General features: G+C 56.9%; 93 protein-coding genes, 7 tRNA genes, 2 pseudogenes and 2 other annotated features (2 of these 104 cut by a window edge). Of the genes and pseudogenes, 13 read left to right on the top strand and 89 right to left on the bottom strand.

Annotated features, from left to right (window positions below; genetic code table 11):
• The 22 genes from ACFER_RS01545 to ACFER_RS01440 all read right to left on the bottom strand — a co-directional run.
• Positions 1–746 carry the 5' portion of a TRAP transporter large permease gene (locus ACFER_RS01545; RefSeq protein ID WP_012937688.1) on the bottom strand. 550 nt of this gene lie to the left of the window's left edge, so 746 of the gene's 1,296 nt are visible here — the first part of the coding sequence; the start codon lies at positions 744–746; its stop codon lies beyond the left edge, outside the window.
• 2 nt (positions 747–748) lie between these two features.
• On the bottom strand, positions 749–1,369 hold the full coding sequence (locus tag ACFER_RS01540) for a TRAP transporter small permease (RefSeq protein ID WP_012937687.1): 621 nt from the start codon (positions 1,367–1,369) through the stop codon (positions 749–751).
• A gap of 28 nt (positions 1,370–1,397) precedes the next feature.
• On the bottom strand, positions 1,398–2,264 hold the full coding sequence (locus ACFER_RS01535) for a shikimate dehydrogenase family protein (protein ID WP_012937686.1): 867 nt from the start codon (positions 2,262–2,264) through the stop codon (positions 1,398–1,400).
• Between the two features lie 106 nt (positions 2,265–2,370).
• Positions 2,371–2,550 (bottom strand): hypothetical protein, encoded by a 180-nt coding sequence (locus tag ACFER_RS01530; protein WP_012937685.1) that lies wholly within the window; start codon positions 2,548–2,550, stop codon positions 2,371–2,373.
• Between the two features lie 279 nt (positions 2,551–2,829).
• On the bottom strand, positions 2,830–4,206 hold the full coding sequence (locus tag ACFER_RS10750; RefSeq protein WP_012937684.1) for an LCP family protein: 1,377 nt from the start codon (positions 4,204–4,206) through the stop codon (positions 2,830–2,832).
• A gap of 383 nt (positions 4,207–4,589) precedes the next feature.
• A complete protein-coding gene (gene trpA / locus ACFER_RS01520) occupies positions 4,590–5,372 on the bottom strand; it encodes a tryptophan synthase subunit alpha (RefSeq protein ID WP_012937683.1) in 783 nt (260 codons plus the stop codon).
• On the bottom strand, positions 5,365–6,549 hold the full coding sequence (trpB, locus tag ACFER_RS01515; protein WP_012937682.1) for a tryptophan synthase subunit beta: 1,185 nt from the start codon (positions 6,547–6,549) through the stop codon (positions 5,365–5,367). Before trpB ends, trpA begins: the two co-directional genes overlap by 8 nt.
• Positions 6,546–7,172, bottom strand: a complete 627-nt coding sequence (locus tag ACFER_RS01510; RefSeq protein WP_012937681.1) for a phosphoribosylanthranilate isomerase — start codon at positions 7,170–7,172, stop codon at positions 6,546–6,548. Before ACFER_RS01510 ends, trpB begins: the two co-directional genes overlap by 4 nt.
• The gene (gene trpC / locus ACFER_RS01505; RefSeq protein ID WP_012937680.1) at positions 7,169–7,954 is read right to left on the bottom strand and encodes an indole-3-glycerol phosphate synthase TrpC; all 786 of its coding nucleotides are present in this window, start codon (positions 7,952–7,954) and stop codon (positions 7,169–7,171) included. Before trpC ends, ACFER_RS01510 begins: the two co-directional genes overlap by 4 nt.
• 16 nt (positions 7,955–7,970) lie before the next feature.
• Entirely contained in the window at positions 7,971–8,993 is a 1,023-nt protein-coding gene (gene trpD / locus ACFER_RS01500) for an anthranilate phosphoribosyltransferase (RefSeq protein ID WP_012937679.1), read from the bottom strand.
• A gap of 21 nt (positions 8,994–9,014) precedes the next feature.
• The gene (locus ACFER_RS01495; RefSeq protein ID WP_012937678.1) at positions 9,015–9,593 is read right to left on the bottom strand and encodes an anthranilate synthase component II; all 579 of its coding nucleotides are present in this window, start codon (positions 9,591–9,593) and stop codon (positions 9,015–9,017) included.
• Between the two features lies 1 nt (position 9,594).
• A complete protein-coding gene (locus ACFER_RS01490; protein ID WP_012937677.1) occupies positions 9,595–11,058 on the bottom strand; it encodes an anthranilate synthase component I in 1,464 nt (487 codons plus the stop codon).
• 476 nt (positions 11,059–11,534) lie between these two features.
• Positions 11,535–11,825 (bottom strand): GNAT family N-acetyltransferase, encoded by a 291-nt coding sequence (locus ACFER_RS01485; protein WP_012937676.1) that lies wholly within the window; start codon positions 11,823–11,825, stop codon positions 11,535–11,537.
• A 42-nt stretch (positions 11,826–11,867) separates the two neighbouring features.
• Positions 11,868–12,485, bottom strand: coding sequence for a L,D-transpeptidase (locus tag ACFER_RS01480; RefSeq protein ID WP_012937675.1), 618 nt, complete (start codon positions 12,483–12,485; stop codon positions 11,868–11,870).
• A gap of 24 nt (positions 12,486–12,509) precedes the next feature.
• On the bottom strand, positions 12,510–13,100 hold the full coding sequence (locus ACFER_RS01475) for an SH3 domain-containing protein (protein WP_012937674.1): 591 nt from the start codon (positions 13,098–13,100) through the stop codon (positions 12,510–12,512).
• A gap of 19 nt (positions 13,101–13,119) precedes the next feature.
• Positions 13,120–13,896, bottom strand: coding sequence for a double zinc ribbon domain-containing protein (locus tag ACFER_RS01470; protein WP_012937673.1), 777 nt, complete (start codon positions 13,894–13,896; stop codon positions 13,120–13,122).
• 177 nt (positions 13,897–14,073) lie between these two features.
• Positions 14,074–15,189: a M20/M25/M40 family metallo-hydrolase gene (locus ACFER_RS01465; RefSeq protein WP_012937672.1), complete on the bottom strand. Its 1,116-nt coding sequence runs from the start codon at positions 15,187–15,189 to the stop codon at positions 14,074–14,076.
• A 162-nt stretch (positions 15,190–15,351) separates the two neighbouring features.
• Positions 15,352–16,467 (bottom strand): ABC transporter permease, encoded by a 1,116-nt coding sequence (locus tag ACFER_RS01460; RefSeq protein ID WP_012937671.1) that lies wholly within the window; start codon positions 16,465–16,467, stop codon positions 15,352–15,354.
• Positions 16,468–17,577: an ABC transporter permease gene (locus ACFER_RS01455; RefSeq protein ID WP_012937670.1), complete on the bottom strand. Its 1,110-nt coding sequence runs from the start codon at positions 17,575–17,577 to the stop codon at positions 16,468–16,470.
• The gene (locus ACFER_RS01450; RefSeq protein ID WP_012937669.1) at positions 17,574–19,322 is read right to left on the bottom strand and encodes an ATP-binding cassette domain-containing protein; all 1,749 of its coding nucleotides are present in this window, start codon (positions 19,320–19,322) and stop codon (positions 17,574–17,576) included. Before ACFER_RS01450 ends, ACFER_RS01455 begins: the two co-directional genes overlap by 4 nt.
• A complete protein-coding gene (locus tag ACFER_RS01445) occupies positions 19,315–20,355 on the bottom strand; it encodes an HlyD family secretion protein (protein ID WP_012937668.1) in 1,041 nt (346 codons plus the stop codon). Before ACFER_RS01445 ends, ACFER_RS01450 begins: the two co-directional genes overlap by 8 nt.
• Positions 20,352–21,881 carry an efflux transporter outer membrane subunit gene (locus ACFER_RS01440; RefSeq protein ID WP_012937667.1) on the bottom strand — a complete coding sequence of 510 codons (1,530 nt, stop codon included), beginning with the start codon at positions 21,879–21,881 and terminating at the stop codon, positions 20,352–20,354. The genes ACFER_RS01445 and ACFER_RS01440 overlap by 4 nt, the downstream gene beginning before the upstream one ends.
• A gap of 242 nt (positions 21,882–22,123) precedes the next feature.
• Between ACFER_RS01440 and ACFER_RS01435 the strand changes: the two genes are divergently transcribed.
• Positions 22,124–22,687: a DUF3793 family protein gene (locus tag ACFER_RS01435; protein ID WP_012937666.1), complete on the top strand. Its 564-nt coding sequence runs from the start codon at positions 22,124–22,126 to the stop codon at positions 22,685–22,687.
• A gap of 47 nt (positions 22,688–22,734) precedes the next feature.
• Positions 22,735–23,157: a flavodoxin gene (locus tag ACFER_RS01430; protein ID WP_012937665.1), complete on the top strand. Its 423-nt coding sequence runs from the start codon at positions 22,735–22,737 to the stop codon at positions 23,155–23,157.
• Between the two features lie 137 nt (positions 23,158–23,294).
• Here ACFER_RS01430 and ACFER_RS01425 read toward each other — a convergent pair whose 3' ends face one another.
• From ACFER_RS01425 to ACFER_RS01285, 29 genes are all read right to left on the bottom strand, one after another.
• Positions 23,295–23,750: a DUF441 domain-containing protein gene (locus ACFER_RS01425; protein WP_071141532.1), complete on the bottom strand. Its 456-nt coding sequence runs from the start codon at positions 23,748–23,750 to the stop codon at positions 23,295–23,297.
• Positions 23,751–23,825: 75 nt separating this feature from the next.
• A complete protein-coding gene (locus ACFER_RS01420) occupies positions 23,826–25,001 on the bottom strand; it encodes a M20 metallopeptidase family protein (protein WP_012937663.1) in 1,176 nt (391 codons plus the stop codon).
• Positions 25,002–25,066: 65 nt separating this feature from the next.
• Positions 25,067–25,918, bottom strand: coding sequence for a MetQ/NlpA family ABC transporter substrate-binding protein (locus ACFER_RS01415; protein WP_012937662.1), 852 nt, complete (start codon positions 25,916–25,918; stop codon positions 25,067–25,069).
• Positions 25,919–25,939: 21 nt separating this feature from the next.
• Positions 25,940–26,605, bottom strand: a complete 666-nt coding sequence (locus tag ACFER_RS01410; RefSeq protein WP_012937661.1) for a methionine ABC transporter permease — start codon at positions 26,603–26,605, stop codon at positions 25,940–25,942.
• On the bottom strand, positions 26,602–27,627 hold the full coding sequence (locus ACFER_RS01405; protein WP_012937660.1) for a methionine ABC transporter ATP-binding protein: 1,026 nt from the start codon (positions 27,625–27,627) through the stop codon (positions 26,602–26,604). Before ACFER_RS01405 ends, ACFER_RS01410 begins: the two co-directional genes overlap by 4 nt.
• 43 nt (positions 27,628–27,670) lie before the next feature.
• Positions 27,671–27,888: a binding site (T-box leader), on the bottom strand.
• A gap of 124 nt (positions 27,889–28,012) precedes the next feature.
• Positions 28,013–28,378: a 50S ribosomal protein L7/L12 gene (rplL, locus tag ACFER_RS01400; RefSeq protein ID WP_012937659.1), complete on the bottom strand. Its 366-nt coding sequence runs from the start codon at positions 28,376–28,378 to the stop codon at positions 28,013–28,015.
• A 74-nt stretch (positions 28,379–28,452) separates the two neighbouring features.
• Entirely contained in the window at positions 28,453–28,986 is a 534-nt protein-coding gene (gene rplJ / locus ACFER_RS01395) for a 50S ribosomal protein L10 (protein ID WP_012937658.1), read from the bottom strand.
• A 160-nt stretch (positions 28,987–29,146) separates the two neighbouring features.
• Positions 29,147–29,848: a 50S ribosomal protein L1 gene (gene rplA, locus ACFER_RS01390; RefSeq protein ID WP_012937657.1), complete on the bottom strand. Its 702-nt coding sequence runs from the start codon at positions 29,846–29,848 to the stop codon at positions 29,147–29,149.
• 54 nt (positions 29,849–29,902) lie between these two features.
• On the bottom strand, positions 29,903–30,328 hold the full coding sequence (gene rplK, locus ACFER_RS01385) for a 50S ribosomal protein L11 (protein ID WP_012937656.1): 426 nt from the start codon (positions 30,326–30,328) through the stop codon (positions 29,903–29,905).
• Between the two features lie 17 nt (positions 30,329–30,345).
• Positions 30,346–30,921: a transcription termination/antitermination protein NusG gene (gene nusG / locus ACFER_RS01380; RefSeq protein WP_012937655.1), complete on the bottom strand. Its 576-nt coding sequence runs from the start codon at positions 30,919–30,921 to the stop codon at positions 30,346–30,348.
• A gap of 2 nt (positions 30,922–30,923) precedes the next feature.
• Positions 30,924–31,148, bottom strand: coding sequence for a preprotein translocase subunit SecE (gene secE, locus ACFER_RS01375; protein WP_012937654.1), 225 nt, complete (start codon positions 31,146–31,148; stop codon positions 30,924–30,926).
• Positions 31,149–31,159: 11 nt separating this feature from the next.
• Positions 31,160–31,321: a 50S ribosomal protein L33 gene (gene rpmG / locus ACFER_RS01370; protein WP_012937653.1), complete on the bottom strand. Its 162-nt coding sequence runs from the start codon at positions 31,319–31,321 to the stop codon at positions 31,160–31,162.
• 138 nt (positions 31,322–31,459) lie between these two features.
• Positions 31,460–32,653, bottom strand: a complete 1,194-nt coding sequence (tuf, locus tag ACFER_RS01365; RefSeq protein WP_012937652.1) for an elongation factor Tu — start codon at positions 32,651–32,653, stop codon at positions 31,460–31,462.
• Between the two features lie 74 nt (positions 32,654–32,727).
• Positions 32,728–32,804, bottom strand: a tRNA-Met gene (locus ACFER_RS01360).
• A 6-nt stretch (positions 32,805–32,810) separates the two neighbouring features.
• Positions 32,811–32,886: transfer RNA gene (locus ACFER_RS01355), tRNA-Thr, on the bottom strand.
• Between the two features lie 3 nt (positions 32,887–32,889).
• A tRNA-Met gene (locus ACFER_RS01350) sits at positions 32,890–32,965 on the bottom strand.
• A 5-nt stretch (positions 32,966–32,970) separates the two neighbouring features.
• Positions 32,971–33,055 (bottom strand) — tRNA-Tyr (locus ACFER_RS01345).
• 22 nt (positions 33,056–33,077) lie between these two features.
• Positions 33,078–33,153: transfer RNA gene (locus tag ACFER_RS01340), tRNA-Thr, on the bottom strand.
• A 131-nt stretch (positions 33,154–33,284) separates the two neighbouring features.
• A complete protein-coding gene (locus ACFER_RS01335) occupies positions 33,285–34,088 on the bottom strand; it encodes an undecaprenyl-diphosphate phosphatase (RefSeq protein WP_012937651.1) in 804 nt (267 codons plus the stop codon).
• A 149-nt stretch (positions 34,089–34,237) separates the two neighbouring features.
• Positions 34,238–35,356 (bottom strand): 6-phosphofructokinase, encoded by a 1,119-nt coding sequence (locus tag ACFER_RS01330; RefSeq protein ID WP_012937650.1) that lies wholly within the window; start codon positions 35,354–35,356, stop codon positions 34,238–34,240.
• Positions 35,357–35,378: 22 nt separating this feature from the next.
• Positions 35,379–35,840, bottom strand: coding sequence for a BREX-3 system P-loop-containing protein BrxF (gene brxF / locus ACFER_RS01325; protein ID WP_012937649.1), 462 nt, complete (start codon positions 35,838–35,840; stop codon positions 35,379–35,381).
• 120 nt (positions 35,841–35,960) lie between these two features.
• Positions 35,961–36,695: an RNA polymerase sporulation sigma factor SigH gene (gene sigH / locus ACFER_RS01320; RefSeq protein ID WP_012937648.1), complete on the bottom strand. Its 735-nt coding sequence runs from the start codon at positions 36,693–36,695 to the stop codon at positions 35,961–35,963.
• 17 nt (positions 36,696–36,712) lie between these two features.
• Entirely contained in the window at positions 36,713–37,465 is a 753-nt protein-coding gene (rlmB, locus tag ACFER_RS01315) for a 23S rRNA (guanosine(2251)-2'-O)-methyltransferase RlmB (protein WP_012937647.1), read from the bottom strand.
• A gap of 109 nt (positions 37,466–37,574) precedes the next feature.
• Positions 37,575–38,756, bottom strand: a complete 1,182-nt coding sequence (locus ACFER_RS01310; protein ID WP_012937646.1) for an FprA family A-type flavoprotein — start codon at positions 38,754–38,756, stop codon at positions 37,575–37,577.
• Positions 38,757–39,035: 279 nt separating this feature from the next.
• Positions 39,036–40,388, bottom strand: coding sequence for an alanine/glycine:cation symporter family protein (locus ACFER_RS01305; RefSeq protein ID WP_012937645.1), 1,353 nt, complete (start codon positions 40,386–40,388; stop codon positions 39,036–39,038).
• A gap of 22 nt (positions 40,389–40,410) precedes the next feature.
• Entirely contained in the window at positions 40,411–42,168 is a 1,758-nt protein-coding gene (locus ACFER_RS01300; RefSeq protein ID WP_012937644.1) for an ABC transporter ATP-binding protein/permease, read from the bottom strand.
• A gap of 119 nt (positions 42,169–42,287) precedes the next feature.
• Positions 42,288–45,437, bottom strand: a complete 3,150-nt coding sequence (locus ACFER_RS01295; RefSeq protein ID WP_012937643.1) for an efflux RND transporter permease subunit — start codon at positions 45,435–45,437, stop codon at positions 42,288–42,290.
• Between the two features lie 13 nt (positions 45,438–45,450).
• Positions 45,451–46,602: an efflux RND transporter periplasmic adaptor subunit gene (locus ACFER_RS01290; RefSeq protein WP_012937642.1), complete on the bottom strand. Its 1,152-nt coding sequence runs from the start codon at positions 46,600–46,602 to the stop codon at positions 45,451–45,453.
• Positions 46,603–46,709: 107 nt separating this feature from the next.
• Positions 46,710–48,341, bottom strand: coding sequence for an FG-GAP repeat protein (locus ACFER_RS01285; protein ID WP_012937641.1), 1,632 nt, complete (start codon positions 48,339–48,341; stop codon positions 46,710–46,712).
• Positions 48,342–48,555: 214 nt separating this feature from the next.
• On the opposite strand from ACFER_RS01285, the gene ACFER_RS01280 reads away from it, so the two are divergent.
• The gene (locus tag ACFER_RS01280; protein WP_012937640.1) at positions 48,556–49,971 is read left to right on the top strand and encodes an FAD-binding oxidoreductase; all 1,416 of its coding nucleotides are present in this window, start codon (positions 48,556–48,558) and stop codon (positions 49,969–49,971) included.
• 103 nt (positions 49,972–50,074) lie between these two features.
• Here the strand turns inward: ACFER_RS01280 and hutH are convergent, their stop codons facing one another.
• The 4 genes and pseudogenes from hutH to ACFER_RS11725 all read right to left on the bottom strand — a co-directional run.
• Positions 50,075–51,634: a histidine ammonia-lyase gene (gene hutH, locus ACFER_RS01275; protein ID WP_012937639.1), complete on the bottom strand. Its 1,560-nt coding sequence runs from the start codon at positions 51,632–51,634 to the stop codon at positions 50,075–50,077.
• Between the two features lie 71 nt (positions 51,635–51,705).
• Positions 51,706–53,010 (bottom strand): Na+/H+ antiporter family protein, encoded by a 1,305-nt coding sequence (locus tag ACFER_RS01270; protein WP_012937638.1) that lies wholly within the window; start codon positions 53,008–53,010, stop codon positions 51,706–51,708.
• A 258-nt stretch (positions 53,011–53,268) separates the two neighbouring features.
• On the bottom strand, positions 53,269–54,798 hold the full coding sequence (locus ACFER_RS01265) for an HAL/PAL/TAL family ammonia-lyase (protein ID WP_012937637.1): 1,530 nt from the start codon (positions 54,796–54,798) through the stop codon (positions 53,269–53,271).
• Between the two features lie 4 nt (positions 54,799–54,802).
• A pseudogene (locus tag ACFER_RS11725) lies at positions 54,803–55,702 on the bottom strand (BCCT family transporter); the annotation flags it as partial.
• Positions 55,703–55,732: 30 nt separating this feature from the next.
• Here ACFER_RS11725 and ACFER_RS11720 point away from each other — a divergent pair.
• A complete protein-coding gene (locus ACFER_RS11720; protein ID WP_049763419.1) occupies positions 55,733–56,431 on the top strand; it encodes a sigma-54-dependent Fis family transcriptional regulator in 699 nt (232 codons plus the stop codon).
• Positions 56,432–56,573: 142 nt separating this feature from the next.
• Here the strand turns inward: ACFER_RS11720 and ACFER_RS01250 are convergent, their stop codons facing one another.
• The 4 genes from ACFER_RS01250 to ftcD all read right to left on the bottom strand — a co-directional run bounded on the left by ACFER_RS01250 (position 56,574) and on the right by ftcD (position 61,490).
• Positions 56,574–58,151 (bottom strand): IS1182 family transposase, encoded by a 1,578-nt coding sequence (locus tag ACFER_RS01250; protein WP_012937636.1) that lies wholly within the window; start codon positions 58,149–58,151, stop codon positions 56,574–56,576.
• Positions 58,152–58,246: 95 nt separating this feature from the next.
• Positions 58,247–58,867: a cyclodeaminase/cyclohydrolase family protein gene (locus ACFER_RS01245; protein WP_012937635.1), complete on the bottom strand. Its 621-nt coding sequence runs from the start codon at positions 58,865–58,867 to the stop codon at positions 58,247–58,249.
• Between the two features lie 19 nt (positions 58,868–58,886).
• Positions 58,887–60,557, bottom strand: a complete 1,671-nt coding sequence (locus ACFER_RS01240; protein WP_012937634.1) for a formate--tetrahydrofolate ligase — start codon at positions 60,555–60,557, stop codon at positions 58,887–58,889.
• Between the two features lie 27 nt (positions 60,558–60,584).
• On the bottom strand, positions 60,585–61,490 hold the full coding sequence (gene ftcD, locus ACFER_RS01235) for a glutamate formimidoyltransferase (RefSeq protein ID WP_012937633.1): 906 nt from the start codon (positions 61,488–61,490) through the stop codon (positions 60,585–60,587).
• A gap of 201 nt (positions 61,491–61,691) precedes the next feature.
• Between ftcD and ACFER_RS10745 the strand changes: the two genes are divergently transcribed.
• Positions 61,692–62,255, top strand: a complete 564-nt coding sequence (locus tag ACFER_RS10745) for a HutD family protein (RefSeq protein WP_012937632.1) — start codon at positions 61,692–61,694, stop codon at positions 62,253–62,255.
• Positions 62,256–62,311: 56 nt separating this feature from the next.
• Here the strand turns inward: ACFER_RS10745 and ACFER_RS11495 are convergent, their stop codons facing one another.
• The 7 genes from ACFER_RS11495 to obgE all read right to left on the bottom strand — a co-directional run bounded on the left by ACFER_RS11495 (position 62,312) and on the right by obgE (position 69,387).
• The gene (locus ACFER_RS11495; protein ID WP_176767953.1) at positions 62,312–62,479 is read right to left on the bottom strand and encodes a hypothetical protein; all 168 of its coding nucleotides are present in this window, start codon (positions 62,477–62,479) and stop codon (positions 62,312–62,314) included.
• Positions 62,472–63,686, bottom strand: a complete 1,215-nt coding sequence (locus ACFER_RS01225) for an ABC transporter permease (RefSeq protein ID WP_012937630.1) — start codon at positions 63,684–63,686, stop codon at positions 62,472–62,474. Before ACFER_RS01225 ends, ACFER_RS11495 begins: the two co-directional genes overlap by 8 nt.
• Positions 63,679–64,377 carry an ABC transporter ATP-binding protein gene (locus ACFER_RS01220; protein WP_012937629.1) on the bottom strand — a complete coding sequence of 233 codons (699 nt, stop codon included), beginning with the start codon at positions 64,375–64,377 and terminating at the stop codon, positions 63,679–63,681. Before ACFER_RS01220 ends, ACFER_RS01225 begins: the two co-directional genes overlap by 8 nt.
• A gap of 19 nt (positions 64,378–64,396) precedes the next feature.
• Positions 64,397–65,467 carry an efflux RND transporter periplasmic adaptor subunit gene (locus ACFER_RS01215; protein ID WP_012937628.1) on the bottom strand — a complete coding sequence of 357 codons (1,071 nt, stop codon included), beginning with the start codon at positions 65,465–65,467 and terminating at the stop codon, positions 64,397–64,399.
• Positions 65,468–65,654: 187 nt separating this feature from the next.
• Entirely contained in the window at positions 65,655–66,911 is a 1,257-nt protein-coding gene (locus tag ACFER_RS01210) for a glutamate-5-semialdehyde dehydrogenase (RefSeq protein ID WP_012937627.1), read from the bottom strand.
• A 13-nt stretch (positions 66,912–66,924) separates the two neighbouring features.
• The gene (proB, locus tag ACFER_RS01205) at positions 66,925–68,049 is read right to left on the bottom strand and encodes a glutamate 5-kinase (RefSeq protein WP_041666334.1); all 1,125 of its coding nucleotides are present in this window, start codon (positions 68,047–68,049) and stop codon (positions 66,925–66,927) included.
• 60 nt (positions 68,050–68,109) lie between these two features.
• Positions 68,110–69,387: a GTPase ObgE gene (gene obgE, locus ACFER_RS01200; protein WP_012937625.1), complete on the bottom strand. Its 1,278-nt coding sequence runs from the start codon at positions 69,385–69,387 to the stop codon at positions 68,110–68,112.
• 185 nt (positions 69,388–69,572) lie between these two features.
• Here obgE and ACFER_RS01195 point away from each other — a divergent pair.
• The 3 genes from ACFER_RS01195 (at position 69,573) to hydG (ending at position 72,138) form a co-directional block, all read left to right on the top strand.
• Positions 69,573–69,649 (top strand) — tRNA-Arg (locus tag ACFER_RS01195).
• A 200-nt stretch (positions 69,650–69,849) separates the two neighbouring features.
• Positions 69,850–70,377 (top strand): hypothetical protein, encoded by a 528-nt coding sequence (locus ACFER_RS01190; protein WP_012937624.1) that lies wholly within the window; start codon positions 69,850–69,852, stop codon positions 70,375–70,377.
• Between the two features lie 339 nt (positions 70,378–70,716).
• Entirely contained in the window at positions 70,717–72,138 is a 1,422-nt protein-coding gene (hydG, locus tag ACFER_RS01185; protein WP_012937623.1) for a [FeFe] hydrogenase H-cluster radical SAM maturase HydG, read from the top strand.
• Between the two features lie 304 nt (positions 72,139–72,442).
• On the opposite strand, the gene ACFER_RS01180 is transcribed toward hydG, so the two are convergent.
• From ACFER_RS01180 to ACFER_RS01160, 5 genes are all read right to left on the bottom strand, one after another.
• A complete protein-coding gene (locus ACFER_RS01180) occupies positions 72,443–73,222 on the bottom strand; it encodes a TPM domain-containing protein (protein ID WP_012937622.1) in 780 nt (259 codons plus the stop codon).
• A gap of 30 nt (positions 73,223–73,252) precedes the next feature.
• On the bottom strand, positions 73,253–73,807 hold the full coding sequence (locus tag ACFER_RS01175; protein WP_012937621.1) for a LemA family protein: 555 nt from the start codon (positions 73,805–73,807) through the stop codon (positions 73,253–73,255).
• A gap of 233 nt (positions 73,808–74,040) precedes the next feature.
• Complete coding sequence (locus ACFER_RS01170) at positions 74,041–75,297, bottom strand: sodium/glutamate symporter (protein ID WP_012937620.1); 1,257 nt, start codon at positions 75,295–75,297, stop codon at positions 74,041–74,043.
• A 12-nt stretch (positions 75,298–75,309) separates the two neighbouring features.
• Complete coding sequence (gene serC / locus ACFER_RS01165) at positions 75,310–76,395, bottom strand: 3-phosphoserine/phosphohydroxythreonine transaminase (RefSeq protein ID WP_012937619.1); 1,086 nt, start codon at positions 76,393–76,395, stop codon at positions 75,310–75,312.
• The gene (locus ACFER_RS01160) at positions 76,379–77,644 is read right to left on the bottom strand and encodes a DUF1015 domain-containing protein (protein ID WP_012937618.1); all 1,266 of its coding nucleotides are present in this window, start codon (positions 77,642–77,644) and stop codon (positions 76,379–76,381) included. Before ACFER_RS01160 ends, serC begins: the two co-directional genes overlap by 17 nt.
• A 182-nt stretch (positions 77,645–77,826) precedes the next feature.
• On the opposite strand from ACFER_RS01160, the gene ACFER_RS01155 reads away from it, so the two are divergent.
• Together ACFER_RS01155 and ACFER_RS01150 are read left to right on the top strand one after the other, a co-directional pair.
• A complete protein-coding gene (locus tag ACFER_RS01155; RefSeq protein WP_012937617.1) occupies positions 77,827–78,603 on the top strand; it encodes an AzlC family ABC transporter permease in 777 nt (258 codons plus the stop codon).
• Entirely contained in the window at positions 78,600–78,932 is a 333-nt protein-coding gene (locus ACFER_RS01150) for an AzlD domain-containing protein (RefSeq protein ID WP_012937616.1), read from the top strand. The genes ACFER_RS01155 and ACFER_RS01150 overlap by 4 nt, the downstream gene beginning before the upstream one ends.
• Before the next feature lie 138 nt (positions 78,933–79,070).
• Here the strand turns inward: ACFER_RS01150 and ACFER_RS01145 are convergent, their stop codons facing one another.
• Together ACFER_RS01145 and ACFER_RS01140 are read right to left on the bottom strand one after the other, a co-directional pair.
• Positions 79,071–79,589 carry a folate family ECF transporter S component gene (locus ACFER_RS01145; protein WP_012937615.1) on the bottom strand — a complete coding sequence of 173 codons (519 nt, stop codon included), beginning with the start codon at positions 79,587–79,589 and terminating at the stop codon, positions 79,071–79,073.
• Positions 79,590–79,592: 3 nt separating this feature from the next.
• Complete coding sequence (locus ACFER_RS01140) at positions 79,593–80,561, bottom strand: agmatinase (protein ID WP_012937614.1); 969 nt, start codon at positions 80,559–80,561, stop codon at positions 79,593–79,595.
• A gap of 190 nt (positions 80,562–80,751) precedes the next feature.
• On the opposite strand from ACFER_RS01140, the gene ACFER_RS01135 reads away from it, so the two are divergent.
• The gene (locus tag ACFER_RS01135; RefSeq protein WP_012937613.1) at positions 80,752–81,504 is read left to right on the top strand and encodes an IclR family transcriptional regulator; all 753 of its coding nucleotides are present in this window, start codon (positions 80,752–80,754) and stop codon (positions 81,502–81,504) included.
• Positions 81,505–81,625: 121 nt separating this feature from the next.
• On the opposite strand, the gene ACFER_RS01130 is transcribed toward ACFER_RS01135, so the two are convergent.
• From ACFER_RS01130 to ACFER_RS01080, 11 genes are all read right to left on the bottom strand, one after another.
• Positions 81,626–82,006, bottom strand: coding sequence for a RidA family protein (locus ACFER_RS01130; protein ID WP_012937612.1), 381 nt, complete (start codon positions 82,004–82,006; stop codon positions 81,626–81,628).
• Between the two features lie 170 nt (positions 82,007–82,176).
• A complete protein-coding gene (locus tag ACFER_RS01125; protein ID WP_012937611.1) occupies positions 82,177–83,247 on the bottom strand; it encodes an ABC transporter ATP-binding protein in 1,071 nt (356 codons plus the stop codon).
• Between the two features lie 14 nt (positions 83,248–83,261).
• The gene (locus tag ACFER_RS01120; protein ID WP_041666071.1) at positions 83,262–84,947 is read right to left on the bottom strand and encodes an ABC transporter permease; all 1,686 of its coding nucleotides are present in this window, start codon (positions 84,945–84,947) and stop codon (positions 83,262–83,264) included.
• A gap of 110 nt (positions 84,948–85,057) precedes the next feature.
• Positions 85,058–86,101 carry an ABC transporter substrate-binding protein gene (locus ACFER_RS01115; protein ID WP_012937609.1) on the bottom strand — a complete coding sequence of 348 codons (1,044 nt, stop codon included), beginning with the start codon at positions 86,099–86,101 and terminating at the stop codon, positions 85,058–85,060.
• A 129-nt stretch (positions 86,102–86,230) separates the two neighbouring features.
• Entirely contained in the window at positions 86,231–87,106 is an 876-nt protein-coding gene (locus tag ACFER_RS01110; RefSeq protein WP_012937608.1) for an NAD(P)-dependent oxidoreductase, read from the bottom strand.
• 91 nt (positions 87,107–87,197) lie between these two features.
• Complete coding sequence (locus ACFER_RS01105; protein WP_148213896.1) at positions 87,198–87,953, bottom strand: hypothetical protein; 756 nt, start codon at positions 87,951–87,953, stop codon at positions 87,198–87,200.
• Positions 87,954–88,037: 84 nt separating this feature from the next.
• A complete protein-coding gene (locus ACFER_RS01100) occupies positions 88,038–89,021 on the bottom strand; it encodes a bile acid:sodium symporter family protein (protein ID WP_012937606.1) in 984 nt (327 codons plus the stop codon).
• Positions 89,022–89,105: 84 nt separating this feature from the next.
• Positions 89,106–89,361: a binding site (T-box leader), on the bottom strand.
• A gap of 90 nt (positions 89,362–89,451) precedes the next feature.
• Positions 89,452–90,891: a YfcC family protein gene (locus tag ACFER_RS01095; protein WP_012937605.1), complete on the bottom strand. Its 1,440-nt coding sequence runs from the start codon at positions 90,889–90,891 to the stop codon at positions 89,452–89,454.
• Positions 90,892–90,913: 22 nt separating this feature from the next.
• Positions 90,914–92,068: a M20 family metallopeptidase gene (locus ACFER_RS01090; protein ID WP_012937604.1), complete on the bottom strand. Its 1,155-nt coding sequence runs from the start codon at positions 92,066–92,068 to the stop codon at positions 90,914–90,916.
• 153 nt (positions 92,069–92,221) lie between these two features.
• Positions 92,222–92,905: an LrgB family protein gene (locus ACFER_RS01085; protein ID WP_012937603.1), complete on the bottom strand. Its 684-nt coding sequence runs from the start codon at positions 92,903–92,905 to the stop codon at positions 92,222–92,224.
• A complete protein-coding gene (locus ACFER_RS01080) occupies positions 92,898–93,266 on the bottom strand; it encodes a CidA/LrgA family protein (protein WP_012937602.1) in 369 nt (122 codons plus the stop codon). The genes ACFER_RS01085 and ACFER_RS01080 overlap by 8 nt, the downstream gene beginning before the upstream one ends.
• A 264-nt stretch (positions 93,267–93,530) precedes the next feature.
• Between ACFER_RS01080 and ACFER_RS01075 the strand changes: the two are divergent.
• Positions 93,531–94,121, top strand: a pseudogene (locus ACFER_RS01075) (lyase family protein); the annotation flags it as partial.
• Positions 94,067–94,357 carry a hypothetical protein gene (locus ACFER_RS11930; RefSeq protein WP_336433153.1) on the top strand — a complete coding sequence of 97 codons (291 nt, stop codon included), beginning with the start codon at positions 94,067–94,069 and terminating at the stop codon, positions 94,355–94,357. The pseudogene ACFER_RS01075 and the gene ACFER_RS11930, both read left to right, overlap by 55 nt.
• A gap of 51 nt (positions 94,358–94,408) precedes the next feature.
• Here the strand turns inward: ACFER_RS11930 and ACFER_RS01070 are convergent.
• From ACFER_RS01070 to ACFER_RS01050, 5 genes are all read right to left on the bottom strand, one after another.
• A tRNA-Arg gene (locus ACFER_RS01070) sits at positions 94,409–94,485 on the bottom strand.
• Between the two features lie 195 nt (positions 94,486–94,680).
• Positions 94,681–95,112, bottom strand: a complete 432-nt coding sequence (locus ACFER_RS01065) for a hypothetical protein (RefSeq protein WP_012937600.1) — start codon at positions 95,110–95,112, stop codon at positions 94,681–94,683.
• Between the two features lie 83 nt (positions 95,113–95,195).
• The gene (locus ACFER_RS01060) at positions 95,196–112,910 is read right to left on the bottom strand and encodes a leukotoxin LktA family filamentous adhesin (RefSeq protein WP_012937599.1); all 17,715 of its coding nucleotides are present in this window, start codon (positions 112,908–112,910) and stop codon (positions 95,196–95,198) included.
• A 12-nt stretch (positions 112,911–112,922) separates the two neighbouring features.
• Positions 112,923–114,593 (bottom strand): ShlB/FhaC/HecB family hemolysin secretion/activation protein, encoded by a 1,671-nt coding sequence (locus ACFER_RS01055; RefSeq protein ID WP_012937598.1) that lies wholly within the window; start codon positions 114,591–114,593, stop codon positions 112,923–112,925.
• Positions 114,594–114,796: 203 nt separating this feature from the next.
• On the bottom strand, positions 114,797–115,343 hold the 3' portion of the coding sequence (locus tag ACFER_RS01050; RefSeq protein ID WP_012937597.1) for a porin family protein. The gene runs 62 nt beyond the window's last position; 547 of the gene's 609 nt are visible here — the last part of the coding sequence; its start codon lies beyond the right edge, outside the window — the gene reads right to left on this strand; the stop codon is at positions 114,797–114,799.

The raw sequence follows: 115,343 nt of genomic DNA, 5'->3' as shown, positions 1-115,343 counted from the left end.
GCCGCTGCTTCCGTGGGCGTGGTGAACCCGGTATAGATGCCCCCCAGGACAATGACCGGGCAGAGCAGGGCCCAGGAACTGTCCCGGAACAACCGGAAAAAGCCCAGACGGGACAGTTCGTCCATCCGTTCCCGGACTTTGGCCTTGTCTTCCCCGTTCCGGAGACAGTGGATCACCGCATAGACCATCAGGGCCAGCCCCACCAGGAACCCGGGAATGATTCCCGCCAGGAACAGCTTGCCGGTGGAAACCCCGGTGGCCAGGGAATAGAGCACAAAGGGAATGGAGGGCGGGATGATGACTCCCAGGCCGCCTGCCACCGCCACCAGCCCGGCACTCCAGGTTTTGTCATAGCCCAGTTCTGTCAGGAAGGGGACGCACATGGCTCCCACCGCTGCCGTGGTAGCCGGGCCGGAACCGGAAATGGCACCATAGAACAGACAGGTCAGGATCACGGCACAGGGCAGTCCCCCGGGGATCCGGCCGGCAAAAAAAGCAAAGAAATTGAACAGTTTCCGGGAAATCCCGCCCTTGGCCATGATCACCCCGCCCAGGATGAACAGGGGAACTGCCAGGATGGGGGTGGAATTGGCCCCGGAAAACGCGTTGTTCAGCACCTGTCCCATGGTCCCGCCCTGATGGAACAGGGCAATGGGAGCCGTGGCCCCCAGGATCATGCTGATGCCGATGGGCAGGGACAGGGCAATGGCCAGGAGAAAAACGGAAAAGATCAGTACCGCCTGCACCGTCAGTCATCTCCTTCCTGGGCCAGTGCCGTTTCATCGGCTGCATCCCGGAGAGTCTGTTCCAGGGTGGACAGTTCCGGTTCCTGGAGATGCTGGACATGGAACCAGAGCATCTGGACGGCCCGCAGCGCCGCCAGGAAAAAGCCCAATACCATGAAGCTGTACACAAACGCCATGGGCCACTGCATGGCCGGGGAAATCTCATGGCTTTCCCCGATGACGGAAACCACTTCCACCCCATAGAGCCCCAGGACACTCATGCAGCCCAGGGTAATGCCGTCCACCGCCAGGTTCAGCACCTTCCGGAGGGTTTCCGGCAGCAGATCCTTCAGCACCCCCACCCGGAGCATGCTGTCCGTCCGGATGGTATAGGGCAGGGACAGAAAAACGCTCCAGATCCACAGGAACCGGCACAGTTCTTCTGCCCAGGTGAGAGAGGCCATGCCGGGGATTTTCCGGACAATGACCTGGAGCATGGTCACGCCGGCAATGAGAACCAGCATCACCACCAGAAAAGTCTCTTCCAGGTGCAGATCCAGCCAGTGGATCAGAGCGTTCAAAGAATTCTTTTGTTGTACTGCCTTGCTGCTTTCCTTCACATTTTCCATCATCATACTCTCCATTCTACTTTCCTGCTTGGGGGCAGGACCCTCAGTCCTGCTGCTTCTTTTCTTCCAGGATCTTCTCCAGTTCCCGGCGCATGGCTTCCTCCGGTGCCTTCTGCCCCGACCACAGTTCCACCTGGGCCGTGCCCTGGTACAGACTCATGGTGAGGCCGTTCATGACCCGGCAGCCGGCCTTTTCCGCATTTTCCAGGAACCGGGTCCGGGCCGGGTTGTAACAGGCGTCGAAATAGAACTGGTCCTTTTGGATGAATTCCGGGGGCAGGGGCGTTTTCCCGATGCTCTGCCCCATGCCCACGCCGCTGGCGTTCAACACCACTGTGGCTTCTCCCACTTTGGAGAAATCCTCATAGGGAACCATTTCGGCCACCGGGGCGAAGTTTTTGTTGATGTCTTCCACCAGGCTGCGGGCACTTTCCGGAAACAGGTCCGTGATCCAGATCTTCGTCGCACCATGATAGGCCAGCACCGAGCACATGGCCCGGCCGGCGCCGCCGCTGCCGAAGCAGAAAAACCTTTCCTTCGTCACGTCGATGCCGGCTTCCGTCAGTGCCGTGTAAAAGCCCGTACCGTCGGTATTGTATCCCTTCAGCCGCCCGTCCGGCAGCTTCACCACCGTGTTGCTGGAGCCCATTTTCCGGCAGAGGGGATCCAGTTCATCCAGATATTCCAGCACTTTTACCTTGTTGGGCTTTGTAACAGCAAACCCGGCAACGGGCATGTACCGTAGCCCGTTCACAATGTCACCCAGGTGTTCCTGGCCGGTGATGGTGTAGAAGTACACCAGGTTCAGCCCGGCCGCCTCATAGCCCCGGTTCTGCATCCGGGCCGCAAAGGACTGGGCCAGGGGATCTCCCAACAGGGTTATGAACCGGGTATGGATATCGATATGCATTTTCTACCATCCTACTTTCCTGCTCTGCGGGACAATCCCGCATTTTGTATACAATTTGTTATGGTTCCCATTTTAGGCGTGTAACTCCGTTTTGTCAATGGCTCCCCTACAGCATCCCACCCATCCGGATGTACAGATAGAACAGCGGTACCACCAGGACCACATAGAACGCCGTAGTAAGGAGGAAAGCCGCTATGGTCAGCTCCACATCCAGCCGGAACAGGAATCCCAGGGTCGGAGGAAAGAGTACATCCATCAGCAGTTGGAGTATTTCTTCAAATCCCACAGGCTTCCCCTCTTCCCTTTATTTACAGTATTGCCATTATAGCATACTTTATTTTCTTCAATTGACTCATTTTTCACAAACCCTTCCCGAAAAAGCATAAAAAAAAAGCCCCTGTAAAACAAGGGCCAAATGAGGGGCAACTTCAACTTACAGGAACATTATAACACGCTTGTATACAATATGCAAGATTATTTTCTGTTTTTTCATAGTTTTTTTATTTATTGGTGAATTCATATGCTGTTAGTAGGGTAAAAAAGGGGTGTTACTTGGGCAGCACCCCTACTTCCCATAATCCTTCCCCACATAGATCACCACATCCCCGCTGCTGGGGCTTACCGCTCCCTGGATCAGCTGGAAGTCGAAAGGCAGGGCCCCGGTCCGTTCCTCTGCTGCCGTGCTGCCGGCGTTGATCAGCACCTGGGTCCGGTCCATGGGGCTGCCATTGGTGATGCTGACAATGGAAAATCCCGCATTCCGGGCATCATTGGCGGCTTCCACCCCATAGCGGGGATTGCCGCTGCAGTTCACCAGGGATGCCTTGAGGTTTTTTTGAGGAGGCGGCGGCAGATTGGGTGCCGTTCTTTCCCTGGCGGCGCTGCTGCCGTTTCCTGCCGGCATCCCCGCCTTTTCCCCATCCATTTTCCGGGACTGCTCCACCGCCTTCTTCAGTTCCTGGCTCCTGATTTCGATTTTCCGTTTTTCTCCGCTGCCGGCGGCACTGTTGGTCCCCAGCAGTTCATCATACTTTTTCTTGGCGGCCTGGGCGGCCAGCCGGTATCCTTCCCCGGGCTCCTCGCCCTGGAGCCGGGCCACCTGCTGGCGCAGGGCCGTCATATTGGGGATCCAGTAGCTGAGGTCATCAATATAGGCGGGACTCCCCTGGACCATGGCGGTTTCCAGCTGGGAGGTGCCGGATACGTTCTTGGCAAAGGTCACCAGCAGAGAAGCCAGGTCCGTCACGGAAAGATCCGTGTCGATGCTCTGGTACAGGGTATGGGCGATTTCCGGAGCCCGGGTCAGCAGGCTGGCGGACCGGAGCCTGGCGAACACCGCCTTCATGAATTTCTGCTGCCGGACCACCCGGCCGATGTCCCCTTCCTCATCCCGGTACCGGACGTACTGGATGGCCGTGGTTCCGTCCATATGCTGTTTTCCCGGCTGGAGACTGATCACCAGGCCCTTTTCCCCATCGTAGGGATCCGTGTACTGCATGGGCTTTTCCACATCGATATCCACCCCGCCGATGGCATCCACCAGTTTGATGAATCCCTGGAAATCCACCAGCACATAATTGCTGATCCGGATCCCCAGGAAGTTCTCCAGGGTCTTCCGGCTCAGTTCCTGGCCTCCGTAGGCATAGACATGGTTCACCTTGTCCCATCCGTGGCCGGGAATGGGCACCAGGGTATCCCGGGGAATGGACAGCAGAGCCGCCTGGTTCCGGGACGTATCCAGCATGGTCACAAACAGGGTGTCGGACCGGCCAGTGTCCCCGGTCCGCCGGTCCACCCCCAGCACCAGGATGTTCCGTTTCCCATGGATCTGGGCCGTCTGGCCGGGATCCGTTTTTTTCTCCTGTCCCAGCAGGAAAAATCCCGCCACTGCCACCACAAGGGCCGTTATTCCTGCAATCAGCGCTTTATATTTTGCCAGCATGATGGATCTCCTTTAAACGTTACAGTTTGTGGTTGTTTCCCTCTTTTATTTTTATTATACCGTAAAAAGAGATTGATGCACAAGAAAAAGGGGATGTTGCACGTGTAAAAACCACACACGTGCTGCAACCCCTTTTTGTCAGCAGCCATTGGACAGAACCCATCCTTCGTCCAGGTTCTTTTTATTGGATAAAACCGTAGGGGACGCAGGCCCGGCGTCCCGCAGGACACCCGATCAGACGATGGCGCGGCGGGCTGCCCGGCGTGCAGCCCCTACGGATCCGACCTGTTTTCATAAAAATTTACCCGCAAATTTTATCATCCGGCCGTTGACCGTTGACAGCTGACCGTTGGCAGGGCTGTTGCAGAAGCAACAGCCCCTCTTCACTTCGCCTCGTCCACGGCCTCCGCCATTTTCTTTACGTACTGCTTCACCGGCTCCACGCAGTCTTTGCCGTACTGGGCACAGAGTTTCACGATGGCGCTGCCCACGATGGCTCCGTCGCTGATTGCCGCCATTTCCCTGGCCTGTTCCGGGGTGGAGATCCCGAAGCCCACGGCAATGGGTTTGTCGGACACTTCCCGGATCTTCTCCACGATTTCCTTCAGGTTGGTGGTAATCTCTTTCCGCACCCCGGTGACTCCCAAAGAGGAAACCAGGTAGATGTACCCCTGGGCTTCTTTGGCAATCATCTGGATCCGCTGATGGGAGGTGGGGGCGATCATGGAGATGATCTCCACCCCGTATTTTTCCGCTTCCGGAGCGATGGTGGCCTTTTCTTCAAAAGGTACATCGGGAACGATGACCCCGTCGATCTCCACATCCCGGCACTGCTGGAAGAACTTGTCCCGGCCGTAGGTGAAGATGGGGTTCGCATAGGTCAGGAACACCATGGGGATCCGGGTCTTTTCCCGGACCCGGGCCAGCATGGCAAAGATGTCCTTGATTTTGGTCCCGGCAGCCAGGGCCCGGGTATCCGCTTCCAGGATCACCGGTCCTTCCGCAGTGGGATCAGAAAAAGGGATGCCGATTTCAATGAGGCCGGCCCCCGCTTCTTCCATGGCATAGATCAGTTTTTCCGTAGTGGCCAGGTCCGGATCCCCGGCGGTAATGAAGGGAATGAACAGCTTCCCCTGTTTCTTGAATGCATCAGTAATCCTAGTCATGCAGGTCAACCCCCTTGTATCTGGCAATGGCAGCCACGTCCTTGTCCCCCCGGCCGGACAGATTCACCACAATGATCTTGTCCTTGGGCAGGGTGGGTGCCAGTTTCATGGCATAGGCCACGGCATGGGCACTTTCAATGGCGGGAATGATTCCTTCCGTCCGGGACAGATATTCAAAAGCCTCTACGGATTCATCATCGGTTATGGGCACATACTGGGCCCGGCCGGTATCGTACAGATTGGCGTGTTCCGGCCCGATGCCCGGGTAATCCAGTCCGGCGGAAATGGAATACACCGGAGCGATCTGCCCGTCTTCATCCTGGAGGAAATAGGATTCCATCCCGTGGAAGATCCCCGGTTTCCCCCGGGCGATGGTGGCGGCGGTTTCCGCCGTATTCACGCCCCGGCCGGCCGCTTCCACTCCGATCAGCTGGACATCCCTGTCCGGGATGAAATCATAGAACAGGCCGATGGCATTGCTGCCGCCCCCTACGCAGGCCATGACCACATCGGGCAGCCGGCCTTCCTTTTCCAGAATCTGGGCCTTCACTTCTTCCCCGATGACTTTCTGGAAGTCACGGACGATGGTGGGATAGGGGTGAGGCCCCATGCAGGATCCCAGCACATAGAAGGTGTCTTCCACATTGGTGCACCAATCCCGCATGGCCTCGCTGACTGCGTCCTTCAGGGTACCGGTGCCGGTGGTCACAGGGACCACTTTGGCTCCCAGGAGTTCCATCCGGTACACGTTCAGGGCCTGGCGGATGGTGTCTTCCCTGCCCATGTACACTTCACATTCCAGCCCCATCAGAGCCGCCACCGTAGCCGTGGCCACCCCGTGCTGGCCGGCGCCGGTTTCGGCGATGACCCGTTTCTTCCCCATCTTTTTGGCCAGCAGGCACTGGCCCAGGGCATTGTTGATCTTGTGGGCTCCGGTATGGTTCAGATCTTCCCGTTTCAGGTAGATCTTGGCGCCTCCCAGGTCTTTGGTCATTTTTTCCGCATAGTACAGCAGGCTGGGCCGGTTGGCATAGTCATGGTACAGGGTCCGGAGTTCCTGGAGAAATTCCGGATCATCCTTGAAACGGTTGTAGGCTTCTTCCAGCTGCAGCACTGCGTTCATCAGGGTTTCCGATACATACTGGCCGCCGTGTCTGCCAAATCTTCCTTTGCTCATGGTTTTTCCTCTTTTCTTACAGCGCTTACGAAAGCGCGGATCTTGGTTTCGTCTTTTCTGCCAGCGGTTTCGATGCCGCTGCTGGTGTCCACCCCGTAGGGACCCACCTGTTCAATGGCTGCCTTCACATTTTCCGGATCCAGTCCCCCGGCCAGGAAAAATGGTCTGGGGAACCGGACCTGCCGGAGCAGGCTGTGGTCGAAGGTCCGTCCCACCCCGCCAAAGGCGTTCCCGGAAAACGTGTCCAGCAGGAAATAATCACAGTCATACCGGTCCAGATCCCGGAGGCTTTCCGGTCCCCGGACCCGGAGTACCCGGATGATGGAAGCCTTCGTCCGCCATCGGAGTTCTTTTACATAGGCTTCCTCTTCGTCCCCATGGAGCTGGATCAGCTGGATGATGCCCCGGTTGGCCAGGGCCACCGCCTCTTCCACAGGGGCCTTCACAAAGACTCCCACCGCGGCAATGGCCGGATCCAGCTGCTGACGGAGGATTTCCGCTTCATCCGCCGTCACCTGCCGTTTCCCGGGAGCGAACACGAAGCCGGCATAGTCCGGTCTGGCCCGGTTCACCATGGCCACATCTTCCAGCCGCCGGAGACCGCAGAGCTTGATCTTCGTCACAGGATCTCACCCCGCAGTTCCGCCAGGGCGGCTTTCATGTCCGGGCTCCGCATAAGGGTTTCCCCGATCAGCACCCCGTTGACCCCCGCCTGTTCCAGGGCTGCGGTCTGTTGCCGGCTTTTGATGCCGCTTTCCGCCACAAAGGGGATGTTTTTCGGTACCCGGGGCCGGAGCCGGAGGCTGTTGCCGATGTCCACAGTGAAATCCTTCAGGTTCCGGTTGTTCACCCCCAGGACCCGGGCCCCGGACCGGAGGGCCCGTTCCACCTCTTCTTCATCATGGGCTTCCACCAGGGCATCCATCCCCAGGCTTTCTGCCATCAGCCGGTATTCCTCCAGCTGGCTGTCGCTGAGAATGGCGGCGATCAGCAGGATGGCATCAGCCCCCAGGGTCCTGGCCTGGACCACCATGTAGGCATCGATGGTGAAGTCCTTCCGGAGCAGGGGTGTTGCCACCGCCTGGCGGATTTCCCGGAGATACCGGTCGCTGCCCAGGAAATGATCCGTTTCCGTCAGGACGGAAATGGCGGCGGCGCCCAGGGCTTCATACTGTCGGGCAATGGCCACATAGGGGAAATCCAGGGCAATGAGCCCTTTGGAAGGAGAGGCTTTCTTCACTTCAGTAATGAAGTTCAGTCCCGGTTTCTCCAGAGCCTTCCGGAAGCAGCCGGCCCGGTCCCGGGGCAGAGCTTCCGCTTCCCGCCGGAGGGTGAAGAAATCCTTTTCCTTTTTCTGTTTTTCCACCCGCTGCCGGGTGGCTTCTGCCAGGGTATCCAGGATCATGTTCCCCACCTTCCGTTTATTCGTTGCTCACTTTGACAACTTTTTCCAGGGCCGCCAGGGCTTTGCCGCTGTCAATGAGTTCCCCGGCCAGCTTCACCCCGCCGGCAAGGGTATCCGCCTTCCCGGCCACGAACAGGCCGGCCCCGGCATTCAGGAGCACCGCATTCCGCTTGGTGCCCTGGTGTTTCCCGGACAGGATATCCCGGGTAATCCGGGCGTTTTCTTCCGGTGCGCCCCCGATCAGGTCTTCTTTCTTCCCGGGGACCAGGCCGAAATCTTCCGGCCGGATCACCGAAGACCGGTAGTACCCGTCCCGGAGTTCACAGATGGTGGTGGGCCCGTTGGGGGAGATTTCGTCCAGTTTTTCCTGTCCGTAGCCCACCAGGCCCCGCTTCACCCCCAGGGAGCACAACACCTTGGCCAGGGGTTCCACCAGGTATCCGTCATAAACCCCCAGCAGGAACATTTCCGGTTTGGCCGGGTTGGTGAGGGGCCCCAGGATGTTGAACACCGTCCGGAACCCCAGTTCCTTCCGGATGGGCCCCACATACTTCATGGCCGCATGGTATTTCTGGGCGAACAGGAAGCAGAAATTGGTTTCCTGCAGCATCTTCAGGGCCAGGGCAGGATCCTGCTGGATATTTACCCCCAGGGCTTCCAGACAGTCCGCAGTACCGCACAGGGAAGAAGCAGCCCTGTTCCCGTGCTTGGCCACCTTCACCCCGCCGGCGGCCAGCACCATGGCGGAAGTGGTGGAAATGTTGAAGGAATGGGCGCCGTCCCCGCCGGTCCCCACGATTTCCATCACTTCCATCCCCGGATGGGGCACGGGCGTGGCCAGAGACCGCATGGCTTCCGCACAGCCGTAAATTTCGTCGATGGTTTCCGCCTTGGTGCTCTTGGTGGAAAGGGCTGCCAGGAAAGCCGCATTCTGGGTGGGGGTGGTTTTCCCCCCCATGATCTCCAGCATCACTTCTTTGGCTTCGTTACAGGTCAGGTCCCCTTTGTTGACCAGTTTGATAATGGCTTCCTTAATCATGATTTCTATGCCTCCTGCTTGTTATTTGCTGATTCTCAGATCCAGGAAATTCCGGATGATGGTCATGCCCTCCGGGGTCAGGATGGATTCCGGATGGAACTGGAGCCCGTAGATGGGATATTCCCGGTGTTCCACCGCCATCACTTCCCCGTCCGCCGTAGTGGCTGTGGCTTTCAGCACTTCCGGCATCGTATCCGGATCGATGGCCAGGGAATGGTACCGGCCCACCAGGATCTGTTCCGGCAGGCCCCTGAACAAAGGAGAGGTCCGGTCCAGGATCACCGTGGACCGCTTCCCGTGCATCAGCTGCCGGGCGTAGGTCACAGTCCCTCCAAACACTTCTCCGATGGCCTGATGGCCCAGGCACACTCCCAGGATGGGGAATTCCCCTTTCAGCTCCCGGAGGGCCGGTTCGCAGACCCCTGCATCACAGGGACGTCCCGGGCCCGGTGAAAGGATCAGGTGGTCCGGCTGAAGCTTCCGGATGCCCTCCACTGTAATGGCATCGTTCCGGATTACCTGGATGTCCGGGTTCAGGGTGCCCATGTATTGATACAGATTGTAGGTAAAGCTGTCGTAGTTGTCGATGATCAGTTCCATGTCATGCCTCCGTGGTTACTTCCAGCGCCTGCCGTACCGCTGCTGCCTTGTTGATGGTTTCCATGAATTCATCCTCCACTTTGGAGTCGGCCACGATGCCGCTGCCGGTCTGGAAGGAAACCCTGTCCCCGTATTTCACGGCGGTGCGGATCACGATGCAGATATCCATGTTCCCGGCGAAATCCAGGTAGCCCATGCCTCCGCCGTAGGGTCCCCTCCGTTCCGGTTCCAGTCCGTCCAGGATTTCACAGGCCCGGACTTTCGGTGCCCCGGAAAGAGTCCCCGCCGGGAAGGCGGCACACAGGGCATCGATGGCATCCCTGTCTTCCTTCAGGGTACCGGTGACCCGGGTGGTCATGTGCATCACATGGGAGAATTTCTTCACCAGCAGATGGTCATGGACCTTCACAGACCCGAATTCCGCCACCTTGCCCACATCGTTCCGGGCCAGATCCACCAGCATATTGTGTTCCGCCAGTTCCTTGGGGTCCGTCTGCATATCCCGTTCCAGGGCATTGTCCTCCTCTTCCGTCCGGCCTCTCCGCCGGGTGCCGGCAATGGGCATGGAAGTAATTTCCCGTCCCTGGACCTTGATCAGGGTTTCCGGAGAGGATCCGGCGATTTCCACCTTGTCGTTCTTCAGCAGCACCATGTACTGGGAAGGATTGGTGGTCCGGAGGATCCGGTACATGTTGAACAGATCCTGGTCATAGGAAGCGGAGAACCGCTGGGAATACACCGCCTGGAAAATGTCGCCCTGGCGGATGTGTTCCTTGATTTTTTCCATGTTTTCACCATAGGTTTTCCGTTCCTGGTTGCTGGTGATTTCGCCCAGCCGGGCCGGGGTGAATGCCGGAGGCGCCACCGGCTGGCGGACCAGGGCTTCCATGGCATCCAGGTTCTTCTGAGCTTTGGCGTAGTTCCCTTCCAGATCGTCGGTCTTGATATTCACGATCAGGTACATTTTCTGGAGCACCCGGTCGAAAACGATCACCTTGTCAAAGAGCATCAGGTCGAAATCCGGGAACTCTGTGGCCTTGGCCGGGTCGAAATGGAGACTGGGCTCACAGTACTGGAAGAAATCGTAGGAGAAGTATCCCACGAACCCGCCGGTAAAAGGAGGCAGGCCAGGAATTGTAGGCACCCGGTAGGCCTTCAGGATGGACCGAAGGGCTTCCAGGGGCTGCCGGGGATCCACCGGGATCCGGCTGCCGGCAAATTCCACCTGGGTGTTCCGGTCCTTGGCCCGGATCCGGGCAATGGGATCGAACCCGATGAAGGAATACCGGCCGGCCTGATCGTTCTGTTCCAGGCTTTCCAACAGGAAGTACCGGCTGCTTTCTTTCCGTACCAGGCTCACCAGACCGATGGGGGTGGCCGTATCCGCCAGGATTTCCCGGACCACCGGCACTGCCGCATATCCCTGTGCCAGGGCTTTGATTTCTTCCAGACTCTGTTGTTTCATTTCTATTCCTCCTTGCTGACAAAAGAAAAGGTATCCGGGCTGATCATTCCACCCGGATACCTGGATTGCAAAACCTGTCGCTGCAATAAAAAACACCTGTCCTCCTACAAGGACAGGTGTCATAACCTGCGGTACCACCCTGTAATGGAGCCGGAGCCCCACACCTCAAGCAGAATGCCAACACATTCCTCACCGGTAACGTCGGTGCTGCGTCGCGGGATACTTTCCGAAGATTTCATCGCGCCCTCAGTGGTCCATTTGTCAGACTGCCACGATCCGGCTCTCAGCTTTCCGGACTCTCTGTGCGCACATTTTCTGGCGTTATCTCCACCTCAAAGGTTTCTGGTTCGTATTGAATTGATGGTTGTATAGTAGCACTGGCAGAACATCTTGTCAACTATTTTCCCTGAAAAGCAGAAAGATGTAATCTTTTGTATCTCTTTTAACACTTTTCCGTACTTTTGTTGTCCTGCAGGCTACTCTTTCTCATACACGTCGGCGTATTCCGGTTTCCGGTCGAACTGGACCCGGGCATAGGAGCACTGGGGGATGATCTTCACCCCGGCCTCCCGGGCCATCTCCGCCACCGCCCGGACCAGTTTCCCGGCCAGTCCCCGGCCCCCGTACCGGGGATCCACAATGGTGTGGTCCAGGGTCCAGACCCCGGGCCGGGCGTTCACATAGGTGCACTGTCCGATTTCTTCCGCCCCGTCATACAGGGCCGCCCGGAATTTCTCCGGTTCCTTCACAAGACGAATGGTTTCCATGGTTCTTCTCCTTTCAAGGCCTGGCCACTGACAGCTTTTTTTCTACTCCTCCACCGTCACCTTCATCCCCACTTTCACATAGGGTTTCAGCTTCTGCAGGTTTCCGTTTTCCAGCCGGATGCATCCTTCAGAGGCCCGGGTGCCGATGGAAGCCGGATCGTGGGTACCGTGGATGCCGATGCCGTCCCACTTGCCCTTGCTCAGATTCCGGGTGTCCAGGCTGATGAACCAGGGCCCATAGGCGTGCTGGATCACCCCTTTGCCATCGTGGAAATCGTGGGACCAGCTGGACGCATCGATGATCTCATCCACCGGGAATGTCCCTTCCGGTGTTTTCATATCCCCGCTCACCTGCTTCTGTCCGGGGTTCTTCCCCAGGGCCACCGGCCACTTGGCCACCGGTTCCCCATGATCCAGGAGATACAGGGTGAACTCCCCTTTTTTGATCAGGAGAGCGTAGTCATGGGGCTCCGGCGTCTGGCGCACGTCCCCGGTAACAGCTGTCTCTGCCGGTGGGGCAGCTGCCGGTTCCGCCTTCTGGCCGTTCCGGCAGCCTTTGATACCGGAGCCCACCGCCAGGAGCAGGACCAGGAGAAAAAAGACACCCCAGGCCGGACCCTTCCATCTCCGCTTCTGGTACGCATCATGATACTTTCCCATGGTCCCCCTCCTTCCTGAAACCGTTTACAGACGGCGGCAGAACTGGGTCGACACGTACCCGGTCTGCCCGTTCGCCCGTTTCACCTGATACCAGTTGTTCTTCCGTCCGGTGATTTCCACCTTTTCCCCTTCGTCGAAGTAATCCACGATATCCGTATGGGTTCCGGCACCGGCCCGGAGCCGCACATCGGTACCGGTGATCTTCCCGTAGGATTGATTGGCGTCCTTCTGGTTTTTTTCTCCCTGGGCCGCCCCGTTGGCGGGTTTCCTGGGAGCCTCCTGCTTCTTTTCTTCCTGGGTCACCGGCGGCTTGGTGTCGGCGGCACTTTTGTCATCCTTCTGCCGGGCAAAAAAGATCCCTGCACCCACAGCCGCCAGCATCAGCCCGATCACCAGGGCGATCCATTTTCCCCGGCCGCTCTGATGGGGCAGGTCTCCCTTGGGCTGGAAAGAGCCGGCAGGCTGCTGGGACCGGGGCCCCGGCTGGGGCGCGGTGTTTTTTCCTCCCTCCGGCCGGGCCGGAGCCGCCGGCTGTTCCACCGGACTGCCGCAGACCGGGCAGAATTTTTCCCCTTCCGTCAGCTGATTCCCGCAGTGCGCACAATATCTGGCCATCCGTCATTCCTCCTGTGATTCAGTCCGCGTCCTGGTCGTTGATCTTGGTGGATTTGATCTGGACACTGATCAGAGTGGGATTCTTTTGCTTCACGATGCCCACACATTTCCCCTTCACATTGACGAAATCACCGGTCTTCAGGCTGTTGACGATGCTGGCCCGTTTGGCCGGCACATCCACCAGGATCTGATAGGTCTTGCCGCCATTGTTCCGGCTTTCCAGGGTGATGCTGTAGTTCTGGGAATTGTTGAACTGTCCCTTCCATTTCACTTTGCCGGAAAGCTGGACGGTTTTGTCCTTGTATTTCTTGTCTCCGGAACTCTGGTCACGGATGTAGTCATCCACCATTTCTCCGGATTTCACCTGGATGGGTTTGCTGCTGCCCCCGAAGGCAAAGAACAGGCCCAGGATCACCACTACGGCAGCGATGATGGCCAGGATCTTCTTTTTCTTCCCATTGCCTTCCGGCGGCACAGGAGGCATCTGGAACCCCTGGAATCCCTGGTTTCCGCCGCCTCCCTGGCCGCCGGTCACCGGTTCCGCCACTACCACTTTGGTGTTTTCCGCCGTTGCTTCCTGGGGTTCCGCTGCCGGTTTCTCCCCTTCAGACTTTTTTTCCGCCGGTTCAGCTTCCTTCAGCCGGGTGCCGCATTCGGTGCAGAAATCATTGCCTGCCGGATTCACATGGCCGCATTTGGGACATTTTACCACCGGATCCTGTTTGGCGCCGCACTGGACGCAGAACAGGGCATCATCGGCCAGTTCGCAGCCGCACTGTTTGCATTTCTTGGACATAACCATACCCCTCCGTTCCGGAAACCGGCAAAGCCCGGGATTCCGTCATTTTTTCTGATTCTTATTATACGCAGAAAAAGGGGAATAGGAAAGGGGGCTGTTGCATGTGTGAGGTTTTCACACATGCAACAGCCCCCTTTTTGTCAGCTGACAGAGCTGCTGCCTCAGCAGCAGCTCTTACAAATTCCAAATAAACGCCGCCAGCTGCTTCAGACCCGGTTCCAGGCTGGTCATATCCAGTTCTTCCTGGAGGGTATGGGCCCCTTTGCCCCGGCTGACGCCAAAGGCGATGGCCGGGATATTCCGGCTGAGAGGGATATTGGCATCGGTACTGCTGGCACTGAATGTGGTCTGCAGCCCGGCCCGTTTCCGGATGGCCGTGATCCGGTCATGGATTTCGTGATGCTGCACTCCTTCACTGCAGGGCCGTTCTCCCAGGAGCAGGGTTTCGATTTTCACATCCGCCCTCTGATGGGCCTGCAGGATGACCTGGAAAGCGGCATCCAGCTTTTCCAGTTCCGTATGGGAAACGGACCGCATGTCCACGGTGAATTCCACCTCCGCCGCAATGGAATTGATGGTGGTCCCTCCCTGGATGGTCCCCACATTGTAGGTGGTTTTGGGATCTTCAGGCACCTGGAGATCGTAAAAGTCCCGGATGATCCCCGCCGCTTCGCTGATGGCGTTGGCCGCTCCGAAAGCGGCATAGCTGTGGCCCCCGGGCGTAACCACATGGACCGCGTACCGCCGGGACCCTACGGCCAGGTTCACGAACCGGTCACTGTTCCCGTCCACCGCCATGAAGTAACTAAGCCGGTCTCCGAAGGCATCGGTCAGGGCCCGGCTCCCCTTCAGATTCCCCAGGCCTTCCTCCCCCACATTGAAGGCAAAGACCGCCGGAGTCCGGAGCTTCAGGGTCAGCATCATCCGGATCAGGAACAGCAGGGCCGCCACATCGGAACTGTTGTCTCCGCAGGAAGGGGCCTTCAGGGTATGGCCGTCGATTTCCGGCATGATTTTCTCCACCCCTGCAAACACCGTATCCATATGGGCGGTGTACAGGGGGAACTTTTCCACGCCCTCGATACAATAAGGAAAAATGACGTTCCCGGCTTCATCCTGGCAGGCTCCTTCCGCCCCCATGGCCTTCAGCTGGTCCAGGATCCACCGGGCCTTTTCCCCTTCTTCTCCGGTGGGAGAAGGAATGGTGATCACATCATACAGGGTCTGGATGTATTCCGGCATCCGGTTGTGGATATAGTCCTCCACCATTTTGCGCAGCACATCATTCATGGGCATGGCTCCTTTCATTTTTGACCAGTGCAGAGTGAAGAGTCCAGAGGGCAGAGTTTCTGTCCCTGCCAAACGCAAGCTCTATTGCTTGTCTCCATGCAGAAAACCGTCCAGAGGAATCTGTCCAGTCTTCTCCTCTTCGCTCTTCGCTCTTCACTCATTTTACCCCAAATTCTTCCTGAAGAGAACCGCCGCCAGCCACAGGGTCAGCACAGCCACGATGGTCATGGGCAACAGATCCGGGGCGATGGCGGCAAGGCCCGCTCCTTCGAAATAGATCCGCCGGATGGCGTCCAGGGCGAACCGGAGAGGATCCCCGTAGGTAAGGAGCTGGAGGAACTGGGGCATGTTCCGTACCGGAGTGGCCACCCCGCTCAAAAGGGCATTGGGAATCAGGTACACATAGGTATACACCTGGACCTGCTGCATGGAGCTGCATACGGAAGAAATGCTGAGCCCGATGCCGGTGGAACTGAGGAAATAGATGAACAGCACCAGGTACAGTGTCAGATAGGACCCTTCAAAAGGCACCTGAAACCAGAACAGGTCCAGCAGCAGGAGCAGGGTCCCCTGCATCATCCCTACCAGCACTGGGGGGAAAGCTTTCCCGATCAGCAGCACCAAAGGCGGTGCCGGGGTCACCAGCAGCTGTTCAAAAGTCCCTTCTTCCCGTTCCCGTGCCACGGACATGCCGGCCAGGAGGATCACCTGGGCAAAGCTCATGAGCCCCAGGATTCCGGGGGCAAAATACCACAGTGTCAGCTGGTTGGGGTTGAACCAGGTCCGGGCTTCCACGGAAAGGGGAGGGTGCCGGCCCGTCCGGGCTTCCAGCCACTGCTGGACCACCCGGGAGGTATAGGCGGAAGCCAGGCTGGCAGTCATGGTGTTCCGGCCGTCGGTGATCACCTGGAGGGGCGCTTTTTCGCCCCGGGCCAGTTTTTCTTCAAAATCTTCCGGAATGGACAGGACCACCATCACATTTTCCTGATCAATGGGTTCCTGGATCTGGGCCGTATTCTGGAGATCCGCCACCCGCTGGAAGAAACGGGTGCCGTCCAGGGTGGCCAGAAGAGAGGTGGAAGCTTCTGAATGGCTCTGGTCCAGCACCGCATAGGTGACATTTTCCACGTTGAAGGTGGCCGTATAGCCAAAGACCACCCCCAGGACCAGGGTGGGGATCACCAGCACATACCGGAAGGCCTTGTCCTTCCAGATGGCCAGCAGTTCTTTCCGGCAGATGAACCGGACCTGCTGACAGAAAAGCTGCCATGGACTCATTTACTCCACCTTCTTTCGAATGGTTTTCAGGGCCAGCCCCACAAACAGGACCATGAAGAAAATCAGGAACCCGGTCTGGGGCAGGATCACCGGCCACAGATTCCCGGCCAGGAGCAGGGTCTTCAGCACCACCAGATAATGCTTGAAGGGCAGGAATTCCCCGATCCACTGGACCCACTGGGGCGTGGCCCGGAGATCGAACAGGAACCCGGAGAGCATGATGCTGGGCAGGAAGCTGACCAGGAGGGCTATCTGGATGGCCATGAACTGGGCCTTGGTCACTACGGAAATCAGCATCCCCATGCCCAGGGCCGTCAACAGGTACAGGATGGACATGAAGATCACCAGGGCCAGGGATCCCACCAGAGGCACCTGGAACAGGAACCGGGACAGGATCAGGCACAGGAATACCCCCAGCATGGCGATGCAGAAATAGGGAATCATCTTGGCCACGATGATTTCCCCTTTTTTCACCGGAGTCACAAACAGGGATTCAAAGGTTCCCCGTTCGTATTCCCGGGCCATGACCCCGGCGGTCAAAAGCACCCCCACCAGGGTCACGATCATCAGGATCAGCCCGGGCAGGAAATACCATGTGCTTTCATGGGCATCATTGAACCAGAGCCGGGTCTCCAGGTCCACGCCCCCCACCCCCCGGCTGGCCATCTGCCGTGCGGACCACTGGGCCGCCGCTGTTTCCACATAGCTCTGGATGGTCATGGCGGTGGTGGTGTCCGTGCCGTAGAGCAACAGTTGGAGACGGCCATCCCCCTGATGGAGCTGCCGGGTGAAATCCGGCGGCACCCGGAGGATGGCATCGATTTTCCGCTGTTCCAGGGCACGGACCGCCTGGTGCATGCTGGTCAGGTAGGTGGGCTGGAAGTATTCTGATCCGTCCACAAAGTCCACCACCTGCTGAGCTTCCGGAGAGGCATCTTCCAGCACCACCCCGATGGGGGCGTGCTTTACATCCAGGCTGATGCCATAGCCGATGACCAGGATCAGGATCAGGGGCAGCAGCAGGCCCATGGCCAGGCTGGAATTGTCCCGGAGCACCTCCCGGAATTCCTTCACGGTAAGGGCCCGGATCCGGCGCAGTTTTTCCTTCATGATCCAGCCGCCTCCTCTCCCCGTCCCCGATGGACGATTTCGATGAACACATCATCCATATTGGCATCGGGCATCCCCAGATCCGCCCGGATCCGGGTGGGACTCCCCAGCACCAGGCATTTTCCCCGGTCCTGGATCATGATCCGGTCGCAGTATTCCGCTTCTTCCATAAAGTGGGTGGTAATGATGATGGTGACTCCCCGGCAGGCCAGGTCCGTGATCTGCCGCCAGAACATCCGGCGGGCCAGGGGATCGATACCGCTGGTGGGTTCATCCAGAAACAGGATCTCCGGTTCCTGGAGCAGGGCACAGGCCATGGACAGCCGCTGTTTGTAACCTCCCGGCAGATCTCCGGCATTGTGCGCTTCCTGGCCGGTAAGCTGGAATTCCTCCAGCACCGCCTGGATCCGCTCCTTCAGTTTCCGGGGCGGCAGGCCGTAGATCCCCCCGTAGAACTGGAGATTCTCCAGCACGCTGAGCTTGCTGTAGAGAGAAAATTTCTGGGACACGTAACCGATTTTGGCTCTTGCCTGGGTCCGGGCAGTCCGCAGATTCTCTCCGGCCACGCTGAGGACCCCGCTGGTAGCGGGCAAAAGACCGCAGAGCATCCGGAAGGTGGTGGTCTTGCCGGCCCCGTTGGGACCCAGGAGCCCGAACACCTCTCCTTTGTGGACTTCAAAGGAAGTATGGGACACCGCCGTGAAATCCCCGAATTTCTTCACCAGATCCCTGACGGTGATGCTCATATCGTTTTGGGTGGGGTCAGAAGGCACTTTGTCCAGGGGCGCCAGGGGAATCCGTTTTTCTTCCAGGTTGGCCGCCTGGTGGAGGAGGATCATGAACCCGTCTTCCACCCGGGGCGGCACGGCTTTGGGCACCAGATTCCACCGTTCCAGGGCCGGCAGCGCCGTTCCCGGATGGGCGGCAATATAACGCACCGTACCGCTCTGGGGCACCGCATCGATAATTTCCTCCTTGTCATCCAGCAGAGATCCCTGGAGCACCCGGTACGGCAGTCCTGCAGGAGGATTCACTTCAAAGCACTTTCCCGCCGCCACCTGGCTGAGGCCCTCCGGAGTCCCGTTGAACAGGATGTTCCCCTCGTTGAGCACATAGACTTCATCGCACATGGCCGCCTCATTCATATAGGCCGTACAGACAATGACGCTGAGATGTTCCTCCTGGACCATCTGGTTGATGATGATCCACAGGTCCTTCCGGGACAGGGGATCCACCCCTACGGTGGGTTCATCCAGGAGCAGCAGATCCGGAGACCGGACCAGGGTACAGGCCAGTCCCAGTTTCTGCTTCATGCCCCCGGACAGTTTCCCGGCCAGCCGTCCGGTAAAAGGGGCCAGACCGGTCATGTCCAGGAGTTTGGCAAACCGGGTTTTCCGCACGTCATCCGGAACCCCGTGAAGATCCGCATACAGATCCATGTTCTCCTGGATGGTCAGGTCTTCATAGAGGCCGAATTTCTGGGGCATGTAACTGATCCGGGACTGGATTTCCGAAGCGTCCTTCACCGAATCCAGCCCCAGCACCTTCAGGCTTCCTCCCGTGGGATCCATCAGACCGCAGATCAGACGCATGGTGGTGGTCTTGCCGGCTCCGTCAGGACCGATCAGGGCGGTCATTTTTCCTTTTTTGGCCAGGAAATCCACCTGTTTCAGCGCATGGGCCTTTCCCTGCTTGTCATCAAAGAGTTTGTCCAGCTTTTCAGCCTGGACCACCCATTCAGTCATGGCTCTGCTCCGTGTCGATCTTCACGGTGGCGGGCATCCCCATCCGCAGCACATTGTCCGGATCGGTCACATAGACACGGACTTCGTACAGCAGGGAAGTACGCAGCTCCGTGGTCTGGACCGTCTTGGGGGTGAATTCCGCCGTAGAGGAAATATAGCCGATCTGCCCTTCAATGGGATTCTTGGGGTGGCTGTCCGTATAGACCCGGGCCTTCATCCCTTCATAGATCCGTCCCAGATCCTTTTCGCTTACATAGACCCGGACCCATTTTTTGTCATTGAGAGACAGTTTGAACACCGGTTTCTGGGGAGAAGCCATATCCCCCACTTCCAGCAGCCGGGACCGGATGACCCCGTCCGCCGGCGCCTTGAGTTCCGCCTGGCTCAGCAGGTAATCGATGTGTTTGGCATCTTCCTGGAGAGCTTTCAGCTGGGCTTCTCCGCCGGCCACATCTTCATCCCGGGGACCGGCCTGGGCCTTTTCGTATTCCTGCCGGGCTGCTTCCGCCTGGGCTGCCGTCACATCCACCTTGGTCCGGGCCGCATCCCGGTCCTGTTTGCTGACGGATTTCCCCTGGGAAGAGGCAAAGGCATTCTCCACCCGTGCCAGGTCCTGCCGGGCCTGGTCGGCCTGGGCCGCCGCTTCATCGGCCTTGGCCCGGGCCGCCTCCAGATCTTCTGCCCGGGTTCCGTTGTGGAGTTTGTCCACCACGCTCTGCTGGGCGGCAATCTGGGCCTGGAGCTTGCTCTTCTTGATCTTCAGTTCTTCCGTATCCAGCCGGGCCAGCACCTGGCCCTTTTTGACCTTGTCCCCTTCTTCCACCAGTTCTTCTGCAATCCGGTCACTTTCCCGGAAGGCCACCGCCACTTCCCGTACATCCACATTTCCGTAGAGCGTCAGCTGCCGGGCCGCCTTTTTGGCCTGGTACTGCTGATACCCGTAGCCCCCCAGCCCGCAGGCCAGTACCACTACGGCCACCGCTGCCGCCAGTTTCTTTTTATCCTGCAAAAGTGTGTTCCAGAATGCCATCATTTACCCTTCCCTTCTGCCCTGCTGATTTCTGCCTGTTCCCCGTCCGACAAAGGTTTCCAGCCGCCGCCCAGGGCTTTGTACAGATGGATCAGATCCGCCAGTTCCTGGCCCCGGCTCCGGTTCTCCTGCCGTTTCATGGTCAGCAGGGTCCGTTCGCTGTCCAGCACCGGCTGGTAATCACTGAGTCCCGCCTGGAACCGGTTTTCCGCCAGGTCAAAGGCTCCCTGGGCGTTGTCCACCCCGGCACTCAGCTTGTCCTTCCGCTCTTTTTCCTGGACGATGCCGGTCATGGCGTCCTGGACTTCTCCGGCCGCCTTCAGTACCGTATTTTCATACTGGGCCTGATATTCCCTGGCCCGGGCATCCTGCAGCTTCACATTCTGCCGCAGCTGCCCTCCATGGAACAGGGGAAAGGTGAAGGAAGGAGCAATGGCAAAGGAACGGGCCCCGGACCCGAACAGATTCCCTCCGCCCAGGGTAATCAGACCCAGGAATCCGCCCAGGGTGAACCGGGGCTTCAGCTCAGCCCGTGCTTCTTTGGTCCGGGCGATCTGGGCCTCCAGCCGTTCTTCCGCGGCCCGGATATCCGGACGCTGGCGCATCAGGTTGGCCGGAATGGCATGGTACAGTTCCGGATCGATTTCCGGCAGATCTTCCGGATCCAGAAAATCATTCAGCTGACCCGGTTCCGTTCCCGTCAGAATGGACAGCCGGGTGAGGGTTTCCTGGATGGCCTGCCGGGTCCTGGGGATTTCCGCCCGGGTGTTCTGTTCCTGGGTCCGCATGGCTTCCAGGGGATAGGCACTGATCAGTCCCGCCTGGTAGTTGGTCTGGAGCAGATCCGCCTTTTCCCCTTCCAGGGCGGCATGCCGTTCCAGAAGATCCAGATCCTGCTGAAGGGTCCGGAGAGATACATAGTTGAGGGCCGTTTCCGCACTGAGGGTCACCCAGGTGCTGTAAAGGGCCGCATGCTGGGCTGCCAGATTGTGGGCGGCACTCTGCTTCCTGGCTTTCAGCCGGCCAAAGAAATCCGGTTCCCAGGAGGCATCGATGCCCAGCCCGGCCACGGAAGAATTCCGGTCGGGGGGATTGATGACCCCGGGATAGGGACTCATACCGCTGATTTTGTCATTGATCCCCCGGGGGGCTTCATAACGGCCATAGGTCCCTCCCAGGTTCAGCCAGGGCAGGGCTTCCCCTTTGCTGATGCCCAGCTGGGCCCGGGCTTCTTCCACCCGGGCCTGGGCCGCCTGAAGATCCCGGTTGTTCTTCAGGGACAGATCGATCAGGGCATCCAGTTTGGGATCCTGGAAGGTCTTCCACCAGTCTGCCAGCTGCTGTTCTGTCAGAGAGGTCTCCGGTGTGGTCCGGTCATAAGCCGCCGGATGTTTCTGGGCCAGCTCCGTCCAGGAAGGCATTTTTTCTGCTTTGGGCTGGGGGTTCTTCTTCCCGGCCTGGGCCGGCTGCATCAGCCCGGGTGCCAGGGTCAGGGAAAGCCCCACAACCACAGGTTTCCACCATTTCATGGCCATCGCTCCTATCTGTACCAGTAAGATAATTATTCGTCTGATTAATTATATATCCATTATAGCCTAAAACACTCCCTGTGGCAAGACGGAGAAAAAAGGGTTGCAGAATCTCACGACTTCTGTTATACTGCATTTAGTTAGTAATTACTAACTAAATTGGCTTGTATTTTTTCGATACAATGCTTTTTTATTTGATTTTAAATTAGTTTTAACTAACTTATACCAAGGAGGCTCCACCCATGACCATTACTCTGGAAACAGAACTGGTGCGCCAGTGTGCACCCACCCTGACCGGACTGAAAGCCGCCAGCCTGTTCCGCTTTGTGTTCCGCCCGGAAGACAGTCCTTTTGCCCAGATTGCGGAAATCCGCCGCAGTCTGGAACCCAAGGAAATCCGCCTGGAAGTCCTGAGCTATGACTGCATCCGGCAGAGTGCCCTCCTGTATGTATACCGCCCCCACCGGCTCAGCATCCTTCTCCAGGATCCGGAAAGCAGATCCTTCCTGAAACGCCAGGGCTATGGGAGTACCACCTGTCAGGAGATTTTGGACCAGATGGCCCTGCGCCTGGCACGGCGGGACCCCTTCCCCCATGAAATCGGCATTCTGCTGGACTATCCTCTGGAAGATGTGAAAGCCTATATGGCCTCCCCCCGGGACAAAGGTGTTTGTTCCGGGTGTTGGAAGGCCTACGGAAACCGGGAACGGGCCGCCTGTTATTTTGCCAAATGCCAGAAATGCACCCGGATCTACTGGCGCTGCTACTGCGCCGGGACTCCCCTCAGCAGGCTGGCAGTGGCTTAAAATAAAAATGCTTCAAGCCGTTTCGACGGCAGAAAGGATGAAAAAACATGAGCAAAATCGCAGTGGTGTTCTGGAGCGGGACCGGCAATACGGAAGCCATGGCCAAGGCTGTGGAAGAAGGGGCCAAAGGAAAAGGAGCTGAGGTGGTGGAATACGGTGCTTCCGCCTTTTCCGCCGGCGAAGTGAGCAAATACGATGCCATTGCTTTCGGCTGCCCGGCCATGGGGGCGGAAGTCCTGGAAGAAGGAGAATTCCAGCCCATGTGGGATGAGGTCAAAGGCAGCCTGAAAGGCAAAAAAATCGCCCTGTTCGGCTCTTACGGCTGGGGCAGCGGGGAATGGATGGACAACTGGAAAGCCGAGGCGGAAGGAGAAGGCGCCGTGCTGGCCGCCGATCCGGTCATGGCCAACAATGCCCCGGACGATGAAGCCCTGGCCCAATGCAGGGCACTGGGAGAGGCGCTGGCATAAAAAACAAAAAGGGGGGTGTGAAAAAATGCTTTTCACACCCCGTCACTAGTCTCTAGTCTCTAGTCACTAGCCGATGGAAGCCAGCTGACGCTAGCGAAAAAAAGGCACTGTGGATGATTTTTTCACAGTGCCTTTTTTTAATGGAAGAACAGATGCATCAGTTTCATCAGACAGTACAGCAGGCCACTGGCGATCATGGGGCCTACAGGCACCCCCTTGAACAGGAATACCCCGATGATGGTCCCGATGAGCATGGCCGCCACCACTTCCGGATCTTCTCCCATCAGATCCACGCCCCAGCGCCCCAACAGCGCTACCAGGGCGCCGATGACCAGGGATGCGATTCCCATGGGGTTCCTGAACACCCCCAGGGTTTCAGAAAGGCCGATCTTGCCCGTGGCGATGGGCACCATCAAAGCCGCCATCAGCAGGATAATGCCCCAGTTCACGCCGTGGCTGCTGAAATACATCAATTTTTCCTCCGGCAGCACCAGCTTCATGAGAACCAGAAGCCCGGCTGCATAGGATACAGTCAGATTGTGGGCCAGATAGCCCAGGACGATCATAAATCCAAGGATCAGATATGGCTGCATCATCCGCCTTCCTTTCTTAAGACACTTGAAGACTGCCCCCTGACGGAACAGTCTTCTTATTTTACTCCAATTCTCTTATTTCTTCAATTCCTTCTCCCATTCCAGCACATACTGGACGAAGTATTCCACCCCCAGGCCCAGGGCCTTTTCATCGATGTCGAAATAGGGGCTGTGCTGGGGATACCGGCGGTCTTCGTCAGCAAAGCCCCCGCCCAGCAGCAGCAGGCATTTGGGATTGCTGTACTTGGCGAAATCTTCTCCCCCCATCTGGAGTTCCCAGTCCACCAGCTTGTCCGGGGCAAAGACTTTGGCGCAGGCTTTCCGGCCCGTATCCACACAGGCTTTGTCGTTGATCATGGGCGGCGGTCCGAAATGATACACGGTCCGCAGTTTGGCCCGGGTGGCCGTACTCACTCCCTGGGCCACCCGTTCCAGGATCCCGGGATAGGCATCCCGGAGTTCCTTGCTGAACGTCCGTGCCGTACCGGCCAGATGGGCTTCTCCAGGGATCACATTACTGGTGGTGCCGCCCTGGAACTGGGTGATGCTGAGCACCGCCGGTTCCAGGGGATTCACTTCCCGGCTCACTACGGTCTGGAGGGCCGTTACGAATTCAGCCCCGGCCACAATGGGATCCACGGTCTGATGGGGCAGGGCTCCATGGCCTCCCCTGCCTTCCACCGTCACGTCAAAAGTATCCGCTGCGCTCATCACCGGACCGTACCGGAGAGAGGCCCAGCCTGCCGGGATCTTGCTCCAGATATGGAGGGCGATGAGCCGGTCGCATTCCTTCACCAGGGGTTCTTCCTTCATGTAGGCGGCCCCGCTGTTGGCAATTTCCTCTTCCGCCGGCTGGAACAGGAACCGAACGGTCACCGTCAGCTGGTCCTTCATGGCTGCCAGCACCTTCGCAGCCCCCAGCAGGATGGTGATATGGGTATCATGGCCGCAGGCATGCATGGTTCCCGGGTTCTGGGATTTGTACGCCGGATCCCCCAGTTCCGTAATGGGCAGGGCATCGATGTCCGCCCGGATTCCGATGATCCGGTCCGAGGCGTGGGGTCCCTTCAGGGTGGCGATCACCCCGGATTTGCAGGATTCCACATAGGGGATCCCCAGCGCATCCAGATAGGATTCAATGGCCTTCTGGGTCTGGAATTCTTCCCAGGACCGTTCCGGTTTTTCATGAAAATGGCGGCGCAGCCGGACCAGTTCCGGCTGAAGGGCTGCCACCCGTTCTTTTACGTCCATCACAAAGTCTCCTTTTCAGCAGGAAACCCCATCAGCCTGGGCCTCCGGGGTTTTTCTGCACCATATTATTTCTTGGCATTGGGGTCGAACCACAGACCCTTGTTGTTTTTCTTCATGTATTCCTGGAATTCCGCAGATTTGTAGGCATCTGCAATATCCTTGGCCCACTGGGCATCCTTGTTCTTGTCCTGGACCACCAGCTGCAGCATCAGGTGCAGCAGGATGTCTTCCTTCATCAGGGCCGTGGCCGGATCGATCTTGGCGTTGTAGATGATGGCGCCGGTGATCACAATGTAGGAGAAGTCATTCCGGACAGCCGGGATGTTCAGGGATTTCATTTCCGTGAATTTCAGGTGATGGGGATTTTCGATGATATCCTGCTGGGTCACCGTGGACAGGTCCTTCTTGGGATCCAGTTTGATCCAGCCGGCCTTTTGCAGCAGTGCATAGGCACGGGCCGTATTGGACGCGTCATTGGGAACGGCTACCGTATCCCCGTCAGCCACCTGATCCAGACTGGTCTTGGACCCGGCGAAGATCCCGGCGGGAACGGTGGGAATGGGGGTGATGGCCGCCAGATGGCCCCCCTGCTTCTTGTTGAAGTTTTCCATATAGGCCGTATGCTGTTCCACGTTGAAGTCCACTTCCCCTTCGTTCAGGGCAATATCAGCCTGGAGCAGATCGGACATATCCTTGCCTGCGAATTTGTAACCCTTCTTTTCCAGGATGGGCTTTACGCCTTTTTCAAACAGATCGGAGTACGGTCCCTGGGACTTGCTGTACTTCAGTTCCTTTTTGGTGGAAGCGCCCTTGTCCGTACTTTTGCCGGAATCACTTCCGCAGCCTGCCACCAGTGCGGTGGTCATCACCGCTGCCAATCCGATTACCAGCCATTTTTTCAGTTTTCCCGTATTCATTGTATTACCCCCTCAAAATAATTAACCATGATTTCTGGTTTTATAAGCAAAGTGATTGCCCACGGTCTGGATGATCTGGACAAAGATGATCAGCACCACCACGGTAAACAGCATCAGCGGTGTGTTCATCCGTTCATACCCGTAGGTCAGAGCCAGGTCCCCCACGCCTCCGGCGCCGATGGCACCGGCCATGGCCGTGGCGCCGATCAGCCCGATGGTACCGGTGGTGATGGACAGGATCAGGGATCCCTTGGCCTCCGGCAGCAGGAAGTACCAGACGATTTCAAAATAGGAGGCCCCCATGGCCTGGGCGGCTTCCACAATCCCCCGGTTCACATCCAGGATGGAATTCTCGAACAGCCGGGTGAGATACGGTGTGATGAACACAATCAGCGGGATCAGGGCTGCGGTGGTCCCGATCCGGGTTCCCACAATGGTCTTGGTCAGCGGCATGATGAATACCATCAGGATGATGAAGGGTACGCTTCGGATGATGTTGATGATGGTGTTCAGCACCAGGTAGATGGGCCGGTTCTTGAGGATCCCATTATCGTTGGTCAGCACCAGGATCATGGCCAGGACAATGGCCAGAATGGAGCCCACCACCAGGGAAACGAACACCATGTACAAAGTCTGTTCCGCGCTCAGGATCAGCTGGGACGCGGGAACTCCCAGTTTCTCGATCATGACAGGCTCACCTCCTTCCAGAGAATTCCCTTCCGGGTCAGATATTCCTCGCTCCGGGCCAGCTTGTCCCCTTCATCCAGACACTGGAGGATGAAGATGCCCAGGGCGGTCTGCTGGAGTTCCGTCACTGTGGCGAAGACGATGTTGGTCTTCAGTCCGATTTCCTCGCTGAGTACGGAAATGTCTCCCTCCGAAGCCTGCCGCCCCAGAAACCGCAGCTTCAGCAGCCTGAAGGGCCGGGGATCTTTTTTCAGATCTTCCTGGATGCTTTCCGGAATGGTGTCAGGGATGACGGTCCGGACAAACTTCCGGGTGATTTCCTGCTGGGGATTGCTGAATACTTCCAGCACGGATCCCTGTTCCACCACCCGTCCGTGTTCCATGACTGCCACTTTGTTGCACAGCTGCTGGATCACCTGGATCTGATGGGTCACGAACAGGATGGTGATCTTCAGTTCCCGGTTGATCCGCCGGAGCAGCTGCAGGATCTGTTCCGTGGTTTCCGGATCCAGAGCGCTGGTGGCTTCGTCGCAGAGCAGGATGCTGGGATTGGTGGCCAGGGCCCGGGCAATGCCCACCCGCTGTTTCTGTCCCCCGGACAGCTGGATGGGATAGGACCCGGCCTTGTCTTCCAGTCCCACAAACTGGAGCAGAGTCTTCACCGTCCGGTCCAGCTGTACCGGTTCCGTATGGTTCAGCCGCAGGGGGATGGCCACATTCTCGTAAACAGTCCGGGAATCCAGCAGATTGAACTGCTGGAAGATCATGCCTATCTTTTTCCGGACTTTCCGGAGTTCATTGTGGGACAGCTGGTCGATGATCTGCCCTTCGATCTCCACATGGCCCTCCGTAGGGGTCTCCAGGGCATTCACCATCCGCAGCAGGGTGGATTTCCCGGCCCCGCTGAAACCGATGACCCCGAAGATGTCTCCTTTTTCCACTTCCAGGTCCACATGCTGGAGGGCCTGTACCGCTCCGCTGCCGATTTTAAACGTTTTGCTGATATCCTGAAATTTGATCAAATCCAACACCTCTTGCTGAGTAAACAAAAAGAACCACCGTCTCTCCAGAGACGATGGTTCGTGGTTCCACTCTGATTCACCGGCATCCAAAGACCGGCCTTTGCGGCAGAAATAACGGCTGCCAGCCCGGGGCGCTCTACTGAAGGTTCGAGGCCCAGCTCACGGAGGCATTCCCCAAGGTTCCCGCCGCCCGGCTCTCAGCCAACACCGGACTCTCTGTGGACCTTTCCCAAAGGTACTGGTTCCGCTCATCGCTTTTTTCAATATGCCTATATCCTACTATGAGGGGGGGATTTTGTCAAGAGGAATTGTATTTTTTTTTCAAACAGTAAAAAAGAGGGACCGTTGCAGAGCAACAGTCCCTCTTGGTACGTACCAGCAGAAATTATTTCAGTTCTACGGTAGCGCCAGCTTCTTCCAGTTTGGCTTTCATGGCTTCAGCGTCAGCTTTGGCAACATGTTCTTTGATGGCGTTGGGAGCAGCATCAACGGCAGCTTTGGCTTCTTTCAGGCCCAGGCCGGTCAGTTCCCGAACAACTTTGATTACGTTGATCTTGCTGGCACCAGCATCTTTCAGAACAACGTCGAATTCGGTCTTTTCAGCAGCGGCAGCGCCGGCAGCAGGAGCAGCAGCTACAGCAACAGGAGCAGCAGCGCTAACACCGAACTTGTCTTCCATGGCCTTAACCAGGTCGGCCAGTTCCAGAACAGTCATATTTTCAATGGCTTCCATGATTTGATCTTTATCCATTTTTCATACCTCCAAAATTTTAAATGAAATGGGTAATGGTTTTACTCAGGCGACTGCGTCAGCCTGTTTTTCGATTAAGCAGATTCCTGCTCTTTCTTTTGCCGTACGGCTTCCAGGGTATACACAAAGTTGCGGATCGTCCCCTGCAGTACGTTGACCAGCCCGGAAATGGGGGCCTGCATGCTGCCAACCAGTTTGGCCAGCAGTTCTTCTCTGGAAGGCAGTTCTGCCAGAGCCTTGACTTCGTCCAGGGCGATTACTTTACCGTCCAGGATGCCGGCTTTGATTTCCAGAGCTTTGTGGTCCTTGCTGAAATCGTTCAGGATCTTGGCAGGAGCCACAGGGTCTTCAGCGGAGAAGGCCACGGCGGTATTGTGTTCCAGATAAGCATCCAGTCCTTCAATACCAGCTTCTTTGGCGGCAATGCGGATGAAGGTGTTTTTGGCAACCATGTACTTCACACCGGCTTCACGCATCTTGCTTCTCAGTTCAGTATCCTCAGCTACGGTCAGACCGCAGTAGTCAACCAGAACAGCACCTTTGGAACTGGACAGCAGATCTTTCAGTTCTGCTACTTTACCAGCTTTTTCAGGTCTAATGTCATGCATCAGTAGTACACCTCCTTGCGTCAGTTTTTATTAATCAATGAAAAGACCTCTCGGCGGGTCAGCCGGAGGTCATGTTTATCAACACTCCGACCTAGGCAGGTGGAAATCCGTTAGGCTTGCGCGCCTGCTGTCTTGGGTCCGATGGTCATTTTCTATTTGATTATTTGTTGCTGTCGGCTTTCAGTACGTCAACGGGAACGCCAGGGCCCATGGTGGTGCTCAGGGTTACGCTCTTGATGTACTGGCCTTTTGCGCCGGAGGGTTTTACTTTGATCAGGGTGGTGATCAGAGTCAGATAGTTTTCCAGCAGCTTGTCAGCGTCAAAGGAAACCTTGCCGATGGCAGTCTGTACGTTACCGGCTTTGTCGGTACGGTACTCGATTTTACCAGCTTTGATTTCGTTGACGGCACGGGTGACATCCATGGTCACAGTACCCACTTTGGGGTTAGGCATCAAGCCTTTGGGGCCCAGGATTTTACCCAGACGGCCAACAGTACCCATCATGTCAGGAGTGGCTACGCAGACGTCGAAGTCGGTCCAGCCGCCTTTGATCTTTTCCACGTATTCATCAGTGCCAACAAAGTCTGCGCCGGCAGCTTCGGCTTCTTTGGCCTTAGCGCCTCTGGCGAATACCAGCACGGTCTTGGATTTGCCGGTACCGTTGGGGAGAACCAGAGCACCGCGGACCTGCTGGTCAGCGTACTTGGGATCAACGCCCAGACGGACGGAAACTTCAACAGTGCTGTCGAATTTGGTCACAGAAGTCTGTTTTACCAGTTCTACTGCTTCCTTGGGGGAATATGCCTTGCCAGCTTCGATGAGCTTTGCGGCGTCGGTATATTTCTTACCAGCTTTACTCATTGTTTGTTCCTCCTTGTGGTCAAGCGGCTTTTGCCTCCCACAGTTTTTCAGACATTAGTCTTCTACAGTAATACCCATGCTCCGGGCAGTACCTTCGACCATGCGCATGGCAGCTTCAACGGAGCCAGCGTTTAGGTCTTTCATTTTGCTTTCAGCGATTTCCCGAACTTTGTCACGTTTAATGGTGGCAACTTTGTTCTTGTTGGGTTCACCGGAAGCCTTTTCGATACCGCAGGCCTTCTTCAGCAGAACAGCTGCAGGAGGAGTCTTGGTAACGAAAGTAAAAGAACGATCTTCGAAAACGGTGATTTCGACAGGGATGATCAGGCCAACCTGTTTGGCAGTCCGTTCGTTGAAGTCTTTTACGAAGGCCATGATGTTGATACCAGCCTGGCCCAGTGCCGGACCTACGGGAGGTGCCGGAGTTGCCTTACCAGCAGGTACCTGCAGTTTAACCATCTTTACGACTTTCTTAGGCATAATTTACACCTCCTTACTTATTCAATAGCTTCCACTTGGGTGAATTTAACTTCAATGGGAGTCTCACGTCCGAACATTTCAACCATGACTTTGATCTTCTGCTGTTCGTCGTTGATCTCCGCTACCGTCCCGACCATATCGGTAAAGCCAGGGGCTTTGATGCGGACGGTATCATTCAAACCTACAGGGCATTCCATCCGGACAACCGGTTCTTCCACAGCCTTGCCGGCCGCTTCCGCCTTGTCGCCTTCTTTGGGTTGTGCCCCCAGGATGCGTTCCACTTCACGGTCAGATAAAGGAATGGGTTTCGTGCCAGTACCAACGAAGCCGGTTACACCAGGGGTGTTCCGCACAGCATACCAAGTCCGGTCGTCCACGATCATTTCGATCAGCACATAGCCCGGAAATACCTTCCGTGCCACGACCTTTTGCTTGTCATCCTTTGCGTCCACTTCATTCTGCATGGGAACCAGCACCTGGAAGATCTGCTCTTCCATACCCAGGGAATGGATTTTGCTTTCCAGATTCATCTTTACCTTATTCTCGTATCCGGAATAAGTATGAATGACATACCAGTGCTTTTGATTTTCCATGCTTATTGCACTCCCATCACTAAACGGAACAGTACGGACAAAATAGCATCAATGGCCCAGATTAAAAAAGCTGCAAAGAGAGAGGACAGGATAACCGTCACGGTATATCCGATCAGTTCCCGCTTCGTCGGCCAGGTTACCTTTTTCATTTCGGTTTTCACTTCTCGGAGAAAACCACCTGTTCCAGGAGTGCTCTTCCCATCCGGGGTGATCTGAGATGCTGCCATATTGCTCCACCTTATTTCGTTTCTTTATGCATCGTATGCTTTTTGCAGAACTTGCAATACTTTTTGATTTCGATACGTTCAGTATCGTTCTTTTTATTCTTCGTAGTCTGGTAGTTACGCTGTTTGCATTCGGTGCAAGCCAGGGTAATACCCACACGGTTTCCAGCTGCCATTCCTTAACACCTCACTTACATTCAAACTCTTGATTCCCAAAAGCCGCCTATAAAGGTTATCATAGAACCGTCAGGATGTCAACAAAAAAGTGAGGCCGATGGATAGGTCGGCCTCAGTTTTACATCCAGATGATTCGATTAGCCTTCGATTTCGGTAACAACACCGGCGCCAACGGTATGGCCGCCTTCGCGGATAGCGAAACGCAGACCTTGTTCGATAGCGATCGGGGTGATCAGTTCAACATCCATCACCACGTTGTCCCCAGGCATAACCATTTCGGTGCCTTCAGGCAGGTGAGCAACACCGGTAACGTCGGTGGTACGGAAGTAGAACTGCGGACGGTAGCCGTTGAAGAACGGAGTATGACGGCCGCCTTCTTCTTTGGTCAGTACGTAAACCTGGCCTTTGAATTTGGTATGAGGATGGATGGTGCCCGGTTTGGCCAGTACCTGACCTCTTTCGATTTCGGTACGGTCGATACCACGCAGCAGGCAGCCGATGTTGTCGCCGGCTTCAGCCTGATCCAGGGTCTTCCGGAACATTTCCAGACCGGTGGCTACGGACTGTTTCTTTTCTTCGGACAGGCCGACGATTTCAACAGTGTCACCAACTTTGATCACACCACGTTCCACACGGCCGGTAGCTACGGTACCACGGCCGGTGATGGTGAACACGTCTTCGATAGGCATCAGGAACGGTTTGGCCAGATCGTGTTCCGGAGTGGGGATGTATTCGTCAACAGCCTTCATCAGTTTCCGGATGTTGTCTTCCTGTTCCTTGTCCCCTTCCAGGGCTTTCAGAGCGGAGCCAACAACGATGGGAATATCATCTCCGGGATAACCGTACTGGCTCAGCAGGTCACGGACTTCCATTTCAACCAGTTCAATCAGTTCGGGATCGTCAACCTGGTCGGATTTGTTCAGGAACACAACGATGGCAGGAACGCCAACCTGGCGGGCCAGCAGGATGTGTTCACGGGTCTGAGGCATGGGGCCGTCAGCAGCGGAAACAACCAGGATGGCACCGTCCATCTGAGCAGCACCGGTGATCATATTCTTTACATAGTCAGCGTGCCCCGGGCAGTCAACGTGTGCATAGTGTCTGGTTTCGGTTTCATATTCAACGTGGGCGGTATTAATGGTAATACCACGTTCTCTTTCTTCCGGAGCCTTATCGATGTCAGCGTAAGCTTCGAAAGTGGCTTTGCAGCCCGGAGTTTCGGACAGGACCTTGGTGATGGCCGCAGTCAGGGTCGTCTTGCCATGGTCAACGTGACCAATGGTCCCAATGTTTACATGGGGTTTTGTTCTTTCAAATTTCTCTTTCGCCATTAGAATACCTCCCAACGCTTTCTGAATATTTTTTTGGATTTTAAAATAGCCCCTTTACGGGGCTGTGTTGGTAATGGTAGCGGCGCACGGATTTGAACCGCGGACAGGCCGGGTATGAACCGACTGCTCTAGCCAACTGAGCTACGCCGCCATAAATTGGAGCTGATGACCAGAATCGAACTGGTGACCTTATCCTTACCAAGGATACGCTCTACCATCTGAGCTACATCAGCATTTGGTTGCGGGGGCTGGACTTGAACCAACGACCTTCGGGTTATGAGCCCGACGAGCTACCAACTGCTCCACCCCGCGATGTTTGGTGGAGAGAGAAGGATTCGAACCTTCGAAGCCAGAGGCGGCAGATTTACAGTCTGCTCCCTTTAACCACTCGGGAATCTCTCCACATTTGTCTGTCAGGAACATTTGGAGCTGGCAAAAGGAATTGAACCCTCAACCTACTGATTACAAGTCAGTTGCTCTACCTATTGAGCTATGCCAGCGCTTTTCGTTCGTAACAAGTGTAAGTATAAAGGATGTTGGGGTTTTTGTCAACAACTTTTTTAAAAAAAGTGTAAGAAATTTTATAAACCAGAAAAACGGGGGCTGATGCCCTCCCTCAGCCCCCGCTTTCTTACATATAAAAGTACCACACAGTCACCAGGGCCAGGAGGATCCGGTAGATCCCGAAAGCGGTCAGGGTGGACCGCTGGAGGAACTTCATAAACCAGACAATGGAGAAGTACCCCACCACAAACGCGGTGACGAAACCGATGGTCAGTACCGCCAGATCTCCTCCTGTCAGCGCGGAGATGTTCTTCAGCAGTTCATACAGACAGGCCACCACCATAACGGGCAGGGCCATGATGAAAGTGAAATCCGCCCCGGCTTTCCGGTTCACCCCCACCAGCAGGGCACCTCCCATGGTGGACCCGCTCCGGGAGAACCCGGGCCACAGGGACAGGAACTGGAAGAAGCCGATGTACAGCGCCTGGCGGATGCTGATGTGATCCACATCCTGGACCAGTTCCGCCTCATGGCCCCGGATCTTCCGTTCCGCCACAATCATCAGAAGGGCTCCCAGCACCAGGCCCACAGCCACCGTAGCCGGAGAAAACAGGTATTTTTTGATGAAGGAGTGGACCAGATAAGCAAAGGCCATGGTGGGCACGCAGCCGGCGGCAATGTGCCAGCCGGTCAGTCCGGTGCCCATCTGCCACCCTTCTTTGGTCAGGAACCGGGCAAACCGTTCCTTGTAAATCACCAGGACGGCCAGGATGGCCCCCAGCTGGATCACCACGTCGAAGATCTTGGCCAGGTTGCCCTCAAAGCCGATCATATGCCCTACAATGATCATATGGCCGGTGGAGGATACAGGGATAAATTCCGTCAGGCCTTCCACAATGCCCAACAGGACGGCAATCAGATTTTCACTCACGTCATACACTCCTTTTTCTTCTGCAATTCTTTTTGGTTAAGAGAACTTGTTCATTATATGGCAAATACCATAAAAAAAAAGAGAAGACACGGATTTTTCCTCAGAGTTTAAGAAAAATTGTCCTTCTCTTTTTTCTTTGTTTCTATTATTCAGTCTTCCGGTTTTTCGTCTCCGAAAGAAATCCCCAGTTCCCGGCCGGTCCGGACGATGTCCGAATCCACCGGCACCTGATGGGGTTTGGACGCTGCCTGGGCGATGGGCACCCGGACGATGGCATTGGCCTGGAGGGACACCATCACATTGTATTCCTCATCCAGGCAGGCTTCCACTGCCGCCGCCCCGTAGCGGGTGGACAGGACCCGGTCATAGGCCGTGGGAGAACCGCCCCGCTGGAGATACCCCAGCACGGTGCAGCGGGATTCGATCCCTGTCCGCTCCTCGATTTCCCGGGCCAGTTTTTCACCGATCCCTCCCAGCCGGATGGGTTCGAAGCTTTCCTTCACCATCCGGGCGATGGTCAGCTGCCCTCCGATGGGCTTGGCCCCTTCCGCCACGGTAATGATGCTGAACTTCTTCCCATTCTGCTGGCGCTGGTGGATCTTGCGGATCACCGCATCCAGGTCATAGGGAATTTCCGGGATCAGGATCACGTCCGCTCCTCCTGCAATGCCGGAATGGAGGGCGATCCAGCCTGCATACCGTCCCATGACCTCCAGCACCATGACCCGGTGATGGGATTCCGCCGTGGTATGGAGCCGGTCCAGGGCTTCCGTGGCCATGGCCATGGCCGTATCAAAGCCGAAGGTCCGTTCCGTACAGGGCAGATCATTGTCGATGGTCTTGGGCACCCCCACCACGTTCACATCACAGAACCGATGGAGATCATGGGCGATTTTCAGGCTGCCGTCCCCACCGATGACAATCAGACAATCGATGCCGTGGTCCTTCAGGTTCCGGACCACCACATCCCGCCGGTCTTCATAGATTACATTGCCCTTTTCATCTTCGCCTGCAGCATAATGGAAGGGGTTGTCCCGGTTGGTGGTCCCCAGGATGGTCCCGCCCCGGGGCAGGATCCCGGACACATCGGACAGGCTCATAAGCTTCATGTCATTGCAGATCAGCCCATGGAACCCGTTGGAAATGCCGTAAATCTGGAACCCGTGATGGAGAGCCGTCTTGACCACGGCCCGGATCACAGCGTTCAGACCGGGACAATCGCCTCCGCCGGTGAGGACCGCCAGGGTCCCTCTTTTCTTTTCCTGCATTGGACACACCCCTTTTCGCCAGTTATTCCACTTCCCAAACCGTATAATCCGCTGCGGAAATCCGGATAGATTCCGTGCCGTCGAATTTGTCGTAGCACAGCAGTCCGTCATTCACATAGCCGGGCCAGGCCAGCACCACGGTATAGGCTTTGCCCAGGGCATCGATGACACTCTTGGGATCGATGTGGAACACCGGCACGAACAGGGTCTGCACCCGGTCCAGCAGGATCACATCTCCCCGGTGTCCAGCCAGTTCTTCCGTCAGCATGGCGGGAGCCTGTTCCTTCCGTTCACTGGGCAGCAGCTTCAGGAATTCTTCCGTGATCAGCAGCCGGGTATCCACATAATCCCAGCCCTTGGCTTCTGCAGCTTCCCGCAGCAGTTTGCTTTTGCCGCTGCCGGGTTTCCCGGTAACGATCAGGACTTTTTCTTCCTTGCCCTGTACAGCTTCCACCTGTTTCAAAAATTCTTCCATTTGACTCATGTGTATCGCCCTCCCTTGTGACGCATGGATTTTTCCGCTTTTGATACAATGTTATTCGCCGCCGGAAAAGAGAATTCCTGCAAACTGCTTTTTTCTTCTTTGGAAGCGGCAAACAAATTGTCAGATTGTTTCAATTCTATCATTCTTGTCCCGGTGGTTCCGGAGATGTTCCTTGGCAGCCATGATGAGCAGGCCCTTGTTCAGGGTCATCAGGTCCAGTTCATGGTTCCGGCTGGCCAGGTATTTTTCCAGTTTCCGCTTGACCCGCTGCAGCGCATTGTCGATGGATTTGGTGGTCCGGTGGAGTTCCTGGGCAATCTGCTGGTAGCTTTTGCTTTCCAGATATTTGCACAGGGCCTCCCATTCCAGGTCACTGAGCATGGTGCTCACATTCCGCTCGATGTCATTGAACGCTTCCTGATCCACCAGCAGGTTTTCCGGATCCACTCCGTGACTGCCTCCCAGCATGTCCAGGAGCGTCCGTTCCTTGCCTTCCTCGAAGACTGGTTTGTCCAGGGACACGTAACAGTTCAGGGGACGGTGTTTCTGCCGGGTGGCGCTTTTGATGGCAGAGATGATCTGGCGGTTCACGCAGATTTCCGCAAAGACCTTGAAAGACGCCTGCTTCCCGGGCCGATAATCCCGTATGGCCTTGAACAGGCCGATCATCCCTTCCTGGATGATGTCTTCCTTCTCGGCGCCCACCAGGAAGTACCGGGTGGCTTTGAGACGGATGAATTCCTTGTACTTGTCCAGCAGATAATCCTGGGCCTGACGGTCATCCCGGTCCTGGATCAGCTGGATCAGTTCTTCGTCAGACAGGGTATCATAGAGTTTTCGAAGTTCTTCCTGCAATGGATCCTGCCTCCTTTTCACCCCTTTTTCCGTGCTTCCAGGATCCGCTGCCGGACAATGTCGTACAGAAGGATCCCGCCGGCCACGGAGGCATTCAGGCTGGATACCTGTCCCAGCATGGGGATCCGGACGATGAAGTCGCAGTTTTCCTTCACCAGCCGTCCCAGTCCCTTGCCTTCCGCCCCCACAACCAGGACCATGGGGCCGGTAAGGTTGGCATCGAAATACTGGTCTTCCCCGTCCATATCGGCCCCGGCGATCCAGAAGCCCCGTTTCTTCAGCTGCTTCATGGTCTGGGGGATGTTGCCGATCTGGATCACCGGCACATATTCAATGGCTCCGGCAGAAATCTTGGCCACCACCGCATTGAGGGGGCAGCTCCGGCGCTGGGGCAGCAGCACCCCGTGGACCCCTGCCGCATTGGCCGTCCGGATCAGGGCACCCACATTCTGGGGATCCTGGAGCTCGTCCAGGAGCAGCAGCAGCGGCACTTCTCCCCGGCTTTCCACCCGGGCCAGCACCGTATCCAGATCCTGGAAGGCCACGGGAGCCCCCTGGGCCGCCACGCCCTGATGGCGGACTCCGTCAGCCAGACGGTCCAGCACTTCCCGGGAGACTTTTTCCACCGGGATTTTCTGTTCCTGGGCCAGTTCCAGGATCTCACTGAGGCTGCCTCCGTGGGAACCTTCCTGGACCAGGACCTTGTTGAAGGGACGCCGGCTGCGCAGGGCTTCCCGCACCGCATTCCGTCCCACAATGAACTCTTCCATGCTTCCTCCTGATATGAGGGTGGGGTTGCCGCTTCTGCGACAACCCCATTCCCTGTTGTCCCGGCCAGTCCCCCCGCCTTCCGGCATCGGCGGACCGGGCCGTCAGATTTTATTCACCCTTGCTTACCTTTTCAGCAAAGTCAAAGCCGTACTGTTCTGCCGCTTCCAGTTCCTTGGGCAGCGGACGCCATTTCACATTATAACCGGGCAGCAGTTCCATGCCGGAATCCCTGATCATGGCTTCCATGTCTTTTTCGGCACCGCCGGCCCAGCCGTAGGTCCCGAATGCTGCAGCTTTCTTGCCGGTGGGTTTCAGCCCCTTCAGATAGGTGAGGAACCCGCCGATGGTGGGCATCATGCCGGAATTCTGGGTGGGAGAACCGATCAGGATCCCTTTGGCAGTGAGCAGGTCGCTGACGATGTCCGCCTTCAGGCTGCTTTCATACCGGTAGAGTTTTACCCGCATGCCCTGTTTTTCGATGCCTTTGATCATGGCCCGGGCCATGGCAGCCGTACCGCCCCACATGGTGTCGAATACCACCAGTACCCGATCCACGGTTTCTCCCTTGCCCCAGGATTCATACTGGTTCAGGATGTCGTCGATGTGGGAACGCCAGATGCAGCCGTGACAGCTGCAGATCATCTTGAGGGGCAGGCTCCGGACCAGTTTCACCGTGTTGGGCACCAGTTTCCGGTAAGGCATCAGGATGTTGGCAAAGTATTTCTGGGCTTCGAACAGCATGTTTTCCACTTCGGTTTCGTCATCAAACAGCTTGCTGCAGCAGTAATGCTGACCGAAGGCGTCACTGGAGAACAGGATCTGTTCTTCCGGACAGTAGGTGACCATGGAATCCGGCCAGTGGAGCATGGGAATGGGCTGGAAGGCCAGGGACCGTTTCCCCAGGCTCACCGTATCCCCCTTCTTCACGATCTGGGTCTTGAAGATATCCCCGTAATGTTCCTTCAGTTCGTTGGCCCCCTGGACCGTGATCAGGAAGGTGGCATTGGGGCAGGCCTTGGCCAGAGCAGGCAGGCTGCCGGAATGGTCCGGTTCCACATGGTTCACCACGATGTAGTCGATTTTTTCCGGATCCACGATGGTCCGGATATTGCACAGCTGTTCCTCGGCAAAGGGAGCTTTTACCCCATCGATCAGACAGATTTTTTCATCCATGATCAGGAAGGAGTTGTAGGTAACCCCCCGGGGAGTGGCAAAGCCGTGGAAGTCATGGAGGGTCCAGTCCCGGATCCCCACTTCATATATATCGCTGACAATGGTACGAGCTTTCATGTCGAGTCTCCTTTCAAAATAGGCAATTCCATTTTCGCCCTATCATTATACTATTTTCTTCTTTCCATGACAATTTAAAAAAGGGGGGTGTTGCATAAGCAACAGCCCCTCTTTCAGGTCTCGAGTCGTGAGTCGTGAGTTGCGGGCTTGTTGATGCAGACCAAAGACCCCTTCTGACATATTCCAACCGGTTTTGTCTCAACCTTCTATAGAAAAAAGAGCAACCGGCTTAAACGTCCAGGCTCGCGACCCGTGACCCGCGACCAGGGTGTGAATGATTCACACCCCCTTCTTCTCCGCTTTCACATGTTCCATGTATTTCCGGGTTTCGGCCACCACTACGCCGGACAGACCCAGCAGGGCAATCAGGTTGGGGATGGCCATCAGGCCGTTGACGATATCCGCCAGGATCCAGATGGATTCCAGTTTCAGGAAGGCCCCGCAGCCCACCAGGATGATGAAGCCGATCCGGTAGGGCATGATCCCTTTGGTCCCCACCAGATATTCCATGCACCGTTCTCCGTAGTAGTTCCAGCCCAGGATGGTGGTGAAAGCAAAGAGCACCAGCCCCACCATGAGCATGTACCCACCGAAGGAAGGATAGGCCTGGAGGAAGGCCGCATTGGTCAGGGCCGCCCCGTTCAGGTCCGTCTTCCACAGACCGCTGATCACCACCACCAGACCGGTCATGGTGCAGATGATGATGGTGTCGATGAAGGTACCGGTCATGGAGACCAGGCCCTGTTCCGCCGGCCATTTGGTCTTGGCGGCAGCCGCCACGATAGGGGCGCTCCCCAGACCGGATTCGTTGGAAAATACCCCACGGGCCACCCCGTTCCGCATGGCGAACAGGACACTGGCTCCCAGGAAGCCGCCTACGGCAGCCGTGGGATGGAAGGCATCATAGAATACTTCCGCAACGGCTCCGGGCACCTTGTCCGCAAAGATCACCAGGAATCCGATGGTGGAAGCCATGTAAATCACAGCCATGGCCGGCACCACTTTGGAAGCGGTCTTGGCAATGCTCTGGAGGCCTCCCAGGGTAATGGCCGCCACCAGGATGGTGAGCACCACTGCGGTGTAGGTCACCGGGATCCCGGCATTCAGCTGGGTGATCTGGACGATGGAGTTCACCTGGGCGAAGGTCCCGATGCCGAAGTAGGCCACCAGCACCCCAAAGAAGGCAAAGGCAATGGCCAGAGGCCGGTAAGCCTTCCCCAGCCCGTTTTCAATGTAGTACATGGGGCCGCCGGAAATCTGTCCCTTGTCGTCCACCGTACGGTATTTGACGGCCAGGCAGCCTTCCGCATATTTGGTGGCCATACCGAAAAAGGCAGCGATCCACATCCACAGGATGGCCCCCGGGCCCCCGGCTTTGATGGCCGTAGCCACCCCCACGATGTTCCCGGTGCCCACCGTGGCTGCCAGGGCCGTGCACAGGGCTTTGAAGGAATCAATGTCCCCTTCCCCCTGGTTCTCGGCGGAAAAAATCAGTTTCAAAGACCGGGGCAGCCGGAACACCTGGAGAAACCCCAGCCGGAAGCTGAGGAAAATCCCGGTCCCCACCAGGAGGACCAGCAAAGGCGGTCCCCAGACAAAACTGTCGATCTGATTCAGCAAGGCAATACTCATAATAAACAACTTCCCCCTTTTTTCATTGAGCCCGCAGGCGCTCTTCCCACTTCTCCGGACTCTCCAGAGAAGCCGTATGTGTTTCTTTATCTAAAGCCAGCACCCGCTGGTGATAGCGGAGCAGCGTGCTTCTGTGTCCCACGCTGACCAGGGTGGTTCCCGGCAGCTTGGCGGCCAGCACCTGGTACAGGGCCTCTTCCGTCTCTTCATCCAGGGCGGAAGTGGATTCATCCATGAACAGCCACCGTGGCTTGTAGAGCAGGGCCCGGGCAAAGGCCAGCCGCTGCTGCTCCCCGATGGAGCACACATGGGACCAGTCCCCCTCTTCCTGGAGATGAGCTCCCAGATAGCCGATCCGGCACAGGTCCAGGGTCTCTTGCAGGACCTCGTCGGAAAATTCCCGGCTGCCGGGATACAGTACCGCATCCCGGAGAGTTCCCAGGGGCAGGTAGGGCCGCTGGGGGATGAACATGAGATCTTCCTGGGGCGGCAGGGCCACCTTACCCCGGGCAAAGGGCCAGATGCCCGCCAGGGCCCGGAGCAGGGTGCTTTTCCCGCTGCCGCTGATCCCTTTGATCAGCACATTGGTCCCCGGTGCCAGCTTCAGGTCCAGAGGCTTCAGGATGGGCCTGCCGTCAGGCAGATCCACTTCCAGTGGCTCCAGCCGGAGGGTCCCGTCGGCACTTTCCAGACGCTCCACATGGCTCTGGCTGCCGGCTGCCTGGACCCGGGCCATGTCTTCTTCAAACCCGGTAAGCCGGTCCACCACCGCCTGCCATTCCGCCAGGGAAGCGTACACATCCACAAAATAGGAAAGGGAATCCTGGACCCGGCCAAAAGCCGTGGCCACCTGCATCAGCCCCCCCAGGGTCAGTTCCCGGCGCAGGAACCGGGGAATGGCCACCACAAAGGGAAAGATGATGGCAATCTGGGAATACCCGGAACTCAGCCATACCAGCTGTTTCTGCTTCAGGACGATTTTCCAGAAATTGTCCAGCAGCAGGGCAAAGCGTTTCTTGAATACCCGGCCTTCCAGACCTTCTCCCTGGTAAAAGGCCACACTTTCCGCATTTTCCCGCATCCGCATCATGCTGAACCGGAAATCCGCTTCCCGGCGCTGCTGGGAAAAATTCAGGGCCACCAGTTTGTGCCCCACCCGATGGGTCAGCCAGGTGCCCAGGGCCGCATAGGCTACCGCCACCCAGACCATGTATCCGGGGATGTGCCAGGTGCGTCCCAGCAGGGCAAAAGAAAAGGGACCGGACAGCTGCCACAGGATCACCACAAAGGAAACCAGGGTGCACAGTGCCTTGACAATGCCCACAAAAAAGCCCAGGGTCTTGGTGACGAACAGGTTCACATCCTCACTGATCCGCTGGTCCGGATTGTCCATCTCCTTCCCGAACATTTCCAGCCGGTAATAGGTCTGATGCTGGAGCCACCGGTCGATGTACCGGTTGGTGAGCCAGCGCCGCCAGTTCAGCACCAGCACCTGCTGGAGATAGTAGGCATAGACCGCCAGGATAATGTAGAGGAAAGCCAGCACCGTAAACCGCTTCAGCTGGTGGAAGATCTCTTCTGTCTGGTAATTCTGGAGAGCCGTATAGAACGCATTGTTCCACTGGTTCAGCAGCACCAGCATGGCCACCACTGCCAGTGTCAGCAGCAGGATGGCCACCAGTAAGGCGTAGGCTTTTTTCTTTTCTTCGCTTTTCCAATAACTGCGGGTCAGGCGCCAGACCTGAGAGAGCAGTTTTTTCGTACCATTTGTTTGTTTCACGTGTCCTTCACCTTACATAAAATGGAATAGAACCTATTATATCTGTTTCATTAAAAAAAAGCAAAGATTTTTCGAGAAAAAAAGAGGTGCCGCACCTTAATGTGCAGCACCTCTTTATCTTATTTCTGTTCTTCCGGAATGGGATCATCCACGGAGCCGATGGGCACCTTGGGATGGAACACCTTTTCGATGGTCAGGAACAGCACCGGTACCAGGAACAGGCTCAGGAAGGTGGAAGCCATCATGCCGCCGATGATAGCGGTCCCGATGGACGTCCGGCTGCCGGAACCTGCGCCGCTGGCCCAGGCCAGAGGCACAGCCCCGATGACCGTGGAGAAGGCGGTCATCAGGATCGGGCGGAGACGGACGGTAACCGTATCCACCAGTGCGGGCATGACGGCCCAGCCGTCGTCCACTCTCATCTTGGCATACTCCACGATCAGAATGGCGTTCTTGGCGGAAAGACCGATCAGCACAATCATCCCGATCTGCAGATAGATATCACTGGTGAGTCCCCGGAGGTACTGGAAGCCCACAGCCCCCATAACGGCCGAAGGCACTGCGAAAATGATGCCCAGCGGCAGGCTCCAGCTTTCATACAGGGCGGACAGACACAGGTACACGAATACCAGGGAAATCCCGAACATCAGGAAGGAGGAACTGCCGGCGGCTTTTTCGTCCCGGCTCTGGTCCGTCCACTGATAGGTGTATCCGCTGGGCAGCTGGCTGTTCAGCACCTCTTCGATGGCACTGATGGCCTGGCCGGTGGAATACCCGCTGGCGGGAGACCCGGCGATCTTGGCGCCCCGTGCCCCGTTGAACCGGGTGATGACCGGTGCGGCCGGGATTTCCTTGCTGGTCACCAGCGCGCTCAGGGGCACCAGAGCCCCGGTGTTGCTGGCCACATACAGATTGGAGAAGCTCTTTACATCTCCTCTGTATTTGGGGTCAGCCTGGATGACCACTTTCCAGGTCTTGCCCAGCAGGTTGAAGTCGTTGACTTCACTGCCGCCCAGGTTGGCCTGGAGGGCGGTGAACACGCTGGATACCGGTACATTCAGGCTTTCCGCCTTGGCCCGGTCCACATCGAACTGGAGAGCCGGCGTGTTGTCCGTAAAGGTGGTGTAGATGGTGGCGACTTCCGGTCTCTGCCGGATCTTGGCCAGTACACCCTGCACATCCTTGGCCATTACCGCCGTATCATGGCCGGTGGTATCCATAATGTACAGACTCAGGCTCCCGGTGTTGGACAGACCGGGGAGTACGGCCTGGTTGAAGGCCATGCCCGTAGCAGCCGGATTCTGATTCCCCAGGATGTTCAGTTTCTTCAGGACGGAATATACACTCAGATCATCGGTAGTCCGGTTCTGGATGTCATCCAGCTTTACCGGCAGAATGGCCGCGTTGGGCTTCCGGCCCATGGACAGCACATCGATGCCCACGATCTGCAGCACATGCTTCACCCCGGGGATTTTCCGGATTTCCGCCACCATGTCATTGGTGACCTTGGTGGTCCGGTTGGTGGAAGCGGATTCCGGCAGGGAAACCGTCATCATGGCAAAGCTCTGGTCTTCATCCGGCAGGTAAGCGGAAGGAATCAGCTTGAAGAACATGCCGATCAGCACAAAGACGATGGCCAGGCCCACCAGCCCCAGTTTGAAGTGGCGGAGCAGCCGTTTCACGTTCTTCACATATTTTCCCGTAGTCCGTTCCAGCCACCGGTTGAAGTAGCCGAACATTTTGCCCAGAAAGCCCTTGCTGCCGTTGGGATCCTTGGGTTTGATCACCATGGCGCACACCGCCGGGCTCAAAGACATAGCCACTACGGCAGAGATACTCAGGGCCACCACGATACTCAGAGCGAACTGTTTGTACAGCACCCCGGTGATTCCGCTGAGGAAGGCTACGGGCAGGAACACGGCCAGCAGCACGAAGGCGGTGGCCACAATGGCCCCGGACACTTCCCGCATGGCGTTGTAGGTGGCTTCCTTGGGATCCATCCCCAGGGCATCCACGTTGTGTTCCACGGCTTCCACCACCACGATGGCGTCGTCCACCACGATCCCGATGGCCAGCACCAGGGCGAACAGGGTCAATGTATTGATGGTGAAATCAAAGATGATGAAGGCCCCGAAAGTCCCCAGCAACGAAACCGGTATGGCCAGGGTGGGCACCAGGGTAGCCCGCCAGCTCTGCAGGAACACCCAGGTGATCAGTACCACCAGCACCAGGGTTTCCACCAGGGTGACCACCACTTCTTTCAGGGATTCCCGTACGTATTCGGTGTTGTCCTGTACGATGGTCAGTTTCAGATCCGGAGGGAAGGATTTTTCCGCTTCCGCCAGCACTTTTTTCACTTCCGCCACGCTTTCCAGGGCATTGGCATCGGTATTCAGGCTGATGGCGTAGTTCATGGCGTTCTTCCCGTCCAGTTTGGAGGTGACGCTGTCATCCCGGGGACCAAATTCCACCCGGGCCACATCCTTCACCCGGAGCAGATTTCCGTTTTGGTTCTTGATGATGATGTTGCCGAATTCGTCCGCTGTGCTCAAACGGCCTTTGACCCGGGCGGAATACTGGAATTCCTGATCCGCCTCATTGGGCCGGGCCCCGATGCTCCCGGCAGGAGCCTGGACGTTCTGGCTGGCGATGGCGTTTTTCACATCTGCTGCCGTTACCCCCAGCTGGGCCATCTTCATAGGATCCAGCCATACCCGCATGGACAGTTCCGGTCCGTATTCGCTGACTTCTGAAACCCCCTTCACCCGCTTCAGGGCATCCACGAACTGGGTAGCCCCATAGGTCTTCATGAACAGGGTGTCATAGGTGCCGTTGGGGGAAGTCAGGGCGAAATACATGATGGTTTCCGCCGACTGCTTCTTGGTGGTGACCCCATAGGTGCTTACTTCACTGGGCAGGGAGGCGGAAGCCTGGGCCACCCGGTTCTGCACCTTGACGGAGTCCATATCCGGATCCGTCCCCAGTTCGAACTTCACGTTCAGGGTGTAATTCCCCTGGTTGTCACTGGTGGAGTTCATATCCACCATGTTGTCCACCCCGTTGACCTGCTTTTCAATGGCCTGGGCCACAGATTCCTCCACAACCTCAGCACTGGCGCCCACATAGTTGGCGGAGACGCTGATCCGGGGATTGGAAATCTGGGGATACTGGGCAATGGGCAGGTTGTAGGCCGAAATGATCCCCACCAGGGTGATGATGATGGCAATGACGCAGGCAAATACAGGGTGATCAATGAAATACTTTGCCACTTACTGTACCTCCTTACTTACCGCTGGTGGTTGTATCCGTGGTGTCCAGATCCGCTTCCGTCATGGGAGAAGCGTTGACTTTGGCGCCTTCCTTCAGCTTCTGGACCCCTTCCACCACTACGGTTTCCGTGCCGTCCAGGCCGCTCTTCACCAGCCACAGTTTCCCGACCCGGGCACCCAGCTGGACTTCCTTCATGCTGACGGTATTGTCATCGTTGATCACATAGACGAAATGCTTGTACATCACATCGGTGACCGCCCGCTGAGGAACCAGGATGGCATTGGGCACCAGGGAACCCACCACGGTCAGATTGGCGAACATGCCGGGCAGCAGCACCCCGTTGGGATTCTGGAATTCCGCCTTCAGAGTCAGGGTACCGGTGGAATCGCTGACGCCCCGGTCCACCTGGGTCACGGAGCCTTTTTCCGGATAGGTGGTGCCGTCGCTGAGTTTCATGGTCACATTCTGGAGTTTGGTGCCGTTGTTGGTGTTCCCCTTCATAATATCCAGGTAATCCGCCTGGGATACGGAGAACCGCACCCGCATGGGATCACTGCCGGAAATGGTGGTGAGCACCGTGGAATTGGCCGTTACGAAAGACCCTTCCGCCAGGGGATTGGTATCGATCTTCCCGGAGAAAGGTGCCACGATCTGGGTATCGCTTACATCCACCTGGGAAGAAGCCAGGATGGCGGACTGAGCATCCACCGCAGCCTGGGCCTGGGCCAGCTGGGTATTGTACTGGTCGGCGGTCTGTTTGCTCACTGCGCCCTGTTCATACAGGGTCTGGTACCGGGAGGCATCCCGCTGGGCATTGGCCAGGGTTGCCTGGGCATTGGCCAGATTGGCCTGGGCATTCAGCACGGAGTTCTGATAGTTCCGGGGATCGATCACATAGAGCAGCTGTCCTGCTTCCACATAATCCCCGCCATTCACCAGCTTCTGGACAACGGTGCCTGTTACCTTGCTCTTGATCTGCACATCGTTGGCCGCTTCCACGAACCCGGTGTAATCATAGGTAATGGGGGTATCCCGTCTGATGACCTTCATGGACTTGACCGCCACATCTCCCGCCGCCGGAGTCGTTTTCTTGCCGCAGCCGGCAACGCCTACCAGCAGAAGGAGAGCCATCCCGATGGATATCACTTTTTTCTTTCCTAACATGGACAATCCTCCTAAAATCCTGCCCTTCCGGGCATGTACTGCAATCGTGAAACAGTTATAGAAAACCTTGTATATTATATCGTATGCGATATCCAGATTCAAACCTGTTATTTAGAGGTTTTTCCGTTCTTTTCTTCTGTTTTTGCTTCTTTCTTCATGTTTCCTTCATTTGACTGGCTAGTCAAAAATACTTCCCCGGGCCGGTTTTTGGTCAGGAACGGCAGGGCCTTTTCCGCTTCCAGATCCACTTCCTTCTGGTCTCCGTACAGCAGCCCCAGGACTTCTCCGTCGAAGTAATAGCCGGTCACGTCTTCCGGTTTCAGGGCCTGCCCGCCGGCAGCCGTTTCCTTTTCCACCATTTTCCAGAACTTGCCCCAGGGACGGATCATGTCCTTCAAAGGCACCTCTTCCCCTGTATCCATGTTGAAATTCCAGCACCGGGTAATGGCCTGGCTCCGGTCCCGGTCCGTCAGCAGGCCCAGGACCATCAGGCTGGCATAATGCCGCCCGCTGTATTTCACGTCATAATCCAGGTTCAGACGGGTTCCGATGGTCACATTTTTCAGCTGGCTCCGGACAAAGGATTCCAGCACATGGTTCAGTTTCCATGCCAGTTTCCCGTCCAATTTCTGGAAATGGGGATATTCCACCGCCCCATTGTCCGTGGGAACCTTCAGGGATACGATTTCGTAGCCCCCCTCCCCGGTCACCTTGTCCGAACTGCTGAAGGTGGGTTTGCTGTACAGTTCCGCCTGGAACCCCACAGTCCGTGGTTCCCAGCCACCGGCCCGATATTCCCACACAGTCCGCACAACCCCCAGGGGATCGGCATTCAGCACCCCCAGCACCTTCTGGATGGTCACCACTTCGTCCACCCCGTCCCCATTCACATCCAGGGCACTGAGCTGGCTCAGGTTCTGGATATAGGGACGGAGGCCGGATTCTTTCAGGCTGCCGTCTTCATTGTATACGTTCAGGTTCCGGTAGGCGTCCTTCTCATTGGCCAGATCCAGGGTAATGTCCTGTTTCAGGGTGGGGAAGGACAGACGGGCCCGCCAGCCCGGCAGATAGGTTCCCGCCATGGAGACCCCGCGGTTTTCTTCCTGTCCAAAGATTTCCTGGAACTTTCCGTCGATCACATCCAGGATCCGATAGGAAACCATGCCCCCGGACCCGCCGCTGGGAGATGCGATGATTACATCCGGATATCCGTCCCCCGTAACATCCGCCAGGGTCAGATAGGCATTATATCCTCCCAGGTTCTGGGGCCGGTAGTAGTATTTCACCCGGTTCTGGCCCCTGGGTCCGAATTCCCGGGCAATCAGATACAGATCCCCCATGAAGCTGGATTTTTCCACGGCAGGGTTCCCCATCAGGTCCACCACTTCGTCCACCCCGTCCCCGTCAATGTCCCCGATGGCCTCACTGAGCAGCTGTCCCCGCTGTACCGTGAAATCCACTTCCCGGGTCCGGTGCAGATCATCTGGTTTCTGGTCCGGCCGGTTCCGGTCCTTTCCGGCAGCCGGTGTCTCCGCTTTTTTCCGGTCCCTGGCCTCCTTAACGGCAGAAGGCTTTCCCGCCATCTTTTGGGCAGCCGGACCCTCCCCTTTTCCGCTTCCGGCGGTCTGGGCAAAAGTCCGCAGATCCTGTACCGGGGCAGCGGCTGCCAGGACCGGCAGACAGAGGCTTCCGGCCAGAGCCAGACTGAGTATGATTTTTTTCCGAATCGGTTGTTCCATGGTCTACCCACACTTATCCTTTCCAGCAAGTTTTTACTTATCATTATACTATAGGTTTTCTTTTTCGTCTGCTTTCTGAAAAAAGAATCTGTTTCTCCCCACGAGATGAATTTTCACGATTTACGAAATATTGAGAAACTTCTTTACATTCTGCAAGAAATTGATTATACTATCTCCATATTTCTTTTATGGAATGAAGGGGGATTATCTGCAAATGATCGAATACCAGCCTATTACACCGGAAGTTCTGGAAGCTCTGCGGGAGATTTCCGGAAAGCGCGTGATTACCGGGGAAGACATCAACCCGGACTATACCCATGATGACATGCCCATTTACGGCATCGGCATGCCGGAAGCCACCATTGATGTGGAAAGTACGGAAGAAATCGCTGCCATCATGAAGCTGTGCAACAAGCATCACATCCCGGTTACCGTCCGGGGCGCCGGCACCGGTCTGGCCGGAGGCGCCACTCCGGTCCAGCGGGGCCTGGTGCTGTGCACCTCCCGGATGAAACAGATCCTGGGCTATGACGAAAAGAACATGAATGTGCGGGTACAGCCCGGTGTGCTGCTGGATACCCTGTCCAAGGACGCTCTGGACCATGGCATGTTCTATCCTCCTGATCCGGGTGAAAAATTCGCTACCCTGGGAGGCAACGTATCCACCAACGCCGGGGGCATGCGTGCCGTGAAATACGGCACCACCCGGGACTATGTCCAGGCCATGACTGTGGTCCTGCCCACCGGGGAAGTGATCCACCTGGGGGCTCCGGTTTCCAAGACTTCTTCCGGCTACAGCCTGCTGAACCTGATGATTGGTTCCGAAGGGACCCTGGGGATCATTACGGAACTGACCCTGAAACTGATTGCTCCTCCCAAATGCCATGTGACCCTGATCGTTCCCTTTGCGGAACTGGCAGACGGCATCGGTGCCGTACCGGCCATCAAACACTCCGGACTGGATCCCCAGACCCTGGAATTCTTTGAAAAGGAAATCCTGGAATCTTCTGAAGCCTACATGGGCAAAAGCGTCTTCCCCAAAGAAGTGGAAGGCCAGGAAGTGGGCGCCTATCTGCTGGTGACCCTGGATTCCAATGATCAGGACCAGCTGGACAAACTGGTGGAAGAAGCGGCGGAAATGCTCCTGGAAGCCGGTGCCCTGGACGTGCTGGTGGCGGATACCCCCATGTTCCTGGAAAAGACCTGGGCTGCCCGTTCCTCCTTCCTGGAAGGCATCGAAGAACAGTTCGGCCTGCTGGACGAATGTGACGTGGTGGTTCCCGTTTCCCGGATCCCCGATTTCGTCCTGTACATCAAGGAAATCCAGGGAGACTTCCCCTTCGAAGTGAAGATGTTCGGCCATGCCGGGGACGGCAACCTGCACATCTACACCTGTGCCAACGACATGGATCTGATGGAATTCAAGAAATCCGTGGAACAGTTCATGCATCTGCTGTACGCCAAATGCACAGAACTGGGCGGCCAGATTTCCGGGGAACACGGCATCGGCTTCGGCAAGGTCCAGTTCCTGGCGGAAAACCTGGGCGACACTACCATCCGTCTCATGCAGGGTATCAAGGAAGTCTTCGACCCCAACCTGATCCTGAACCCCAACAAAGTCTGCTTCTGATTGGGCTCCCAAAAGACTGCCGCGGCTGCGGCAGTCTTTTTTTGCGTAAAAAAGGAGGCTGCCGTCTGTACGGCAGCCTCCCGAGGGATGGTTGTGGGATGGATCAGAAGAATTTCAGGTCCACTTTGTCTTCTACGGCATCCAGGATACCGCCTTCCTGGACCAGGTTGGTGATCTTTTCCAGTTCCTTGAACATTTCGATGTCCTTGTCGTAAGCGATAAAGTCATTGGATTTCCGGACTGCATCATAGGCAGCCTGGGTACCAGCCCCCAGTTTGAAGCCTTCCCCTTCCCGCAGGTCGATGGCCTGGCAGGCGGCCAGGATTTCCGTGGCCACCACCCGGCGTGCGTTGAAGGCGATTTCTCCGGCTTTCCGGGCGGCATGGGCCCCCATGCTGACCAGGTCTTCCTGGTTTTCGCAGGAAGGAATGGAATCCACGGAAGCAGGATGGGCCAGCACCTTGTTTTCGCTGACCAGGGCAGCTGCTGCATATTGGGTGATCATGAAACCGGAGTTCAGACCGGAATGTTTCACCAGGAAGGACGGGAACCCGCTGAGGGAATTGTTGATCAGCCGTTCCAGACGCCGTTCGGAAACGTTGGCGATTTCGGAGATCCCGATGCCCAGGAAGTCGAAGGGCAGGGCCATGGGTTCGCCGTGGAAGTTCCCGCCGGAAATCACGTCACCATCCGGCAGGACGATGGGGTTGTCCGTAGCGGCGTTGATTTCGATGTCCACTTTGTCTTTTACAAAACCCAGAGCATCCTTGCTGGCCCCATGGATCTGGGGTACACAGCGCAGGCAGTAGGCATCCTGCACTTTCAGCTGGCCCTGATGGGTTACGTAGGTACTGCCGGACAGCAGGTTCCGCAGGTTGTAGGCGGTATCCAGCTGGCCTCTGTGAGGACGGATCACATGGAGCCGTTCATCAAAAGCATCGATGATGCCCCGCTGGGCTTCAATGGACAGGGCGGCGGCAATATCGCTCTGTTTCAGCAGGGACATGCCTTCCCACAGGGCGAACACGCCCATGGCGGTCAGGATGGGAGTGCCGTTGATCAGCGCCAGACCTTCCTTGGCTTCCAGATGGATAATGGGGATCCCGGCTCTTTCCATGGCTTCCTTGCCGGGCATTACCGTGCCCTGGTATTCCGCATCCCCCAGACCCAGCATGGGCAGGACCATATGGGCCAAAGGTGCCAGGTCACCGGAAGCCCCCAAGGAGCCTTTTTCCGGAATGTAGGGATGGACACCCTTGTTGATCATATCCACCAGGGTCTGCAGGGTGGACAGCCGGATGCCGGAATACCCTTTCACCAGGGCGTTGGCCCGGATGGTCATGGCAGCCCGGGTCACTTCCCGGCTGAGAGGTTTGCCATAGCCGCAGGAATGGGTACGGATCAGGTTTTCCTGGAGCTGGGCACAGTCTTCTTTGGAAATATGGACCCGGCACAGGGACCCGAATCCGGTGGTGACCCCGTAAACCACACGGTCACTGTTCACAATGTCATCGATGAGAGCCCGGGAAGCCTTGATCCGGTCCACAGCATCCGGGTCGAAGGACAGTTTGGCATTATAGCGGCTGACGGCGATCAGCTGATCCAGCGTCAGGTCATTTCCGTTCAGGACAACTTCTTTGATGGCTTTTACGTCTTTCAGCATTTGAATATCCTCCTTAAAAAATCAGTTTTCTCTAGAAAGGGGCTGTTGGACAGCCCCTTGTTTTTGTTCAGTTAGCCCAGGATCATGGCGCCGATCACGCCGCCGATGAACAGGGTCACATCGAAGAAGATGAAGGTGGGTACACAGGTATCCCAGATGTGGTTGTGCTGCCCGTCCGCATTCAGCCCCGAAGTGGGCCCCAGGGTGGAGTCGGAAGCAGGAGATCCGGCATCGCCCAGTGCTGCGGCAATCCCGATCAGCAGGATGATGGCAGGGATGCCAAAGCCCAGTTTCAGGCCCATGGGGATGTAAATGGAAGCCACCACAGGGATGGTCCCGAAGGAAGTCCCGATACCCATGGTGATCAGGAGGCCCACAGCCAGCATCAGGATAGCCCCGCTGAGTTTGGTGTTAATGACGGCAGTGGTGGCCATGACCAGGGCTTCCACAGAGTGGGTTTCCCGGAGCACATTGGCGTAGCCGGCAGCCACCAGCATGACGAAGGCAATGAAGCCCATCATCTTTACGCCCCCATCCACCATATCATCCATCTTGTTCCATTTGATGGCGCCGGTGGCCAGCATCACCAGAAGGCCGCACATGGCACCGATGGGCAGGGATTTGAAGTACAGCTGGGCCACGAAGGCTGCCACGGCACCGGCCAGGGCCTTCCAGCAGTCCGCGTTCATTTCGGTTTCTCCAGCCTTTTCGTCCTGGCCCATAATGGGCAGGTCCTTGTATTCCCGGTCACGGCTGTAGAAAATGGTAGAAAGGATCAGGCCCACCAGCATGGAGGCGCCGCCGATCCACATAACAGAGGAAATGTCACTGATGGAAACCTGCACGTTGTTGGCCACCATCTGATCCTTGATGATGGTCATGAACAGCAGCCCGAACCCAACAGGAAGGGAAACATACGGTGCTTTCAGCCCGAAGGTCAGTGCGCAGGCCACGGCTCTCCGGTCCAGTTTCATGTGGTTCATCACAACCAGCAGAGGGGGAATCAGGATAGGGATGAATGCGATGTGCACAGGGATCAGGTTCTGGGAGAAGCAGGACACGAAAGCGATCAGGAATACGAAGGCCGCTTTTTTGGTGCCCACGACCTTGGTGATTTTCCGTGCTGCGATGTCTGCCACACCGGACCGTCCGATGGCGACTGCCAGGGTCCCCAGCAGGATGTAGCTCAGAGCCGTTTCTGAGTTGCCGCCCATCCCGCCGATGAGGATGCTCACCGTCTTGTCAATGGCCAGGCCGCCGGTAGATCCGGCCACAATGGCTGCCACCAGGATGGCAAACAGTACGTTCATCTTGAGCAGGCACAAGACGGACATGACAATTACGGAGACGACGATGGGGTTGGTTAAGATTTCCATACATTGATCACTCCTTTTCTTATTCACTTTTTTCCGTTTGCGGGGATTCCTGCGCAATCCCCTTTGTCTTACGGGTCCATTGTACCCTTAAAATGTCAGAAGAATGTCAAATAAGTTTTCATCCAGGACATAATTTAGAATTTTCTTTTTATTGTATACAGTATACTTTGTCGTTTTTTATTCCAGTATTGCACTAAAGCAGGGGACGTTTTATGGACAAAAAAGAGGTGCTGCACGTTCTGTGCAGCACCCCTCTTTTCACACCAGTTTTTTTCCCATTCCTGTTTCCGCCCACCGGACCAGGCTTCCGTCAAGGATCTTCCGGCGGAGGAATTCAATGTGAGGATACAGGTACATGTCTTCTTTCATTTCCGGCACTTCTTTGCTGATTTCCGTCAGCACCTGCCGGCTGGCGCTGCTCCGCCGGAGCCTGCCGTCCACAAAGGGCTGGGCTTCATAGACGGACAGCAGCTCGATGGCCAGGATGTATTCCAGTTTTTCCGCCACCGCCAGGGATTTTTTGGCCGCATTGTATCCCATGGCCACATAATCTTCCTGGTTCCCGCAGGTGGGGGTATTGTCGATCACTGCCGGCGTGCACAGGATCCGCATCTGGTTCAGCAGCCCCGCCTGGGTGTACTGAGGAATCATCACCCCGGAATTGAGCCCCGGGTTCTGGATCAGGAACCAGGGACAGCCGGACAGATTTCCGTCAATGAGCCGGTTGTTTCGCCGTTCGGACATTTTGGCCAGCATGGTGGCCGCCATACAGGACCCATCCATGGCGATCCCCACATAGGCGGAATCCGCGTTGCAGGCGGAAATCACCTCTTCATTCCCGGGTTCTGGCCACAGGATGGGGTTGTCGCAGCAGGAATTCATTTCGATTTCCAGGGTTTTCCGGGCATCTTCCAGGGTCTTCCGGGCCGCTCCATGGAGCTGGGGGATGCAGCGGAGGGACAGGGCATCCTGGACCCGGCTGCCTTTTGCGGCGGCGATCACCTGGGAATCGGCCAGCAGGTTCCGGACGTTTTCCGCCGCTTTGGCCTGATCCGGATGGGGCCGGACCGCCATCACCCGGGGGTCGAAGGCATTCATGACCCCCTGGAGGATCTCCAGGCTCATAGCCCCCACCACATCGGCGGACCGGGCCGCCTGGAGCATGTCATAGAGCCCGATGGCACCCAGGGCCGTGGGGGAAGTGGTGCCGGATACCAGAGCCAGCCCTTCCTTGGAGGCCAGGGCCAGGGGAGCAAGGCCGGCTTTTTCCAGGGCCTCCCGGCCTTCCAGCAGCTGCCCCTGATACCAGGCTTTTCCCAGGCCGGTCAGCACCAGGGCCATATGGGCCTCCGGACTCAGATACCCTACACTGCCGTCCCCCGGAGCCCAGGGGGTGATACCCCGGTTCAGGAACTGCCGGATCTGTTCCAGCACTTCCAGCCGGACACCGCTGTATCCCTGCCCCAGGTTCTGGAGCATCATCAGCAGCGTTCCCCGGACCGCCTCTTCCGGCAGCGGCTTCCCTACGGAAACGGAATGGGACAGGATGATGTTTTCCTGAAGTTTTGCCGTTTCTTCCTTACTGATGGCTTTGGTGCACAGGGCCCCGAACCCGGTGGTGACCCCGTACATGACTTTTTCCTCTTCCACCCATTTTTCCACCAGCGCCCGGGAACGGTTCACCCGTTCACAATATTCCGGAGAAAATTCCACCGGGGCATGGAAACGGACCACCGCCATGAAATCCTCCAGACCGATCTTTGGTCCCAGCGTAATTGTCCCAGCCATGGGCTCACTTCCCTTCCGGTGTTTCGATCAGATCTTCACTGTCCACAATGTCCTTTTTGGTTTCCTTGTCCATAAAGAACACCTTCACCGCAGCCGCCACCTGGAGGATGAAGATGGCCAGGACCACAAAGCCCCCGCAGGCCGCCAGGAACTTCACCCCGTCGACCCCCTGGGCGCCGCCGCCAAAGGCCACCATGATGGCCGCAATGGCACCGATGGAAACGCCCCAGACCACTTTCTGCCAAAGGGCCGGTTCTTCATCATGTTTGGCCCCTTTGGTGCACAGGGCTGCAATGGTGGTGGACATGGTGTCCGCCGTGGTGGAAAATGCCGCGATCAGGGTGATGATGATCACCGGAATCAGTACGCCGCCAAAGGGAATGGCCTGGAGGAAGGTCCAGATACCGGCCACGGCGCCCCCGGCCTTGATGGCCTGGACAATGTCCACCCGGCCATCCATCTGCCACTGGAGAGCGGTACCGCCCCAGACGGAGAACCAGACCAGACCGAATACCGCCGGCAGGATCCAGTTGATCAGCAGGAACTGTTTGATGGTACGCCCGTAGGCGATGATGGCGAAGAAGATTCCCATAAGAGGGGCATAGGCGATCCAGATGGCCCAGTCATACATGGTCCACCAGGTGACCAGGGCCTTTCCTTCCGCCAGATAGGGGTCCAGGGCCCAGGTCCAGAACCGGTCCAGCCAGTACCCCATCCCCACATTGGTGAGGTTCAGGATGTAGACTGTGGGACCGATGACAATCAGCAGGAGCAGCAGGGCATAGAAGATTTTGGTGGTCAGGTTGGCCAGCCATTTGATGCCCTTGTCGATGCCCAGTACGGAAGCCACAGTGAAAGTGGCGGTAATCACAGCCGTCAGGATGAACCAGACCCCGGGGCCCTGCTGGAAGCGGCCCATGAAGGAACCCTGTTTTTGGACGAGCTGAACTCCATGAGCCCGGCCATGCAGGCCAAACTCCTCCGGGTCCTCCAGGAAGGGGTTTTCCGCCGGGTGGGAGAAACCCGGGAACGGGAAGTGGATGTGCGGGTGATCTCCACCTGCAACCGGGATCCCTTCCAGCTGGTCCGGACCGGAAAGATCCGGGAAGACCTGTTTTACCGGCTGGCCACCCTGGTGCTCCAGCTCCCGCCCCTCCGGGACCGGATCGATGACCTGGAGCCCCTGTGCCACGCCTATCTCCGCCGCTGTGCCAGCCGGTACGCCTATCCCCTGACCCGGATCGCCCCCAAAGCCCTGTGGCAGCTCCAGCAGTACAGCTGGCCGGGAAATGTCCGGGAATTGTTCCATGTGCTGGACCATGCCATGAACCTGTCCGAAGGCAGCGAGCTCACCGACGACCTGCTGCCGGATTTTATCCGGGCTCCCTGGACGGAATCTCCGGCAAAGGAATCCCCAGCGGGGGGCCTGGCCCGGTCCCGCAAAAAATCCCAGGATCCGCCCCCGGACATGCCGGGAGAGACCCTGGGAGAAAAAATGGCCAGCTATGAAATGTACCTGCTGGAAGAAGCCCTCCGCCGGAACCAGGGAAACATTACCCGCACCGCCAAAGAACTGGGACTCCAGCGCCAGAACCTCCAGTACCGGATAAGGAAGTATGGGATTGAAGTATAAAAAAGGGGCTGTGAAGAAATGAGGATTCATTTCTTCACAGCTCCTTTTTTGTTGTCTCTTTTTACTCCTGGCAGTAAAAAGCAAGAGAAAAAGGGTATACTTCCCCCTTTCCCCCTTTCCCCCAAAACTCAGCTTTTTAAAATTAAGCTGCCATATCCATATGTGCCTGCTGCTTCCTATGGTATTTGTACAGGTTGAAGCCAATAGAAACCAGAAAAACTTCCATTTTCACTGAATCCATGCCTCTTCGGACAATCCGGTCATATTCCCGATCGTTCTTCATCACTCCGAAAGTACCTTCTGCCTGGATAGCACGGTTCCTTCTCAGCAGAAATCCGCGGGTATCTGTCAATCGTCCGATGACGTCAGCATGGACCTTTGTAAGTTCACGATTCAGGCTGATCCGTCTGTTATGAGGTGTTTTCTTGCAACGTTCTGCATAAGGACAGCCATTGCAGTCCTCACATTCATAGATTTCTTCCTGACGGCCATATTGGTTGCCTTGAATGTTTTTCCTGTAGACGAATTTGAACTTCTTTCCATTGGGACAGAGCAACGCTCCATCAACCGTCGTCTTGAAATTAACCGCACGGAATGGGTCCTCGTGATACTTCTTGTCCGTCGTTTCTTTGAAGAACATGGGGAATTTCATACAGGCTTCCATCCCATGTTCGCTGCAGTACAGATAGTTATTGAATGAACCATACCCTGCGTCAGCTACTGGATATTTCGGATAGATCCCATGGTGCTCATAAAACTTTTCCAGAAGGGGAACGAAGCAGTCCATATCTGATCTGTACTGGTTTACGTCAAGGACCGCTATGTATTCATCAGCTATGCCAACTTGGACGTTATATGCCGGCAGCAGCTGGTCGTTTCCCATGTAGTCTCTCTTAATCCGCATAAACGTAGCTGAATGATCCGTTTTAGAATAGCTATTACGATTCTCTCCACAGATACTCAATTTCTTTCCATATTCCTTAAGTTTCTGCAGATACACTTTTAGTTTTTCGTAATTCCGCTGTTCCGGACTCTTATGGTGTCCTTTGCCATGGGCAAATCTTTCCTCGTCCAGTTCCCAGATTTCGTGAAGTTTGCTCAGGATGAGCTCCAGATATTCAGGAGCATATTCTGAATTGTTTTCGGCTTTCAGTCCACCACAGCTCAGCATCTCGTTGATTTCTTCCAGGAGTGCTGAGATTTTGGCAAACAGCCGGAATCTCGATTTCTCCGTACCTTTTTTCCAGACCCAGGAGTATTTGTTGGCATTGGCTTCGAATTTGGAGCCATCGATATAGAGGTGGTCCAGGTCCACATGCTCTTTGGTGATGATTTCTTGGGTAATTTCATAAAAGAGCGATTCAGCTTGATTCATCAGGACAGTATTGATGAAATATCCGAAAGTCCGATAGGACGGGTGTTTACCGTCCATAAGGTATTTATAGCGGATATTGACTTTGCAATTGTCTTCCAGCTTTCTGAGAGAGATGCATCCTTCATCCATAAACCCGAACAGAACCGTTTTCAACATATTGATGGGATTATATCTGATTCTTCCCAACTCATGAGCAGGAAGTTTGCTCAGATATTTGCGTAAATCGATTTCCTCCATAAATCTGTCAAATGTGAAAACCGGATCTGTGATATCCAGGCACTCAGAAAAAAATGCTGGTAAAATTCCCTGTTTGGGAGTACCATAATACACAGTTAGGTTTTTCATAGCAGTTAAATTCTAACACGAAAAAGGACTTTCGATTCACAAGAATCGAAAGTCCCTTTCGTTTTCATGGAGCTATTATTTCACAGCCCCTTCTTTTACAGCTTCACCTGATCCAGCAGTGCCTTTTCCCGGGCATCCACCTCTTTTTCGATTTCCGCCATTCTCTTTTTCAGATCTTCCACGAACAGGGCATCCTTGATGCTCCCCAGGTTGATCTTCACATTGAGGAAGGCTCCCCGTACGGCAGCCCGCGCATTCATGGCGGCTACTGCCCCATCAGTGATGGCATTCTGATTGCCTTTGGTGATGACGGTTTCCGCCAGAGCGAATAGTTCGTTGGCCTTCTGGCCCACCTTGAAGGGAACCAGGGCCGCGCCCTTGGTGGCATCCTGGATGGCGGCACTCCGGGCCTTTTTGGCCTCGTCCGTATCCTTGGGCATTTTAAAGGCAGCCATGATTTTATTGAAGGCATTGCTGTCCTCATCGATGAGGGCCAGGAAATCATCCTTCAGGGCAGTGGCTTTGGCAGCCACTTCCTTCATGTCTCCTTCCACAGCCGCATATTTTTCCTTGCCCAGAGTCAGGTTGGCCACCATGGCAATGAGGGCGGCGGAAGAAGATGCGTTCAGGGCCGCGATGCTGCCCCCTCCGGGAGCCGGAGAAGAAGACGCCGTTTCATTGATGAATCCTTCCACAGTCAGTTTGCGCAATTCCATTGGATCTTTTCCTCCCTGCTCAGAACAGGCCGTAAATCTTGCCGTTGTTGTCGATATCCATCTTCAGAGCAGCCGGTTTCTTGGGCAGACCGGGCATCACCATGATGTTGCTGGTCTGGCAGACGATGAACCCTGCCCCATTGGAAACCCGCACATCCTGGACATTGATCTTGAAGCCCTTGGGCGCCCCCAGGAGAGCCGGGTTGTCGCTGAGGGAATACTGGGTCTTGGCCACGCAGACCGGCAGTTTGTCCAGACCCCAGTCTTCCAGCTGTTTGATCTGTTTCTTGGCGTTGGGGGTAAAGGTTACGCCGTCGCCGCCGTAGATCTTGGTCACAATAGCCTTCAGCTTGTTGGGAATGGTGTCGTTCACATCGTACAGTTCCACTTTCTGGGGTTTCTGTTCTTCCAGCATGGCCACCAGTTTGTTGGCCATGTCGATGCCGCCTTCGCCGCCTTTTTCCCAGCATTCGTTCAGGCTGACTTCCACACCGTAGCTGGCGCATTTCTGCAGCAGCATGTCGATTTCAGCCGGGGTATCCGTGGCGAATTTGTTGATGGCCACCAGTACCGGCAGACCGAAGGTCCGCATGTTTTCCACCTGTTTGGCCAGGTTGGAGAACCCGTCGCTGACTGCCTGGACGTTTTCCTGGCTCAGGTCTGCTTTGGCCACACCGCCGTGCATCTTCAGGGCACGGATGGTAGCCACCAGCACCACGGCATCCGGATACAGATTGCCGTAATGGCATTTGATGTCCATGAATTTTTCAGCCCCCAGGTCCGCACCGAAGCCGGCTTCCGTAATGGCGATATCTCCCAGTTTCAGGGCCATCTTGGTGGCCAGCAGGGAGTTGCATCCATGGGCGATGTTGGCAAACGGACCGCCGTGGATGATGGCCGGGGTATGTTCCAGGGTCTGGACCAGATTCGGTTTGATGGCATCCTTCATCAGCATGGCCATGGCGCCTTCGCAGCCCAGCTGATGCACATGGACCGGATTCCCGTCCAGGTCACAGCCGATGACGATCCGGCCGAACCGGGCCTTCAGGTCTTCCAGATCCTTGGCCAGGCACAGGATGGCCATGATTTCAGAAGCCACGGTAATGGTGAAAGCGTCCTGACGGGGGAAGCCGCAGACTTTGCCCCCCAGGCCCACCACCACGTTCCGCAGGGCACGGTCGTTCATGTCCATGACCCGGCGCCAGGTGATCTGCCGGGCATCCAGACGCAGTTCGTTCCCGTGATGGATGTGGTTGTCGATCATGGCGGACAGCAGGTTGTTGGCTGCCGTAATGGCGTGCATGTCTCCGGTGAAATGGAGGTTGATGTCATCCATGGGTACCACCTGGGCATAGCCGCCGCCGGCAGCACCGCCCTTGATCCCGAACACAGGTCCCAGAGAGGGTTCCCGGAGGGCCACCACAGCCTTTTTCCCCACCCGGTTCAGAGCCTGGGCCAGACCGATGCTGGTGGTGGATTTCCCTTCCCCGGCAGGGGTGGGAGTGATGGCGGTCACCAGGACCAGTTTCCCATCGGGTTTCTTTTCCAGACGTTTCAGCACATCCAGAGAGATCTTGGCTTTGTAATGGCCGTACTGTTCCAGTTCTTCCGGTAGGATCCCCACTTTGTCAGCAATCTTGCTGATGGGTTCCATGACGTTTTTTTGTGCAATCTCGATATCGCTCAGCATCGAATTTCCTCCTCTGTGGATCGACTTTTATTCTTCCAGTTCCAGCAGCCGTTTTTCCAGGATTTCGTCCAGATTGAAGTTTTCGATCTGCAGATAGTATTCCGCAGCCATCAGCAGAGCCTTCATGGGAACGGTCCCGATGACTTCACTGCCCACTACATTGACGCCGTACCGGCGGGCTTCCATCTTGATCATTTCAAAAGCCTGGTACACGGCGGATTTTTCGTAGTTCACCAGGTTCATGGAAACCTGTACCTGGTTCCGTTCTTCCAGTTTTACGCCCATGGCCTTGACATAGTGGAGACCGCCGCCGATGTTCCGGACCTTTTTGGCAATGGCATCGGCCACAGCCTTGTCGCTGCAGTCCAGGTTCACGTTGAAGGCCACCAGGGGAACCCGGGCGCCCACGGCAGAGCAGCCGGATTTTTCATTCATGACCGCAGGGCCGTAATCCGGTTTCCATTCCGGATCCTTGATCTTTTCAAAGAAACCTTCGTACTGGCCTTTCCGCACGGCAGCCAGGTTCCGGCGGGCTTCCTTAGTGCAGGCGTCTTCATACAGATAAACGGGGATGCCCATTTCACCGTATGCCTTGCCCACCGCATTGGCAATGGCCACGCATTCGTCCATTGTCACGCCCATAACGGGAGTGAAGGGAACCACGTCCACCGCACCAAACCGGGGATGAGCCCCATGGTGGGTCCGCATGTCGATCAGCTGGATGGCGACTTTCGCCATATTGATGGCTGCTTCGGTAACCGCTTCAGGAGAGCCGATGATGGTTACAACAGAACGGTTGTGGTCGGCATCGCTGGAATAATCCAGGATCTTCAGTCCTTTGATTTTGCGGGCTTCATCAACGATCTTTTCAACCTTTTCCTTATCCCGGCCTTCACTGAAATTCGGAACAAATTCAACCAATTTTTTCGCCATAATGGCACCTCCATCAGTCACTTGTAGTTTGTTGACAACGGAAAGGCATTTCCAATGCCTCTGTTTGCTATTATAGTATGAATTCTTCGCCTAAAAAACGTCTGAAATCAATTTTTTCCGATATTTTTATTTTTTGACACTTTCTGGACGTTCCTTCCCTAGGATGAAACTGGAAAAGACTCTTGCAAATGAGGTGATCCTATGGATATCCTGAAACGCTCCCGGAGCCAGGCGGTAACCACCCGCTGGTCCGGAGGCACCACCACTGAATTTTACATTGATCCTCCCGGCAGTGCCTATGCCCGGAGAGATTTCCTCATCCGGATCAGTTCCGCCACCGTGGATCTGGAGGCATCGGATTTCACCCTGCTGCCGGATTACAACCGGATCATCCTGCCCCTCCGGGGAGGGTTCACCCTGACTTTCCCGGAAGACGGGAACCGGCAGGTGACCCTGGGGCCCCTGGAGCAGGCTTCTTTTGACGGAGCCTGGCACACCCATTCCGTGGGAAAAGCCGTGGATTTCAATGTGATGGTCCGGAAAGGCCATACCGGCACCTGTGAAAAAGTCACCGGAAGCCGTCTCCTCCAGCCGGCTTCCCGGCGGTTCGTCTACGTGCCCTTCCTGACGGATGCCCAGCTGAAAGGCGCTGTTTTGGACGGGAAGCCCCTGGAGCAGGATACCCTCTACGTCCTGCCTCCGGAAGGAAGTTGCGGACTGACCCTGCCGGAAGGGACGCCGGTGCTGTATATTGTGGTGGAATAGGAAAAAGGGGGGCTGTGAAAAAATGATTTCTCATTTTTTCACAGCCCCCTCTTTCATTATCCCGTTATCTTCTCCACCACCCACATGAGTCCTGCCACGATCAGCAGGAACAGGACCAGGGCCCTGCCCCGGTCCCGGATATCGAACCGGGTCTTGGGACGGTGGAGGAATTCCACGAACCCCCTCCATTTCTGCCGGAGAGTGGGCTTTTCCGCCTTATTCATAACGCAGGGCATCGATGGGATCCAGCAGCGCCGCTTTCTTGGCCGGATACAGGCCGAAGAACAGGCCGATGCCCACGGAGAACACCACGGAAATGATGGTGGCCGCAATGGAAATCACAATGGGCCAGCCAATGATCTTGGCGGCGATCACGGAGATCACCGTCCCCAGGATCATCCCGGTGGTACCCCCGGTGACCCCGATCACCATGGATTCCACCAGGAACTGGAGCAGGATATCGTGATAGGTGGCCCCCAGGGCCTTCCGGATACCGATTTCCCTTGTTCGTTCCGTTACGGATACCAGCATGATGTTCATGATGCCGATGCCCCCCACCAGCAGACTGATCCCGGCCACAATGGCCAGCAGCAGGGTGATGGATCCGGTGGTTTCCTGGGCCGTCTTGATGATTTCCGTCAGATCCCGGACGGAAAAGTCATCATCCGCCCCGGTCTTGATCTTGTGCCGGGTCCGGAGCAGTGTCACCACATCGGACTGGACCTGGGACACGGTATTTTCGTTTTCACACTGGATGGTGATGTTCCGGATGTAGGTAAGCCCCATGAGCCGCTGCATGGCCGTGGTCAGGGGGACAAACACAATGTCATCCTGATCCTGGCCCATGGCGGACTGTCCCTTGGAGGCCAGCACCCCGATCACCGTAAAGGGAGCCTTGTTGATCCGCATGATCTGTCCCACGGCATTTCCGTCCGGGAACAGGGTATCCGCCACGGTTTTCCCGATGACACAGACTCTTTCCCGGCTGTTCATGTCCCGCTGGCTGTACATCCGTCCCTGTTCGATGGAATAGCTCCGGATGGACAGGATGTTGGGGGTGACCCCCTGGACCTGGGAGGTCCAGTTCTGATTCCCGGCTACCAGCTGGTAACTGTTCTGGACTCCGGGGGCCACGTATTTGATGCCGTCCACGTTCTTTTCGATGGCCTTGGCGTCCTCGTAGGTCAGCTTGGCCCCGCTGCCGCTGGCAATCCGCTGGCCGTTGGCCGTCCGGCCGCCGCTCATGACAATCAGCAGGTTGCTGCCCATGCTGGTGATGTTTTCCTTGACTTTTTCCTGCATCCCCAGGCCCAGGGACACCATGGCGATCACGGCGCCCACCCCGATGATGATGCCCAGCATGGTCAGGAAGGTCCGGATCTTGTTGGCCAGCATCCCTTCAAAGGCCATTTTTACACATTCTCTAAACAACCACCTGACCTCCTCCCTCTTTCTCTTCCGTCAGCCGGCCGTCCCGCATCACCAGGATCCGCTGGGTCATGGCCGCCAGTTCCGGTTCGTGGGTGACCATGATCACCGTTTTCCCCTCCTGGTTCAGCTTCTCGAAAATGTCGATGATTTCCAGGGTGGATTTGGTGTCCAGGTTCCCGGTGGGTTCGTCGGCCATGATGATGGCCGGATTGTTGATGAGCGCCCGGGCAATGGCCACCCGCTGCCGCTGGCCCCCGGACATCTCATTGGGTTTGTGGTACATCCGGGTCCCCAGCCCCACATTGGTCAGGGCCTGTTCCGCCCTTCTGGTCCGCTCTTCCAGGTTCACACCCGCATAAATCAGGGGCAGGGCCACGTTTTCCACCGCCGTCAGCCGGCTCAGCAGGTTGAAGCTCTGGAACACGAAGCCGATCCGCCGGTTCCGGGTCCGAGCCAGTTCATCGTCGGTATAGTTGGCGATGTTCTTCCCTTCCAGATAATATTCCCCGGAGGTGGGCCGGTCCAGACAGCCCAGGATATTCATCATGGTGGATTTGCCGCTGCCGGAAGGCCCCACAATGGAAGTGAATTTGCCCTTTTCGAAATTCACCGTCACATGGTTCAGAGCATAGACGATGGTATCCCCCATCTGGTAGCTTTTCACAATGTCTTTCAGTTCAATGACGTTCATGGCCTGGTTCCTCCTGTCCTTAGATCGGAGGCCCCATCCGTCTGTTGGTGCTGCCGGTGGCCTTGGCGGTCTTTACCACCAGTTCGTCCCCGGGCTGGAGATCCCCCTGGACCGCCACCCGGTCTTCCCCGGTCAGCAGGACTTTCACAGGGACTTTCCGGGAGGTATTGTTCTCCTTGTCATAGACCAGTACGTATTTCTGGCCATTTTCCGTATGGATACACTTGTTGGATACGGTCAGGGCATCCTGGATTTCATCCACGATCACATTGGCCCGGGCGGTCATGGTGGGCAGCAGTTTCCCTTCGGAGTTTTCCACATCCACATAGCAGGTGTAGTAGTTCACGTTGTTGGTGGTGGTGGCGCTGCGGCCGATCAGACTGATGGTCCCCTTGAAGGTTTCGTTGGGATAGGTATCCACGGTGAATTCCACGGTCTGGCCCTGTTTGATCTGGCCGATATCCGATTCGTCCACCATCAGGTAAATCTGCATCTTGTCCAGGTTGGCCACGCTCATCAGTACCTGGGGCGTGGAAATACCGGAGGATACGGTTTGCCCCACAGGGGTGGGCTTGCCGATCACATAGCCGTCGATGGGTGTGCTGATCACCGTATCGTTTACGTTGGACGTGGCCTGTTCGTATTCCGCCTTGGCCACCCGGTAATTGGCCTCTGCGGTATCGAATACGCTCTGGGCGATGGCCCCCTGCTCCAGCAGGGCCTGGTCCCGCTCATAGGTGGCCTGTTTATCCACCAGGGCCGCCCGCTTCATTTCCTGGGTGGCCTTCAGGGAGGTATCATCCAGTTTCACCAGAGCCTGTCCCGCGGTCACATGCTGGTTTTCCGTTACATAGACCTGGACGATACGGCCGGTGATCTTGGAGTTGATGTCCACATTGTCCAGGGCTTTCAGGGCCCCGGTGGCGGAAATGGTCTTCCGCAGATCCCCCCGCTGGACGGCGTCGGTCCGGGTGGCCGCCACGGCTTCCTGGGTCTTTTTCACCTGGTAGTATTTGTAGCCGCCGGCCCCGCCGGCAACCAGGATTGCCAGGACAATCAGCAGCACTTTATGCTTCTGCACGATGTTCACGCTGTCTTCCCTCCATCAATTTTCCTGCCTCCGCAGGAAAAAATACGGATGTACAGAGAATGGCTCTCCATACATCCGCTCCCTCATTCTCTTATATCTACGGTTATTGTAAAAAAGATTTATGAAGCCCCCATGAATGGTTTTGAAACAACTCAGTATTCGTACCATTCAGAAAGTCCCTGCCCTGTCACTTCCGCACCTGGCCATTGCCGTTCACCAGGTATTTGGTGGTGGTCAGTTCCGGCAGGCCCATGGGCCCTCTGGCATGGAGTTTCTGGGTGCTGATGCCGATTTCCGCCCCGAATCCGAATTCGAACCCGTCCGTGAACCGGGTGGAGGCATTTACATAGACGGCCGCCGCATCCACCAGCTGCTGGAACTTCCGGGCATTTTCGTAGTCGTCCGTCACAATGGCTTCCGAATGGCCGGTGCTGTACCGGCGGATATGGGCCACCGCTTCTTCCAGACTGTCCACCACTTTCACGGAAAGCCGCAGATCCCCGTATTCCGTGGCCCAGTCCTCTTCCGTGGCAGGCTGCACATCCCCGCTGTAGCCCTGGGTCCGGGCATCCCCCAGCACGGTCACATGGGCCTTTTTGTAGGCTTCCAGCATGGCCGGCAGGAAGGCGTCCGCAATGTCCTTGTGGACCAGCAGGGTTTCCATGGCATTGCAGGTGGAAGGCCGGTTCACCTTGGCGTTCATGGCGATTTCCACTGCCATGGGCACATTGGCATAAGCATCCACATAGGTGTGACACACTCCGGCTCCCGTTTCGATCACCGGCACGGAAGCGTTGTGGACCACATTCTTGATCAGTCCGGCCCCGCCCCGGGGGATCACCACATCCACCAGGCCTTCCAGATGGATCAGTTCATCCACCGCAGCCCGGTCCGGCACATTGACGAACTGGACCGCCCCTTTGGGCAGCCCGGCCTTTTCCCCGTAGGCAATCAGCACATCGCTGACTGCTTTGTTGGAATGGAGGGCTTCCCTGCCCCCCTTCAGGATCACGGCATTGCCGCTTTTCACGCACAGGGCGATGGCGTCGGCGGTTACATTGGGCCGGGCTTCATAGATGATCCCGATGACCCCCAGGGGCACGGACACCTTGGTGATGGTCAGCCCGTTGGCCAGGGTGCTCCCGCTGAGGATCCGTCCCACCGGATCCGGGAGCCCGGCCACCTGACGGATGCCCTCGGCCATCTGGGCCAGCCGGTCATGGGTAAGCAGCAGCCGGTCCAGGAGGGAATCCCGCAGCCCTCCCTTCCGGCCTTCTTCCATATCCACGGCATTGGCTTCCAGGATGTTTTTTTCTTCTGCCAGCAGCCCCTCTGCCATGCTTTCCAGGATGTCATTCTTCACACGGGTATTCAGGATGCCCAATTCCAGGGAAGCCTGTTTTGCCGCTTCCCCCTGGGTCCGTACCATTCCCACTTCGTACATGGTTTCTGCCCCCTTACAGTACCACCAGGTTGTCCCGGTGGATGGCTTCATCGTAATGTTTGTAGCCGATTTTTTCTTCGATCTGGCTGGTCCGGCAGCCTTTGATCAGGTCCAGGTCTTCCGCATTGTAATTGGTCATGCCCCGGGCCAGTTCATGGCCCTCCTGATCCAGGACGCTCACCGTGTCCCCGCTTTCGAAGCTGCCTTCCACCCCGGTGATGCCCACCGGCAGGATGCTGCAGCCCCCTTTCTGACGCAGGGCTTTGGCCAGTCCCTCATCCACAATGACTTTGCCGCTGATCCTGGACCCGAAGGCCAGCCACTGGTTCCGGAACCGGAGATGGCTTTCCCGGGGTACGAACAGGGTCCCCACAGGTTCGCCCCTCATGATCTTCCGGAGGATCTCCAGATCTTCCCCATTGGCAATGATCAGGGCAATGCCGGCACTCATGGCGTTCTTGGCCGCCTGGAGCTTGGTAAGCATGCCCCCGGTGGCGTTCTTGGAACCGGCGCCTCCGGCGGTGGCTTCGATTTCCGGGGTCACTTCCTCCACCACGGAAACCAGCCTGGCCTCCGGATGGGTCTTGGGATTGGCGGTATACAGCCCGTCGATGTCCGACAGCAGGATGTCCAGATCCGCATCCGCCAGGCTGGCCACCAGGGCGGACAGGTTGTCGTTGTCCCCGATTTTGAACTCGTCGATGGCCACCACATCATTTTCATTGATGATGGGGATCACCCCCCAGGAAATCATTTCCTGGAGAGCATTCCGGGCATTGGCATAGCTGTGCCGGTTCACCATATCCGACTTGGTCAGCAGCACCTGGGCCACCACCTGGCCGTATTCCCCGAAAAGCCGTTCATAGATATGCATCAGGATGCCCTGGCCCACGGCGGCACAGGCCTGTTTCCCCGGGATGGAGGCCGGCTTGGCCTCCAGGCCCATCCGGCCCACCCCGGCAGCCCCGGCCCCGGACGACACCAGGATCATTTCCTTCCCCTGGTTCTGGAGGTCCGTCATGATCCGGGCCAGTTTCTCGATCTTTTCATAGTTGATCTTTCCGTTGGGATAGGTAATGGTACTGGTCCCGACTTTTACCACCACGCGTTTGACTTCCGCAATTTTACTGCGATCCATGGCATCAACCCCTCTGTGCATATTGGATGAACCTGCTTTTCCCTGTGTTCCGGGATTTTTTTACTGTTCCTGATAATCGAAGACCATATCCCCGATTTTCACCGACTGGCCTTCCTGGATGCCCTTTTCCTTCAGGGCCTTTTCAATGCCCAGCCGCCGCCAGATCAGCTGGAACCGGTACACCGCTTCCTCATTGTCGAAATTGGTCATGGCCACCAGCCGTTCGATATTCTTTCCTTTTACTTCAAAATCCGCATCTTCCGTATCCCGCAGGATGGTGAAGGAATCCGGATCCGCTTCGTCCACTTTGCCGATGTCGATGATTTCCTCTTCCGCCGGAGCCTTCTGGAGCATCTCATAGGCCTTCCACATGATTTCCCGGAGTCCCTGGCTGGTGGCGGCGGAGGCTTTCATGATGGGATACCCCTGGGCCGTCACATAGGCTTCCAGCTTTTTGTAGTTTTCTTCCGCATCGGGCAGGTCCATTTTGTTGGCCACCACCAGCATGGGCCGTTTGGCCAGCTTTTCGCTGTAGAGCACCAGCTCTTCGTTGATCTTCTTGAAGTCCTCCACCGGATCCCGGCCTTCGCAGCCGCTCACATCCACCACATGGAGGATCACCCGGGTCCGTTCGATGTGCCGGAGGAAATCATGGCCCAGACCCACTCCCTGGGAGGCCCCTTCAATGAGCCCCGGCAGATCCGCCAGTACGAAGCTGGTTTCCGCATCCAGCCGGACCACCCCCAGCACAGGAGTCAGGGTGGTGAAATGATAGGCCGCCACTTCCGGACGGGCCGCGGACACCCGGGCCACAATGGAGGATTTCCCTACACTGGGATAGCCTACCATGCCCACGTCCGCCAGCATCTTCAGTTCCAGCCGGAGCCAGCCCTTGGTCCCCGGTTCACCTTTTTCCGCAAAGGTAACCCCCTGTTTGGTGCTGGTCACATAGCAGGCATTCCCTTTGCCGCCCCGGCCGCCCCGGGCTGCCACGAACTGGTCTCCCGGATGGGCCAGATCCGCCAGGGCCACCCCGGTGGCATCGTCATAGACCACGGTCCCCAGAGGCACTTTCACCTCCACATTGGGAGCCTTGGCCCCGGTGCAGTTCTTGGCTGCCCCGTTGCCGCCCCGCTGGGCCACGAACTTCCGCTTATAGCGGAAATCCACCAGGGTGTTCAGATCCTTGTCCGCCACCAGGACCACGGAGCCGCCCCGGCCGCCGTTGCCTCCGTCCGGGCCTCCGCAGGCCACATATTTTTCTCTCCGGAAACTGGAGGCTCCATCGCCGCCAGATCCTGCTTCCACATAAATCCTTGCTTTATCCGTAAACAGCATGTTACACCTTTGCCTTTCTTTTTCCAAAATCTGCAATCGATTAATATCTTATTATATAATATCAGGGCGGAAATGCCTAGGGGCTCCCCAGGAGCTTCCTGGATTTCTCCGATTTTCTTTTCTTTTTTCCAAAAACAGCTTGACTATTTTTCCTGATTCCCGTATAATAATGACTGTTCGGTAATGACTCCGTAGCTCAGCTGGATAGAGCGTTTGGCTACGAACCAAAAGGTCGAGTGTTCGAATCACTCCGGGGCCACCAATTGAATGTACAGGAAGCTGTTGCAGATGCAACAGCTTCTTTTTTTGTGCCGTACCATTTGATACAGAAACTGTAACGTTTTTTGCTGCTTTCTGATTTTTCTTGCATATTTCAGAAAACATGCTATGATAAAGCCAAGAAAGGAAATCCAACCAAAGACAGTGTAGGTTGGAAGTTCCGAAAGACAGGAGGGGTTTCCAATGGGCCATCAGAATAAGATCGCGAAAGCAATCGTTGCCGGATTGGTTGTTGCTTCCTCTTTTGGTATGGTTGCTCCCGTAATGGCTGCACCAGCTGTGAAAAGTACCATTGCCAGCAAACAGGCTGCGATTGATGCTGCAGCGAAGGTCGTACCGCCTGAAGCGGTGCTGACAAGTGCGAAGACGGATGATGCAAAGTTTGATCTGGAGTACCTGGTTCCCGATACCCTGCAGCGGTACGAAATCGTTGTGGACCGGGCCACCAGCAAGGTACAGAGTGCCGTCATCAAGACGTCCAACTATCCCGGATCCGTTACGGTAAGCAAAACGGAAGCTGATGTAAAAGGAACCATATTGGCAGACTATCCGGATGCCAAGAATATTGTGGTCACGAAATATACAGACGATAAAAGCGGTACACCGTTTGTGATTTACAAAGCCACTTTCGAAACTGCAACCCTTACCGGGACTGCTCTTTTGAACCCGGCAACTGCGTTGATCGGTTATCAGGAACTGAAATTCAAGTAAGCCAATTGGCTTTTGGGGTGAGTCCAAAATACAGGATCGTGTAAGTACGAACAGAAATGATTATTGGGGTGAGTCCAAAATACAATTGAGTGAGAAAGACCAGGAACCATTGACAACTGAATACAGAGAATGATCCCAGGAGCAGTAAGCTGGCTCCTGGGATCATTGTTTTTCTTGCTTTTTCCTGTTTCATACGTTACAATATCCATAATCTGCTCCCTGCGTACAAGGTGATCCGAGTACTAAGGCAGTACAGGAACGAATCACAGGGGGAGCTGGGCCTTTTTTCAGGCCGGGCTCCTCTTTTTTATTTCAGAGGGAGCGAAGGGGAGGAAAAAAATGACCATACCGTACAATCCTGCGTCTCCGAAAGCGGAGGAATTCATCAACCATCAGGAAATCCTGGATACCCTGGCCTTTGCGGACGAGCGGAGCAAAGATCCGGACTACTGCCGGAGCCTTCTGGAAAAAGCCCGGACCCTGAAAGGGCTCACCCACCGGGAAGCCTCCGTGCTCCTGGCCTGTGAAGACCCCTCCATCCTGGAAGGGATCTATGACCTGGCCCGGGAAATCAAGGACAAGATCTACGGCCAGCGGATCGTGCTCTTTGCCCCTCTGTACCTGTCCAACTACTGCGTCAACGGCTGTGTGTACTGCCCCTACCACATGAAGAACAAGCACATTGCCCGGAAGAAGCTCACCCAGGACGAAATCCGGAAAGAAGTCATCGCCCTCCAGGACATGGGCCACAAGCGGCTGGCCCTGGAAGCCGGGGAAGATCCGGTGAACAACCCCATTGACTATATCCTGGAATGCATCCATACCATCTACAGCATCAAACACAAAAATGGCGCCATCCGCCGGGTGAACGTGAACATCGCCGCCACCACCGTGGAAAACTACCGGAAACTGAAGGAAGCCGGCATCGGTACCTACATCCTGTTCCAGGAAACCTACCACAAGGAAAACTACGAAAAGCTCCATCCCACCGGTCCCAAACATGACTATGCCTATCATACGGAAGCCATGGACCGGGCCATGGAAGGAGGCATCGACGACGTGGGCGTGGGCGTGCTGTTCGGCCTCAATATGTACCGGTATGACTTTGCCGGCATCCTGATGCACAAGGAACACCTGGAAACCATGTTCGGCGTAGGGCCCCACACCATCAGCGTGCCCCGGATCCGCCCTGCCGACGACATTTCCGTCCAGTCCTTCCCCAATGCCATTTCCGATGCCATGTTCAAGAAGATCGTGGCCATCCTGCGGATCACCGTTCCCTACACCGGGATCATCATCTCCACCCGGGAATCCGCCGCCACCCGGAAGGCCGTGCTGGAAGTGGGTGTTTCCCAGATCAGCGGTGCGTCCCGGACCAGCGTGGGGGGCTATGCGGAAGAGGAAGAAGAAGATTCCGCCCAGTTTGAAGTCAGCGACAACCGGACCCTGGACCAGGTGATCAACTGGCTCCTCACCGATGGATACATCCCCAGCTTCTGCACCGCCTGCTACCGGGCCGGCCGCACCGGGGACCGGTTCATGAGCCTGGCCAAGACGGGAGAGATCTCCAACTGCTGCCAGCCCAATGCCCTGCTGACCCTCCGGGAATACCTGGACGACTACGCCTCTCCGGAAACCCGGCAGAAAGGCATGGAAGCCATCAAAAAGGAACTGAACCACATCCCCAACCCGCAGGTAAGAGCCACCTGCGAAGCCTATCTCCAGAAAATCGATGGAGGGGAACGGGATTTCCGGTTCTGATTGTAAAAAAGGGGATGTGAAAAAATGATTTTCACATCCCCGTCACTAGTCTCTAGTCACTAGTTTCTAGCCGATGGAAGCCAGCTTACGCTGGCAAATTTAAGGCGCTGTGAATGATTTTTTCACAGCGCCTTTTTGTCGCAGGTCGCGGGTCGCGAGCCTGGACGTTCAAACCGTTTGTTCTTTTTCTATAAAATGACATGAGAAAATCGAATGAATATGGAAAAGCAAATCTTCGGGCTGTACCAACAAGCCCGCGACTCAAGACTCGCGACCCGCGACCGGAGTGAATTTTTCACCCCCTTTACCAGCTCCTGCTGGAGCCTCCCCCGCCTCCGGAGCCTCCGCCGTAGCTTCCGCCGCCGAAGCCCCCTCCTCCGAAACCGCCTCCACGGCCGCCGCCCCGGAAGAAGAACAGATAGAAGAGGAACCGGAACAGGGCACCTCCCAAAAGCACCCGGTCCAGGAGAAACAGGATCAGGATCCCCAGGAGCCCGATCCCCGCCATCAGGGGTGATATGGTCACCGTATCTCCCTGTTTGGCCGGCAGTGCCTTCTGCACCGGCAGATCCTGGGGGGTCAGGTTGTACTCTTTCAGCACCGTCTGGAGAATGGCCGAGTAGGCATTCAGGATACCCCGGTCATAATCTCCCTGCCGGAAATAGGGCAACATGGCCTGATCCTGGATCCGGCCGGTGAGTCCGTCGGGCAGAGCCCCTTCCAGGCCATACCCCACTTCGATCCGGCTTTTCCGGTCCTGGACCGCCACCAGCAGCAGGACCCCGTTGTTTTTCTCTTTGTCCCCGATTCCCCACTGGCGGAGCACCGTCAGGGAATAGTCCTCCAGGGACTGTCCCCGGAGGCTGGGCACCGTCAGCACCACGATCTGGGCCTTGGTCTTCCGGGCCAGCGCCGTACTGTAGGCACTGATGGTGTCCCGGGTGTTCCGGGACAGGACCCCCGCCTGGTCCTGGACATAGATGCTGGCCGTGGGCCGGGGCGGAACCTGGGCCGCCGCGCCTGCCTGGAGGGGAGCAAAGACCATCTGGCAGACCAGCACCAGGAACAGCAGCAGCCGTTTCATAGACCTCCTCCTTTCCTGCAGTCCGTCCGGTTAAAACTTCACCTGGGGAGCCTTCTGGGCCTGGGGATCCGCCTTGAAATAGCTCCGTTCCTGGAAGCCCATCATCCGGGCCACCAGCACCGTGGGAAAGCTTTTGATCTTGGCGTTGTAGGCCTGGGCCGCATCGTTGTAGTCCTTCCGGGCCACGGCCAGCCGGTTTTCCGTACCTGCCAGTTCATCCTGAAGCTGGATGAAGTTGGTGTTGGCTTTCAGCTGGGGATAATTTTCCGAAATGGCCAGGAGACGGCTCAATGCACCGCTCAGTTCCCCGTTGGCCTGGGCTGCTTCCGTTACGTTCCGGGCACCGGCCAGCCTGGCCCGGGCATTGGCCACATCGGTGAACACCTGGCTTTCATGGGCGGAATAACCCTTCACCGTATTCACCAGATTGGGGATCAGATCACTCCGCCGCTGGAGCTGGGTTTCCACCTGGCTCCATTTGCCGTTGACATTTTCGTTGGCGGTGACCACCCCGTTGTAGGACCCGAAGATCCAGCCCGCCAGCAGCAGGACCACCGCAAAGAAAACAACCAGACTTTTTTTCATGAGTCTATTCCTCCTTGTAAAGAACCGTTAAAATTTTCTTCTCTTTCCTGCATGGTATCCGATTTTTGTAACCCTGTCAATGTCAAAAGGTCAAATTAATTGTGAATTAAGGGCGCTGTGAAAAAATCATCCACAGCGCCTTTATTTCGCTTGCGTCAGCTGGCTTCCATCGGCTAGTGACTAGAGACTAGTGACTAGTGACGGGGTGTGAAAAAGCATTTTTTCACACCCCCCTAATTCAGATTCTCCACAAACAGCTTGATCAGCAGCAGGGTATGGGGCTGATAGGCCAGATCGGCCAGACAGGACCCTACCACCGGCACAATCAAAAAGGCTTTCCGGCTGACGCCGTACTGGTCCGCCAGAACCGTCATGTTCACCATGGCAGAGGGAACCGCCCCCAGTCCATGGCCGCAGAGCCCGGCGCACATCACTGCCGCATCGTAATTGCTTCCCAGCACCCGGAACACCACAAAATAGCACATGAGCAGCATGAATGCCACATGGGCCAGTACTATGAGCATGACTCCGCTGAGGATCCCGGCCATTTCCCACAGTTTCAGGGACATGAGCACAATGGCCAGATACAGATTCAGCATGATTTCCCCAAAGGACCCCACCAGGGATTCGCTGAACTGGTAAAAATGGAACTGCTCATTCAGGTTCCGGACCAGTACCCCCACAAACATGGCACATACATAACTGGGAAAGGTCATGTTCAGCAGGCTTCCCACTCCCTGAGCCAGCCAGACCCCCAATCCCATGCAGATCAGGATGGCTGACACATTGATCAGGATATCCAGCTTGGCCAGCTGCTGATAGGTCAGGTCCGTATCCTTGGGTTTTTCCGGCACTTCCGGTGCCTCTTTCTCTGCCTCAGGACGGAGATGGTATTTTTCAATAAGGAAGCGGCCCATGGGCCCTCCGCTCATGACGGCGGCAATCAGCCCGAAGGTGGCGGCGGAAGCTCCCACTTCCATACTGGCCGGATAGCCCATCTTCAGAAAGGTACTGCCGTAAGCCCCGGCCGCCCCGTGGCCCCCCACCATGGAAATGGCCGAGGACAGCAGGGCATAGGCCGGTTCCAGTCCGATCAGATGGCCCACCAGGAGCCCGATCAGGTTCTGGCACAGGGAAATGAAGGCGGTAATCAGCCAGTAGATCAACAGCAGTTTTCCGCCCTTGTTGACCCCCTTGCTGAAAGCGGACAGTTTGGCCCCCAGCCCCACGGCCGTAAAGAAAGAAATCATAAAGGGGATCTGGAACTGGGTATCGAATTCGATCTGGAACAGCCCGGTTTCATGGCCCAGGAACACCAGGAGCATGGCCAGGGTGCCCCCTACCACCGGTGCCGGAAGACAGTACTTCCGCAGCAGCCGGCTGTGGGCCTTCAGCCACACCCCCAACAGCAGCATCACGGCCGCCAGGGCGGTGGTACAGATGCCGTCCGCCCGGATGGTCAGAATTCCCTCTGTCAGGGAAATAAACATTTTTTCACGTCCTTACCGATTCTTCTTCCAGAAGTCTTCCATAAAGTCCACCAGTGCCTGGACCCCTTCCAGCGGCATGGCATTGTAAATGGAAGCCCGGATGCCGCCCACAGCCCGGTGGCCTTTCAGTCCCGCCAGACCCTGGGCTTTGCTTTCTTCCACAAATTGGGCTTCCATGTCTTTGGTGGGCAGATTGAAGGTCACATTCATGAGAGAACGGCTGTCCTTCTGGGCGTGGCCTTTGTAGAAATCCGGATGGGCATCCAGCACATCGTAGACCATTTTGGCCTTGGCGATGTTCCGCTGTTCCACTTTTTCCAGGCCCCCCTGGTCCAGCAGCCACTGGGACATGAGATCCACCAGATAGATGCCGAACACCGGCGGGGTGTTGTAGGTGGAATCGTGGTCCGCATAGGTTTCATAGTTCATCATAATGGGCAGCTGGGGATCCCGGCCTTTCAGGAAATCCTTTTTGGCCATGACCACCGTCACCCCGGCGGGCCCGATATTTTTCTGGGCGCCATTATAGATCAGGGAGAATTTGTCCAGGGGGATGGGACGGCTCAGGATATCCGAAGACATGTCCACGATCAGGGGCACATCCCCCGTATCGGGATATTCAAAGTATTCCAGGCCTTCTGCAGTGCAGTTGCCAGTGAGATGGAGATAGGCGCAGTTGTCCGGGAGCACCAGTTCTTCCGGCCGGGGTACCCGGTCCAGGCCGGTGGCCTTGCTGCTGTAGATTTCCACTGCATTCCCCACTTTTTGGGCTTCCTTGATGGCCTTTTCCGAGAAGGTGCTGGTAATGGCATAGGCTGCGGTTTTCCCGGGAGTCAGGAAGTTCATGGGAATCATGGAAAACTGCAGGGTGGCCCCGCCGCCCATGAACATCACCGCCCAGCTGTCATCCATGCCCAGCAGTTCCTTGATATGGGCCTGGGCCTGGTCGTTCACTTCCTCAAACAGGGGGCTCCGGTGGCTGATTTCCAGCATGGACATGCCGCTTCCCTTGTAATCCAGCAGTTCCCGCTGGGCCTGTTCCAGTACCGGCAGGGGCATCATGGACGGCCCTGCTCCAAAATTAAAGATTCTTCCCATCTTGTTCATCTCCTATCATATGTACCGTCAGTGCATCCCGCAGTTTCGGTTCGAACCAGGTGGATTTGGGCGGCATCACCAGCCCCTTGTCCGCCACAGTCATCAGCTGATCCATGGACGTGGGATACAGGGAGAAGGCCACGGTGGCGTCTTCCCCATCCACGGCATCTTCCAGGGCGCTCAGCCCCCGTACGCCGCCTACGAAATCGATCCGGGGATCCGTCCGGGGATCGTCGATGCCCAGCACCGGTGCCAGCAGGTTGTCCTGAAGGATGCTCACATCCAGGGAATGGATGGGATCATCGGTGGGATAGGTATCCGGCTTGGCCGTGAGACGGTACCACTGGCCGCTGATGTACATGCCAAAGGTGTGGGGAGCCTGGGGCTCCACTGGCCGGTCGTCCTTTTCCAGCAGGAAGTTCTCCTGGACCATTTCCAAGAATTTTTCTTCGCTCAGTTCCCCCAGATCCCGGACAATCCGGTTGTAGGGCAGGATGTGGAGCATGTTGGAAGGGAAGATCACGGACAGCACATAGTTGTATTCTTCCTTCCCGGTCTGGTTGGGCCGCTTGGCCAGTTCTTCCGCCACCCGCAGGGCTGCGGCACAACGGTGATGGCCATCGGCAATGTACAGTTCCGGCACCTGCTGGAACAGCCGGGTCACTTCCTTTACCTTCAGGGGTTCGCTGATCACATACAGGGTATGGCGGATCTTGTCATCCCCTACAAAATTGTACGCCGGAGTATGGCTGCCCATGTATTCCAGCAGGAAAGCCGTCAGCAGGCCCTTGCTCCGATACGCCAGGAACACCGGCCCCGTCTGGGCTTTGGTGGCCATAATGTGGTTCACCCGGTCCGTTTCCTTCACCTGGCGGGTCAGTTCATGGCGTTTGATGATGCCTTCCTTGTATTCCTTCAGGGATGCGGCAGCCACCAGACCGATCTGGATGTAGGCCCCCATCTGCTGCCGGTAGATGTAGTAGCAGGGCTGGGGATCCTGTCTCATCTGGCCCTTGGCCATGTAGTCCTCCAGGTTTTCCCGGGCTTTGGCATAAACCCGGGGATCCGATTCTGCAATGCCTTCCGGCAGATCCGCTTCCGCCCGGCTGACCCGGACGAAACTCAGGGGATCCTTCTTCAGGATATCCCGTGCTTCCTGGGTGCTCATTACATCATAAGGTAATTCAGCGATCTGACTGACCAGCTCCGGAACCGGACGCAGGGCAGCAAAAGGTCTGATTTCAGCCATAATTATCACTCCCGAATGACAGCTTGTTTTTTTTGACGCTTTTCGTAACAAAAAGTGCCTGCAATATTGCGACATATGTTCATTATACCATATCTCCCTTTCTATAGTAAAAATTTGTAAAGTGGTATATAATATGGGACAAAGAATTCTGTATCCAATATACAAAGAAAGAGGGGTCTTTTATGGGCTATATTACACGGCGTGTACTGCAGAAAGATGCTCCCATCATCCTGGGCTACTGGGTCCTGGGCATGGCCTGCGGCATGTTGGGCGAAAAAGCCGGTCTGAATCCGTTCCATATGTTCATCATGAGCGTCCTGGCCTTTGCCGGCAGTTCCCAGTTCATCGGGATTGCCATGATGCTCCAGAGCGCTTCCTATATCTCCATCGCCCTGACCATCCTGATGGTGAACCTGCGATACTCCCTGTTCACGTCCACCCTGGCCCCTCTGGTTGCCAGGAAATCCGGCCTGTACACCACCCTCTTTTCCTACGGCACCACCGATGAGACCTTTGCCCTGAATCTGTCCTCCTTCCAGGATGAAGAAGAACACTGGACCCACGAGGAAGCCCTGGGCCTGGATCTCCTGAGCATGGTGGTATGGGCCATCGCCAACGCCTTCGGTTGCTACGCCTCCCGGCTGGTCCACCTGGATCTGTCCCTGGTGTCCTACATCCTGACGGCCATGTTCCTGGGGATCTGGTCCAACTACCTGAAGAACCGGACCATGATCATCACCGGCCTTGCTGCCGGTGTCCTGGCCGTCCTGCTGTCCCAGGTGGTGCCTTACAAGCTCCACATTGTCCTGGCTTCCCTGATTCCCTCCGGAATCGCTGCCTGGTTGTACATGAAGCATGGGGGAAAAGGAGCCAGTCCTTCGGAAGAGGGGGAAAAACTGTCAGAAACCGATGATGAGGAAGTCTATGGAACCATGGAGGAAGGAGGAAGCGACGTATGACCCCTATGAACCAGACCTACATTCTGACTGTTGTCTTGATCATGGCCCTGACGGGCTTTCTGCCCCGGGTGATCCCCATGGCCATCATACGGAAACATCCCATTCCCCAATGGTTCAAGGTGTGGCTGAATTTCGTCCCGCCGGCGATTTTCGGTGCCCTGGTATTTCCGGATATTTTCCTCACGGAAGGTCATCTGAACCTGTCCCTCCACAACATTCCCCTGCTGACCACCCTGCTGATCACTCCCCTGGTGCTGAAGACCAAATCCCTGGGAGTGGCGGTACTGGCCGGCGGTGGCGTATTTGCCTTGCTGGAATATGTATTGTAAAAAACAGGTGCTGCACAGAACGTGCAGCACCTGTTTTTTGTCAGCTGTCAGCGGTCAGCGGCCGATGGAAATCAATTTTACAAATTGATCTTGAGATAAAAAGGAAAGACCGGGAGGATTTTTTTCACACCCCTTTATTTATTTTCCCAGCGGGACCAGATTTTTCCGGAGCACCGGCAGCACCAGGCTCAGCAGCAGGAATTTGATGACAATCCCTGCGGCACACTGGAACAGCCGCAGGGTCAGCAGGCTTTCCAGGGAAACCTGGAACAGCACGGTCAGCCAGAAGGTGTTCAGCAGCAGGCTGATGGCCACCTGGACCAGAAGAACCGCCAGGAGGATCTGCCGTTTTCCGGTGCCTTTGCGGAAGCACCAGCCGTAAATCGCCCCATCCAGGAAACTGGACAGGGTGAACCCGGGGAAATAGGCCCCCACCGGGAACAGCAGGGCCCCGATCAGATCCCCCAGGGCACCGGTGATGCCCCCGGCCAGGGGACCGCCCCACAGGGCCGCCGCCACCACCGGCAGGAAGCTGAAGCCGATTTTCAAATTCCAGGTATGGAGGGACAGGAACCGGGCCAGGATCACCTCCATGGCCACACAGAACCCGATCATGGTGATCCACTGGCCGGGCCGTCTTTTCTGCAGGCCCGTCATGGCTCAGCCCTTTTTCTTTTCCCGGGCTTTGGTGGCAAAGCCCAGCATGTCGGAAATCAGCCGGGCGGCCAGATACCCGGTGGTCCCCCCCACATCATCGAAGGGAGGAGCCACTTCCGTCAGCACCATCCCGGCCAGTTCCGTATGCCGGGCAATGGCTTCCAGGATATCCACCGCATCATCATAGTTGAAGCCGCCGAACATGGGGGATCCGGTAGCCGGGGCATAGACCGCATCCATGGCATCGATGTCAAAGCACAGGACGGCTTTTTCCGCCGGTTTGAATTCCTCCAGGATGGCTTCGATCCCCTTTTTCCGTACATCCCGGACGGAATAGATCCCGTCCCCGTGTTCCCGGGCTTCGGCGAAATCTTCCGGACCGCTGCTGCCGATGCCCCGGATCCCCAGATGGAGGATCCGGCCCACATAGGGCAGAGCCGCCGCATTCCGCATGGGAGATCCGTTGAAATATTTCTGTCCGTCCAGAGGTTTGGTCCAGTCCAGATGGGCATCGATGTGGATGATGTCAAAATTCCCGATGCCTTCCAGCCCCTGGAGTACCGGGAAGTCCACGGCACAGTCGCCCCCCAGGACCACGGGCATGGTGCCCTGGCTCTGGATAATCCGTACCGCCTCCCGCAGGTTGGCCATGGTGCCGGTCAGATCCCCGGGAATGTAGTCCGCATCCCCGCAGTCCACCACTTTCCATTTATCCGTATCCATGTAGAATTCTTTCCGTTCCGAATCGTAGGTTCCGCCTTTTTTGTAGGTGAACCGGGTGGAGCCCAGACGGATGCCCCGGGGCCCCAGCCGGCAGCCGGTACGGCCCTGGATGGCCAGGTCGAAAGGTGCGCCCAGCACCGCAATATCCGCGTTCAGGTTGTAGATATCCGGAGCCAGATCCGTTTTGGCGAAGGTTGCAATGCCCGTAGGGGCCATATTCAAAGGTTTCTGCAGACTGAAGTTATCCATGTGCGTTCTCCTCTTCTTTCTGATTGCTGCGTTTCCGCTTATGGGTCCATTATAGGAAGACCCCTGAGGGAAGTCAACGAAATCGGACACTATTTCGAAATATGGACACTATAGTGAAACAAATTACCTTGACGGTCTTCCTTTTCTCTCCGTATAATGGGAACAAATCAAGGAAAGTGAGGTCCTGTCCATGGCCGAAACCACCCCGGCCGTCCATTCCGTCCTCCATGCCATCCGGATCCTGGAACTGTATGCGGCCCAGCGCCGGGAATCCCTGAGCCTGACGGAAATCAGCAAGGCCCTGGGACTCCACAAAACCACTGTCTACCGGATCCTGCGCACCCTCCAGCAGGCCGGCTGGATGGAGCAGTCCGCCAAAACCGGAAAATACTACCTGGGTACCGGGATCCTGCTGGTGGCTTCCGCGGTTTCCGTCCACAACACCTCCCGGGATCTCCTTTCGGAAGAGATGCACCGGCTGGCAGAAAAATTCAATGAAACAGTGGTCCTGTCCGTGCTCCTGGGCCATACGGGCATCTGTGCGGACCTGGCCAAAAGCCGGCACCGGCTGGGAGTGGCCGGAGAGCGGGGCTACATCGTCCCTCTTCAGAGCGGGGCCTCCGGCAAGACCCTGCTGGCCGCCCAGCCGGAACCCCTGCGGGAGCAGCTGCTCCAGGAACTGGAACCGGACCGGACCCGGCAGCGGATCCTGAAGAACCAGCTGCTGAAAATCCGCCAGGACGGGTACTGTATTTCAGAAGGGGAAGTGGACCAGGGGGTGGCCGCCATCGCCATGCCCCTCCGTCTGAAAGACAATATCTTCGTTCTGTCCATTTCCGGCCCGGTGGACCGGCTCCGTGCCCTGACCTATCCGGTGCTCCGCCAGGGCCTGGCAGAAACCGTAACCCGGCTGGAACGGAAGAGTATGCTGGTGGAAGAGTAAAAAAGGAGCTGTGAAGAAATAAATCCGCATTTCTTCACAGCTCCTTTTTCTGTCAGCGGTCAACAGTCAGCTGTCAGCTGACCGTTGACGGGTCTGTTGCCCATAGCAACAGACCCCTTTATCACTTGCATGCAAACGCTTCGATTTCCACCAGGGCCCCTTTGGGCAGGGCGGCCACCTGGAAACAGGCCCGGGCCGGGCACACGCCGGTGAAGAAAGTGCCGTACACTTCATTCATGGGACCGAAGTCCGCAATATCGCTGAGGAGCACCGTGGTCTTCACCACATCATCCAGGGTATAGCCGGCGGCTTCCAGGATGTTCTTCACATTGGTCAGGGACTGGCGGGTCTGGGTCACGATATCCGTGCCGGCAAATTCACCGGTGGCCGGATCGATGGGAATCTGACCGGATACGTACACCGTCTTGCCGGAAGCCTCGATGGCCTGGGAATAGGGTCCGATGGCTCCGGGAGCCTTGGGGGTTGCAATCTGTCTGTTCATGGGAAAGACCTCCTTGAGAATACTATCAGGGTTATTATACCATGGAAAAAGGGGTGCTGCATGGGCAGCCCTTTGCTTTTTGTCAACTGTCAACAGCCATGGGAAATCAAATTTTGCAAATTTATCATCCGAACGTTGACAGGGCGGTTGCCCATGCAACAGCTCTTCTTTCACGTAATCACATAATTGCTCTTCTCATTGTCCAGCAGGATCACATCCGCCAGGTCCAGATAGATGGGCTCTCCATCCGCCCACTGGTGGTAGCTGCTGCCATGGGTCATGACCCGGAGCACCTGGCCCCCCACCTGGATCCGGTAATCCACCGCATCTCCCATGTAGAACCGGTGCTTCACCGTGCCCTGGAGCATGCCTCCGGTTTTGGACAGGGTCAGGTTTTCCGGCCGTACCCCGATCACTGCCGGGCCCTGGGCCAGATTCTCCTTGTTGGGGAAGGAGACCTGAGTGCCCTGGACAAAGACCCGGTCCCCCCGGACTTCCGCCGGCAGGAAATTCACCAGGCCGATGAAATCCGCCACCATTTTGTTCACCGGATGGGTGTAGACATCATAGGGCCGTCCCACCTGCTGAACCACCCCGGCGTTCATCACCACGATCCGGTCGCTCATGGTCATGGCTTCCGACTGGTCATGGGTCACGTAGATCACGGTGATCCCCAGCCGTTTCTGGAGGGAAGAAATCTCGAACCGCATGCTTTCCCGGAGCTTGGCATCCAGGTTGGACAACGGTTCGTCCAGCAGCAGGAGCCCCGGCTGGGCGATCAGGGCCCGGGCCAGTGCCACCCGCTGCTGCTGTCCCCCGGAAAGCTGGCTGGGATACCGTTCTCCGTACCGTTCCAGATGGACCATTTCCAGGGCTTCTTCCACCCGTTTCTTCCGTTCCTCTCTGGAGACTTTCTGGATCTTCAGGGGATAGGCTACGTTTTCCCCCACCGTCATATGGGGCCATACCGCATAGGACTGGAACACCATGCCGATGTTCCGTTTTTCCGGAGGCACGAACACATGGGATTCCGCACTGCTCACCACCGTATCCCCCAGCAGGATATTTCCTTCCGTAGGCCGTTCAAAGCCGGCAATCATCCGCAGGGTGGTGGATTTCCCGCAGCCGGATGGCCCCAGGAAGGAAATGAATTCCCCGTCCGCCACATCCAGATTGAAATCCCCCACGGCCGTAACGCTGCCGAACCGTTTGTACAGATGTTCCAATTTGACTTGAGACACAATGAACCTCCTCATTAAATGGCAATATTGCCCTTGGACACTTTGTTCAGGATCAGGTTCCCCACCATGACGATCACCAGGATGATTACGGACAGCACCGAGGCGTTCTGGGTATCCGCATAGGTCTGGAGTTCGTACAGCAGCACCCCGATGGTCTGGGTATCACTGCCGTACAGCAGGTTGGACATGGTCAGTTCATAGAAGCTGGGCATGAAGATCAGGAACCAGCCGGCCACAATGGAGGGAGCGATCAGGGGCATGATGATGTCCTTGCAGATCCGCAGCCAGTCGGCCCCGGCATTGAGCCCGGCTTCTTCCAGGCTGCTGGAGACCTGGCTCAGGGAGGCGGCGATGGTCCGGACACTCATGGTCATGTATTTCACCAGATAGCTGACGATCAGGATCCACATGCTGGAATACAGGTTCAGCCCGTAGTTGCCGGAAAAGAAGATGATCAGGGCCAGGGCGATGACCACGCTGGGGGTACTGCCCCCCACCATCACCAGGATATCCGGCAGGGACCGGCCCGGCACCCGGGTCTTGACGGACAGATAGGCCACGAACAGGGCCAGTACCGTACCGATACAGGCGGAAAGGAAGGCATAGCCCAGGGACCGCCAGATGCAGTCCAGATACTGGCTGTTCTCCAGCACCGGGATCCAGGCATCGATGCCGAAATTGTCCAGCCGGATGCCCTTGGACATACTGACCATGAAAGAGGTCATCACAATGGACCCCAGGGGCAGGATCACTGCCAGGAAGGCATACAGGCCCACAAAGAAGGTGGCCAGCCCTTTCCACCGGCCCAGTTCCACCAGCACCGGACGGGTGCTTTTCCCGCTGATGGTGGTGTAGTCCTTCCGGCCCATGAGCCAGCTCATGAAGAACAGCAGCCCGTTGGCCAGGAACATCAGGGAAACCGCCAGGGTGGTGGCATTCCGGATTCCCTGGTCATCCCCCATATAGACAAAGGACACGATCCGGGTGGTGAGCACTTCGATATTTCCGGGCATCCCCACAATGGCCGGGATCCCGAAACAGGATCCGGATCCGATGAACACCAGCAGTCCCCCGGCCAGGATACTGGGAGCCATCAGGGGCAGGGTCACATCCCACAGGGCTTTGAGGGGAGACGCACCGGCGATCCGGGAGGCCTCCTCCAGGGTGGGATCCATCTTTTCCATGGCCCGGGAAATGGTGATGAAGGCAAAGGGAGAATAGAATAAGGTCAGGACCCAGATCATCCCGCCCCGGGTATAGATGTTGAACGGTGCCTGGGACAGGGAAAACAGGGTTTTCAGCAGCTGATTCAGATATCCCACATCCGGATTCAGCAGCTGGGTCCAGGCAATGGCCCCCACATAGGGAGGGATCATGTAGCTGGCCACCAGGATGGTCCGGAACTTTTTCCGTCCCGGCAGATCCGTCCGGCCGATGAGCCAGGCCAGGGGAAAGGTGACCAGCACACTGAGCAGCATTACCAGCAGGGAAATCTCCACGGTGTTCCGCAGGGCTTTCAGGTTCACCTTCTGGCTGTACACTGCTGCATAACTGCTCAGGTCAAAGGTTCCGTCCACCATCACGCTGTCCCAGATCAGCACTGCCAGAGGCAGCACGATGAAGTACAGCAGCGCCAGGACGGTAAGGGCAATGACCGCAGACTTACTGTCGATGCGAGGCAAATTCCATTTTTTCACCATAGACTCCTTTGGATACAGTGAGGCAGAAAGGGAGCCAGGGCTGGATTCCAGTCCCCGGCTCCCTTCTGTCTCCAGGCATTATGGGCATCCTGTTCCTTTACAGAGCCGGATCAGGCATCCATGACTCTGGACCGGAATTCTTCTTTGATCTTGGATTCATCCCGGGTCAGTTTTTCCCAGTCCACTTTCAGGGCATTCTTCAGCAGTTCCTTCAGGCTGTATTTGGCCCCTTTGGGTTTTTCCACATCATCCCGCACAGAATGCATCCAGCCGGCAGTCACCGCCGCCTGGCCTTCCTTGCTCAGCCACCAGTCGGTCAGGGCCTTGGCTCCTTCCGGATTCTTGGTGGCCTTGAAGATGCCGATGGGAGAAGAGATCAGGATGCAGCCTTCCTTGGGATAAACCACTTCCAGGGGCTCCTTCTTGGTCTGCTGGAGCTTCAGGATATTTTCTTCCAGGATGATGGCCGCCATGTATTCCCCGGTGAGCAGTTTGTTCTGGATGGCGCTGTTGCCTTCTTCCACCCGGAGACCGTTGGCCTTCAGGGCATCAAAGTATTCCCAGCCGAACTTGTCCGCCAGGGAGCCCACAGCCACATAGGCGGTCCCGGACAGCAGCGGGTTGGGCATGGCGATCCGGCCCTTGTACTTGGGATTGGTCAGATCCTGCCAGCTGGTGGGCACGTCTTCCGGTTTCAGTTTGTCTTTGTTGTAGGCGATGATCATGTTGCAGACCCGGACCGCCGCCCAGGCTCCGTCCTTGTCCACTTCCATGATGTGATGTTTGGTTTCCGGAGATTTGTAATCCAGCAGCAGCCCCTTGTTCTTCAGATAAATGTAGTAGGAAGGATCCGCCACCATCAGCACATCGTCGCTGATTTTGTTGGCTTTCACTTCGCCGGCGATCTTGGTCTTGATTTTTTCCGTCCCGCCCTGGAACCAGCTGACTTTCAGGTCCGGGAAGGCCTTCTGGACTTTGGGTTTACACATGGAATTGACGATATCCGGATACATGGAAGTATAGACCATCACATTCCCGGAAACACCCTTTTTCCCGTCGGCCGCTTTTTTGTCTCCTCCGCCGCAGCCGGTCAGCAGGAGTGTCCCACAGGCCAGGAGAGCCGCTGCTGCGGCCAGCCATTTCTTTCTACCCATACGATCCCATCCTTTCCTGATGATTTTCTCTATTCCGATAATTTTGGATGCCCTGATGCCTGTCAGGGATGATTTTCTCCAGTATATCCGGAACAGTCCGGAAAAACGTCAAAAATCAGTTTTTATCCATTACTTTTTTTCATAATAGGTGAACAGGGCCTGGGTCCCCAGATCCCCTTTTCCTTCCTTGGCCAGTTCCCGGTATTCCTTCAGCACCTGATGGAGTACCGGAAGGGACAGATCCTTTTTCTCCGCTTCTTCTTCCGCCAGCCCCATATCCTTGATGAAATGCTTCAGGAAGAATCCGGGGGCATAGTCTCCCTGGATGATCTTGGGCCCGAAAGCGTTCAGCTGGGCGCTGCCGGCGGCTCCGGTGGATACAGCCTTCAGCAGGATCTCCAGGTCCAGACCGTTGGCCTGGGCATAGCGCAGGGCTTCACAGACCCCGGACAGGGCCCCGGCGATCATAATCTGGTTGGCCATCTTGGCGTGCTGCCCCATGCCGGCTTCCCCCATATAGTTGATGTTGGTGCCCATCCCCTGGAACACCGGCTGGAGGGTGTCGAAATCTTCCCGGTCACCTCCCGCCAGGATGGACAGAGTCCCGTTCCGTGCCCCGGTATCCCCGCCGGTCACCGGTGCATCCATCACATGGAAGCCCCGTTTCGTCCCTTCTTCATACAGTTTCCGGGCCAGGGTGGGGCTGGTAGTGGTCATGTCAATCAGGTAACTTCCCGGCACAGCGCTTTCCATCAGAGCACCGGGAGCAAAATAGACTTCCTCCACATCCCGGGGAAAACCCACAATGGTGATCACGCACTGGCAGGTTTTGGCCAGACCGGCAATGGAATCATGGACGGCCACGCCTTTCTCTTTCAGGTCCGCCACCTTTTCCGGATGCCGGGCATAGCAGTGCATGACATAACCGGCCTTTTGCAGATTCCGCAACATGGATTTCCCCATGATGCCCGTACCGATAAAACCAATATCACGGATTTCCGTCATACAAATCCCCTCTTTTCCAAGAAATCAGAATTAAATCACATCATTTAAAATCATTATAATTTATCCGATTGGAGGATGGCAAGGGGGAATCTCACTTCCCCCTGCTGGGCGTGACTTTCAGGGTATTGATGATGTTGGTGAGCTTGTGGCTGTCTTCTTTCCAGTAGCCGTCATCCGCCTTGTTCCACACCACCGTCAGGTTATGGACCCGGTCCCAGTTGAACAGCGTCCACCGTTCCGCATGGAAGGTCATCAGATGCTGTCCCTGTCGGAGGATTTCCATATCATAACTGGTATGGAGGTTTTCCACTCCGTTGACGATGGTGCTTTCCATGGGCTGCCAGTTGCTGAATTTCAGGGCATAACCTTCCGGCATCCGCTTTTGGTAGACGCCTTCCAGGCTCTTCCGGGTAATGTCCCCGAACTCTTTGATTTCATTTCCCTTCAGTCCGATGTTCTGTCCGTACCGGGGCATTTTTTCCGGGCTGGCCACAGTCCGGAACTCTACCCATACCAGGTGCTCATCGGTATTCCAGGGGACCGGGTCCAGCTTTCCGCTCTGGACGAACACGGAGCCAGGGCTCTTCACCACTTGCTGGTCCGCCTCCAGCCACTTTTTCAGCAGGGGATCCAGATCCGGATTTTTCAACAGGGAGTCCCGGGTTTCCTGGCTCTGGAGGATCATTTCCGGAGGCACGGAGAAAGAAGCCTGGGCCCCGGCTTTGATTTCCACCCAGCCCGGGTAGGAAGCCACATGGACCTCTTCCGTTTTGTTGGCCTCTTTGCCGCAGCCGGCCCCCAGCAAAAGGCCCAGCAGGCAGCAAAGAAGCATGATTTTTTTCAGCATGAACATTCCCGCCTTTCTGTTACGGGGATTATTATAGCATAAAAAAGAAAGGGGCTGTTGCTCATGCAACAGCCCCCCTTTCATTCAGTCTCCCACTGCCACCGATGCTTCTTCGGCGGCTTTCTGTCTGGCTTCGTACCGGTCCATGTTCCGGGCGAACAGGCCGGCCAGGAAGGAACCGGTGATCTGATGGACCGCAGCCCCCACGGCAGCCGGGATGGCCACCGCCGGTGCAAAATACACGGCGCAGATGGACAGGGCCAGGGCATCATTCTGCATCCCCACTTCCAGGGTTACGGAATGCTGCTGGGGTTTGCCCATGCCCAGTTTCCCGGTAACAAAGTACCCCAGGCCGAAACCGGCCAGATTGTGGAGCAGCACCAGCACCACCACAAAGGCTCCCAGGGCCACGATCTTGGCCCCGTTCACGGCCACCACACCGCCCAGGATGGACAGGACCGCAAAAGCGGAGAGCAGCACCAGGACTTTCTGGACCTGGGCCAGGAATTTTTCCCCCACCACTTTGTGGACCAGGAGCCCCAGCACCAGGGGCACCAGGATCACTTTCATAACGGTGAGCGCCATGGAAACGAAGGAAACGTTCACATATTCACCGGCCAGGGCCCACACCAGGAAGGGCATCATCACAGGGGCAAGCAGGGTGGAAACGGTGGTGACGGATACGGCCAGGGGCACATCCCCTTTGGCCAGGAAGCTCATCACATTGGAGGCCGTGCCGCTGGGGCAGGAGCCCAGGAGCACCATGCCCACCGCCAGATCCGGGCTCAGGTGGAAAACTTTGGTCAGGGCAAAGGCCACCAGGGGCATGATGGTGTAATGGCACACCGTACCGGCCAGCACTTCTTTGGGCCGCTGGAGCACCAGTTTGAAGTCAGACACGTGAAGGGTCATCCCCATACCGAACATCACCACTCCCAGGAGCCATACCGTATAGTGCACGGACCAGGAGAAGGCTCCCGGAACAAAATAGCCGCCCACGATGGTGGCCAGTACCAGCCAGGTCAGATTCTTCCCTACAAAACCACTTACTTTCGTCAACAGATTCATTGTCCATTCCCTCCAAAAAGTTTTTCTGCAAAAATCAAACGGCTGATGGCGTCCCTGGGAGAAAAAGAAAAGCGCTTTGCCTCTCTAAGAGACAAAGCGCTGTGCTCTGCGGTACCACTCTTGTTGTCGCCTGTGCGACCCCTTTGTTCAAGCATCTCCGGATTTTCCTTCCAATGCCGGACAGGATAACGGCTGTCAGCCGGCCCCACTTACTTGCATCCTTTCAGCGGGCAGCTCCTGGGTGATTTTCCTTTTCCGCTGTACATCCTGCCTCGCACCATGCGGCAGGTTCTCTGGAATGTCAGGCTGGACAAGTACTTTTCCCATTCAACACTGTCTGATGTTTTGTTATGGGCTTTATTATACGCTTCCAGGAAAATTTGTCAACAAGTTTTTTTCGAGTCCGCAGTTCAAAGACATTGATACGCCATCAGAAGGGTCCGAAATGGATGGCGGAAGCATACCACATCACCACAAAGGCAAAGATCCATTCCAGCCCCAACAGCGGGAAGGCGAACTTCCACCAGCGCCGGAGCGGCACACCGGCTACGGTGAGCACGGTCATGGTGGTGCCGCTGGCCGGGGTGATCATGTTGGTGAAGGCATCCCCCATCTGGAAGGCCAGTACCGCAGTCTGCCGGGTGAGGCCCACCAGGTCCGCCAGAGGCGCCATGATGGGCATGGTGATGGCTGCCTGGCCGGAACCGGAAGGCACCACCAGGTTGAACACATCCTGGACGATGAACATGCCGAAGCCCAGCAGGGAGTGGGGGAACACATTGAGCCCGGCTGCCAGGTAATAGATGATGGTGTCCAGGATCTTGCTGTCCCCCATGAGCAGGGTTACCCCTTTGCACAGGGAAACCATCATGCAGGGCATGGCCATGTTCTTCACCCCGCCGATGAAGGCGTTGGCAAAGGTATTGATGCTGAGCCGGCCCACGATGCCGGCAAAGACGGCCATCATCAGGAACAGGGCAGCCAGTTCGTCCATGTAGAACCCGAACTTGATGACTCCCACCAGGATGGCGGCCACAGTGACCACAAAGCCGGCCATGATCACTTTCTGCCGGCCGGTCATCAGGGCATTTTCCCCTTCATAGGCACTGAGATCCATCTGGGGCCGATAAATCTGGTCATAATCATACATGTAGCTCCGTTCCGGGTTTTTCTTGATTTTCCGGGCATACCACATGGTATAGCTTACGTTGATGAGAATCAGCACCGCCAGCATGACCATCCGGAACTCAATCCCGGAAAACATGGGCAGACCGGAAATGCTCTGGGCCACCCCTACGGTAAAGGCATTGGTCACCCCGGCGCCGTAGCCCCCGCTTACAGCCGCCAGAGGCAGGGCCACCGCCACAATGGAGTCAAACCCCAGCGCATAGCTCACCGCCATGATGAGGGGCACAAAGGCAATGTATTCTTCGCTGCAGCCGGCAAAAGTGCTCAGGCAGGTCATAATGGTCAGCATCACCGGGATCAGCAGCATTTCCCGACCCTTCACCTTGGTCACCACATGGCCCAGGGCTCCGTTGATGGCGCCGGTTTCCGCCATCACGTTCAGGGCCCCGCCGATGATCATCAGGAAGCCCACAATGCCGCTGGCCCCCTTGACCCCCCGGGGCACGGCCTTGAACACATCGAAGAAACCGGCCGGATGCCGGGCGATGAAGTGAAAGGTGTTGGGATCCACCACCATCCGGCCGCTGGCTGCATCCTTCACCCGCTCAAAGGCACCGGCGGGAATCAGATAGGTGGCAATGGCCGTGAGGATCAGGATGAAGAAAATAATGATGATCGGACTGGGTACCGACACTTTTTTGTTCACCGGCTTCTGGACGGTGTCCTGTTTGTTTTCAGTCATGACAACTCCCCTTTACAGCAGATCACAGACGGCAGATGGCCGCAGCCAGCAGCATGGTCCGTTCAAACATGGTTTCCACAATGGCATATTCCTGGAGGGTATGGGCGCCGTCCCCCTGAACTCCCACGGAATCCAGGATGGGGATCCCCGCCTGGGCCATGAAAGAGGCATCGGAACAGCCTCCCGGATGGGCAGCTCCGAAAGCCGGGATTCCGAAAGCCCTGGCCTCCTGGTTCACCAGATCCAGCAGCCGGTCATTGCCCTCCGTCCGCTCAAAGACGGGCATGAAGGCCGGGAATTCCACTTCCGTCCGGGTCCCGGGCACATGGGTCTCCGCACAGATGGCCCGGATGGCTTCCTGGAGCTTTTCCTTGTCTTCATTGTAATCATACCGGCAGTCCACTTCGATCCGGCAGGTGTCCGCCACCGCATTGGAAACGGTGCCTCCGGAAATGATGTCCGTGCTGACGATCCGGCCTTTTTCCAGATCCGTCAGGGCCCGGAGAGCAATGATCTTGTGGGCCATTTCCTCGATGGCATTGGCGGAGCGGGTATAGGCGTTGCCCACGTGGCCAGCTTTTCCATGGACGGTGATCCACACGTCCATGCAGCCTTTCCGGCCTACGGTGAGACAGTTGTCCATCCGGCCGGTTTCCAGGTTGAAGGCACACAGGCAGCCTCTGGCTTCTTCCGCCAGCAGCTGGGCAGCCCGGGAACCCTGGTGGGTGATTTCCTCGTCCGGGACGAAAAGCAGCTTGATGGGATGGCGGTCATAGCCGATCTTTTCCAGCACCCTGGCCAGATAGACCGCCATGACGATGCCCCCCTTCATGTCGCAGACACCGGGGCCATAGGCCTTTCCCTCCCAGATGGTGAAGGGATCTGCCGGATAGCTGCCGTTGGGGAATACCGTATCCAGGTGCCCGCTGAGAAGGATGGGCTGACCGGCCCGTTCCTTTCCGGACCAGGCCCGGATCAGAGGCGCCGCACCGGATTCCACCAGTTCACTTTCCATTCCCTGCCGTTCCAGATAGGCGGACACCTTTTCCATCAGGGTCTCCATCCGGTCTTTTTCCTTGCTGCCGGCCTGGAAATTGATCAGATCCTTCCAGAAATCCAGCATATCCTGCCGGAAGCTTTCCACCGCTTCCCGGATTTTTTCCTGTTGTTGCTCCATGGGATTCTCCTTTTCCTGCTCAAACAACACAGCCGATAATTTATACATAGATGGTGTATATTAATTTTTATTTTATCGAAAATCTTCGGAGTTGGCAATAGAAAAAGGGGCCTGTGAAAAAAATGATTTCTCATTTTTTCACAGCCCCTTTCGTCACATAAAAAACAACGCCAGCCCTGTGGTGATGATCCCGCACACACAAAGGGAGATGGAACTCATGGCTCCCTGGATCTTGCCGATTTCCAGAGCCTTGCTGGTCCCCACCGCATGGCTGCAGGCTCCGATGGCCACCCCTTCCGCCACAGGATCCGTAATGTGGAACAGTTTGCCCAGAAAGGGAGCCAGCACCGCCCCTTCGATGCCGGTGATCACCACGGCGCCCGCCGTGATGCCGGGAATGCCCCCTCCGTTTTCAGAGATCCCCAGGGCAATGGCCGTGGTGACGCTTTTGGGCAGCATGGAAGCGGAAAACACCGAATTGGTCCCGAACAGATGGCACAGGGCCAGGGCCGCTATGATGCTCCCCAGACTGCCGATGGTGCATCCCACCAGGATGGGCAGGAAATTCTCCTGGAGCACCTTCCGCTGCTGATAAATATTCAGGGCCAGCACCGCCGTGGCCGGTCCCAGCAGCATGGTGATGATGGATCCCCCCGCATTGAAATGTTTCAGAGGGACACCAGTGACCGTCAGGATCACCACGATCATCAGGGCAGAAGTCAGCACCGGGTTGCACAGCAACCAGCCGGTTTTTTTCTGGAATTTGACCCCCAGCACCCAGCAGATGAAGATCAGAGTCAGACCAAAGAACGGGGTCCGGGTAAAAGTATCAAACATGGGCAGTTCCTTTCTTTCTCCACAGCTTCAGGCAGAGCTGGACGCTCCAGCCGGTAATGAAATACACCAGAGGAGTGGTCACCAGGGTAATCACCAGGAAGGGAACCAGGTAATTCTTCAAGGTCTCCACATATTCCAGGGTCCCCACCACTGCCGGCACAAAGAAGATCCCCATGTTCCGGATGAAGAATCCCCCGGCATCCTGAATCTGTTCCGGCTTCAGGATCTTCCGGTACAGCAGAAAAGTCAGCACCAGCAGACTGAGCACACTGTAAGGCACCGTAAAGGGCAGGAACTCTGCGATTCCGATGCCGACCAGACAGACGCCGAAGATCAGCGCCAATTCCATCACAATATTCATAACTCCCCCTAAATCACTTGCAGCCGAAAGGCCATCTGATGCGTACAATTGTACAATACTATTAGTATATAGTATCCCGGCCCGGAAAGGAAGGGATAAAACTGATAATTCTATGAAAACGGTTCGTTTTTTTTCGAACATCCAATGGGTTTTCGCTTTCACTGTTTCGAAATGGTTTGAACGCTATTTTATTTTTTCTATTAATTGTTCGTTAAAATGGTTTATAATAAGGCCATAAATCATTTATCAAGGAGGAAAAAGGCCATGAGTCAGCAAAAACTCGAACGTTCGGAAAGTGATTCCATCGGTACGAAATCCGTCCCCCGGGACGCCTATTATGGGGTGCAGTCTCTCCGGGCTTTCGAAAATTTCCACATTACCGGTCAAACCACCCATCCGACCATGATCCGCAGCCTGGCTTACATCAAGAAAGCCTGCGCCCTGGCCAATGGTCGGGCCGGTGCCCTGAAGCCTGCATCCGCCAAAGCCATCGAGGCCGCCTGCGACCGCATCCTGGCAGGAGAATATCTGGACCAGTTCATCCAGGATCCCATCCAGGGAGGCGCCGGCACCTCTCTCAACATGAATGCCAATGAGGTGATCGCCAACATCGCCATTGAGATCCTGGGCGGGGAAAAAGGGGATTATTCCCTGATCCATCCCAACGATGAGGTAAACCGGGGACAGTCCACCAACGACGTGATCCCCACAGCCGGGAAACTGACGGTACTCTTCCTGCTGGAAGATCTGTACAAAAGTCTCCGTTCCCTGAAAGAGGCCTTTGCCCGGAAAGGCGTGGAATTCGATTCCATCCTGAAAATGGGCCGGACCCAGCTCCAGGATGCAGTCCCCATGTAGAAGGGATCACTGCCAACAAGGAACACTGCCAGCACCTGCTGAAGAAAAGCGACGGCATCGTCACGGCCCTGAGCCCCTACATCGGCTATGTGAAAGCCGCCAAGCTGGCCAAGGAATCCCTGGCCAGGAACATCCCGGTGGTGGAACTGGCCCGACAGCGCCACTACCTGTCCGACAAACAGCTGGAATCCGTGCTGGATCCGTACAAGATGACCACACCGGCAGTACGGTAAAACAAAAAGGACTGTGAAGGATTTCCTTCCCAGTCCTTTTTCATTGCCATGTGGTGCGATTGGCGCGAGTCGAACGCGCGACCCTCTGCTTAGGAGGCAGATGCTCTATCCAACTGAGCTACAACCGCATAACAAGATTATTATAACAATTGCTGTCCCTGGACGCAAGATACGCCCTTGTTTTCATCAGGGAATCTGGACATTTCATCGACGGGAAACTGCAAAACTGGGTTTCCGGTCTGTACCAACAAGCCCGCGACTCACGGCTCGCGACTCGTGACCAGAAGGGGGGGCTGTTGCACTTGCAACAGCCCCCCCTTCTCTTATCCCCACACCACCTTCATCCACTGTCCGTAGGCTTCTTCCAGATGCTGGGCCAGGGTGTTGAACAGGATGTAGACCAGTTCCCCGTCCACTTTCTGTCCCCGGCACAGGATGCAGGCATCCAGCACCAGGTTCCCTTCCTCATCCAGATAATACTTGAAGGCCTTGTATTTCCGGTTGGTTTCATCGATCTGCTTCAGCAGGGCGGTTTCGTTGGTCTTTTTCAGGGCCTTCTGGACCACCAGGATCCGCACCATGCCGTAGATGCTCAGGTCCCAGACCACCACTACCGGCAGCCGGGCCTCCTTCAGGGCCAGGTGGGACCGGAACACCACAGGTTTCAGATCTTCCCCGGAGATTTCCTCCAGGGTGAAGTCTTTCAGTTTTTCCTTGTCCAGGTAGTCCTGGAAACTTTGGGCTTTGGGGTTCATGCATTCTCCTTTTTCCAGTTCCCCAGAGGCTTGCCGGGCGACACGGCCCGGTAAGCCTCTGGGGCTGCTTCCGCTGCTTTTCCTTACACTTCTTCCACGGTGATTTCACCGTTGGCCGGCTGGGATACCGCCTGGGACCCATCCACCAGATCATACCGGCTGGAATAAGTCAGTTCCGGATGGAAGCAGGGAGTCCAGAAGTTGCTGAAGTCCCGGTCTTCCATGGTACGGGTCCAGTTGGTCTCGCTGTACCGCTGGTTGTACACGTAGTTGTGAGGATCCAGATCCACCAGGTTGCCGTTGCTGAACTGGGTGTGACCCTGCCGGTCGAACAGCAGGTACATCCACCGGTCGCCCCGGCCTGCCTCAGCCAGCCACTGGCTCAGGTTCTCCTGGGGCCGGCCCAGCTTCGTGTTGATCCAGTACACACTGTGCACCCGTTCATCGGTGCGCGGGGTGGTCCCGAAAACATCGGTGATCATGGTGCCGTTGCTGAAGGTGGCCTTGTCCAGTACGAACAGCTTATCCAGCTGCAGCGTCCCCTGGCTGGTCTTCACGGCACCGTTGCGGACCCACAGGTGCGGAATCCGCACCCCATGGGCCGCCTTGATGTCGCCGATGGTCAGGCTTTCCACCGGTGCGGCCTGATCGGCCCCGTCCACATCCAGGGTCAGGGTGCTGCTGGCGCCCGGTCTCTGGCTGATTTCCGCCACATGGATGGTGGACCCGGACAGGGACAGCCGGCTGCCGGCTTCCATATGTTCGATGGCCGTGGTCTTCTGGGGATTCTTCACATAAACCGCGATCAGATCCCCGTTGATGGTATCCAGGTACAGGCTGCCGTCTTCCACTTCCACGCCGGCCTTCTTTCCGGCCAGCAGGGAATACAGATCCACGTCGCCCACGCCCGTATGCTTCAGGGTGATGTTGCCGCTGCCGGCTTCCACCACAGCCCGGTCGCCGCCAGTCTGGCGGTGGCTGTCTTCCATATTGCCTCTGCCGGTGATGGTCATGGACACCTCCCCGTCTTTGGAGGTGACATGGATGTCTTCCACCTTCTGGGAGTCATTGCCTTCGAACCGGATGGAACCGTCGTTGGTGGCGAACCGGAGGTCCCCACCGCCGGTCACATCCTGCCGCAGGGTGATGGTGCCTTCCTGCCGGGTCCGGGCATCCAGGTTCCGGCCGGCCTCCACCCTGCCGTCAAAGGTGATATCACCCTGGCTGGCGGAAGCGGTCAGATCCCGGCCGGATTCCACATTGCCCTGGAAGACGATGCCGCCGTTCTGGGTGCTGGCCTGGAGATCCCGTCCAGCCTGCACATTGCCGCCCATGGTCACACTGCCGTTGTCGGACTGGAGAATGGCATCGCTGCCGGCTTCCAGTTTCCCTTTCACCAGCACATCGCCGCTGCCCGTCTTCACAGTGGCGTCACCCGTCTTCGCTTCCACCTGCCCGTCGATGGTCACATCGCCATTCTGGTTCTTGATGGTGGCAGCCGTACCGCTCTGGACATCCCCGGTTACGACAAGATCGCCGTCCTGCTGGTTATCCATGGTGATGCTGCTGCCCGCCGTGGCATTGCCGTTCTGGCGGAGGCCCTTCTGGGCTGTCAGTTCGATGGAACCGTTGGTAGCGGTCAGGCCGCCGCCGTTGGTCAGCATCATGCCGGCGTCCATGGTGAGATCCTGACCGGCTGTCACGTCCTTATCGTTGGCCATGCTGCCGCCGGATTTCAGTTCCACACCCTGTCCGCCCGTCACGGCACCCTGGTTACCCAAGTCGGTCTTTGCGTCCATGGTCACATCGCCGCCTTTGGCTTCCACATCAGCCTGGTTGGCGATGCTGCCGGTATCGGATTTCATGCTCACAGAGGTACCTGCCTGTACTGCGCCCTGGTTGAGGAGTTCCTTCTGGGCTGTCAGGCCGACGGCACCATTCTCAGCCGTAAGATCGTCACCGTTGGTCAGCGTCGTGCCGGCGTCCATAGTGAGATCCTGACCGGCTGTCACGGCCTTATCGTTGGCCATGCTGCCGCCGGATTTCAGTCCCACACTCTGGCTGGCCGTTACCGCACCCTGGTTACCCAAGTCGGTCTTTGCGTCCATGGTCACATCGCCGCCTTTGGCTTCCACATCGCCTTTGTTGGTGATGCTGCTGGCAGCGGAGGTCATGGTCACAGTGGTACCTGCCTGTACTGCGCCCTGGTTGAGGAGTTCCTTCTGGGCCGTCAGTTCGATGGAACCGTTGGTGGCGGTCAGGCCGCCGCTGTTGGTCAGCATCGTGCCGGCTTTCATCTTCAGGTTCCGTCCAGCGGTCACTGCCTGTTCGTTGGCCATGCTGCCGCCGGAAGTCAGTTCTGCATCCTGGCTGGCTTTCACCACGCCCTGGTTGTGCAGGTCGGTCTTGGCATCCATGGTCACGTCCCCGCCTTTGGCTTCCACATCAGCCTGGTTGGTGATGCTGCCGGTATCGGAGGTCAGTTCCACACTCTGGCTGCCCGTCACGGCCCCTTTGTTTTGCAGGTCGGTCTTGGCGTCCATGGCCACGTTACCGTCTTTGGCTTCCACATCGCCGTTATTGGTGATGCTGCTGGCAACGGAAGTCATGGTCACAGAGGTACCTGCCTGTACTGCGCCCTGATTGAGGAGTTCCTTCTGGGCTGCCAGTTCGATGGAACCGTTGGTAGCGGTCAGGCCGCCGCCGTTGGTCAGCGTCGTGCTGGCTTTCATCTTCAGGTTCCGTCCAGCGGTCACTGCCTGTTCGTTGGCCATGCTGCCGCCGGATTTCAGCCCTGTATCCTGGCTGGCTTTCACCACGCCCTTATTATGCAGGTCAGTCTTGGCATCCATGTTCACATCCCCGCCTTTGGCTTCCACATCGCCTTTGTTGTTGATGCTGCCGGTATCGGATTTCATGCTCACAGAGGTACCTGCCTGCACGATGCCCTGGTTGAGGATATCATTGGCCGCCGTCAATTCCACCTTGTGGGTGGCTATCAGGCTCTTGTTGATCATGCCCTTGGTGGAGTTCAGGATGATGTCGTCCCCGGTCAGGCTGTCTTCATTCTCCAGGGCCCCGACTGCCTGTTCATGGAGCCGGCCGCTGCCTACGGTGAGGGTTCCCGTAGTCTTCAGATCAGCCTCGTCATTGACCAGGCTGATGCCTCCCGCAGCCGTCACCGGTCCGTTGACGGTCAGGTTGTTCACCGCACCGTTCTCGTAGTTGCGAACGGTGACATTCTTTGCCTTGCTGTCAGTGTCAAAGGAAACGGTCAGGTCTTTGCTGCCGCCGCTGCCAATGATCACATCGGTGGCATCGCTGCCGTTCTTCACGGTCACGGTCTGGAAGTCGTTGAACTTCGGGTTATCTGCAAGTCCGGCACCACTGTCGAGAGAAATGCCAGAAGCCGAATCAACAGAAACCGTCTTTGCCGTGATGGCATGGGCTGCCGTCTGGTTGATGGAACCGCCGGCCTTCAGTTTCAGCGTAACAGCAGTGAGGTTGCCGTTTTTCAGGTCGATTTCTCTGTCACTGGACAGATTCACCGTATCTGCCTGCACCTGACTCACAAGCATCGACGCTTCTTCATTGTCCCCAAGGCTCAGGTCGGTTTCAGCCGCCACAGCAATCGTATGGCCTGGACTCGTTTTCACCGTGCCGAGCAGGAAAAGACCGTCCTGTTCCCCGGCCTTGCTCTTGCCAGCCAGGTAAATATTGCCATCTTTCGCTTCGGCATTGATGGTTGCGCCATTCCCCAGGATGCGTACGCCGCTGTCCTTTGCACCGATGCCGCCCTCTGCCTTCAAATCAAGTAGTCTGCCGGCATTGAGGTAAGCCTGTGCCGATGCGTCAGGACTCATGGCGATATCCTTCTTGGAGGCCAGCACCATATCCTTGCCGGCATAGAGCCCGGAAAGCTGCAGATTGTGATTGCCCACACTGCTGATATACATGCTGCCGTCTGTCAGAGCAGACAGGCTGCCCGTCAGGTCGACGTCAATTGGCTTGCCCGCCGCCCCGATGTCAGCACTGCCGCCTTCGAGAATCAGATTCTTTCCGTTCAGGTTGGCACTGCCATCCGTCAGGGAGTTGGTCACGCCGGCTTTGCCCAGAACGCGGATATCACCTGTGCTGGTCGTTACCTTGCCCAGTTTCAGGACAGTATCCTTGTTCTCGCCGAAGGTACGGCCGGCCACATAGATATTGCCGTCGGATTGGATATTCAGTTCACCTTTGGCTTCGATGCCCACAGGCACCTTGCCGTAGATGCGGAACACATTTTCACCCTTGTCATTCTTGGTATAGCCCACATCGGAAACATTGGCGTTGACAACCTTCTTCAGATCGTCGAGCCGTTCATCCGTGGTGATACCTTTGACCAGAACATCTTCGGCCGCTTTGTCAGATCCAATGTTCTTCGCGTGGAGCGTGATATTCTGACCAGAGATGTTCGCCTGCTTGAGTTCTGTATCCGTGCTGCCCTGTTGCTTATTGACGATGGCATCGCTGATGGCATAGAGCAGTTCATTTTCGGTCCAGCCGGCACCGGCCTTCTGCAGATCAGCCAGATGATTCTTGGCTGTATCGCTTTCAGCCAGGTAGTCGTCAGCACTCGTATAATCGCCATAGCGGTCTTTCAGGACCTGATAGTTAGCATCTGTTTTGGCTGCTTCTTCATCTTTTTCATAAACAGATTTCAATTTCAAGTACTGGGCAAATTCAGACTGGACACCGGCCTTGTATTCAGCCACATCTTCTGCCTGTTTCTGCTTGTACTGTCCATCGCCTTCGATCAGGCCGAGGTCTTTCCAGCCCTGGATGAGGTTTGCCGTATTGCCGCGGTCGATGGTATCGCCGCTGGGCAGGGCGTCGATGATGCTGCCCGTCGCATCCAGCTTCACATCACTGTCCGTCGATTTGATGATGCCGACACGCATATCGCTGTCTTCTGCCAGATGGATATTGCCTTTGGCCGTGACGTTGACACTGCTGGAAAGCGGGTTCAGCGCGTCCACAGCGGTATCCGGTGTTTTCACCTTCAACGCCGCCGTATCTGTGCCGATGCTTCCCTGACGGCTCACGAGGTCAATGCGATGGCCCTCGACAGCCACAGCCGTGCCGTTCTGGGTCAGATTTCCCAAAACAGTCAGGCTGACATCACCATTCGTGTTCTTCGCCTGAACGAGATCGACATGACCCGCTTTGCCATAGGCACCATCAACGGTGATATTCATATTGCCGCTACCGGTATTGGCCGCGTCGAGTTTCACCGTATCGCCAAGAGACTCGATGGCAATATTCGTCAGGCCGTTTTTGGCACTGAGCTCGATGTTGTCACCCTTGAGCAGGCCGCCATTCTGGTTGATGGCACCGTTCTGCGAGGTGATGGTGATGGTCGAGCCCGCACCGCTCTGGCTGGACTGGATCTTGCCGGCCAGGGTGACACCAGCCTTGCTCGTCACATTGATGGCCGAATTGCCATCCTGATTGCCAAGGAAGCCGATATTGATGCCGTGGTCCGCCTTGACACTGCCCACATACTGCTGGGCCGTACCCGTGTTGGTATCCCATTCTGTGCGTTCCCAATGGAACCAGCCCAGGAAGCCTGTCTTCCAGCGCTTGGTGACCACTGGCTGCGTCCGGTCATTGTTCAGGACGACATTGTCGTAAACAAAGACATACTGTTTGTCTTTATTCGTGAGACTGCTCGTATCGATATAGACGCCGTTATCATTGGTAAAGGTATTGTGACCCATATCCTGCGGCGTAATTTCCTGTTCATACTTTGCCAGTTCCGTTTCATCCAGCGTCGTGACAGCACCCCAGAGACCGGCTTTATGGTCATGCTTGTAGTGTTTCCTCGTCGTGACTTTCTGGCCGCTGGTCCAGTTGTAGCGCAGATTCTTCTGCGGATTGTACTGCGAAGAAGCCCCGCTAGTGCTGAGAACCTTCCAGTCGCCTGTGGTCTTATCCCATTTTGTCAGGTCCTTGACTACCGTGCTGCCGCGGGTGTATTCCGTGAGCCGATTGGTAGAAGAGTCGGCAATGCTGATCAGGCCGTCATTCTTGTTGCTGATGAGTTTGCCCACCTGCAGATCCGTTTTCGTAGGATTGGTCACGCTGATATCATAGGCGCCATCCAGCGCAACGATTTTCCCATTGCCCGTGCTGGAAATGCGGCCGCTCAGATAAATCTTGCCGCCGTGGGCATCGATATCGGGAATGACCAGTTTCTGCGTCGACGGGTTGTAGTAGACATCGGGCTGGTACTTGTAGGTGCCGTCCGTCTGCAGGACTTTGCCACCCGGTTGTACGAGATAGTACGTCCCTGTCGTGATGACCGCATCGGACAGATCCTGTTTTCCCATACGCGCCCAGCTGCGATCCAGCTTCTGGACTTTCGACGTGACTGCATCGGCAACGGTGACTTCGTATTTGCCATAGCCGCTCTGGATCAGGCCATTGACATTGATGTCCGACGCATTGATGTAGATGTTATCACCGGCAATGCGCGAACCGCTGCCGTTGAGCACATCATCATGCGTCCGGTCTTCCCGATGGACACGGGAGGTGTTTTCATAGCCATAGGCTTTGTTGAATTCATTTACTTCGCTGTTGAAATACTTGTCTTTGTACAGCTCTTCCGGGTTGCCGCCGATGTTGACGATCCCCTGGGTAAAGCCCTGGCTGATGCTCTTGCCGGCCGTCAGGTGGATTTCCTTGCCGTTGACTTCCGCCGTGCGGTTGCCTTCGCCCTGCAGGAGGATGCTGTAGTTCTTGTTCTCTACATTGACGACACCATTTTCCGCCTCCACATTGCCGTTGATTTCGATATCGGCCTTCGGGACGAGTTCGGCATCGACTTTCTTGCCCGTCTTCTTGCCCTTTGCATCGACTTCATCAATCTTTGCCTTGATGGCAGCCGTGCCGTAGTCACTCTTGATGGTGACTGTTCCACCGGTACTGGTGGCAGCATCGGTGCTGACCGTCAGGTTGACGGCAGCGGCTTCATCCTGATTGGCACTCTTGATGACGGCAGCAGCGTCCTTGGCCAGGGACTGGCCGTTGTAATGGATTTCACCGCCCGGATTGACTGCCTTCACATCCCCCACTTTCAGATAAAGATTCGTATGGTTTTCCACGGTGACTTCCGGACTTCCCTGTGCCTTCAGCGCACCGGCGCCCTTCAGGCTGCCTGCTTCCACCACGATATTGCCGCCCGAAGCGACGATATCCGGCAGGACGATGGTATCCACCGTAAGCCCACTGACAGGCACCAGATACTCCTTGCCGTCTGGCCCGATTGCCTTAGAAAGAAGGCCGAGGTTGTCGAGTTCGTTATAGATGCGCGTCTGCTCATCCTGGTAGCCTTTCAGAGCCGTCAGGTCCTTGCTGTCACTGTACTGACTGATCAATGTAGCCAGTTCATAGTAGCGTGCCATCAGGGCATTGGCGTAATCGATGCGCGCATAAGTGATCTTTGCCGTATCGATACCGCTCGAAGCGTCAATCGTTGGCCGCTGGACAGCCTTTTCCTGTCCTTTGACGGCTTTGACGGCGGCCAGTTCATCGTTGTCCAGGACAACAATCTGTCCCGACCCGCCGATGACAATGTTCTGCTTATTCTGTGCGCCGGCCGTCACCTTGCCGTCAATCTGTACATAGTTATCCGTCTTATCGTTGATGCTGTCGGACTTCTTACCCACAGACGTACTCGTGAAATTTTCCTTGGCATCGCTGTGATACCAGGTGTACTTCACAGACTGCTCCCGCAGGTATTTATCGGCTTCATCTGCATACGCATGGATATGGCGTACACTGGAGACTTCGGCGCCCTTGCCGACGACGACCTGGTTGGCCTGTGTCAGGGTATCCTTGAATTTCGGAACGGCTACAGAAAGCGCCGTCTTGTTGTAGGCTTCCGATTCGACAGTAAGGTCCAGGTTATCCATGACGCCATTCGCGTCTTTGCCCGCATAGAGATTGACATCATTCAGGCTGTAGACTTTGCCCTGGATATCGACTTTGTTGGTCCGCTGCAGAGTGTTCTTCACATCCGACGAAGCGCCGCCAGCGGCCCCGCCCTGGGTATCGGCTACGCCTTTGGCCGTCACAGCCCAGTCGTCCGAAGCCGACAGGGTGATATTGCCGTTCGCCGTATCCGTGCGCAGGGATGTCTTTCCATCGGTACGGATGGCATTCTGGCTGGTCAGGTTATTGTCCACATCCACCCAGGTAGCTGCGCCGGCACCGGCTGCTTTGATGTAGCCGGCCGCATTGATCTTGCCGCCCGATTCAGCTGCCAGAATCTGGCTGCCACTGCTCGTAAGGGACGCATTGCTGGCATCCACAGTGGCCGTGCGGTTCACCGTATCATTGAGCTTGGCGCCCTGCACCGCGACACCGCCATACCCGCTGCCTTCCACGGCATACGCCTTGTTCTGACCGAGATTTGCCTTGCTGTCCGCTTTGGCCGTGAGCGTGCCGCCACTAGTGATCTGGCTGCCCGTCAATACGACATCAGCAGCCCCATTGGCCGTATTATCGGCTTTGGTGGCACTGGCGCCGACGACGGCTGCCTTGGTGGCATCGGCGTTCAAGTCCATATGGTCCGTCTGGGCCGACTGGATAGCCACGTCACCGTTCACATCCCAGCTGCCCTTCAGGGTAACCTTACTGCCCGTATATGTCTTGTTGTCCACCGCACCGGCCAGGTCACCGCTGATCATGCCACCGCCGCTGCCGTCGGCCGTCGTCAGATTATGCGTCGTGCCGCTGGCATTGACGGACAGCGATTTGAGCTGTGTCTTGTCGCCAGTCAGTGTGATGGCCGCCATATTGGCATCGTTTTCCGTGCCGCTTCCCGTATAGGCCAGATTCGTGCCGCTGGCGAAAAGTCCGCCAACGGTGATGCCGCGGGCATCGGCTGCGGTCTGCGTCGCATTGACCGAGGTCACGTTCAGAGCCGTTCCCCTGTCTTTCTTGAAGGAAGCCTTGCCCAGTGTCACCTCTGTATCGATGTCCGTATTGGCTGTTGCCGTATTGACGACAGCCGTACCGCGACCGGCCGCTGCAAAGCCCTTGACCTTGGCTTCACTGTTGTTTTCTCCATTCTGGCTTTCGGCGCTGGCTGTGATTTCTGCCTTGTCAACATCGAAAGTCGTCGTGCCGTCAGCTATCTGAACGCCGGCCTCGCCTTTGGCAGAGGCCGTTGCTACAGACGCACTGGCACTGCCGAGAAGGGCAACAGAGAGGCTGCCCGTTTCCGCCGTGACAGCCGGACGGGTCGTAGCCTGCAGGCTTGCCGTCTGGCCACGGAAGACGCTGTTTTTCTTGCTGTCGCTCTGCGCGACGAGAATCTTGGATGCACCCTCGTCACTTGCCAGGGCAACGACGCCGTTGGCACCGACCAGGCCGAAGGAACCACCGTACGTTCTTGCGGACACAATATTGGCCTTATCGGCCTGCAAGTCAGCCGTTCCCTGCGCTGTTTCGAGCGTACTTCCCTTGATGGCAAGATCCGTATCACTCGTATTCTCTGCCTTGGAAACAAGGGCTCCGGCCGTCACGAGGCCTGCCGTAGCGCCGTAGACTGACGAAGCCGTCTGGGACGCGTCCGTTGCCCTCATTGTGATATCGTTGTTGTCGGAAGTCAGCGTGGAATCCACGGCTTCGACCTTCGTCTCACCGCTGGAGCTGCTCTGGGCATAGGCTGCGCTGACAGCAGCCACGCCGGCTATATTAGCCTGATACGCATCGATGGTCGTCTTGCCGCTTTGATCAGCCGTTACAGTGAGAGCGTTGTTCGCCTGCAGCGTACTGCCGCTGATGCTGACGCCGGCATCCTTCTTCGCATCGAGAACGGCAACCGTCGCACTGAGCCCCAGCGAACCCGAAACGCTGGCCGAAGCCGCCGTAATCTTGGCATCCGTCTTGCGATCCGCGCTGAGATCCAGCGTATCTGCCGTGGTGATGGCAGAGTTCGCCACAGCCACCTGGGTGCCTTTGGCATCCCTCTTGCCGGAAGAAGCAGTGACGCCGGAAGCATCGGTGCTCTTGACGCCCGTATCCGTATTGTGGAGGGTGTCCCTGACCACCTTGCTGCTGGCTGTAGTGCCATCGGCAGTGGCCGTCTTCTGAGCATCCAGGGCCGTATTGGCCTTCTGCAGCACAGCGGCGGTATCAAAGGAAGCCCCTTTGTTATCGCTGCTGCCGTAGGTATCCGCCAGTTTGGTGCCGATGGAGGTCACCATCACGTTGGCATTGATGCCCAGGCCGCCCACTGTGGCGCCCACCAGGTTCTGATCCACGTCCAGTTCTTCCCGGGAGGCAACAGCCGCTTTCCGGGCCGTGACGGTGCTCTGGTTCACCTTGGCCAGGGTGGAGGTGCCGATGGTGTTCACACCCACGCCCGTAGCAATGGCGGCACCGCCTGCACCGAGACTGGCCGCATTGAACTTGGTGGTCACCTTATTGTGGGCGTCCACGGTGAAGTCCTGATCGGCCGTCACTTTGCTGTTGTCCACCACTGCCGAAGTCTGGCTGTTCACATTGTTGACGGAAATCGTCGAAGCAGCAGCCCCCACGGAACCGGACACGCCGGCCACCACTGTGGTCACACTTGTGCTGCTGTCCGCCGCCACATTCACGGAACCGGAATCGCTCAGGCTGCTGTCTTTCTTCGCCGCAACCGTGCTGCTCACCAGTTCTGCATCCGTGGTGAAGTCATCGTTGACCACGCCCACGCCAGCTCCCACGGCACCGGAAACCATGGCCGCCGACAGCGCTGCCGAAGCGCTGACCAAAGTGGTCTTATGGTCGTGCTTGGCCGAGATTTCCAGCCCCTTGTTGGTGCTGGTGATGTTCTTCATGGTGGCGGTAACGGAGCCATCCAGTCTGGTGGCCGCTGCCGTTGCTGCTGCGGCACCTGCACCGTAGACCCCGCCAGCCCCGGCCACACCGTCCGCGTTGGTGACCACCGTGGACTGCTGGTCCGCCGTTACAGCCACATTCCGGCCGTTGACGGTCTTCTTCGCCGTATCCGTGCCGCTCAGTTCCGCAGCCGTATTCCGGCTCAGGAGCAGGGTATCCGAAGCCGCGCTGACACCGGCCCCGCCATCGGCGCCGATGCCCACGGACAGGGAGCCCACATGGCTTTCGCTCTTCGTCACATCCTCAGCCTGTACGGCCACGTCGTCGGCCGTGCTGTTATCGAGATTTTTATTGATGTCCGTATTAGTCACCGCCGCCCGGGTGGTGCCGCCAATGTTGTTGACGGTCACCGTGCCGGCTGCGCCCACGGCCACATTGTCGGAGCCGGCCAGACCGGCGGTCAGGGCCACGCTGTTCAGGGCATGCTGACCAGACGCAGTCACGACCACGCCCTTCTGCTTGTCACCCACCGTCCCGTTTTCCTTGCCCCGGGCCTCCAGGGAACTGCCTTCCACGGTGCTTTCCGTATTGCCCGTGATGGCATTGTAGCTGACGCCCATGCCCAGCCCGGCATTGCCGGCCGCACCGCTCACCGTCCCGGCAAAGTTGGTCAGATTTTCCTTCCCGCTGGCCAGTACACCGATGTTGCCGCTGCTGGTCAGGTTGCTGCCGGTCACCGCAGCCTTCACGTTATTGCCGATCTGATTCACGGCAATATTCCCCGCCAGGGCTGCCTTACCGGCCACAGCGGCGCCAAGACCGACGGACGTAATGGCCGAGTCGCCTGCCGCCTGCACGGTGGTATGTCTGTCTCTCACCGTGCTGCCGCTCAGGGCAGCCGTGGTATCCTGGTTGATCCGGTTCACGCTGACACCGGCACCGCCGGCAAAATCACCGCCGCCGGCGCCCACCACAGCCAGGCTGTTGATGGTGCTCTTGCTGTCCGCCTGGACCGTCACATAGGCGCCTTTATCCGTATCTTTATCAACCTTGCTGTCCTGTACTTCCGCCGTCACAGCCTTGTTCACCAGGGCCGTGGCAGCTGCCCCCTGGACGGCCACCTTGCCGGAACCACCCACGCCCACAGCCGCCGTGGTCAGGGTGGAACCATCCACCGCCTCGACGGACGTGGACCCGTTCTTCACATGGGTCAGGGTGGTCTTGTTCAGAGCAGCCCGGGTCTTCTGGCTGGCTTTTTCCGTGCTGGCGGAAGCACCGCCCACATCGTTGTAGGCCACGGCACCGCCCAGGGCCACCTTGCCGCTGGCACTGACGTTCCCGGCAGCAGCCACCCGCACATCGTCGCTTTCGGCTTTCACTTTCACAGCTTTGGCGCTGGTGACCGCGGTAGCTTTTGCCGTACTAGTCCCGTCTGCAGCGCGCACTTCACCCACTGCGGCTTCCGTGTCACTGCCGCCGTGGTTCACCACCACGGTCCCGTTCACGGCTGCCTTTTGGCTGGCGGCCACCGCAGCCCCCAGGCCGTAGATCTTGCCCGTATTCTTGCCTTCCACATCCACGCTCACACCGGTGGACGGCGTTTTCGCCGTTACGCTGCCGCCTGCCAGGTAGGCACCGATGTGGTTGTCCAGGCCATTGTAGGCCAGGGCGGCCCCCACGCCTGCCGTCTTGCCGTAGGCCACGGAACCGGCCACGTTCACGGCCTGGGCATTGCTGGACGCATGCACCTTCAGGTCATCCGTGGTCAGGGTGGAATCCGTCACCTGGGACTGGATCCGGTTGTCCTGATCCTGCCAGGTCACGCTGCCCATCCCGCCGAAATCCTTGGAACCGGCGGCCACACCGGCGGTCACGTTCACCGCCAGGCTGTCCGCTTCGGCCTGAGAAGTGATTTTATCCGCCGTCAGGGTGGCGCCATCGATCTTGGCCGCAAAGGTATTGTCCAGATTGGCCACGTTCACGGCTGCGCCGGCTGCATTGTCCTTGGAGCCGGCCACCACAAAGGCGGCACCCACACTGAGGCTGCCCTTGTTGCCGTCGAAGTCCACGGTTTCGCCGGCCGTATCCAGGCCGTTGTCAGCATCGGAGGTCTTGTAATAAGAAGAACCGTCCGTATCGATGCCCGCATCCTGGAGCATGGTTTCTTTCTCTTTATAATTGCCCAGCTGATCCTGATACGCCTTGGCCTCATCCGAACCGCTGGTGGTATCGTGGGCTTTCACGGCGATGGAATCTGCCGTGATGCTGGCCTTATTGGAAATGTCCGCATTTACCGTATTGTGCAGCCCGTTGTAGAGCATGGCACCGGTGAAAGCGTTGTCCGTACCGTTGCCGCCCACGGCCACGCCGGCAGAGATGGCCGCCGAAATCTGTTTGGTGGCCAGGAGGCCCTGCACCTGGGTATCCCCGATGTTGGCATAGGTACCGCCGTGGATCCCGGCTTCCAGGTTGTTGTTGATGTTGGCCACAGTCAGGCTGCCGCCGGCCGCGTTGCCACCGCCGATGGCCACGTCCGCATTGACGCCGCCGGTAACCTGCAGGTCGCTTTCGTAGGCCGTCACGTCGACGTTTGCTTTTTCCGTGGCCGATTTCCCGGTCACCGTATTGTTTTCCGCCAGGGCCTTGACGTCCTTGTCGATCAGGTTCACCGAAGCCGAAGCCCCGCCGGCAAAGTTATTGCCGGCCTGACCGCTCTTGGTAAGGGCCAGGGCCGTACCGGCCGCCACGGACGTACCGCCGCTCAGGGCTTCGATGTCCAGGCTCTTCACCCCGGTCAGGGTGCTGTTGCGCACAGCAGCTTCAATGGTATTGTCGATGGAGTTCATGCCCACGGCACCGCTGAAGGCCACACTGGTGTTGTCCTTGCTGCCCTTGCCCTTGCGCAGGGAAATGGCCGCACCGCCGCTGTAGGCCCCCACATAGGCCGTATCCCGGGCGCCCACGCTCATGGTTCCGTCGTTATTGAGTTTCACCGTGGCGCCGTCCACCACTGCCTGGGTGGTATCATCCACCAGGTTCAGGGAAAGGCTCCCGGCCCCGGCCAGGCTGAAGGAAGGCGCCGTATCCGACTTGGTGGGCACCACGGTCTGGGTACCGCCCTGACTCTTGCCGCCGGTATTCACCCAGGTGATGGCATCCTTCACTTTATTGGAAACGGTCCCGACGGCAGAAGTGACGGTCCCCACAGGATCCGTTACCTTGCCGAACAGGTTGCCCACAGTGCTCATGCTGCCTTTTTCCGGTTCCGTGCCGCTGGAGGTCACACCTCCGGCCACGCTGACGGCGTTCATCAGGCCGGTGGTCTCTGCATTTACCTGGAGGGCGGCTGCTTCGATCTGGCCTTTGTCGTCATCATCGTCGCTGGTGGTGAGGTTTTCCACGGCAGCCCGGTTGGTCACATCAATGTTGTTCACCGCCGCGGCCATTCCGGCTGCAGCGGCCCCACTCCCAGCGGACAGGGACAGGATGGCATTGTTCACGTTGGTATTGTTGTACCCGGTGATGGCAATGCTGCCCCTATGTTTTTTGGCCTCATCTTTCACGGCCTTCAGCAGGGCGTCCTTATCCACCAGCACCTGGTTGGAGCTGTCGCTGTTGGTCAAAGCCATCATGCCGCTGATGGCCGAGCCGTCCGCCTTGCCGGCAGACAGCATGACCCCGGTATGGAACACGTCGGAGCTGCTGGCAAGGGCCATATCCCCGGCCGTCAGGCTGGCGCCCTTGTCCACCTGGACCAGCGTATCATTGTCGAAATCCTGGTAGTCGAAACTGCCGCCGAGCCCCACCCCGTCCGCTTTGCCGGTGGCCGCATTGTTCAGCCAGAATTTGCTCTTGCCGGTCATGGTCACATCTTTGATGGCTTCATCGGCTTTCAGTTCCAGGGTATCCCCGGCTGTCAGCTGGGCATTCTTCCCCACTTTCACCTGGCTGTCAAAATTGAAATCCGAAACGGTGACGGAAGCCGCCGTGGCCACTGCCGTATCCTGGCCGCCCTTGGCCGAAGCTGCCGCCGAAATATTGGCATAATTGTTAGGGCTCAGGTATTCCATGGACGAGCTGACCACATCCATGGGGCTGGTCAGCAGGTTCGTGATCTTCGTCTGTACTTCTTCCTTGACCGCGCGCAGCGGGTCCTGGGCCTGGATATCCTGATAGAGCGTCATGGCCTTGTTCTGCAGTTCCAGGAACTGATTGTACAGATTCCAGCTGGTGGCCGCCAGGTTCGTCACTTCGTTGAGCGTTCCCTCCGCAGTGAGGTTCGTCCCGTCGGGGGCATGCTTCAGATAGTTGGTATAGAAAGTCGTGCTGATCCCCTCGAGGGTCTTTTCCAGGGTCACCAGCTCATCATAAAGTTCCTTGAGTTCAGGAAGCTGGCCCATCTCTTTCCAGTCCTTCATCTCTTCAGCAGCGGATTTTACGGCCTGGACACTGTCGTCCAGCCCCTTCTTGATTTCCGCCACCCGGTTGTACTCCATCCGGGTGCTGGTCTTGAGGGAAAGGTCCTTCCCTGCCTTCAGCTGGGCCTTTTTGTCCTTCGTCCCGTCTTCCACCGTCACCTTGGCCGAATTCTTCATGCCGCCGAACACGGACCCCACGGCAATGGTCACCGTATCGGAATCACTGTCCGTGTTCTTGAAGGTGCTGGTGACACCGGAAGCGGTCAGCAGGGTATCATACACCGTATTGTTGGCCGAAGCTTGCAGGGAGCCGTTCTTGGCTTCCGTCACCGAATTCTTGCCGAAATTCACCCTGGCCGTGGTCGTTTCGTCGGCCACGGTGATGGCGGCCCCGGCGGACAGGGTGTTCCCCAGGGCATCCGTCAGGGATTTGGAACTGGTGGAGCCGCTGGAAGCAGGCGTACCCGTATTCTTGGAAGCCTTGCTCAGGGCGTCCTTCACCAGGGGATTTTCCTTGACTTTCCCTACGATGCCCTGCACATCGGCAGCCTTCATGACCCCCTTCATAAGCTGGGCCTTGAACTTGCCCTGGCCCAGGTTGTTGTTGGCGCTGTGGGTATTTTCCTCCGTATGGTTGGTGGCCGTAAGGGTCACATCCTGGTCCGCCCTCACCGTTCCCTGTACGTCAATGGAGGCATCCCCATCGTGGACGATCACATCCACAGCTGCCGTACCCACGGCGGTATCCGGGGCCTGGGCGGCTGCCGCCGTGTTCAGGCTCTGGGTGGCAGCCGCGTCCATCTTCACGCTGCCCTTATCGGCTTCTGCCGTACCGTTCACCTTGATCTGGGCATTGTTGTCGCTGTTGGTCACCGCCACGGCGGCCACGATGCTGGAAGAACCGGCACCCAGCAGGCCGGCTTTAACCACCGCATTGGCACTGTTGGTCACGGAAGAAGTGGCGCTGGCCTTCACCTGCAGGGCTTCCTGCTTGTTGCCGTCGCTGTCCGTGGTATCCTTGCCGGTGGCCTTCACCTTGCCGTCGAGCTGGACGGCAGCCTTGTTGTCCGCCTTGGCATAGCTCACCCCGGCAGCCGGAATCTGGCTGGGAATCTGTTTGAGATATTTCTTGCCGGCAGCCACCGTACCGGCGGTGCCGTCCAGGTTGGCCTCAGCCTCCGCCTTCACCGTATCCCCGGTGACCGTGGCATCCTGGCCCACAGTGACGCTGGCTTCGTTTTTCAGCAGCATCACATTGGCCCCCACCGGCACCACGTAGCTGAGAGTATCCCCCAGTTTATCCGTAACGGAATTGCCGCTGTCCACATAGGTGTTGTCGGCGCTGGCCTTCATGTCCACGGCACCCTGGGCCGTCACATTCCCCTGCACATCCACTTTGGCCACGGTCTGGGCATAGCCGCTGGCATTGCTGGAATAGGTTTCCTCCCCTTCCTTGAAATAGCCGTTGGTGGCTTTGGCGGTCAGTGCAGCGTCCCCGGCAGCCGTCACAGTGCCATGGTTTTCCACGCTGGCCGTGATGGTCTTGGGGACATTGATGTCCGTGCCGCCCAAAAGCCCGGTGGTGTTCACCAAATCATTGAAGGCCTGATCCAGGCTGTTGGCCGCGTCGGACCGGGCGGACAGGACCACGTCTCCGCTGCCGTCCTTTACGGCGGTCAGCGAGGTCAGTCCACTGGCTTTCTGTTGTTCGGCGTCCAGCTTCACCAGCTGTGAGAAATCTGTAATGCCCGTATTGATGGCCGCTCCCTTTTCGATGCCGCCGGCAGCCGTACCATCGATGGTGTCTTCGGTCAGGTTCCTGCCCACAGCCACCTTGCCCGCATAGAGCTTCACATCATTGGCGGCGTTGATCTTGCCCAGCACGCTGATGGTGCCGCTGGCATTGATCCGGATGTTGGCAGTCCCGTTCTTGATGGCTTCCAGTTCCGTATCCCCATAGGCACCGGTGGCAAAGTTCCCCTTCAGGATTTCATAGGATCTCTGATCCTTATCCGTGAAATCCTGGGTCCAGGAAGGAGCCATCACATAGAGAGCCCCTGTATTGATGACACCGCCCTTGCCCACGGCCATGCCGCCGGGGCTCAGGAAGAACAGGTTGCCGCCGATCTGCTTGTTGCGGATGGCATTCAGGGTCCCGTTGATATCAATCCGGGTATCCACGAAGTTCAGCAGGTTCTGGGCTTCCCGACTGTCGTTTTCCGTATGGAAATACAGATTGGCGATTTTGCCGGCATCCAGCTGGAAATTCTTGAACTGATTGACGGCATTGTTCTTGCCGTTGTACTTCTGGGCGTAGATATTGAATACCCCATCCTTGTCCACATAGTTCGTCCCGTTGAAAGCGGTGATGCTCCCGGCCAGGGCGGTCAGGGGCTGGCTGACGAAGCTGACGCTCAGGCAGGCAGCCAGGATTCTCCGGCTCAGGTCATCCTGTTTCACAGCTTTGTACGTTTTCTTGTGTTTGTTTCTATACAAGGCGCTCATGGCTGCCCTCCTTTAAAATTGTCCGTTGACGGTGAAATGGATCCGTCCCCGGCTCTGTTCTTCTCCGTTGATGGTCCGCTGCAGCGGAAGGCCCAGGGCCACGTTCAGGGAAATTTTCTCCGTCAGGTCCGCTTTGATCCCCACGCCGGCACCCATCAGGCTCCGGTCTCCAAAGGCGCTGCTGCCCCAGATCCGGCCCCCGTCCAGGAACAGGTACCCATTCACTTTTCGCTCTTTATCCAGGGGTACACTGTATTCGGCGCTGGCGGAGAAGCCTCCGTCCCCGCCGATCAGGCTTTCCGTATAGCCCCGCACGCTGTACATGCCCCCCAGGTAGAACATTTCACTGCTGGGCAGGTACTGGGTGCTGGACAGCTGGCCGTCCAGACGGAAGGTCCACTGCTGGCCGGCTTTGTAGGCTTTCTGGTACAGGCCGTTGAATTCGTATTTGCCGAAGTTCCGGTGGTTGTCGTACAGGTCCTTGTACCGGCCCACCCGGTATCCGTGTTTCTGGTACAGCACGGAGGAATCTCCGTAGTTCAGCTGGTCGTAGTACAAAAGGCCCGTATCCACCGTATCGTCCACCCAGTGTGTCCGCAAGCCCAGGCTGGTGCCGAAGTCGGTCTGAGACCGCTGGTGGCCGTATTCAAATCCCCATTCGGACTTTTTCCGTTCCGTGGTCTCGATGGGAGCGACCAGGAAGGCTGTGGCCACGTAGGAATGGCCCCGTACCCCCAGGGCTTCGAAGGGGCCGTCGGTGATATGCACGCTGTTGGTGCTGTAGCTGAGGCCCGCCCGGGTCCCCGTCCGGTTGATGGGGGTGCTGTAGCTGCCGGCCACGGCTTTCATCCCTTCAGACCGGATGGTGCTGAGGAACAGATGGTCCCGGTTCCCGGAAAGATCCCGGTCCTGCCAGAACAGACCGGCCCGGTACAGGCCGCTGGTCTTGCTGCCGGCGTTGTCAAAGAACACCCCGGTCACCTGTTTCTGGGGTTCCTGCACTGCGATCACGTAGTCCGTGGTGCCCGGTTCCTTCCCGGCTTTCAGGGCGATCCGCAGTTGGGCATCATTGGTGGCGTTGAACCGGAGCAGGTCTTTGTTCAGTCTGTGCATGGAGGAAATCTGGCCGGGTTCGATGTGGAGCCGGTCCGTAATGTATTTCTCCCGGGTGCTCCGGTTGCCGGTGACTTCCACCTGGCCGTTCTTCCCTTCCACCAGGTCGATCTTGACCCGGCCGTCCCGGATGGTCTGGGGTGCCAGGAAGGCCCGGCAGGTCAGATAGCCTTTTTCCTGGTACAGGGCATTGATCTTGCCCACCAGGGCATACAGGTCATCCAGGGTCGCGTCCTTCCCCTCATATGCTCCGGTGATCTTCTGCAGTTCTTCTCGGGAAAGGACCTGGGATTCCGGCAGTTCCACCTGCTTCAGCAGGAAGTGGACGGCACCCTTCTGTGCTTCTTCCGGACCTTCCGCCCCTTCCACCGGTTGGGTATTCCGCCCTTCCTGGATTTTCCGGGCGATGCGCTGTCGTTCCAGGTATTGGCGGGTGCGGTTCAGTTCCACCCCGCTGTCGTTGTATCCGGCAGGATGGGCCGGGGCATTGGCTGCTGCGGTGGTTGCCCACAGGCAGGGAGCAGCCAGCAGCGTCAGCAGGATACTTGCTGTCAGTCTATGGTTCATCATAAGAGTTCTCCTCTCTCAAAGCTGGGATTCCGTTCATAGTGATTCATTATTATTATAAAAAATCACAGAGTCCTCAGAGAACTTTGGTCACAAAAGGGCGGTTTTTGGGCATAAAAAACGGGGTGTTGCATGAGCAACACCCCTGTCAACCGTCAGCTGACAAAAAAGGAGATGTCACACAAGATGTGCAACATCTCCTTTTTTTAAAACTTATACGATACCCCCACATTCACTTCGTGGGTCTTGGCGTCGATATCGCCTTTGAAATCTTTGTACTTGCTGTCGTTGTAGGATACGTTGGCTTCCCAGTTGTCGGTGAAGGCGTAGCCTACGCCCAGTTCGTACTGGGTGATGTTGTTGCCGGTACCGAACTTGGCCCAGCCGGTGGTCTTGTCGGTAATGGGCAGACGGCCCATGGCCCCCACCTGATACCCGCTGTTGTTGTCATGATAGCCGTGCTGTTTCAGACGGTTCCGTACATACCCGCCGTACCCGTACAGATACGGGTTGAACTGATACACCAGGCTGACCTGATGGGACTGGGCAGAGGCATCATGGTCCCCTTCGTGGGCCGCATACCGGTAATCCAGGCCCAGGTTGTCGGCGATCCCTACGGTGCCGCCCACCCGGTACCGGCTGTCACCGCCAAAGTCCGTGGTCTTCCCGTCCTGTTTCCATTTGAGAGTGTTGCCCACCGTGACGTTGGCATCGATTTTTGCAGCGCCAGGAGCAATCTTGGCCAGGGGAGAA

This window comes from Acidaminococcus fermentans DSM 20731 (assembly GCF_000025305.1).
GTDB lineage: Bacteria > Bacillota > Negativicutes > Acidaminococcales > Acidaminococcaceae > Acidaminococcus > Acidaminococcus fermentans.
Note: the sequence above shows the minus strand (reverse complement) of the source record. Positions and strands in the feature narration are given on the sequence as shown.

Excerpts from the sequence above, each read along its gene's own strand:
- obgE (WP_012937625.1), bottom strand. The coding sequence starts at position 69,387 with ATGCTGTTTACGGATAAAGCAAGGATTTATGTGGAAGCAGGATCTGGC.
- nusG (WP_012937655.1), bottom strand. The coding sequence starts at position 30,921 with ATGGAAAATCAAAAGCACTGGTATGTCATTCATACTTATTCCGGATAC.
- ACFER_RS01495 (WP_012937678.1), bottom strand. The coding sequence starts at position 9,593 with ATGGAACTGATCATCGACAACTACGACAGCTTTACCTACAATCTGTAT.
- ACFER_RS01120 (WP_041666071.1), bottom strand. The coding sequence starts at position 84,947 with ATGGTGAAAAAATGGAATTTGCCTCGCATCGACAGTAAGTCTGCGGTC.
- hutH (WP_012937639.1), bottom strand. The coding sequence starts at position 51,634 with ATGCTGAAAGACGTAAAAGCCATCAAAGAAGTTGTCCTGAACGGAAAT.
- ACFER_RS01160 (WP_012937618.1), bottom strand. The coding sequence starts at position 77,644 with ATGGCTGAAATCAGACCTTTTGCTGCCCTGCGTCCGGTTCCGGAGCTG.
- ACFER_RS01450 (WP_012937669.1), bottom strand. The coding sequence starts at position 19,322 with ATGACTGAATGGGTGGTCCAGGCTGAAAAGCTGGACAAACTCTTTGAT.
- ACFER_RS01280 (WP_012937640.1), top strand. The coding sequence starts at position 48,556 with ATGATCGAATACCAGCCTATTACACCGGAAGTTCTGGAAGCTCTGCGG.
- ACFER_RS01180 (WP_012937622.1), bottom strand. The coding sequence starts at position 73,222 with ATGAAACGGCTGCTGCTGTTCCTGGTGCTGGTCTGCCAGATGGTCTTT.
- ACFER_RS01055 (WP_012937598.1), bottom strand. The coding sequence starts at position 114,593 with ATGATGAACCATAGACTGACAGCAAGTATCCTGCTGACGCTGCTGGCT.
- trpC (WP_012937680.1), bottom strand. The coding sequence starts at position 7,954 with ATGATCCTGGATACCCTGGCAGAAGCCACCCGGCAGCGGGTGGAAAAA.
- ACFER_RS01470 (WP_012937673.1), bottom strand. The coding sequence starts at position 13,896 with ATGTCCAAGAAATGCAAACAGTGCGGCTGCGAACTGGCCGATGATGCC.
- ACFER_RS01130 (WP_012937612.1), bottom strand. The coding sequence starts at position 82,006 with ATGAACAGACAGATTGCAACCCCCAAGGCTCCCGGAGCCATCGGACCC.
- ACFER_RS01430 (WP_012937665.1), top strand. The coding sequence starts at position 22,735 with ATGAGCAAAATCGCAGTGGTGTTCTGGAGCGGGACCGGCAATACGGAA.
- ACFER_RS01265 (WP_012937637.1), bottom strand. The coding sequence starts at position 54,798 with ATGGCTGGGACAATTACGCTGGGACCAAAGATCGGTCTGGAGGATTTC.
- ACFER_RS01150 (WP_012937616.1), top strand. The coding sequence starts at position 78,600 with ATGACCCCTATGAACCAGACCTACATTCTGACTGTTGTCTTGATCATG.
- rpmG (WP_012937653.1), bottom strand. The coding sequence starts at position 31,321 with ATGGCAGCTGGAAACCGTGTGGGTATTACCCTGGCTTGCACCGAATGC.
- ACFER_RS01170 (WP_012937620.1), bottom strand. The coding sequence starts at position 75,297 with ATGTTTATTTCCCTGACAGAGGGAATTCTGACCATCCGGGCGGACGGC.
- ACFER_RS01210 (WP_012937627.1), bottom strand. The coding sequence starts at position 66,911 with ATGTACGAAGTGGGAATGGTACGGACCCAGGGGGAAGCGGCAAAACAG.
- ACFER_RS01290 (WP_012937642.1), bottom strand. The coding sequence starts at position 46,602 with ATGTTAGGAAAGAAAAAAGTGATATCCATCGGGATGGCTCTCCTTCTG.
- ACFER_RS01155 (WP_012937617.1), top strand. The coding sequence starts at position 77,827 with ATGGGCTATATTACACGGCGTGTACTGCAGAAAGATGCTCCCATCATC.
- ACFER_RS01105 (WP_148213896.1), bottom strand. The coding sequence starts at position 87,953 with ATGCTGAAAAAAATCATGCTTCTTTGCTGCCTGCTGGGCCTTTTGCTG.
- ACFER_RS01465 (WP_012937672.1), bottom strand. The coding sequence starts at position 15,189 with ATGAATGATGTGCTGCGCAAAATGGTGGAGGACTATATCCACAACCGG.
- rlmB (WP_012937647.1), bottom strand. The coding sequence starts at position 37,465 with ATGGAAGAGTTCATTGTGGGACGGAATGCGGTGCGGGAAGCCCTGCGC.
- ACFER_RS01145 (WP_012937615.1), bottom strand. The coding sequence starts at position 79,589 with ATGACGGGCCTGCAGAAAAGACGGCCCGGCCAGTGGATCACCATGATC.
- ACFER_RS10750 (WP_012937684.1), bottom strand. The coding sequence starts at position 4,206 with ATGCTGGCAAAATATAAAGCGCTGATTGCAGGAATAACGGCCCTTGTG.
- ACFER_RS01135 (WP_012937613.1), top strand. The coding sequence starts at position 80,752 with ATGGCCGAAACCACCCCGGCCGTCCATTCCGTCCTCCATGCCATCCGG.
- rplA (WP_012937657.1), bottom strand. The coding sequence starts at position 29,848 with ATGAGTAAAGCTGGTAAGAAATATACCGACGCCGCAAAGCTCATCGAA.
- ACFER_RS01085 (WP_012937603.1), bottom strand. The coding sequence starts at position 92,905 with ATGTTTGATACTTTTACCCGGACCCCGTTCTTTGGTCTGACTCTGATC.
- ACFER_RS01220 (WP_012937629.1), bottom strand. The coding sequence starts at position 64,377 with ATGAACGTCATTGAACTGAAAGACATTGTGAAAAGCTACCAGATGGGG.
- ACFER_RS01140 (WP_012937614.1), bottom strand. The coding sequence starts at position 80,561 with ATGGATAACTTCAGTCTGCAGAAACCTTTGAATATGGCCCCTACGGGC.
- ACFER_RS01190 (WP_012937624.1), top strand. The coding sequence starts at position 69,850 with ATGGGCCATCAGAATAAGATCGCGAAAGCAATCGTTGCCGGATTGGTT.
- ACFER_RS01540 (WP_012937687.1), bottom strand. The coding sequence starts at position 1,369 with ATGGAGAGTATGATGATGGAAAATGTGAAGGAAAGCAGCAAGGCAGTA.
- ACFER_RS01460 (WP_012937671.1), bottom strand. The coding sequence starts at position 16,467 with ATGAGTCCATGGCAGCTTTTCTGTCAGCAGGTCCGGTTCATCTGCCGG.
- ACFER_RS01415 (WP_012937662.1), bottom strand. The coding sequence starts at position 25,918 with ATGAATACGGGAAAACTGAAAAAATGGCTGGTAATCGGATTGGCAGCG.
- ACFER_RS01440 (WP_012937667.1), bottom strand. The coding sequence starts at position 21,881 with ATGAAATGGTGGAAACCTGTGGTTGTGGGGCTTTCCCTGACCCTGGCA.
- ACFER_RS01110 (WP_012937608.1), bottom strand. The coding sequence starts at position 87,106 with ATGACGGAAATCCGTGATATTGGTTTTATCGGTACGGGCATCATGGGG.
- ACFER_RS01425 (WP_071141532.1), bottom strand. The coding sequence starts at position 23,750 with ATGCAGCCATATCTGATCCTTGGATTTATGATCGTCCTGGGCTATCTG.
- rplL (WP_012937659.1), bottom strand. The coding sequence starts at position 28,378 with ATGGATAAAGATCAAATCATGGAAGCCATTGAAAATATGACTGTTCTG.
- ACFER_RS01060 (WP_012937599.1), bottom strand. The coding sequence starts at position 112,910 with ATGAGCGCCTTGTATAGAAACAAACACAAGAAAACGTACAAAGCTGTG.
- ACFER_RS01480 (WP_012937675.1), bottom strand. The coding sequence starts at position 12,485 with ATGGGAAAGTATCATGATGCGTACCAGAAGCGGAGATGGAAGGGTCCG.
- ACFER_RS01410 (WP_012937661.1), bottom strand. The coding sequence starts at position 26,605 with ATGATCGAGAAACTGGGAGTTCCCGCGTCCCAGCTGATCCTGAGCGCG.
- secE (WP_012937654.1), bottom strand. The coding sequence starts at position 31,148 with ATGGCAGCATCTCAGATCACCCCGGATGGGAAGAGCACTCCTGGAACA.
- ACFER_RS01115 (WP_012937609.1), bottom strand. The coding sequence starts at position 86,101 with ATGGGTAGAAAGAAATGGCTGGCCGCAGCAGCGGCTCTCCTGGCCTGT.
- rplK (WP_012937656.1), bottom strand. The coding sequence starts at position 30,328 with ATGCCTAAGAAAGTCGTAAAGATGGTTAAACTGCAGGTACCTGCTGGT.
- ACFER_RS01245 (WP_012937635.1), bottom strand. The coding sequence starts at position 58,867 with ATGGAATTGCGCAAACTGACTGTGGAAGGATTCATCAATGAAACGGCG.
- serC (WP_012937619.1), bottom strand. The coding sequence starts at position 76,395 with ATGGGAAGAATCTTTAATTTTGGAGCAGGGCCGTCCATGATGCCCCTG.
- rplJ (WP_012937658.1), bottom strand. The coding sequence starts at position 28,986 with ATGCATGACATTAGACCTGAAAAAGCTGGTAAAGTAGCAGAACTGAAA.
- tuf (WP_012937652.1), bottom strand. The coding sequence starts at position 32,653 with ATGGCGAAAGAGAAATTTGAAAGAACAAAACCCCATGTAAACATTGGG.
- ACFER_RS01175 (WP_012937621.1), bottom strand. The coding sequence starts at position 73,807 with ATGAAAAAAAGTCTGGTTGTTTTCTTTGCGGTGGTCCTGCTGCTGGCG.
- trpD (WP_012937679.1), bottom strand. The coding sequence starts at position 8,993 with ATGATTAAGGAAGCCATTATCAAACTGGTCAACAAAGGGGACCTGACC.
- hydG (WP_012937623.1), top strand. The coding sequence starts at position 70,717 with ATGACCATACCGTACAATCCTGCGTCTCCGAAAGCGGAGGAATTCATC.
- ACFER_RS01485 (WP_012937676.1), bottom strand. The coding sequence starts at position 11,825 with ATGGAAACCATTCGTCTTGTGAAGGAACCGGAGAAATTCCGGGCGGCC.
- ACFER_RS01330 (WP_012937650.1), bottom strand. The coding sequence starts at position 35,356 with ATGCAGGAAAAGAAAAGAGGGACCCTGGCGGTCCTCACCGGCGGAGGC.
- ACFER_RS01095 (WP_012937605.1), bottom strand. The coding sequence starts at position 90,891 with ATGACTGAAAACAAACAGGACACCGTCCAGAAGCCGGTGAACAAAAAA.
- ACFER_RS11495 (WP_176767953.1), bottom strand. The coding sequence starts at position 62,479 with ATGAATAAGGCGGAAAAGCCCACTCTCCGGCAGAAATGGAGGGGGTTC.
- ACFER_RS01435 (WP_012937666.1), top strand. The coding sequence starts at position 22,124 with ATGACCATTACTCTGGAAACAGAACTGGTGCGCCAGTGTGCACCCACC.
- ACFER_RS01080 (WP_012937602.1), bottom strand. The coding sequence starts at position 93,266 with ATGAATATTGTGATGGAATTGGCGCTGATCTTCGGCGTCTGTCTGGTC.
- ACFER_RS01310 (WP_012937646.1), bottom strand. The coding sequence starts at position 38,756 with ATGAAAGCTCGTACCATTGTCAGCGATATATATGAAGTGGGGATCCGG.
- ACFER_RS01490 (WP_012937677.1), bottom strand. The coding sequence starts at position 11,058 with ATGAAACAACAGAGTCTGGAAGAAATCAAAGCCCTGGCACAGGGATAT.
- ACFER_RS01475 (WP_012937674.1), bottom strand. The coding sequence starts at position 13,100 with ATGGCCAGATATTGTGCGCACTGCGGGAATCAGCTGACGGAAGGGGAA.
- ACFER_RS01445 (WP_012937668.1), bottom strand. The coding sequence starts at position 20,355 with ATGATGGCATTCTGGAACACACTTTTGCAGGATAAAAAGAAACTGGCG.
- ACFER_RS01455 (WP_012937670.1), bottom strand. The coding sequence starts at position 17,577 with ATGAAGGAAAAACTGCGCCGGATCCGGGCCCTTACCGTGAAGGAATTC.
- ACFER_RS01420 (WP_012937663.1), bottom strand. The coding sequence starts at position 25,001 with ATGGACGTAAAAGAACGGGTGGCAGCCCTTCAGCCGGAACTGGTCCGG.
- brxF (WP_012937649.1), bottom strand. The coding sequence starts at position 35,840 with ATGAGTCAAATGGAAGAATTTTTGAAACAGGTGGAAGCTGTACAGGGC.
- ACFER_RS01270 (WP_012937638.1), bottom strand. The coding sequence starts at position 53,010 with ATGGAAATCTTAACCAACCCCATCGTCGTCTCCGTAATTGTCATGTCC.
- ACFER_RS01100 (WP_012937606.1), bottom strand. The coding sequence starts at position 89,021 with ATGAATCTGTTGACGAAAGTAAGTGGTTTTGTAGGGAAGAATCTGACC.
- ACFER_RS01285 (WP_012937641.1), bottom strand. The coding sequence starts at position 48,341 with ATGGAACAACCGATTCGGAAAAAAATCATACTCAGTCTGGCTCTGGCC.
- ACFER_RS01065 (WP_012937600.1), bottom strand. The coding sequence starts at position 95,112 with ATGAACCCCAAAGCCCAAAGTTTCCAGGACTACCTGGACAAGGAAAAA.
- ACFER_RS01250 (WP_012937636.1), bottom strand. The coding sequence starts at position 58,151 with ATGAAAAACCTAACTGTGTATTATGGTACTCCCAAACAGGGAATTTTA.
- proB (WP_041666334.1), bottom strand. The coding sequence starts at position 68,049 with ATGGATCGCAGTAAAATTGCGGAAGTCAAACGCGTGGTGGTAAAAGTC.
- trpA (WP_012937683.1), bottom strand. The coding sequence starts at position 5,372 with ATGACTAGGATTACTGATGCATTCAAGAAACAGGGGAAGCTGTTCATT.
- ACFER_RS01535 (WP_012937686.1), bottom strand. The coding sequence starts at position 2,264 with ATGCATATCGATATCCATACCCGGTTCATAACCCTGTTGGGAGATCCC.
- ACFER_RS01305 (WP_012937645.1), bottom strand. The coding sequence starts at position 40,388 with ATGAGTATTGCCTTGCTGAATCAGATCGACAGTTTTGTCTGGGGACCG.
- ACFER_RS01090 (WP_012937604.1), bottom strand. The coding sequence starts at position 92,068 with ATGGAGCAACAACAGGAAAAAATCCGGGAAGCGGTGGAAAGCTTCCGG.
- ACFER_RS10745 (WP_012937632.1), top strand. The coding sequence starts at position 61,692 with ATGGATATCCTGAAACGCTCCCGGAGCCAGGCGGTAACCACCCGCTGG.
- ACFER_RS01240 (WP_012937634.1), bottom strand. The coding sequence starts at position 60,557 with ATGCTGAGCGATATCGAGATTGCACAAAAAAACGTCATGGAACCCATC.
- trpB (WP_012937682.1), bottom strand. The coding sequence starts at position 6,549 with ATGAGCAAAGGAAGATTTGGCAGACACGGCGGCCAGTATGTATCGGAA.
- ftcD (WP_012937633.1), bottom strand. The coding sequence starts at position 61,490 with ATGGCGAAAAAATTGGTTGAATTTGTTCCGAATTTCAGTGAAGGCCGG.